The sequence below is a fragment of the Ottowia sp. genome (assembly GCF_047601385.1).
Classification (GTDB): domain Bacteria; phylum Pseudomonadota; class Gammaproteobacteria; order Burkholderiales; family Burkholderiaceae_C; genus Ottowia.
In genome coordinates, this window is the sequence record NZ_JASGJP010000001.1 from 3,805,514 (window position 1) to 3,919,165 (window position 113,652).

The window sequence follows — 113,652 nt, forward strand, 5'->3', positions numbered from 1 at the left end:
GATCTCGGCCTGGGCCTCGCGCTCGACCTGCTCGGCCCGGGCGCCCAGGCCCTGCGCGGCCAGGCGGGCGCGCACGCGGGCGATGCCGTCGCGCGCCAGCGCGGCGGCCACCTCGTCGGGGTTGCGGTAGGTGCCCGGGTCCACCGAGACGTGGCCCTTGTGCCGGTCGGTCAGCGCGTGCAGCAGGCGCGGGCCACTGCCGGCGCGCACCTCGCGGATCAGCTCGGCGGCGGCGTCGCTCACGGCCTGCACGTCGGTGCCGTCCACCTGCACGGCGGCGATGCCCATGGCCGTGGCGCGCGCGCTGGCGCCGGGGCCGGCGGTCATGGGGGCGCTGGCGGTGGTGGCGGAGATGCGGTTGTCCTCGCACACGAACAGCACCGGCAGGTGGTAGACCACGGCCCAGTTCAGCGCCTCCATGAAGGGGCCGCGGTTGATGGCGCCGTCGCCGAAGAAGCACACGGCGATGGCATCGATGCCGCGAATCTTCAGCCCCTGCGCCGCGCCCACGGCGATCGGCAGACCGGCGGCCACCACGCCGTTGGCGCCCAGCATGCCGACCGAGAAGTCGGCGATGTGCATGCTGCCGCCCTTGCCGCCGTTGTAGCCGCTGGCGCGGCCGAACAGCTCGCACATCATCTTCGCCGGGTCGGCGCCCTTGGCCAGCGTGTGGCCGTGGCCACGGTGGGTGGAGGTGAGCAGGTCGGCGGGCTTGAGGTGCGCGCACACGCCGGCGGCCACGGCCTCCTGCCCGGTGGACAGGTGCAGCGGGCCGCGCACCAGCGCGGGGGTGGCGGAGGCTTGTTTGCCCCAGGCGGCCACACCGCCCTGGCTGGCGACTTCGGCCGCGTCTTCGAAGGCGCGGATGCGCACCATGGCGCGGTAGAGGGAGAGCAGGTCAGACATCTTGTTTTCGGGAAAGCCCGCGAGCGTAGCGGCAGCCTCGGGGAAAGGGCAAACAATATGTATTCATATCGATAGAACGCCTGCCGTCTAAGGGCGGCAGGCGCGCGGCGATTGTGCCGCAGTGCCGCGGGCTACACCGCCACCGGGGCTTTGATGGCGGGGTGCGGGTCGTAGCCTTCGACCGCGAAGTCCTCGTATTCGTAGTCGAAGATCGAGGGCGGCCGGCGCTTGATGACCAGCTGGGGGTATGGCCGCGGCGCGCGCGCGAGCTGCTCGCGCACCTGCTCGAAATGGTTGCTGTAGATGTGGCAGTCGCCGCCGGTCCAGACGAAGTCGCCCACCTGCAGATCGCACTGCTGCGCCAGCATGTGCGTGAGCAGCGCGTAGCTGGCGATGTTGAAGGGCACGCCCAGGAAGATGTCGGCGCTGCGCTGGTAGAGCTGGCAGGACAGGCGCCCCTCGGCCACGTAGAACTGGAAGAAGGCGTGACAGGGCATCAGCGCCATCTTGTCCAGCTCGGCTACGTTCCAGGCGCTGACGATGATGCGGCGCGAATCCGGGTTGGTCTTGAGCTGCTTCACCACCTCGGCGATCTGGTCGATGTGCCCGCCGTCCGGTGTCGGCCAGCTGCGCCACTGCACGCCATAGACCGGGCCGAGGTCGCCGTCGGGCCGCGCCCATTCGTTCCAGATGGTCACGCCGCGCTCGCGCAGCCAGTGGTTGCTGGACGAGCCGGTCAGGAACCACAGCAGCTCGTGGATGATGCTTTTCAGGTGCACCTTCTTGGTGGTGACGAGCGGAAAGCCCTCGGCCAGATCGAAGCGCATCTGGTGGCCGAACACGCTGCGCGTGCCCGTGCCGGTGCGGTCGGCCTTGGCCACGCCGTGCTCGAACACGTGGCGCATGAAGTCTTCGTACTGGTGGCGGATGGGGGGCTGGGGCATGTCAGTAGGCGCCGAGAAGGGAGTCGAGCGCACGGATGATCTGTTCGGCGTGCGTGCGCAGATTCATGACGGGGCTGCGTAACTCAGCCGCGGGAAAGGCCGCGGCTGCGGGCGTGTCCAGAACGACTTGGAGGCCGCCGATCTCGAAGGCGGGGTTGAGGTCACGCATGGGCGGCCCGGCCATCTTCGCGGTTCGCATCGGCAGCACCACGCGCGTATCGACGCTGTTGATGTAGTCGTTCTGCACGTCAAGCAAAAAAGGCGTGCGCTTGCGCAGCACTGCATCCGGGTGGCGATAAACGTCGAAGCGCGCCATGTCAGAAGCTGCGGTACTTGGCCAGCGGCAAGCCTTCCTTGGCGATGCGTGCGTTGTACGCGGCCACGGCTTCCTTGTTCTCCTCGTTCCACCTCTCCCAGTAGCGCCGCTTGACCTCGGCCGCCAGCAGCTCGTCCACCGTCTGCGAGATGTTCATGCCCATCTCGCGCGCCATCTCCAGCACCTTGCTGTTGAGCGAGAGGTTGGTGGCTTTCTTGGGGGCGTTGTCGAGATGTCTCATGCAGGGCTCCACATCGGGAATGCGTGCATTCTATGCGCATCGATCCTGCTCATCCGTCCACCGGCCGCGCGGGTGTCTCCAGCAGCAGCTGGTACAGCGCCAGGTCCAGCCAGCGGCCGAACTTGAAGCCCACCTGCGGCATCGTGCCCACGCGCGCGAAGCCCAAGCGCTCGTGCAGGGCGATGCTGCCGGCGTTGGCGGCGTCGATGGCGCCCACCAGGGCGTGCACGCCGTTCTGGCGCGCCGCCGCGATCAGCGCCTGCATCACGGTGCGGCCCAGGCCCTTGCCTCGGTGGTCCTTGTGCACGTACACCGAGTGCTCGACGGTGTACTTGTACGCCGGATAGGCCCTGAACGTGCCGTAGCTGCCGAAGGCCAGCAGCGTGCCGGCGGCGTCTTCCACGCCGATCACGGGGAAGCCGCCGCTGCGCTTGGCCTCGAACCACGCCACCATGCTTTGCGGCGCGCGGGGCTGGTAGTCGTACAGCGCGGTCGAGCTGAGGATGGCCTCGTTGAGGATGTCGAGGATCGCGTTCGCATGCCGCTCGAAGTGGCAGGGCACGGTGGTTTGCTGGTTCATGGAGGCCATGCTACCCGGCTGCGCGCCCGCACCTCGACAGCATGTCCGGCGTCTGCGCTGCCACCGCCGCCGCGCGTCCAGCCTTGGCTTGCCGCGCCGCCTGTCTGAGCACTCCTGTGCGTATCTCGCTCCACGGCCTTGGGCCATGAACTCCGAAGCCCGGAGGCCATCTCGCTCCAAGCAAGCCAGGGGCCGCGCGGCGGCGCTACCGGTCGCCGCTGCTCTCGCGCAGCGCCTGCTGCTGCTCGCGCATGCGCACGCACTGCGGATGCTGGCGCATGCCGGAGCGGCCGCATTCGCGTTGCAGGCACACGGAGTGGGCGAACAGCTGGCTGTCGGCGCACAAGGCCGCCGGCGCGGCGGGCGGCGCCGGCCCGGGGGTGGGTGCGGGCGGCGGCGGCGCCGGGACGGGCGCTGCCGGTTCGGCCACCTGAACGACAGGCGGCACAGGCGCAGGCTGCCGGGGCGTCTTCCTGGTCTGCGGCTTGGGTGCCGGGACGGGCTCGGGGTGTGCCAGGGCGGCGTGAGCGGGGGGCGGTGCGCTGGCCGCCGATGCGGCTGCATCGGCGGCGCTGGCCATCGCCACGGGAGCCGATGACACCGCGAGGGCCGAGGCTGCCGGCACCGGGGCTTCGGCCGCGGGGGGCAACGCCGGTTCCGGCGCGGGAGCGGCCGCCGCGACCTCAGGCGCGTCCCGCAGGCCGGCCATCCGCGAAGTGATCGAATAGATCGCCCAGGCGGTCACGGCGGCCAGCAGCAGCCCGGTGAACAGGTACAGGCCCGGACGCGGGCCGCTGGACGCGGTTGAATCCTTGCGGGCGCGGCGGCGCTTGCGCTTGCGCGGCGGCTCTTCCATCTGCACCGTGACAGGCCACAGCGGGACGAGCTGCGCCGCGCACTTGGTGCAGAACTTGGCCGACTCGCGATTGTCGGCGCCGCAATTCGAGCAGATCATGGCTGGCGTTGTCGAGGCCGCGAACCGGACCGCCCGTGGGTGTCGGCTCGCCGCTTACTCCTGAATGGATACAAATTGTATTAACAGGAGGGCGAGGGGAGACGCCGCAGGCGGCCGTGCCATGCGTTCGTGCCAAATATGTCGCGCGGCGCTGTGGCGCAGCCGGGATCGGCACCAGCGGCCAGCATGTCGATTGCTATTACTATAGTAGCTTCCGGCGCTTGTTGGACGGGCGCTGGAGGCCGATTTGGCACTGAATCGGCGTATGGCTGCGTTCCGGCGCTCGTCAGAAGCTGAGGCGCGCGCCCACCATCAGGCTGCGCCCGCGCAGCGGCGAGGCGTCCTTGACGAAGGAGCTGTGGTTGAAGGCCAGCTTGTTCAGCGCGTTGTTCAGGCTGGCGTACACCTCGTAGTCCTGCCCCGACGACAGGCGGCCGCGCCAGGCGACGCGCAGGTTCAGCATGTCGTAGGCGGGCGTGCGGGTCTCGAAGGCGGCCAGGCGGTTCTGCGCGAAGTTGCGGGTCCACTCGGCCGAGGCGGTCCAGGGGCCGCCCTGCCATTCGACATTCAGGCCCAGGCGGTGCGACGGAATGCGCGGCACCTTGCCGCCGCCGGCGAAGCTGGCCCGCACCACGTCGCCGAACGCGCCGACGCGCCACTGGCGATTCAGCTGGTGGCTGACGCGCGCCTCCAGGCCCGAGAAGCGGGCGTCGCGCTGGCGGTAGTCCACCAGGCGGAAGTTCTCGTGGCGGTCGGTGGTGTCGGCGTAGATGTAGTTGTCGATGCGGTTGTGGAAGGCCGTCAGCTCGTAGCGGGTGGCGCCGCTGCTCTTGCGCAGGCTGATGTCCAGGTTGGTCGCTCGCTCGGCCGTCAGGCGCGCGTTGCCGCGCTCCCAGGTGTTGGTGGCCAGGTGGATGCCGCTGGCGAACAGCTCCTCGGCGCTGGGCGCGCGCTCGGAGCGCGACAGGTTCACGGCCAGCGTGTGGCCGGGCGCGAAGGCCCAGCTGACGCCGCCGGCGATGGAGCCCATGTGGTGCCGGACGGTGCCTCGGCGAGCGCTGCCGTCGAGCCGGGCGTCCTGCCATTCGTAGCGGCCGCTCAGCTCGAAGCGCCAGGCGCCCAGGCGGTATTCCTCCAGCGCGAAGACGGCGTGGGCCTGGGTGTCGGTGGGTTCGACGAAGGCTTCCTCGCCCACCGCGCTGAACCGGCGCCGGCTGTGCTGCGCGCCCAGCAGGCCGCGCAGCGTGCCGGGGCCCAGGGTGAGCGGGTTGTGCTCCAGCTCCAGCCGTGCGTCGTGGGCCTTGTTCTTGAAGGTGGTGCCGATCTCGCCGTGCTCGATCTCGTCGTGGCGGTAGTCGGTGATGCCGGCGCGCAGGCGCACGCGGGCGAAGCCGGGCAGGGGGGCGCGCCATTCGCCGCGGATGTCCCAGCGCTCGGTGTCCAGGTCCACCAGCGCCACCTCTTCTTCCTCGCCGTGCCCGCCGGTGCAGTGCAGTTCGGTGCCGTGCCAGTGGCAGCCGGGCGGCGCGGCGGGCTCGTCGCCGTGGTCGTGGCCGGCGCAGTGCAGGGCGTTGCCGTGCACGTGGCAGTCCTCGTATTCGTGGCTGTGGCCGGGCAGGCCGTATTTGCTGCGCAGGCGGCTGTAGGCCACGCCCAGGTAGCCGCGCGAATGAATGAACGAGGCGCCCAGGCTGCCATACCAGGTCTTGGCGGCCGAGCCTTCGACACGCGGCGCGGTCCAGCCGCTGCCCACCTTGTAGTCGTCGGCCGAGCGCTTGAGGCCCTCGACGTGCAGGGCGATGGGGCCGCTGCCGCCGGTGAGCGAGAACAGGCCGGTGCCTTCGCGGGCGCTGGATTCCTTGCGCAGTTCGACGCTGCCTTCGTAGCCCTTCTCCGGCACAGCGGTGGGGATGCGGTTGTCGCGCACGTTGACCACGCCGCCGATGACGCCGCCGCCGTGGATCAGGGTGGAGGGGCCGCGCAGGATCTCGATCTCGCGCGCCAGCATCGGCTCCAGGCCGACGGCGTGGTCGGGGCTGGAGGTGGAGGCGTCCTGTACCTCGCTGCCGTCCGAGAGGATGCGCACGCGCGCCGCGTCGGCGCCGCGGATCACCGGCCGGCCGGCGCCGGCGCCGTAGTTGTTGTTGCGCACGCCGGGCAGGCCGTCCAGCGTGTCGCCCAGTGTGCCGGCGCGGCGTTGCAGCAGGGCGCGCTCGTCCAGCAGTTCCACCGGGGTGGATGATTCCTCCAGCGGAATGTCCAGCGGGGTGCCGGTGACGCGCACGGTGTCGAGGGTGGGCACGGCGTCGTCGGTGGCCTGCGCCAGCGCGGCGGGCGACGGCGCGCAGAGGGCGCAGGCGAGCGCGAGCGCGCGGCGCGGGTAAGGGGGCGGCTTGATCATGGTCGATGCGGGTGGAGAGCCATACGGGGAATGAGAAACGCCCGTCGCGACGGGCGTTTCATGCGTCATGCCTGGGCGCGGAGCGGCATCAGTGCTCGTGGGTGGCCATGCCGAGCCAGGTCATGCCGCCGGGGCTGAAGTTCAGCGCCACCGAGCCCGCGAGGGCCGCGCCGCCGATGTCGATGGCGTGCAGGCGCTTGCCCTGCGGGTCGCTCAGCCAGGCCTTGTCGTCGTCAGCGCTGACGGCCAGGGCTGGCCAGGGCGCGGCCGTCGGCATGCTGGCGATGACGCTGGGCAGCGCGGCGCGCTTGCGCCAGTCGCTGGTGGCCAGGATGTGCAGCGTGCCGACGTCGTCGAGCAGCAGCAGGTTCTGGCCCTCGGCGTCGATCGCGTGCGCGCGGCGCACGCGGCCTTCGGCCCAGTCGATGCGCTTGATGGCGCCGGCGAGGGGGTCGATCTCGAACAGGTTGCCACCGCTGCCGATGCCCACGAAGCTGGGCATGTGCTCGTTGCCGATGATGGTGCTGATGCGCACGCCTTCGCCCATGTCGGCCGGGTTGGCGATCTTCTGCGCCGTGAACTCGTCGCCCGACTGGTGCACCACCAGCACGCCGTCGCGGCAGCCGAAGGCGATGTAGTCGGCGTTGGAGTAGCTGCCGTGCAGGCCGGGGCATTCCTGCTCGAAGCGCTTGGTCTGGTGGAAGTGGTCGCCGTGGCGCTCGTACAGCTCCACGTGGGTGGGCGAGGTGCCTTCGGCCTCGGGCGCCTTCCAGGTGGTCAGCAGCCAGTCGCCGCGCGGTTCGGCCGTGCCGTGCATGGGCGAGCCCAGGCGCTGCGTGGCCAGGGTGATGCCGGGCGTGCCGATGCTCTCGTCGCTGAGCAGCGCGAACGAGGCGTTGGTGCCGGCATCGACGCTGCCGTCGAAGAACACGGCGGCCAGTTCGTCGTGGCTTTCGTAGTGCGAGGGCCGAACGCCCGCCAGCTGCGTGGTGAGCAGCCGCGGCGGCTCTTTGCGGTCGTCCATGTGGTCGCCATGCGGCTCCTGGTAGATGCCGCCGTCGACGAACTGGATCAGGCCTTGCGTGGCCTGGACCAGCAGGGCGTAGCGCTTGTCGGGGCTGGCGTGCACGGCCGAGGGGGCGTTGTCGGCGGCGTAGCTCTGCAACACGCTGCCGGCGTCCAGGTCGACCACGTGCACCTGGGCGCTGCCGGGTTCGAGCACCACCAGGCGCCCGGCGGTTTCGATGTGCGCGTGGTCGTCGCCACCGCCAACGTCCTCGACGATGCCGCCGCTGCCGCCACAGGCGGCCAGCGCTCCGGCACAGGCCAGCACCAGGGCGGCTCTCTTCCAGCGCAGGGATGCAGTTTCCACGGTTCTCACTCCTTCGTACGTGTGTTGTGGGGGTGTCGAGTCGTGGAAAAGTATATCAATAACGATAATCCATTATCAAAATGACGCGGATTTCAACACGGGTACGGGCGTGCAGGTGCACTGGAAGCTATCTAAAGAATAGCTGCCAGCGAAGTATCCACGGGCGCTGGAGGCCGAAAATGCTTGAAATCGTTCAGTCGGCTGGCGCTGCCGCCAGCCGCGCGATCAGGGCGCGCTCGGCCGGGCCTTCGACGGGGATCCATACCCGCAGCGGGTTGCCGGCGGCCACGTCGATGGGCTGGCCTTGGGCGTTCTTCATGACCTGCAGGTGCACGGTGCGGTTGCCCTGCGGGTGGATGATCTCGATCCAGTCGCCGACGGCGAAGCGGTTCTTGGTCTCCACCTCGGCCCAGCCGTCACGCACCGCCTTCACCTCGCCGACGAACTGGCTGCGCGTGGCGACCGAGTGGCCGGTCTCGTAGTTCTGGTAGTCCTGCGCCGGGCGGCGTTCCAGAAAGCCGCTGGTGTAGCCGCGGTTGGCCAGGCCCTCCAGCTCGGTGATGAGCACGGGGTTGAAGGGGCGGCCGGCCACGGCGTCGTCGATGGCGCGGCGGTAGGTCTGCGCGGTGCGGGCGACGTAGTACAGGCTCTTGGTGCGGCCCTCGATCTTGAGCGAATCGACGCCGATCTTCACCAGCTTTTCCACCTGCTCGACGGCGCGCAGGTCCTTGCTGTTCATGATGTAGGTGCCGTGCTCGTCCTCCATGATCGGCATCAGCTGGCCGGGGCGGCCTTCCTCCTCGATCAGGTAGACCTTGTCGGCCGCCGGGTGGCGCTGGCCGCTGCCGCAGGTGCTGCCCGCCTTCGCTTCAGCGCGCTCGGCCTCGGCGCCGAAGCTGAAGCCTTCCAGCCGCTCGCCGCGCGCCAGCGCCTCGCCGGTGTTCGGGTCCACGCCGGCGTCCAGCGTCTTGTAGTTCCAGCGGCAGGCGTTGGTGCAGGTGCCCTGGTTGGGGTCGCGCCGGTTGAAGTAGCCCGACAGCAGGCAGCGGCCCGAGTAGGCGATGCACAGCGCGCCGTGCACGAACACTTCCAGCTCCATGTCGGGGCATTCCTGGCGGATCTGCTCGACCTCGGCCAGACTCAGCTCGCGCGAGAGGATGATGCGCGCCACGCCCATCTTCTGCCAGAACTTCACCGCCGCCCAGTTGGTGGTGTTGGCCTGCACGCTGAGGTGCACCGGGATGTGCGGCCACTTCTCGCGCACCAGCATGATCAGGCCGGCGTCGGCCATGATGAGCGCGTCCGGGTTCAGGGCCGCCACCGGCTCCAGGTCGCGCAGGTAGGTGCGCAGCTTGTCGTTGTGGGCGATCAGGTTGCTGGTGACGAAGAACTTTTTGCCGCGCGCGTGCGCCTCGGCGATGCCTTGCGCGATCTGCTCCAGCCGGAACTCGTTGTTGCGCGCGCGCAGGCTGTAGCGCGGCTGGCCGGCGTACACCGCGTCGGCGCCGAAGTCGTAGGCGGCGCGCATTTTGTCCAGGCTGCCGGCGGGCAGCAGCAGTTCGGGGGTTTTCGGGGTCATGGGAGCGTATTGTCCGGCCAGTCGTGCTGGCGTGCCGTGGCGTACCATCGTTCATCTTTTTTTGATGGAGCACCCATCCCCATGAAAGCAGTTCTGATCGGCCTGTGGGCCGCGTTGGCCGTGGGCGCCGCCCAGGCGCAGGGCCCCGGCGGCCTGAAGGCGGGGCTGTGGGAGTCGCGCACGCTCAAGATGGCGATGGACGGCAAGGACATGCTGCCGCAGATGAAGGCGGCGCGCGAACAGATGCAGAAGTCGCTGGCGGGCATGCCGCCCGAGCAGCGCAAGAAAATGGAGGCCGTGATGGCCGCGCAGGGGGCCGACCCCACTGTGCGGCGTATATGCGTCAGCGCCGAAATGGCCAGGAAGGAGCATGCCTTCGTGCCGCGCCCGGCGCGCGCCGACTGCGCCGAGCCCAGGCTGAACCGCAGCGGCAACCGCACGGCGTTCGAGTTCTCGTGCAAGCAGGGCGGCGGCACGATCACCGGCAAGGGCGAGACGCTGGCCGCGGGCGACGAGATCAGCACCAAGGTCGAGACCGCGTCCACCGATGCGGGCGGCGCCAAGCACGTCATGGCGGCCGAGACGCAGATGAAGTTCATCAGTGCCGACTGCGGCGGCCTCAAGCCGCTGGACCAGCTGGTCAAGGAGATGCAGCAGGCGGGCGCCGCAGGGCGGCAGGGCGCGCCCAAGAAATAGGCCCCAGGTCCCGCCGGGCGGGCCATGCGTCGGACGAGGCCGCGAAGTCGCGTCGGCATGACGCGCATCGAGTCCGGATTGCTACCTTTTCAATAGCTTCTGTCGCACGTCTGGCGGGCGCTGGAGCTTGTTTTTATTTGAAACGGCGCGGCGCGCGCGCAAGCCCCCGGCGCTGGCAAGGCCGGCGCGCGCCTGCCACAATGAAACGTGGCTGCCATTGCCGCGGCCGCGATAAAGGAAGAAGCCATGGCCACGACGAAACCCCACGCCTTTGCCTCCACCCTCCAGCCGTTCAAGACCGCCTCCGGCAAGGGCGGCAAGCTGTTCTCGCTGCCGGCGCTGGCGCGCAAGTACCCCAACGTCAAGCGCCTGCCGGTGTCGATCCGCATCGTGCTGGAGTCGGTGCTGCGCCACTGCGACGGCCTGAAGGTCACGCCCGAGCACGTCGCGCAGCTCGCCAACTGGCAGCCCAACGCGGCGCGCACCGACGAGATCCCCTTCACCGTCGCCCGCGTGGTGTTGCAGGACTTCACCGGCGTGCCGCTGCTGGCCGACCTGGCGGCCATGCGCTCCACCGCCCGGCGCCTGGGCGCCGACCCGAAGAAGATCGAGCCGCTGGTGCCGGTCGATCTGGTGGTGGACCACTCCATCATGGTGGACTACTACGGCCGCAGGAACGCGCTCGACCTGAACATGAAGCTGGAGTTCCAGCGCAACCGCGAGCGCTACGAGTTCATGAAGTGGGGCATGCAGGCTTATCGCACCTTCGGCGTGGTGCCGCCGGGCTTCGGCATCGTGCACCAGGTCAACCTCGAATACCTGGCGCGCGGCGTGCATCGGCGCAAGGACGGCGTGTACTACCCCGACACCCTGGTCGGCACCGACAGCCACACCACCATGATCAACGGCATCGGCGTGGTCGGCTGGGGCGTGGGCGGCATCGAGGCCGAGGCGGCCATGCTGGGCCAGCCGGTGTACTTCCTCACGCCCGACGTGGTGGGCTTCGAGCTGAAGGGCCAGCTGCGCGAGGGCTGCACCGCCACCGACCTGGTGCTCACCGTCACCGAGATCCTGCGCCGGCACAAGGTGGTGGGCAAGTTCGTCGAGTTCTTCGGCGAGGGCACGCGCACGCTCAGCCTGCCGGACCGCGCCACCATCGGCAACATGGCGCCCGAGTACGGCGCGACGATGGGCTTCTTTCCTGTCGATGAGCGCACCATCGAGTACTTCGAGGGCACGGGCCGCACCAAGGCCGAGATCGAAGCCTTTGAAGCCTACTTCCGCGCGCAGGGCCTGTTCGGCGTGCCGAAAGCCGGCGCCATTGATTACTCGCAGGTCGTCACGCTCGACCTGGGCGACGTCACCCCCAGCCTGGCCGGCCCCAAGCGCCCGCAGGACCGCATCGAGATCGGCCGCGTGGCCGGCCAGTTCGAGTCGCTGTTCTCCAGGCCGATGGGCGAGAACGGCTTCAACCGCCCGGCGGCCGAGCTGCACACCCGCGTCGAGGTGGTGCGCGACAACGACCCCGGCGCCGACGAGCGCCCGCCCGTGCCCAAGCCCGTGCCGCTCGGCGCCTCGCGCGAGGTGGTGGAGATGGTGGCCAACAAGCCCACGCTGGAATCGGCCCTCGCCGAGGCCGACGTGATCGAGCCCAGCTCGCCCTACCGCTACACCCTGGGCAACGGCGACGTGTTGATCGCCGCCATCACCAGCTGCACCAACACCAGCAACCCCAGCGTGCTGCTGGCCGCCGGCCTGCTGGCGAAGAAGGCGGTGGAGGCGGGCCTCAGCGTCAAGCCGCACATCAAGACCTCGCTGGCGCCGGGCTCGCGCATCGTCACCGAGTACCTCACCGAGACCGGCCTGCTGCCGTACCTGGAGAAGCTTGGCTTCGCCCTGGCCGGCTACGGCTGCACCACCTGCATCGGCAACGCCGGCGACCTGGCGCCCGAGATCAACGAGGCCATCACCCGCAACGACCTGGTGTGCGCGGCCGTGCTGTCGGGCAACCGCAACTTCGAGGCGCGCATCCACCCCAACCTGAAGGCCAACTTCCTCGCCAGCCCGCCGCTGGTGGTGGCCTACGCCATCGCCGGCAGCGTGCTGGTGGACCTGATGACCCAGCCCGTGGGCAAGGGCAAGGGCGGGCGCGACGTGTACCTGGGCGACATCTGGCCCCGCAGCGACGAGATCCAGAAACTGCTGAAGTACGCCATGAAGGGCAAGGCCTTCCGCGACAACTACGCCAAGGTCGTGACCGAGCCCGGCAAGCTGTGGGAGCGCATCGAGGGCGTGACGGGCGAGGTCTACAACTGGCCCACCAGCACCTACATCGCCGAGCCGCCGTTCTTCCAGGATTTTGCTATGGAAGAAGGAGCTGCCAGCGCAGGTGGGACGGGCGCTGTAGGCCAAAAATGTGCTGAAGTGCGCGGCGCGCGCGTCATGGCGCTGTTCGGCGACAGCATCACCACCGACCACATCTCGCCCGCCGGCAGCATCAAGGAAAGCTCGCCCGCCGGCCAGTGGCTGCTGGCGCACGGCGTGCAGAAGGCCGACTTCAACAGCTACGGCTCGCGCCGCGGCAACCACGAGGTGATGATGCGCGGCACCTTCGCCAACGTGCGCATCAAGAACCTGATGGTGCCGCCGCAGCCCGACGGCAGCCGCGAGGAGGGCGGCGTGACGCTGACGCAGCCCTCGGGCCAGAAGAGGTTCATCTACGACGCCGCCATGGACTACATCGCCGCCGGCGTGCCCACCGTGGTCTTCGCCGGCGAGGAGTACGGCACCGGCTCCAGCCGCGACTGGGCGGCCAAGGGCACGCAGCTGCTGGGCATCAAGGCCGTGGTCGCCAAGAGCTTCGAGCGCATCCACCGCAGCAACCTGGTGGGCATGGGCGTGCTGCCGCTGCAATTCAAGGCCGGCGAGTCGTGGGAGAGCCTGGGCCTCGTGGGCGGCGAGCTGATCGACGTCATTCCGGCGGCCGACCTGGCGCCGCAGAGCGACGCGCGGCTGATCGTCACGCGCGCCGACGGCTCCAGGAAGGAAACCACCCTCACGCTGCGCATCGACACGCCGATCGAGGTGGACTACTTCCGTGCCGGCGGCATCCTGCCCTACGTGCTGCGGCAACTGCTGGCGTAGAGCCCGCGGCCGGCGCGGCCCGGCGCGCCATCGGGCGCGGCACAATTTGCGCCATGAGTTCGACACAACAACTGCTGGTCGCGGGCGGCGGCATCGGCGGGCTGGCGGCGGCGCTGGCCGTGGCGCGCGCCGGCTGGGAGGTGCGCGTCCTCGAACGCGCGGCGGCCTTCAACCAGGTCGGCGCCGGCATCCAGCTCGGCCCCAACGTGACCCGCATCCTGTGCGCCTGGGGGCTGGAGCGCGAGCTGGTGGCGGTGGCCGCCTTCCCGGATCGGCTGCAAGTGCGCAGCGCCCTGACCGGCGACGAGCTGGGCGTGCTGCCGCTCGGCCGCCGCGCCTTCGACCGTTACGGCGCGCCCTACGCCACCCTGCACCGCGCCGACCTGCACCGCCTGCTGTGCACCGCCGCCGTGCGGCAGGGCGGCGTGCAGCTGCGGCTGGACCGCACCCTGGCCAGCTTCCACGACGACGGCCGGGCCGTCACCCTGACCACCGACGCCGGCCAGCAGATCGAGGGCGACGCGCTGCTGGGCGCCGACGGCGTGTGGAGCCGCGCGCGCCAGCAGCTGGTGGGCGACGGCCCGCCGCGCGTCACCGGCCACCTGGCCTACCGCGCCATGCTGCGCCAGTCGGCGCTGCCCGAGGCGCTGCGCACCACGCAGGTCACCGCCTGGCTGGGGCCGCGCCTGCACGTGGTGCAGTACCCGGTGCGGCGCGGCGAGTGGATGAACGTGGTCGCCATCGTGCACGGCCCGCCGCCCGCCGGCGCCGAGAACTGGGACCACGGCGCCAACGCCGCTGACCTGCTGCGCGCCACCGGCGCCGTGTGCGCGCCGCTGCGCGAGCTGCTGGCCGCCGCGCCCGCGGCCAGCGTCAACCCGCACGCCTGGCGCCTGTGGGCGCTGGCCGACCGCGCGCCCGTGCGCGCCGCCGGCCAGATGGCGCGCGGCCGCGTGGCGCTGCTGGGCGACGCCGCCCATCCCATGCCGCCGTACCTGGCCCAGGGCGCCGGCATGGCCATCGAGGACGCGGCCGAGCTGGCCCGCGCGCTGGCCATGGACACCGTGGAGGTGCCCACGCGCCTGGCGCGCTACGCCCAGGCGCGCTGGCAGCGCGTGGCGCGCGTGCAGGCGCGCGCCATCCGCAACGGCCGGATCTTCCACGCCACCGGGCTGGCGCGCGTGGGGCGCGACACCTCGATCCGCCTGCTGGGCGAGCGCGTGCTGGACGTGCCATGGCTCTATGGCGGGTGACTACACTCGCACGCATGCCCCGTCCTTCCATCCTTATCGCCCGCGCCATCTTCCCCGAGGTGGTGGACAAGCTCGCCGCGCACTTCGACGTCGAGGCCAACCAGGCCGACGAACTGTGGCCGCGCGAGCAATTCATCCAGCGCCTGCAAGGCAAGCAGGGCGTGTTCACCACCGGCGGCGAGCGCATCGACGCCGCGCTGCTGGCGCAAGCCCCTGGCCTGAAGATCTGCGCCAACATGGCCGTCGGCCACAACAACTTCGACCTGCCCGCCATGACGGCCGCCGGCGTGCTCGCCACCAACGCCCCCGGCGTGCTGACCGAGACCACCGCCGACATGGGCTTCGCCCTGCTGATGGCCGCCGCCCGCCGCGTCACCGAGTCCGAGCACTACCTGCGCGCCGGCCGCTGGGACCGCTGGTCCTGCGACATGATGATCGGCCAGGACGTGCACGGCAGCACCCTGGGCATCGTCGGCATGGGCCGCATCGGCCAGGCCATCGCCCGGCGCGGTGCGCTGGGCTTCGGCATGCAGGTGATCTACCACAACCGCTCGCGCCTGCCCGAGGCCGAGGAGGCCGCCGTCGGCGCGCGCTACGCCGGTCTGGATGAACTGCTGCGCACGGCCGACCACGTGGTGCTGGTCGTGCCCTACACGCCCGAGGCGCACCACATGATCGGCGCGGCGCAGATCGCGCTGATGAAGCCCACCGCCACCCTCGTCAACATCGGGCGCGGCGGGCTGATCGACGAGGATGCCCTGGCTCAGGCCCTGCAAGCCGGCCGCATCGCCGCCGCCGGGCTGGACGTGTTCGAGGGCGAGCCCAAGGTCAACCCGGCGCTGCTGGCCTGCGCCAACGTCGTCCTCACCCCCCACATCGCCAGCGCCACCGTGCCCACCCGCAAGGCCATGGCCCACCTGGCCGCCGACAACCTGATCGGCTACCTCGCGCAGGGCAGGGCGGTGACGCCGCTCAACCCCGAGGTGATGGGCGGGGCGTGAGAGGGGCGTCATCGGAACTCATGAGGAAAATCGGCCTCCAGCGCCCGTCCAGCAAGCGCTGGAAGCTCATTTTTCAATAGCTTGAAGCCGCGAGGCTATCATTCCCCACCCCTGCGGACACCGCTCCGTGAACCGAAGAAGGGCGCCTTGCCGAGCACCGCCTCGCCTGGCGATGCCCGACTTCCTCATCAGGAGCCCACCATGCAGCCACCTTCCGCAACCGGCCGGCCCGTTCGCCTCGGCCGAATGGCGCCCACCCTTCCCGTGTCCGACATCGCCCGCTCGGTGCTGTTCTATGCATCGGCCCTGGGCTTCGAGAAAGTCTTCGAGAACGGCAGCCCGGTGGGCTTCGTCATTCTCCAGAAGGACGCGGCGGAGCTGCATCTGACGCTGGACAGAGCGCACAAGGCCACCGTCCACAACCTGGCGCAGCTGATGGTCGATGATGCCGAGGCGCTGTACGAACACCTTCAGCGCTGCCGCGTCAGGATCGTCAAGGCCCTGCGCGATGCCGACTTCGGCCTGCGCTGCTTCGTCTTCGCCGACCCCGACGGCAACCGGATCGACGTCGGCCAGAGCTTGTAGCGGTTGCCAAAACTGTGCACCTGCGCGGCGCGGCCGGATCAGGCCGACAAAGGAACGAGGTGAGAGCATGAAATCGAGTTTTGCGTCGGGTGCTGCGGCACTGGGTTTTTGGCTGGCGGCCGTTGCACCGTTGCCTGCCGCGGCATGGCAACTCACTCCGGAAGCGACGGCTGTTGAGCGCGGGATGGCTGCGCCCAACCGCTTGCGGCGCGCGATCAATGGCGGAGCCTTTCGGGCGATGGCCATGGTGGGCCATCCTGTGCATGAGGAGATCACCAGACAGGCGCTCCAATGCCCGAGCGAGGGGCCATTGGCGCCGGGCTGCGAGTTCGACATCCGCTACCAGGAGGCAGGCGTGCGCTGGAATGACGATCCGGCGTTCAAGTTCTTGCCGGGGCGCGGCAAGTTTCCGGACTGCCAGAGCGGCACAGTGCGCATGGTCACCCAACCGCTGTGCTGGGCGCAGGTGTTCCTTTCCGGCGAGCGCTCGGCCCGTCGTGGCGTGCAATTCACCGGCGCCAATTCCAACCTGCTGGTGCGTTCGCATTTCGGTGACTTGCAGTTCTTGCACGCCATGGCGGTCAGCGACGGTGAAACGCCCGAGCAGACCCGCCGCAACGTGATGGCGTGGCTGGAGTTCACCTGGCGCACGTCGATCGGCGAAGCGAAGTTCGATTCCCAGCGCATGGTGGCGCGCTTGCCGGTCGACGGGTTCGCGGAGAGGTTCCGGCACAACCAGGGTTGGCGCATTCAGGATCTGTTCTCGCTGGGCAACCCCGCCGTGCGTACGGAAGAGGCCATTCAGCGAATCGCCCTGGGCAGCCTGTTGCATGTGGTGCAGGATTCATTCGCCGCCGGCCACGTAGAGCGTGAGGCTCCCGTGTCCGGGGTTGTCTGCGCCGGTCGCACCGACTGGCCGGCGCCGGGCCAGATCCTCGAGTTTCATTCCTACCCGCACCAGGATTCGCGCAAGCACGGCCGTGCCGATGAACCACATGGGTTGGAAGCGCACCTGGCAGGCGCTCGCCCCCACGTGATTGACGTGGTACGCACCGTGGCTGAACTGTGGCGCGCCAGAACGCCCTGGGACGATGCGCGACCCTATCTGGAGTGCGTGTTCACGCTGTCACCGACCGCGCGTGTTTCATCCCCAGGCAACAGTTACCGGTCCGACGCGCCCGGGGACCAGGTCCAATGGGGCGGTTGAGTGCATCTGGATGGCAGCCCCCCGAGTTCGCGGGGTTGCCCCTGATTGCGCTGCTTGTCAGAAGTACTCGCCGACATCATCGGTTCGATCCATGCAGGGCCATTCTGGCCGCGCTTCTACAATGCCCATCATGACCTCTTCCTCTCGCGTGCGCGCTCGGCTGCTCCATCCCGAATCGACCCCCAGCGCCCGCCCATCAAGCGCTGGCAGCTATTAATTCAGGAATTCACATGACCTCGCCAAGCGCTGACGCGCTGCTGTGGGCCGCACTGGCCGGCGCGGTGCTCAACGTGGTGCTGCTGCTCGTGCTGCTGCTGCGCCGCCCGCGCCGCCCGGCCGACGTGGCCTCACGCGGCGAGGTGCAGCAGGCCGTGGGGCAGGCGAGCGAGCGGCTGGAGCGCGAGCTGCGCCACGAGATCGGCGAAGCGCCGAGCCAGTTGTCCAAGCAGGATGCCGGGATGGCGGCACGCATTCCGCATGCTGCACAGGTTGTCGCCTTCCGCAACCTGCTCATCCACGGATACGCTGCTGTGCATGTGCGGCGGGTTTGGGAGGTCGTCGAAAACGACTTGCCGCAACTGGAGGCCAGCGTGGCGAGGCTGCAAGCCGAAATCTATGGCCGGCAGCGGTCCGGCGGTGAGACCCCGCGAGAGGGCGACGAAGCCTGAGCGCCGCATGGCCGACGCCGACTTCGACGATCGCCCGGTGGACGTGCATTCCCCCGAGGTGCCCGAGGGCATCCGCCAGGCCGTGCTGGCGCGCATGCGGCCGGGCGACGTGTTGTGGCGCTGCCCGAGCAAATCCGCCCCGCGCGGGCCGCTCGCCGCCTTCGGCTTCGGCCGGCGAGGCGTGGTGATCGAGTGGTGGCTGGTGGCCGCCGATGGCGATCTGGTGGAGGCATATTGGGAAGAGTGATGACTTCCGATATCGGATCATCAGTGATGATCTGTTTTATATAAGTAATTGATTCATATCTGATTTATTGAATAAAATCCGATCATGAATCCGATCAAACCGGGTGATGGACGTGCATCGGCGCCTGACGGGCTGGCCGCCGTCCTGGCCCGCCAGCCTGCCGCCAGCGCCCAGGAACTGGCCGCGCGTCTGGGCGTGAGTCTGCCCACGGTGCACCGACTGCTGCGCGCGGCGCCGGACCGGGTGGTCAGCCTGGGCCGCGCGCGCCGCACGCGCCATGCCTGGCGCCGCGCTTTGCGTGGGCAGGCGGGCGACCTGCCGGTGTACCGCGTCGATGCCGGGGGCGTGCCGCAGCCCTGGCCGGCGCTGGCGCTGATCGCGCCCGAGGGCACGGCCCTGCCGCTGGAAGGCACCGGCTGGCCGGTGCCGCCCGAATCGCGCGACGGCTGGTGGCCCGGCCTGCCGTACCCCTTGCAGGACATGCGGCCGCAGGGCTACATGGGCCGCCAGTTCGCCCGCGCCGTACACGAGGGCCTGCAACTGCAACCCGACCCGCGCGCCTGGAGCGACGACGACGTACTGCTGGCGCTGTCGCGCGCCGGTGCCGACGCGGTGGGCGACCTCATCGTCGGCGACCAGGCGCTGCGCCGCTGGCAGGCCGCGCGGCTCGACGCGCCGGCGCCGCTGGCCGAAGCCGGCCTGGCCGATGCCTACCCGGCGCTGGCGGCGCAGGCTGTGGCGGGCGGCGGCGCCGGCTCCAGCGCGGCGGGCGAGTTCCCCAAGTTCGCGGCGCTGCGCGAGGTGCCGGCGAGCGATGCCGATGCCGCGCGCACGCCGCACGTGCTGGTCAAGTTCTCCGGTGCCGGCGGCACGCCGGCCGAGCGGCGCTGGGCCGATCTGCTGCTGGCCGAGCACCTGGCGCTGCAAGCCATCGCCGCGCACCTGGGTGGGCAGGGCGTTCAGGCGGCGCGCAGCCGGTGGCTGCAGGCGGGCGGCAGGGCCTTTCTGGAGGTGGAGCGCTTCGACCGCCACGGCCGCTGGGGCCGCAGCCCGCTGGTCAGCCTGGAGGCCGTCAACGCCGCCTTCCTGGGCCTGCCGCATCGGCCGTGGCCCGAGCTGGCCGCGCCGCTGGCGCGCGGGGGCTGGCTGGCCGAGGGCGCCGAGGCGGCTGTCAACGTGCTGTGGTGGTTCGGCCGCCTGATCGGCAATACCGACATGCACCTGGGCAACCTCAGCTTCCGCCCGCATGCCGGCCGGCTGATGCTGGCGCCTGCCTACGACATGCTGCCCATGCGCTATGCGCCCCTGGGCGGCGGCGAACTGGTGCCGCTCGCGCTGCTGGAGCCGCCGCTGCCGCTGCCCGGCGAGCGCGCACAGTGGCATCCGGCAGCCGCTGCTGCATCGGCGTTCTGGCAGTCGCTGGCAGGCGATGACCGCGCCAGCCACGGGATGCGCGCGCAAGCCGAGGCCAATGCGCGCCGGCTGGCGCAGGCGGTCGCCGTGGCCGGCTGAGGCACTGTTTCTACAATGCTGCCCATGGCCACCGCACGCTGCTCACCGAGGCAGGAGTTTCAAATGAAATCGGCCTCCAGAGCCCGCCCATCAAGCGCTACCAGCTATCAATTCAGGAATCTTCATGATCTCACCGGGCGCTGACATGCTGCTGTGGGCCGCACTGGCCGGCGCGGTGCTCAACGTGGTGCTGCTGCTCGTGCTGCTGCTGCGCCGCCCGCGCCGCCCGGCCGACGTGGCCTCGCGCGGCGAGGTGCAGCAGGCCGTGGGGCAGGCGAGCGAGCGGCTGGAGCGCGAGCTGCGCCACGAGATCGGCGAAGGCGCGCGCGGCGGCCGGCAGGAGCTGGCGCAGACGCTGGTGACCTTCCAGGACGCGGTGATGCGCCAGGGCGCCGAGGCCACGCGCACGCAGAACGCGCAGATCGACGCCTTCGCGCAGCAGCTGGCGCACCTGCGCGGCACGCTGTCGGAGACGCTGACGCAGCAGCTGCAAACCTTGAGCGAGGCCAACGCGCGCCGCCTGCACGAAGTGCGCGGCACGCTGGAGCAGCAGCTCGGCGCCCTGCAAGCCGCCAACAGCGCCAAGCTCGACGAGATGCGCCGCACGGTGGACGAGAAGCTGCACGCCACGCTGGAGCAGCGCCTGGGCGAGAGCTTCCGCCAGGTGGCCGACCGGCTGGAGCAGGTGCACAAGGGCCTGGGCGAGATGCAGACGCTGGCGCAGGGCGTGGGCGACCTGAAGCACCTGCTGACCAACGTCAAGACGCGCGGCATGTTCGGCGAGGCCCAGCTGGCCGCGCTGCTGGAGCAGGTCTTCGCGCCCGAGCAGTACGCGGCCCAGGTGCCCACGCGGCCGGGCAGCCGCAACGCGGTGGACTTCGCCATCCGCCTGCCGGGGCGCGGTGGCGGTGACGCACCGGTGTGGCTGCCGATCGACGCCAAGTTCCCCAACGAGGACTACGAGCGCCTGCTCGACGCCCAGCAGCGCGCCGATGCCGCCGGCGCCGAGGCGGCGGCCAAGGCGCTGGAGGCGCGCATCCGCCTGGAGGCGCGCGGCATCGCCGACAAGTACGTCGAGCCGCCGCACACCACCGACTTCGCCATCCTCTTCCTGCCCACCGAGGGCCTGTACGCCGAGGTGCTGCGCCGCGCGGGCCTGATGGACGCGCTGCAGCGCGAGCACCGCGTCACCCTGGCCGGCCCGACCACGCTGCTGGCGATGCTCAACAGCCTGCAAATGGGCTTCCGCACGCTGGCGCTGGAAAAGCGCAGCAGCGAGGTCTGGCAGGTGCTGGGCGCGGTGAAGACCGAGTTCGGCAAGTTCGGCGACGTGCTGGCGCGCGTCAAGACGCAGACGCAGACCGTGCTGAACACGCTGGACGCGGCGCAGACGCGCACCAACGTGATGAACCGCGCGCTCAAGAAGGTCGAGGCGCTGCCCGACGCCGAGGCGCGGCACCTGCTGCCCGGCGAGGGCGGCGATGCCTGAGGGGAATGCTCCCATAAAAATAGCTGCTCGCGCTTGCTGGATAAGCGCTGGAGCCCGATTTGATTCATAACGCCCGCTACGCATGACCGGCCGCGAGTTGACGCGCCTGGTGCTGGCGCAGGTGTGCGTGCACAGCGCCATGACGGGCAGCCGCCTGGTGGCGCCGCTGCTGGCGCTCAAGCTCGGCTACAGCGCCGCCGAGGTCGGCGTGCTGCTGGCGCTGTTCGCGCTCTCGCCCGTGTTCCTGGCGCTGCCCGCGGGGCGCCTGGCCGACCGCCACGGCCTGCACCTGCCGCTGGCGCTGGCCGTGGGCACCGCCACGCTGGGCGCGGGGCTGGCCGCCATCTGGCCGGTGTATGGCGTGCTGTGCCTGGGCGGCGTGCTGACCGGCGCCGCCTCCGGCACGGCGCAGATCGCGCTGCAGCGGCACGTGGGTCGTTCGGCCGGCAACGCCACCGAGCTGAAGACGGTGTTCAGCTGGCTGGCCATCGCGCCGGCGCTGGCCAACTTCCTGGGGCCGCTGCTGGCCGGACTGCTGATCGACCATGCCGGCGCGCAGCCGGCGGACATGACGGGCTTTCGCGCCGCCTACGCGCTGCTGGCCGCGCTGCCCATCGTCTGCTGGCTGCTGGCGCGGGGCGCGCCGGCGTCGCAGCCCGCCGAAGCCGCCCCCGCGGGGCCGCGCCGCTCGGTGTGGGACCTGCTGGCGCTGCCGCCGCTGCGGCGCCTGCTGTTCATCAACTGGATGCAGTCCGCCGCCTGGGACGTGCACACCTTCGTGCTGCCCATCCTGGGGCACGAGCGGGGCCTGAGCGCGTCGGCCATCGGCGCGCTGCTGGGCGCGTTCGCCGTCGCCGCCGCGCTGGTGCGCATGGCATTGCCGAAGATCGCCGCGCGGCTGGCCGAATGGCAGGTGATCCTGGCCTCGACCCTGGTCGCCGCCACCGCGCTGGCGCTGTACCCGCTGGCGCCCGGCTTCTACACCATGGCCCTGTGCTCAGTGGTGCTGGGCGTGGCGCTGGGCGCCGTGCAGCCGATGGTGCTGAGCCTGCTGCACCACATCGCCCCGCCCGCGCGCCAGGGCGAGGCGATGGCGCTGCGCGTGATGACCATCAACCTGTCGAGCTTCCTGCTGCCCATGCTGTTCGGCTCGGTCGGCGTGGTGATGGGCGTGGGCGGGCTGTTCTGGCTGGTGGCGGCGGTGCTGGGCGCGGGGGCGCGGGCGGTGGTGCCGCTGCGCGAGGTGGGCGCGGAGCGTCCACCGGGGTGACGCCTGGCGGAGCTATTCGACCTCGGCGATCAGCTCGATCTCCACGCACGCGCCCAGCGGGTTCGCGGCCACGCCGAAGGCGCTGCGGGCGTGCTTGCCGGCGTCGCCGAACACCTGGCCCAGCAGATCGGAGCAGCCGTTGGTGACCAGGTGTTGCTCGGTGTAGTCGGGGGCCGAGTTGACCAGGCTCATCACCTTGACGATGCGCTTGACGCGGTTCAGGTCGCCCACGGCCGCGTGCAGGGTGCCCAGCAGGTCGATGGCGACGGCGCGCGCGGCCTGCACGCCGTCGGCGGTGCCCATGTCCTGCCCCAGCTTGCCGACCCAGGGTTTGCCGTCGCGGCGCGCGATGTGGCCGGAGAGGAAGACCAGTTTGCCGGTCTGCAAGAAGGGCACGTAGGCGGCGGCGGGCACGGAAACGGGCGGCAGCTGGATGCCGAGCTGCTGGAGCTTGTCGTGGATGTTCATGGCGCTTTGAAGAGAAATTAAGTCAGTTGTTCATGGCGCTTCGTTATCGGCGCAGCGCTTGAAACCCCAGGAGCCCAACGGCCGCGGAGCAGGCCACGCCAGTGCACCCGTGGCCGGGGTTCCCCCGGCCAGTGGGTGCGCCCCCTGGAGGGAGGATGCCGCAACATCGCGCAGCGCGTGGAGCAACGGGGGTGGTGTTTCATATCGGAGCGGCCTCGGCCAGCGAGGCGGCGTCGCACGGCTCCACTGTAACGCCCACGTGCAGCTCGTGGCCGCCGCTGCCGTGGATCACGCCGCGCATGGGCGAGACGTCGGCGTAGTCGCGGCCGACGGCCAGGCGCACGAAGTCCTCGCCGGGGGTGCTCCAGCCGTCGCGGTCGTTGGTGGGGTCCAGGTCGTACCAGCCGTGGCCGCCGGCCTGCGCCGCCAGGTCGGGCAGGAACACCGACACCCAGGCGTGCGAGGCGTCGCTGCCCACCAGGCGCGGCTGGCCGGGCGGCGGCTGGGTCAGCAGATAGCCACTGACGTAGCGCGCCGGCAGGCCGAGCGAGCGCAGGCAGGCCAGCATCACGTGCGAGAAGTCCTGGCACACGCCGCGCCGCTGCTCCAGCGCCTCGATGGCGGGGGTGCCGACGTCGGTGGTGAGGCTGGCGTAGGTGAAGTCGCCGTGCACGCGCCGCATCAGCTCGCGCGCGGCGTCGATCAGCGGGCGGCCGGGCGTGAACGAGGGCGCGGCGTAGTCGGCGAACGCCGGGCCGGGGTGCACGTGGGCCGAGGGGTAGATGAACTCGGCCGCCGGGTGCCACTGGGCGCCGGCGTGGTAGACGAACTGCTCGCGCACCGCCTCCCACGGCAGCTGGCTGGCGGCGGGCTCGGGCGGGCGCGTGTGCACCAGGCTGCTGGCGCGCACCAGCAGCTCCTCGTGCGCGCTGGCGATCTCGAAGTAGGCCCGCACGTTGCGGTACACGTCGGGCGTCTCGGTCAGCACCACCGGCGCGGGCGAAATCTCCAGCCGCGCGTCCAGGCGCTGCTGGCAGCGCGTGTGCGGCGGCGTGAGGTGGGCCATGTGCTGGGCGGCCTCCACGGCGGGGGCGTAGAGGTAGCGGGTGTCGTGGATGATGCGCAGGCGCATGGTGGGTTTTGCTACTTTATTGGTAGCTGGTGGCGCTTGGTGGGTGGGCGCTGGAGGCCGATTTGGCTCTTGATTCTTGGGTGGCTGCTGGAGGCGCTGTAGGCCGGGATTTCGCCCCGGCGGGCGACCTACTTTCTTTGCTTCGCCAAAGAAAGTAGGCAAAGAAAGGCGACCCCACTTCGCGTGTCCCTCCGCTGCGCTGCGGGCAACCTGCGGTGCTCGGTCGCGGGGCGGCATTGCGGAACTCACTGCGCGCCTGCGGCGCTGCGTTCAGACAACCGCAATGAGTCAGCGCACGAAGCGCGTGCATGCTGCGCTGCACGCGCCCGCCCCACGCCCTGCGCTCCTCGGCACGCGCAGAGGGGAGGGGAACCCCCACGGGCCATCGCTTCGCTCGGCCTCCAAGGCGCAGGCGCTTCGCGCCGCGCAGCCTGGGCCGAGCGCAGCGATGGCCCGAATGGACTTCAACCCCCCTGTGGCTGCGCCTGCGGCGCGGGGCTTGCGGGGTGGCGGCTGCACCGCAGGATGCAGCCGCTTCGTGGACTGACTCGCCGCGGTTGTTTGAACGCAGCGCGCAGCGCGCAGTGAGTTCTGCGGCGCACCCCGCAAGCCCCGCGACGCAGGTTTGCCCCGCAGCGCAGCGAAGGGGTCGCAGACTTGGGGTCGCCTTTCTTTGGTTCCTTTCTTTGGCGAGACAAAGAAAGGGACTGCGCCGCCGGGCGCACATCCCGGCCGACAGCGCCTCAAAAAAAACAAACGACAACTTCATACGCTCTGCCGCTCATTGCCGGTGTGCGAGAAATGCCGCAACCCGATGTCATCCGACAGCCGCCCGCCGACCTCGATGTCGTGCTGCAACAGCGCCTGCAAGTGCACGAAGTCGCCGATCGCGTCCGACTGGCACAGCCGCGGCAGATCGGTCGCGGCGGGGCTTTTCAGGCGGGCGGACAGGTCTTCCACCGGCTGCGCCTCGTTGGCGTGCAGGCGTTCGAGCTGCGTCTTCAGCGTGCTCACCACCCAGCCGATCGAGCGCGGGTTCTGCCGGTTCAGCACCACGTGCTCGATCAGCGCGGCGATGGCGCGGCTGCGCTGGTGGCGGGCGTGGAACGAGATGCCGGAGTCGAACAGGTCCAGCACCACCCCGTAGCCCGCCGCGTCGTGCACGGCGTTGGTGTAGAAGCCCTTGGACAGCGCGTCGCACAGCCAGGTCAGCCGCTCGATCTGGCGGCCGGCGGACATCATGCGCCAGCCGTCGTCGCGCCACATGCGGTCCATCTGCGCGCCGGTGACGGCCGCCAGCGTGCGCGACAGCCGCGCCAGCACGGGCAGCGCGTCGGCGGCGGCGCCGGGGCCGGCGTGCAGCAGCTCGCTGGCCTCGATCTGGAAGCGCTCCTCGGCCTCCTTGATGAAGCTCCAGTGCTCTGGCGAGAGCCGCTCGCGCACGGCCTGCGCGGCGCCGCGCAGGCCGTGCAGGGTCTGGCCGACGCCGGGCTCGTCGGCGCCGCCGGCCAGGCCCTGGATGAGCCGGCGCTCGAATTCGGCGCGGTCGTCCAGCGGCGAGGGGCAGTCCTCGGGCACCAGGGCGGCGGCCTCGGCGAGCTGGCCCAGCCACATCAGCAGCGCCAGCGAAGGCTCCTCGTCGCCGTGCAGCGCGTCCAGCACGATGCGCGCCAGGCGGGTGCCGTTCTCGGCGCGTTCGGTGTAGCGGCCCAGCCAGAAAAGGTTCTCGGCCGCGCGGCTGGTGACCAGGCGCTCGCGCTGCACCAGCGTGGTGGCGTGCGGCGTGATGCCGGCCAGGCCCGCGCCGGGGTCGAAGTCGGTGTCCTCGAACGCCGGCGCCTCGCCCAGCACCCAGGTGTCGGCGCTGCTGCCGCCCATGGCCATGCTGGCCAGGCCCGCGCTCTCGCTGACCAGGCGCGTCATGCCGCCGGGCAGCACGCGCCAGCTGCCCTGGCCGTCGCACAGCGCGAACACGCGCAGGATGGCGGCGCGCGACTGCATGTGCGCTTCGGCGCCGTGGCCGGCCCAGACGGGCATGCGCGAGGCCGGCAGGTAGGCCTGCACCGTGTGCTCCTCCGGCACGCGCTGGATGCTGGCGCGCCAGGATTCCAGCACCTCGGGGCTCATCAGCGGCCCGACGCCGGCGCTGAAGGTGCCGCGGCTGGTGGACCAGGGGTAGGTCGGCTTGACGACGCTGTGCGCCAGCATCGGCAGCGCCTCGCGCAGCGCGGCCGGCTCGCCGCACCACCAGGTGTGCAGCGCCGGCAGCGCAAGCTCTTCGCCCAGCAGGTGGCGCGTCAGCGCCGGCAGGAAGCCCAGCAGCGCGCTCGATTCCAGGAAGCCCGCGCCTGGCGCGTTGGCCACCAGCACGTTGCCGGCGCGCACCGCCTGCAGCAGGCCGGGCACGCCCAGGCGCGACTCGGGGCGCGTCTCCAGCGGGTCGAGCCAGGCGTCGTCCACGCGCTTGATCAGGCCGTGCACCGGCCGCAGGCCGTGCAGCGTCTTCAGGAACAGGCGCTGGTTGCGCACCGTGAGGTCGCTTCCCTCGACCAGGGTCACGCCCAGGTAGCGCGCCAGGTAGGACTGCTCGAAGTAGGTCTCGTTGTACGGCCCTGGCGTGAGCAGGGCGATGTGCGAATCGGGGCCGCCGGGGGCCATGGCTTTCAGGGCCTCGATGAAGTGGCGGTAGGTGGCGGCCAGGCGCCGCACGTTCATGCCGCCGAAGGCCTGGGGGAACTGGCCGGAGACGGCCACGCGGTTCTCCATCAGGTAGCCCAGGCCGGAGGGCGCCTGGGTGCGCTGCGCCACCACCCACCAGTAGCCCTTGGGGCCGCGCGCCAGGTCGAACGCCACCATGTGCAGGTGCATGCCGCCCACCGCCGGCACGCCGTGCATGGCGCGCAGGTAGTCGGGGTGGCCCTGCACCAGGGCGGCGGGCAGCAGGCCGTCCTTCAGCAGGCGGCGCTCGCCGTACATGTCGCGCATCACGGCGTCGAGCACGCGCACGCGCTGCAGCACGCCGGCCTCGATGCGCCGCCAGTCGGCGGCGGGGATGAGCAGCGGGAACAGGTCCAGCGGCCAGGGGCGCTGCAGGTCGGCCTCGTCGGCGTGCACGTTGTAGGTGACGCCGTTGTCGCGCAGCTGGCGCCGCAGGCGGGCTGCGCGGTGGTTCAGGTCCTCGGCCGGCTCGCGGCCGAGGTAGCTGAAGAACGCGGCCCAGGCGGGCGCTGGCGGCTGCGCGGCGGGCAGCGCCACACCGACGCCGGTGGGCACGCCGTGCATTTCGTCGAACCAGGCCGAGTCCGGGAAGGTGTGGCCGCCTGGCGGCGCAGGGCGGGGGCTCGGGCTGTCCGATGGTCGATTCAGCGGCAAATCCATGCGGCGTTCATTGTCGCATCCGCACCGCATCGGTGCGCCGCAGATCCAGCGTGCACGGGAACTCGCGCGAGCCCGGCAGGTGCAGCGTGGCCGGCGGCACGTCCATCGCCCCGGCGGTGTGGCCGATGCGGAAGAAGCGCGCCAGGCGGCGGCTTTCGGCCTCGTAGGCGTTGACCGGGAAGGTGCCGTAGTTGCGCCCGCCCGGGTGCGCCACGTGGACCTGGCAGCCGCCGACGCTGCGGCCGGCCCAGGTGTCCAGCACGTCGAACACCAGCGGGCCGTGCGGCTTGATGGTGGGGTGCAGCGACGACCAGGGGTTCCACGCCTTGAAGCGCACGCCGGCCACGAACTCGCCCTCGGCGCCCAGCGGTTGCAGCGGCAGCGCGTGGCCGTTGCAGGTGATGGCGTAGCGGCTGGGGTTGAAGCCGGCCACGTGCACCTGCAGGCGCTCCAGCGACGAGTCGACGTAGCGCGCGGTGCCGCCGCCGCTGCTTTCCTCGCCCATCACGTGCCAGGGCTCCAGGGCGTTGCGCAGGGTCAGGCGCATGCCCAGCAGGTCGAGGTCGCCGACGATGGGGAAGCGGAACTCGAAGTGCGGCGCGAACCATTCGGCCTCCAGCGCGAAGCCGGCCTGCCGCATGTCGTCGATCACGTCCTTGAAGTCGGCGTGGATGTAGGCCGGCAGCATGAAGCGGTCGTGCAGCTGCGTGCCCCAGCGCGCGGCCGGCGCGCGGTAGGGCGTGCGCCAGAAGCGCGCCACCAGCGCGCGCATCAGGAGCTGCTGCGCGATCGACATGCGCGCGTGCGGCGGCATCTCGAAGGCGCGCATCTCCAGCAGGCCCAGGCGGCCGGTGGGGCCGTCGGGCGAGTACAGCTTGTCGATGCAGAACTCGCTGCGGTGGGTGTTGCCGGTGACGTCGATCAGGATGTTGCGCAGCGTGCGGTCCACCAGCCACGGCGCCATCGCATCACCGTATTCGAGCCGGGCCTTGTGGATCTCCTGCAGGGCGATCTCCAGCTCGTACAACTGGTCGTTGCGCGCCTCGTCCACGCGCGGGGCCTGGCTGGTGGGGCCGATGAACAGGCCGCTGAACAGGTAGCTGAGCGAGGGGTGGTTGTGCCAGTAGAGGATCAGGCTGGCCAGCAGCTCGGGCCGGCGCAGGAAGGGGCTGTCGGCGGGCGTGGCGCCGCCCAGCACGAAGTGGTTGCCGCCGCCGGTGCCCATGTGGCGGCCGTCGGTCATGAACTTCTCGGCCGACAGGCGGCTCTCGAAGGCGGCCTGGTAGAGGAACTCGGTGTTGTCCACCAGCTCGCGCCAGTTGTGGGCGGGCTGGATGTTGGCCTCGATGACGCCGGGGTCGGGCGTGATCTGGAGCATCTTCAGGCGCGGGTCGCGCGGCGGCGCGTAGCCTTCCATGACGAGGGGCAGCTTCAGCTCGGCCGCCGTGGCCTCGATGGCGGCCACCAGGGCCAGGTAGTCCTCCACGTGGTCCAGCGGCGGCATGAAGACGTAGAGGATGCTCGACTGCCCGGGCTTGAGCGCGTATTTGTCGATCGCCGCCTGGTGGCGGCCGCGCGCGGCGCGCTGGGCTTCGGCCTCCTCGTCGTCGCCCATGATCTCGGGCAGCGCGCTTTCGGGGGTGTGCGAGCGCACCGGGTCGCGCACTTCCACGCACAGCGCGGTGCGCGGCACCCAGGCGGCGGATTCGAAGCGGCGCGGCTCATGGTCGCGCGGGTCGGCCGCGCCGTCGGAGGGCGGGTCGCCGTCGGGCAGCGGGGCCTCGGGCGCGAACGGGTCTTTCGGGAACAGGTGGGCGTGCTCCTCGTCGCTGACCCAGGGCAGGCTGTTCAGCGGCAGCCGGAAGCCCATGGGCGAATCGCCGGGCACCAGGACCATGCGGTCGTCGCGGAACCACCAGCGGCCGGTGAGCCAGCGGGGGCGCTGGTCGGGCGGCACGTCGCGCAGGAACTCGGGCGTGGCGTCCAGCCCGGAGGTGGCGCGCAGCGGCAGCAGCCAGCCGACCGGCTTGTCCAGCCCCTGGGTGAACACGCGGCGCAGGCGGGCGCGCTCCATCTCGTCGTCCAGCTTGCTGTCGAACGGGTCGACGTTGACCGGCAGGTGCCGCTCGCTCTGGATGTAGTGCCAGGGGTCTTCGTGGCCGGCGCGGATGGTGTCGGTGCCCACGCCCAGGCGCCGGGCCAGCGCGGTGACGAAGCGCTCGGCGTCTTCCGGCCGGGCATGGTGCGGCTGGCGCTCGTCGGCCAGCAGGGCGGGGTCGTGCCACAGCGGCTGGCCGTCGGGGCGCCAGAACAGGCTGAGCGCCCAGCGCGGCAGCTGCTCGCCGGGATACCACTTGCCCTGGCCCAGGTGCAGGAAGCCGCCCGGGCCGTAGCGCGCCTTCAGGCGGTGCAGCAGGTCGAGCGCGAACACGCGCTTGGTGGGGCCGAGGGCGGCGGTGTTCCATTCGGCGCCGTCGCGGTCGTCGATGCCGACGAAGGTGGGCTCGCCGCCCATGGTCAGGCGCACGTCGTCAGCCGCGAGGCGCGCGTCCACCTCGTCGCCGAGCGCCAGGATGGCGTCCCACTGCGCATCGGTGTAGGGCAGGGTGACGCGCGGCGACTCGTGGATGCGCGTGACGCGCATGTCGTGCCCGAAGGTGACCTGGGCGTCGTCCACCAGCCCCTCGATCGGCGCCGCGCCCGAGGGCTGGGGCGTGCAGGCCAGCGGGATGTGGCCTTCGCCCGCCAGCAGGCCGGAGGTCGGGTCCAGCCCGATCCAGCCGGCGCCGGGCAGGTACACCTCGCACCAGGCGTGCAGGTCGGTGAAGTCCACCTCGGTGCCGCTGGGGCCGTCGAGCGATTTCTGGTCGGCCTTGAGCTGAATGAGGTAGCCCGAGACGAAGCGCGCCGCCAGCCCGCAATGGCGCAGCAGCTGCACCAGCAGCCAGCCGGAGTCGCGGCACGAGCCGCTGGCCTTGGTCAGCGTCTCCTCCGGCGTCTGCACGCCGGGCTCCATGCGGATCAGGTAGCGGATGTCCTGCTGCAAGCGCTGGTTCAGGTTGACGAGGAAATCGATGATGCGCTGGCGTCCCCGGTCCACGCCTTCCAGGTATTTGGCGAAGGCCGGGGTCAGCGGTTCGCGCGCCAGGTAGGGGGCGAGCTCCTCCTTCAGCAGCGGCGCGTAGTCGAAAGGGAAGTGCTCGGCCTCGGGCTCCAGGAAGAAGTCGAACGGGTTGAACACCGCCATCTCGGCGACCAGATCGACGGTGACGGTGAACTCGGTCGTCTTCTCCGGGAACACCAGCCGCGCCTGCCAGTTGGCGAACGGGTCCTGCTGCCAGTTGATGAAGTGCAGCGCCGGCTCGATCTTGAGCGAGTACGAAATGATCTTGCTGCGGCAATGCGGGGCAGGGCGCAGGCGCACGATCTGCGGGCCGAGCTGCACGGGGCGGTCGTAGCGGTACTGGGTGACGTGGTGGAGGGCGGCGTGGATGGACATGGGTTTTCCTGGCGGGGTACGCTCCGGCATCCTAGCAATCGGCAGGCCACGTCGGCGAAGTTTTGGCCAAATAGGGCTCCAGCGCCCGCCAGTCAAGCGCTGGCAGCTATGAAAAAAATAGTTACCGATCCGTGATCGATCCGGCCCCCGCCTCCACCCCGGCACAGCGTGCGGGCGCCGCCCTGGCCGTGTTGCCGGCGGGCCTCGTCGCCGGGACGGCCTTGCAGGTGCGGCAGCCGGAGCTGTGGCCGCCGCTGGCCTACGGCGCGCTGGCGGCGGCGGGCGCGGCGCTGGCCCTGCTGGCCTGGGCGTGGCGGCGGCATCGGGCGGCGCTGGCGCTCTGGGGGCTGGCCGGCGCGCTGGCGGCCTTCGCCGGGGTCGGCCTGCGCGCGGGCGCCACGCTGTCGCACGCGCTGACGCCGGCGCTGGAAGGGCGCGACGTGCAGGTGGTGGGCGTCGTCGGCCGCATGCCGCAGCGCGGCGAGGCCGGCTGGCGCATGCGCTTCGACGTCGAGCAGGCCGTGCTGGACGGCCAGCCCGCGGCGCTGCCGCCGCGCATTCAACTGGCCTGGTACGACACGGCGGCCGAGCCGCAGGCCGGCGACCGCTGGCGCTTCACCGTGCGGCTGAAGGCGCCGCACGGCAACCTGAACCCGCACGGCTTCGACCACGAGCTGTGGCTGTGGGAGCAGGGCGTGCAGGCCACCGGCTACGTGCGCACCGGCCGCGTGGGCCCGCCGCCCGAGCGCCTGGCCGCCGCCGCCGCCCACCCGCTGGAGCGGCTGCGCCAGCGCGTGCGCGACCGCATCCTGGCCGGCGCGGGCGGGCCGGGCGGCGAAAGCGACGCGCGGCGCTTCGCCGGCATCGTGGCCGCGCTCGCCACGGGCGACCAGAACGTGATCGAGCGCGCCGACTGGGACGTGTTCCGCGCCACCGGCGTGGCGCACCTGATGAGCATCTCCGGCCTGCACATCACCATGTTCGCCTGGCTGGCGGCGGCGCTGGCGGGCGCGCTGTGGCGGCGCGGCGGCCGGCTTTGCCTGTGGCTGCCGGCACCGCACGCGGCGCTGATCGGCGGCGTGCTGCTGGCCGCCGCCTACGCGCTGTTCAGCGGCTGGGGCGTGCCGGCGCAGCGCACCGTGCTGATGCTGGCCACCGTGGCGGCGCTGAAGCTGGCCGGGCTGCGCTGGCCCTGGTGGATGACCTGGCTGCTGGCCTGCGCGGCGGTGCTGGCGGCCGACCCGTGGGCGCTGATGCAGGCCGGCTTCTGGCTCAGCTTCGTTGCCGTCGGGGTGCTGTTTGCTACCGATACAGGAGCTGCCAGCGCACGCCAGACGGGCGCTAGGCCCCGATTTCTTCAACTGCTGCGCGAGCAGGGCGTGGTCACCCTGGCGCTGACGCCGCTGTCGCTGCTGCTGTTCGGCCAGGCCTCGGTGGTGGGGCTGGCGGCCAACCTGCTGGCCATCCCGTGGGTGACGCTGGTGGTCACGCCGCTCGCGCTGCTGGGCGTGCTGTGGGCACCGCTGTGGACCGCCGCCGCCTGGGCGCTGGCGCCGCTGGCCGCGCTGCTCCAGGCCCTGGCCGCGTGGCCGCTCGCCAGCGTGGCCGTGCCCGCCGCGCCGCTGGCACTGGGGGCGGCGGCGGTGGCCGGCGGCGTGCTGCTGGCGCTGCGCTGGCCCTGGCCGCTGCGGCTGGCGGGCGTGCCGCCGCTGCTGGCCTGCGCGCTGTGGCAGCCGGCGCGGCCGGCGCCGGGCGCGTTCGAGCTGCTGGCCGCCGACGTCGGCCAAGGCGGCGCCGTGCTGGTGCGCACCGCCACCCACACGCTGCTGTACGACGCCGGCCCGCGCTACTCGCTGGAGAGCGATGCCGGCCACCGGGTGCTGGTGCCGCTGCTGCGCGCCGGCGGCGAGCGGGTGGACACCCTGCTGCTGAGCCACCGCGACAGCGACCACGCCGGCGGCGCCGCCGCCGTGCTGGCCATGCAGCCGCAGGCGGCGCTGCTGGCTTCCTTCGAGCTGGCCCACGCGCCGCGCCAGCGCTGCCAGGCCGGTCAGCGCTGGCAGTGGGACGGCGTGCGGTTCGAGCTGCTGCACCCGCAGGCGGGCGACTATGCCGCCGACCGCAAATCCAACGCCATGAGCTGCGTGCTGCGCGTGTTGGCCGCCGACGGCGCCGGCGCGCTGCTGCCCGGCGACATCGAGGCCGCGCAGGAGGCCGCGCTGGCCGCGCGCAGCCCGCCCGGCGCGCTGCGCGCCGACGTGCTGCTGGCGCCGCACCATGGCAGCCGCGGCGCGTCCAGCGCGGCGCTGCTGGACGCCGTGCGGCCCCGCTTGGCGCTGGTGCAGTCAGGCTACCGCAACCGCTTCGGCCACCCCGCGCCCGAGGCGGCGGCGCGTTACGCGGCGCGTGGCATCCCCCTGGTTGATTCACCAACATGCGGCGCAATGCACTGGAATAGTGCTCGCCCCAGAGAGGTGCGCTGCGAACGCGCGCTGGCACGGCGCTACTGGCACCACCGGCCCGATCTCTCGGCGCCGGCCCCTGCGGCAACACCCTGATGGCCGCATGGCCCGCGACTTGCTATCCTGTTCCCTACCAGGAGAGAGCACAGGCCATGCACCCATTTGATGAAATGCACGCCGCCGGCAATGCCGTGCGTGCGCACTACCAGAGCTACGCCGGCTGGCTGAGCACCCAGGACGGCGCCACCATGAATGCGCGGCGCGAGGAGGCGGAGATGATCTTCCGCCGCGTCGGCATCACCTTCGCCGTCTACGGCGCGAAGGACGAGGACGGCGCCGGCACCGAGCGGCTGATCCCCTTCGACCTCATTCCGCGCATCATCCCCGCCGACGAATGGGAGGCCATGGAGCGCGGCCTGGTTCAGCGCGTGACGGCGCTCAACCGCTTCCTGCACGACGTCTACCACGAGCAGGAAATCCTCAAGGCCGGCATCGTCCCGCGCGAGCAGGTGCTGAACAACGCGCAGTACCGCCCCATCATGCAGGGGGTGGACGTGCCCAACGGCATCTACTCGGCCATCTCCGGCATCGACATCGTGCGCGCCGGCAACGCCCAGGGCGGCGGCGAGTACTACGTGCTGGAAGACAACCTGCGCGTGCCCTCCGGCGTGAGCTACATGCTGGAGAACCGCAAGATGATGATGCGGCTGTTCCCCGGCCTGTTCGCCAGCCACCGCGTCGCCCCCGTCGCCCACTACCCCGACCTGCTGCTGGAGACCCTGCGCGCCAGCAGCCCCAGCGCCACCGCCGAGCCCACCGTGGTGGTGCTCACGCCCGGCATGTACAACAGCGCCTATTTCGAGCACGCCTTCCTGGCGCAGCAGATGGGCGTCGAGCTGGTCGAGGGGCAGGACCTGTTCGTCAAGGACGACTTCGTCTACATGCGCACCACGCGCGGCCCGCAGCGGGTGGACGTGATCTACCGCCGCGTGGACGACGACTTCCTCGACCCCGAGGTGTTCCGCGCCGACTCGTCGCTGGGCGCCGCCGGGCTGATGCGCGCCTACCGCGCCGGGCACGTGACCATCTGCAATGCGGTGGGCACCGGCGTGGCCGACGACAAGTCGATCTACCCCTACGTGCCCAAGATGATCGAGTTCTACCTGGGCGAGAAGCCGATCCTGAACAACGTGCCCACCTACATGTGCCGCAACGCCGACGACCTGAAATACGTGCTGGCGAACCTGAAGGACCTGGTGGTGAAGGAAGTGCACGGCGCCGGCGGCTACGGCATGCTGGTCGGCCCCGCCGCCACGCAGGCCGAGATCGAGGCATTCCGCCAGGCCGTGCTGGCCAACCCCAGCGGCTACATCGCCCAGCCCACGCTCAGCCTGTCGAGCTGCCCCACCTTCGTCGAGAGCGGCGTCGCTCCGCGCCACATCGACCTGCGGCCCTTCGTGCTGTCGGGCAAGGAGGTGCAGATGGTGCCCGGCGGCCTGACGCGCGTGGCGCTCAAGGAAGGGTCGCTGGTCGTCAATTCGTCCCAAGGCGGCGGCACCAAGGACACCTGGGTGCTGGAAGTCTGACCTTCACGAGAAACGAGATTCCCATGCTTTCCCGTACCGCCGACCACCTGTTCTGGCTATCGCGCTACACCGAGCGCGCCGAGAACACCGCCCGCATGCTCAACGTGCACTACGAGACCTCGCTGCTGCCGCAGTCGGCCGCGGTGTCGCAATACGGCTGGCTGGGCGTGCTCTCGCTCTCCGAGCTGCTGCCCGACTACACCGCGCGCCACGGCGAGGTCACGCCGCAGGGCGTGATGCGCTACATGGTGCTGGACGAGCAGAACCCTGCCTCCATCATCAGCTGCCTGAAGGCCGCGCGCGAGAACGCCCGCGCCGTGCGCGGCACCCTCACCACCGAGGTGTGGGAGACGCTGAACCAGACCTGGCTGGAGATCGACCGCCTGCGCCGCAGCGGTGCCTTCGAGCGCGATCCGGGCGAGTTCTTCGAGTGGGTCAAGTTCCGCTCGCACGTCTCGCGCGGCGTCACCTTGGGCACCATGCTGCAGGACGAGTCCTTCCACTTCCTGCGCCTGGGCACCTTCCTGGAGCGGTCGGACAACACCGCGCGCATTCTCGACGTCAAGTTCCACGCCGTGCAGAGCGATTTCTTCGGCAGCGCCAGCGAGCGCGACCTGGAGTACGACTTCTACCACTGGTCCGCCATCCTGCGCAGCGTGAGCGGCTTCGAGATCTACCGCAAGGTGTACCGCGACGTGATCGTGCCCGAGCGCGTGGCCGAGCTGCTGATGCTGCGCGCCGACATGCCGCGCTCCCTGCGCCACTGCATGGCGGCGGTGCTGGACAACCTGACCCAGGTGGGCGCCAGCCCCGACGGCGCAACCATGCGCCACGCCGGCCGCCTGGCCGCCGACCTGCGCCACGGCCACATCGACGAGATTTTGGCCACCGGCCTGCACGCCTTCCTGACGCAGTTCCTCGACCGCGTGAACCAGTTGGGCGCGCACATCAGCCGCGACTTCCTGGTGCCGAGCTGAAAGCTTCGGTCAGCGCGGCGCCGGCGCCGCCAGCGGGTAGCGGCCGGCGTTGCGCCGCGTGCCGCGACTTGCAGCAGGTTGATCACGCCTATCACGTCGTCCACCAGCCCCACGGCTTTCTCCAGCGCGTCGGCCTGCGCCTGCGACTGCACGCAGCCCTTGAGCGTGACCAGCCGCCGCTCGCCCAGCACCCACACGCTGGTGTCGCCGAAGCGGCCGTCCTCGCGGATGGCGAGTCGCACGCGCGGGACGATCTCGGCGTCATACAGGTAAGAGTTGGGCAGGCGGCAGCGCCCCGCGCGGTAGCAACTGCCGCCGTGCTGCGCGCGCACGTGGGCCATCTCGCGCACTTCCGCCGCCGTGTACAGCGGGCCTTCGGGCACCGGGCACTGCGGTAGGCCCGAGGTGGCCTGCACGAATGGGTCGTTGAAGGCGTTGGTGCGCGGGCTGGCATCCGTTGGGCTTGCCTGCGCCGCGGCCGAGGCAGTCAAGCTGACCAAGACTGCGCCCGCGCAGGTGGCGCGCATTAGCCGGCAAGAGGTGAGGGTGGGCATTCAGGCGGCATTGTCCGCCGCGCGTCGTGCGGCCACCAGAAGAAAGTACGGCTGGTTCCGCCCTACCGTTCACTCGGGGCGCTGGCCTATCTGCTGCATCGATGGACCTCCAGGCCGAAAAAACGTAATCTGACCCCGATATTTCCAAAAAACGTAATCTGACCCCGATATTTCCCCTTCGGATTTGAATCCGCCGGGTCTTTGTCCAAGTACTCAATCTCCCCGCCGCCCCATTGCATCCGCTACTTCCTGCCCCAGCTCGATCACCGCCATCGCGTAGTAGCTGCTCCAGTTGTAGCGCGTGATGGCGTAGAAATTCTCTGTGCCGGCCACGTATACGGGCGCGTTCCCGGGCAGGGTTGGGTCGCCGTTCTGCAACTCGATCAAGGCCAACTGGCCGGGGTGGGCCTGGCCGTCGGCGTCCAGCACGGCGCCCTTGGCGGTGAAGCTCTGCGGGCTGAACGTGGGCAGGATGTCGGGCGCCAGCAGCGCGTCCAGGTCGGCGCCGGCGGGCAGGCGCACGGCGTAGTGGGTGGGCAGGCCGGGCTGCCAGCCGTATCCCTTGAAGTAGTTGGCGACGGAGCCGATCACGTCGGCCTCGCTGTTCCACAGGTCCACGCGGCCGTCGCCGTCGAAGTCGATGGCGTATTTGACCCAGCTCGACGGCATGAACTGCGGCATGCCCATGGCGCCGGCGTAGCTGCCCAGCGGCGCGCCGGGGTCGATGCCGGTGCGCTGGGTGAGCGAGAGGAACTGCTCCAGCTCGTCCCTGAAGAAGGCCCGCCGCGCCTCGGCGCGCGGGTGCGCGGCGGGGAAGTCGAAGGCCAGGGTGGCCAGCGCGTCGAGCACGCGGAAGCTGCCGGTGTTCTGGCCGTAGATGGTCTCGACGCCGATGATGCCGACGATGATCTCGGGCGGCACGCCGAACTCGGCCTGCGCGCGGGCGAGGGTGGCGCGGTTGCGCTCCCAGAAGCGCACGCCGGCGCGGATGCGCACGGGGTCGATGAAGCGGCTGCGGTACACGCGCCAGTTCTTGGCGGTGCCGCGCGCGGGCGGCAGCATCAGCCGCGGCACGTTGGGCAGGTACAGCGCCTGGCCGATGGCGGCGCGGGTCCATTCGGGGTCGAGGCTGCGGCGCTCGGCCACTTCGGCGGCAAAGTGCATGGCGTCGTCGCGCAGGACGTAGGGGCGCTCGGCGGGCTGGGTGGATCGCGATTTCTTTGAGCCATTTTGGGCGCTGGCGCCCGTCCAGAAAGCGCTGACAGCTATCGTAACGATAGCAATCAAAAGGCCGCGGAGCAGGCCATGCCAGCGAACGCCATGCACGGGCTTGTACCGGGCATTGGCGTTGTCCCCCCTCCCGCGGGAGAGGGGGGAAGGCGCCGAAGGCGACTCAGGGGGGTGTTTCATATTTTTGCCATGAAAACTGGCGGAACTCGCGGTGCAGTTTAGCCAGCGTGCGGGGCTGCCCCGCAGGCGCGTAGCGCAGGCGCTCCAGCGCCAGCAGCCAGTCGGCGAGCTGGCGGCGCAGCTCGGGCGGCAGGCTGCTGGCCTGCACGCGCCCCAGCAGCTCGCGCGGCGGGGCCTGGGGCGGGGCGCTGACGCCGGCCTGGCCCAGGCGGCGGCGGGCGCGCGCCAGCAGGCGCAGCCAGGGGTCGTGCTGGCTGCGCTCCCAGCGCGCCCACGCCGCGCCGCCCAGCGCGGCCACGGTCAGCAGGCCGGCCAGCACCTTGCCCAGGTCCTGCCAGCTCGGGCTCTCGAAGCCCAGGCTCTTGAGCATGTCGAACTGGCGGCTCTGGGTGTAGTTCAGCACCCACTGGTTCCAGCCGTTGTTGACGGCCTCCCAGGTGGCGCGCAGCTGCGCCAGCAGGGTGGGGCTCCAGCGGCCGACGGCGCCGGCCAGCGCGCCGTCGGGCAGGCGCAGGCGCTGGAGCTGGCCGACGCGCCCGGGCGAGACGGCGCCGGTGGGGTCCACGCGCACCCAGCCGCGATCGGCGTGCCAGACTTCGGCCCAGGCGTGGGCGTCGGCGTTGCGCACGGTCCAGTAGCCGTCCACGCCGTTCAGCTCGCCGCCCTGGAAGCCGGTGACGATGCGCGCCGGCACGCCGGCGGCGCGCATCAGCACCACGAAGGCGGAGGCGATGTGCTCGCAGAAGCCGGCCTTGGTGTCGAACCAGAACTCGTCCGCCGTGTGCTGGCCGACCACGCCGGGCTCCAGCGTGTAGCCGTAGCCGCCGGTGCGCAGGCGCTCCAGCGCGGCGCGCACCAGGGCGGGGGCGTCGCCCTCGGGGTGCTGGCGGCGCAGCTCGCCCGCCAGCGCCAGCGTGCGGGGGTTGAAGCCGGCGGGCAGGCGCAGGAAGGCGTCCATGTCGCGGCGCGGCTTGCCGTCCCAGCCGGCGAGGCCGTAGCGGAAGTCGGGGTAGCTCTCGGCCTGGTAGCGCAGCAGGTCGGTGAGCGGGCGGTAGGCCAGCCATTGCAGGTCGGCCGTCATGCGGGCGCGCAGGCCGGCGGGCAAGTCCAGCGGGCGCGGCGCGGCGTCCAGCGCCAGCAGCCAGGGGCGCTGGCTGGGCTCCAGCGTGACCTGGTAGCGGACGGGCGCGCCGCGCACCTGCAAGTCGCCGGGGCCGGGCGCCAGCGTGGCGTCGAAGCCGTCGCCGCCGCCGGCGGCCGTCCAGCGCCGGCCGTCGAAGCGCGTCAGCACCGGGCCGCGGAAGTAGAGCTGGCTCTGCGGCGGCGGCGCGCCGTCGAACCTCACGCGCATGGCGATGCCGTCGTCCAGCGCCAGCTCGGCGACGGCCCCGACCTCCATGGTGGACGAGAGGCCGCTGCGGCCCAGCATGGCGTCGCTCGGGATGCCCCACAGCGGCGCGAAGCGCGGGAAGAACACGAACAGCGCCAGCATCACCGGCGCGCCGGCCAGCGCCATCCTGGTGGCCGTCCAGGCCGACTCGCGCAGGCTGGGCTGGCCGACCGGGCGGTGCGCGTTGACCAGCGCCGTCAGCAGGCCGAGCAGCGCCACCAGCATCGCCGCCGCGGTGGCCAGCGACTGCGAATGGAAGAAGTTGGTCAGCAGGGCGAAGAAGCCGAGGAAGAACACCACCAGCGCGTCGCGCCGGGCGCGCAGCTCCAGCGTTTTCAGCGCCAGCAGCATCACCACCAGGGTGACGCCGGCGTCGCGCCCCAGCAGCGTGCGGTGGGTGGCCCAGGTGGCCGCCAGCGCCACCGCCAGCAGCGCCACCAGCACCCAGCGCCCCGGCAGCGGCCGCCCGCCGACGGCCAGCCAGCCGCGCCACAGCAGCACGCCGGCCGCCAGCGCGCTGGCCCAGGCGGGCAGGTGGGCGACCTGCGGCAGCATGACCCAGGCGATCACCGCCAGCAGGAACAGCGTGTCGCGGGTTTCGCGCGGGAGGTGAGCGAGGGTGGCTTTCACGTCAGTTTTGCCCCGTCATTCCCGCGCAGGCGGGAATCCAGAGACGCTGTACAGGACGCACTGGATCCCCGCCTTCGCGGGGGCGACGAGGGAGGGATGGCAAAAGGGAGTGTTTCATGCCAGCGCCAGTGCCTCCAGGCAGCGCATGCGATGGGCCGCGCCGCCGCCGGGCGCGATCTCCACGCCCGGCAGGCGCAGGCCGTAGTCCAGGCCCTGCGCGTCGGCGGCCAGCACCCAGGCGGCCAGGCGGGAAAGGCGCGTCTCCGTGTCCACCTGGCCGGCGCGGGCGAAGTCCAGCCACAGCTCCTGCCGCTGCATGTGCACGGTGTCGCGCGCCACCAGCTCGCCCGACTTGGCGAACTTCTTCCACACGATCAGCTTCATCGGGTCGCCGCGCTGGTAGCCGCGCACGCCGTCGAATTCGCCGCTGGCGCGCGCGCCGCCGGCCAGGCCCGTGCCGGCGCGCGGCTCGCCGGGCGGCAGCGGCTGCGGCGGCGCTTCGGGCGCGGGATAGACCAGCGCCTGCGCGGCGGGGCGCCACACCGTCCAGACGCGGAAGGTGCCCAGCGGGTAGCGCGTTTCGGCGGTGAGCAGGGGCACGCGGTGCAGGCCGCGGCGCGGCGGCTTGAAGCTGACCTGCACCGTGGATTCGCCCTGGCCGGGCACGTCGGCCCAGGCCCAGTGGTCGGTGCCTTCCAGCGCCACGCCGATGGCGTGGCGTGGCGCGCGGCGCGCGTTGGCCAGCTTGATCTGAAGCACCGCCAGGCCGCCGGCGAACAGCGGCTGTGGGGGTTGCAGGTGCAGGCTCAGGCCGCGCAGCGTGTTGTGCCCGACCACCATGCCGGCGGCGGCGCAGCCGGCCAGCAGGAAGGTCAGCAGATAGCCCAGGTTGAGCTGGTAGTTGATGGCGGCGATGAGCAGCACCAGCAGCGTGGCGGCCAGCATCCAGCCGGCGCGGGTGGGCAGGATGTAGACGTTGCGCTGGGTGAGGTGCCAGGTGTCGGTGAGCGGCAGGCGGGCGTGCCACCAGCCGCGCAGGCGCGCGCGGGGTGACCACGGTGCTTCTTTTTTCATAGCTTGTGGCGCTTGATGGGCGGGCGCTGCGGGCATATTTGGTTCTTAATCTTCCGCTGGATGCTGGCTGCGCGGCCGCGCGCGCATTCCGGCCGGCGGCGCCTCCGGTCCCATCCAGGGCAGTTCAGGAAGAAGCCGGCTCGCCATACCGCTGCACCAGGGTCCATGCCGTCACCGCGATCACCGTGCAGGCGGCCAGGTAGGCCAGCGCCATCGGCCGCGCCGTGCCGTCCATCGCGCGCCCCAGCCACAGCCCGACCGGGAAGGCGGTGGCCATCATGATGAAGCCGTTCAGCGCCGAGGCCGCGCCGGCCATCAGGGGGAACGGCGCCACCGTGCCGCTCTGGCTGACCGGCTGGTGCACGCCGTGCGCCATGACGAACAGCGCCTGCGGCAGCACCACGGCCCACGCCCCGTACCACGGCCGGCCCCAGCCAGCCCAGGCCAGCGCGGCCATCGACACGCCGGCGGCGAAGCTCGCGCAGCCGGCCGCGAACACCGCGCGCCGCATGCCCCGCCGCACCAGCAGGCGCCGGCACACCATCGTGCCGGCGATGTACAGCACCGACTGCCCGGCCATGATGGCGCCGTAGGCCAGCTTGCCGACGCCCAGCCCCTCGATCAGCACGAACGACGAGGCGGCCAGGAAGATGAACAGCCCCGTGTAGGAGCTCGTGGCCAGCAGCGAATAGGCGATGAAGGTGGGGTGCCGCGCGATCCGCGCCCACGAGCGCCACAGCGTGCGCGGCGCCAGCGCGTTCGGGTTGGGCGCGGCCAGCGTCTCACGGAAGCGCAGCGCCAGCAGGCCCCAGGCCAGCACGCCGAACGCCACCAGCACCATCATGGCGGCGCGCCAGCCGAACAGCTCGGTCAGCAGGCTGCCCAGCGGCGCGCAGGCGATGGCGATCACGCCCAGGCCCGACAGGCCCTTGGACATCATGCGGGCGCCCTCCAGCGGCGGGTAGAGGTCGCGCACGACGGCGCGCGCGCACATCACGGCCGCGCCCATGGCCGCGCCCTGGGCGACGCGCGCGGCGATCAGCAGCGCCATGTTCGGCGCCAGCACGCAGGCGATGGAAGCCAGCACATAGGCGCCCAGGCCCCACAGCAGGATCGGCCGGCGCCCGAAGCGGTCCGACAGCGGCCCCCACACCAGCTGCGAGGTGCCGAAGGCCAGCAGCAGCGCCGCGAAGGTCAGCTGCACCTGCGGCATGGGCGCGCGCAGATCCCGCTGCAGCGCCGGTAGCGCGGGCAGGTAGACGTCGGTCGTGACCGGCTGGATGCCCAGCAGCAGCGCCAGGACCACGACGACGAACAGGGCGGGCATGGCCGGCGCGGCCGCGGGCGCGGCGCCGGCGTCGGGAGCGGCGGAGGACACGCGGCGAGCGTAGCAGATCGCCCCCGCCGGGCGCGGGGTTCAGAGCCGCGCCAGCGCCGGGCCGCCGGCGCCGAAGCAGCGCGAGCCGAACAGCCTCGGCAGCGCCGCGCGGTAGGCGTCCTGCCCGACCGCGTTGGTGTCGTGGTGCGAGCCGCCTTCGACCAGCACGAACTGCTTGGGCTCGGCGGCGGCGTCGAACAGGCGCTGGCCCAGCGCGGGCGGGATCAGCCGGTCCTGCGCGCCATGCACCACCAGCACCGGCGAGCCCACGCGCGCGATGCGCCCGGCCGAGTCGAAGCGCTGGGTGATGAACGGGCCGATCGGCAGCCAGCCCCACTTCATGGTGCCGGCCACGTCGGGGATGGAGGTGAAGCTGCCCTCCAGGATCAGCCCCTGCTGGTCGCGCGCCTGCTCGGCCAGCGCCACGGCGATGCCGCCGCCCAGCGAGTGGCCGAAGATGAAGCGCTGCGCGCCGGGGTGCCGGCGCGCCAGCCAGGCCCAGGCGGCGCGCGCGTCCTCCACCGCCATGGCTTCGGAAGGCAGCTCGCGCGAGGTCTTGCCGAAGCCGCGGTAGTCGATGGCCAGCACCGAGAAGCCCAGTTGCTGCATGCGGCGGATGCGGCCGGCCGAGCCGCGCACGTCCCAGCGCGCGCCGTGCAGGTAGAGCAGCACCGGCTGGCATGCCGTGCCGGCGGACGTGGTGGAGGCGCCGGCGGCGTGCCACAGGCCGTGCAGGCGCACGGGCTGGCTGGTGACGGCGGAGTCGTATTCGATCCACACGTCCTGCATGCCTTCGGCCATGCTGGCCGAGCCGCCCCAGGCGCGGTCGGTGGGCTGGAATATCCAGGCGCGCTGCTTTTCGTCGAGCACGGCGCAGCCGGCCAACAGGAGCCCCGCCAAGCCGGCCCCCAGCGCCAGCCTGGCGGGGGAAAGTCGCCACCAATTCATCACCCGCTTCGGATGCTGCCGGCGGCGGAAAGTTCTGCGGCCGCCTCGCGGCGGGCCAGCCCGGCTACTGCGACATGGTCAGGTGCTGCGCGCGCTCCCAGGCGGCGCGGGCGGCCGGGCTGGCCTCGGGCCAGTCGAGCCGCGACTTGCCGCGGTAGATGTCCCAGTCGGCGGCCAGGCTCTCCTGCACCTCGTCGAAAGAGCGGCCCTGGTGCTTGTGCACGTCGCGCCAGCCGAGGGCGTAGGCGGGGCCGTAGTCCTCGTAGGTGAAGCGGTCGGCGTAGTAAGGCTCGCTGACGTGGGCTTTCTTCCAGTGCGCGTGCTCCACGGTGGGATCGATGGCCTCCGCCACGGCCTTGCCGGCCAGCCCGCCGGCCACGGCACCGATGGCGGCGCCCACCACGGTGCCTACCGGCCCGGCGACGGTGCCCACTGCGGCGCCCGCCGCCGCGCCGCCGGCCAGCGCGCCGACGCCGGTGCCGATGGGGTGGGCGCCCGGTGCGCCGGTGAGGGGGTCGGGGTTCAGAATCCTTGGGTTGCTTGGTCATGTCCGTCTCCTGCGTCGAGGGTGGGTGCGAACGGATCGCACGAAGGGAGTACGCCAGCGCCGGCCGTATCGGCCGGAGCGCAAGGCGTATTTGCAGGCTATGCCCGGCGCGGGCCCGGGCTTGTAGGACAGGCGCGGCACGGCGTGTGCGCGCTGGCGCGCAACAGGTATCAGGCAGTGTGGATGGCGGACGCGGCTGGGAGTCTGCGCGGCAGAACCTGCGCCGGCTGCAACGCGCGAGAAAACGGTCCATCGCGGCGCTACCGCCTGCGCCCAGGGGGCCTACCCTGGGCTTGTCGGTATCACCACGCTGTCCTCGTTTTTCGCGCGTTTCGCTTCGGCGGCTTCTGCCGCGCAGACTCCTAGCGCCCGCGCATGAACAGCGCGTCCAGCTCGCGCATCGAGAGCTGCCGCCAGGTCGGGCGGCCGTGGTTGCACTGGTCGCTGCGCTCGGTGGCCTCCATCTGGCGCAGCAGGGCGTTCATCTCCTCGGTGGTCAGGCGCCGGTTGGCGCGCACCGCGCCATGGCAGGCCATGGTGGCCAGCAGCTCGTGCTGCGCGCGCTGCACCACCGTGGCGGCCTCGTGCTGGGCCAGTTCGGCCAGCACGCCGCGCGCCAGCTCCACCGCGTCGCCGGCCGCCAGGGCGCTGGGCACGGCGCGCACGGCCAGGGTCTTGGGCGAGAAGGGGGTGATCTCCAGCCCCAGCGTGCGCAGCGCGTCGGCGGCGGCCTCGGCGGTGGCCACCTCGGTCGGCGTGGCGGCGAAGGTGGCGGGGATCAGCAGCGGCTGGCTGGCGATGCGCGCGCCGTCCAGTTGCGCCTTGAGCCGCTCGTAGACGATGCGCTCGTGCGCGGCGTGCATGTCCACCAGCACCAGGCCGGCGTGGTTCTCGGCCAGGATGTAGACGCCGTGCAGTTGCGCGACGGCGCGGCCCAGGGGCCAGTCGTGAGCTTCTTCCCGCGGCGGGGCAGCGGGAGCAACCGCATCGCCGCCGGCCACTGGCGCGGGCTGCCACAGGGCGCGCAGCTCCTCCACCGCATGACGCACGTCTGCTGCGGTATTGATAGCTGCCGGCGCAAGCTGCATCTGCGCTGGAGGCCGAAAAGGCATTGAAACACCGGGCGCTCGCCAGGGCGTCGCGTCATCGGCCGGCGCCGTCTGGCCCGCCAGCGCGGCGCGCGGCGCGGCCAGCGCGTTCTCGATGGCGTGGCGCACGGCCTGGTGCACCTCGCGGCTGTCGCGGAAGCGCACCTCGATCTTGGTGGGGTGCACGTTCACGTCCACGCGCGCGGGGTCGATGTCCACGTACAGCACGTACACCGGCTGGCGGTGGCCGTGCAGCACGTCCTCGTAGGCGGCGCGCGCGGCATGCTGGATGACCTTGTCGCGCACGAAGCGCCCGTTGACGTAGGCGAACTGCTGGTCGGCGCGCGAGCGGGCGTGGTCCGGCAGGCCGGCGCGGCCGGTGACGCGCACGCCGCCGGCGCGGTGGTCCACCGCCACCGACTGCGCCAGGAAGTCGTCGCCCAGCACGTCGGCCAGGCGCTGCTCGCGCCCAGGCTCGTCCGACGGGTCGCCGGGCTGGCCGCGCCACTGCTCGATCAGCCTGCCCTCGTGCCAGATGGCGAAGCCCACGTCGGGCCGCGCCAGCGCCTGGCGGCGCACGGCCTCGATGCAGTGCGCCAGCTCGGTGGCGTCGGTCTTGAGGAACTTGCGCCGCGCCGGCACGCTGAAGAACAGCTCCTTGACCTCCACCGTGGTGCCGACGGCGCGCGCGGCCGGCTTCAGCTCGCCCGTGCGGCCGTCCAGCAGCTGCGCATGGTTCTGGCCGTCAGCGCGCGTCAATATGGCGGTTTCAGCTATCGAATTGATGGCGGCCAGGGCTTCGCCGCGAAAACCCATGGTGCCCACGGCTTCCAGCTCTTGCAGGCTGGCGATCTTGCTGGTGGCGTGGCGGCGGAAGGCCAGCGGCAGGTCCGGCGCGTCGATGCCGCTGCCGTCGTCCTCCACCGCGATCAGCCGCACGCCGCCGGCGGACAGGCGCACGGTGATCTGCGTGGCGCCGGCGTCCAGCGCGTTGTCCAGCAGCTCGCGCACCACCGAGGCCGGGCGCTCGACGACTTCGCCGGCGGCGATCTGGCTGATCAGCTCGTCGGGCAGTTCGCGGATGGGGCGGCGGGAAGAAGACATGGCGGGATTCTAGAAAGCACCGCCACCGATAATCCCGCCCATGGACATCGTGATGCAACTGGTCGACTTCATCCTGCACGTCGACCGCTACCTGGGCGCCTTCGTCGCGCAGTACGGCGCGTGGGTATACGCGCTGCTTTTTTTGATCGTCTTCGTCGAGACCGGCGTGGTGGTGATGCCCTTCCTGCCCGGCGATTCGCTGCTGTTCGTGGTGGGCGCACTGGCCGGGGCGGGGCACCTGAGCTACCCGCTGGCCTGCGTGGTGCTGCTGGTGGCGGCGATCCTGGGCGACCAGTGCAACTATTCCATCGGCCGCTATTTCGGGCCCAAGGTGTTCCAGTGGGAGGATTCGCGCTTCTTCAACCGCCGGGCGTTCGACCGCGCGCACGCCTTCTACGAGCGCTATGGCGGCGTGACGGTGATCCTGGCGCGCTTCATGCCCTTCATCCGCACCTTCGTGCCCTTCGTGGCCGGCGTGGCGGAGATGGCGCGCGGCAGGTTCACGCTGTTCAACGTCGTCGGCGCGCTGATCTGGGTGCTGGGCCTGGTGACGGCGGGCTACGTGTTCGGCAACCTGCCGTGGGTGCAGGCCAACCTGAGCAAGATCATCTGGGCGCTGATCCTGGTGCCGGGCCTGATCGCGCTCTACGGCGGCTGGAAGGCCGGCCGCGCCGAGCGGCAGGGCGCCGTGGGCTGACCCGGCCAAGAAAAAGGCCGATGCCCTTGCGGGCACCGGCCGAACGGAGGAGGAGAACTAGCAGAAACACTGGCTGCGCAAGCAGGGCTTGACCAGCCAGCCTCCATTTAACGCCCGTGGCGGCCCGGCGGGTGTAGGACAGCGGGCATCCCCGGGGTACGGCGCCGCCCTTGGCGCACAAAAGTTCACGCTTTTACCCCGTCATTCCCGCGCAGGCGGGAATCCAGTGGCGGTGCACAGGGCGCACGGGATCCCCGCCTGCGCGGGAATGACGAGAGGGAGCGCGGGGATGACGAAGCAGTGGGCTTCATTCCGGGAGTATCTGTCTCTAGCGCGTGACCGGCAAGCGCCAGCGGTCATGTGATGAGGGAGTATGCGTCTCAGCTGTCGATGGCGCCCAAGCGCTACCCGCAGCGCGTCAAACCCAAAGAGCCCAAAGGCCCTGGAGCGGGCCGGCCATGCAAGACGCTCCGCGACCAACCGCTGGCAGCGCGTCAAACCCAAAGAGCCCCAAGGCCGCGGAGCAGGCCGGCCATGCAAGACGCTCCGCGACCAACCGCTGGCAGCGCGTCAAACCCAAAGAGCCCCAAGGCCGCGGAGCAGGCCGGCCATGCAAGACGCTCCGCGACCAACCGCTGGCAGCGCGTCAAACCCAAAGAGCCCCAAGGCCGCGGAGCAGGCCGGCCATGCAAGACGCTCCGCGACCAACCGCTGGCAGCGCGTCAAACCCAAAGAGCCCCAAGGCCGCGGAGCAGGCCGGCCATGCAAGACGCTCCGCGACCAACCGCTGGCAGCGCGTCAAACCCAAAGAGCCCAAAGGCCGCGGAGCAGGCCATGCCAGCAACCGCCGTGGCCGGACCTGTGCCGGCCACTGGCGGTGCCCCCTCGAGGGGGGTGGCGCAACAGCGCGCAGCGCGTGGAGCCTGGGGGTGGACCTATATCTCCCGGCTGCGCGCCAGCGGCGGATTGGCGGCGAAGTATTTCTGGATGCCGCTGATGAGCGCGTTGGCCAGGTCGTTCTGGTAGCTGTCGGTGCGCAGGCGGCGCTCTTCCTCGGGGTTGCTGATGAAGGCGGTCTCCACCAGCACGCTGGGCACGTCGGGGTTGCGCAGCACGGCGAAGTTGGCGCGCTCCACGCTGCGCTTGTGCAGGCGGCCGACGCTGCCGATCGGGCCCAGCATGGCGGCGCCCAGTTGCAGGCTGTCGCGGATCTGGGCGGTGGTGCTCATGTCGAGCAGCACGCTCTGCACGTGCTGGTCCCTGGCGGCGACGTTCACGCCGCCGACGCGGTCGGAGTCGTTCTCCTTGTTGGCCAGCCAGCGCGCCGCGGTGCTGGAGGCGCCGCGCTCGGACAGCGCATAGACGCTGGCGCCGCTGGCGTTGGGGTGCGGCACGGCGTCGGCGTGGATGCTGATGAACAGGTCGGCGCCCACGCGGCGCGCCTTCTCCACCCGTGTGGCGAGCGGCACGAAGAAGTCGGCGTCGCGCGTGAGGAAGGCGCGCATCGGGCTGCCGCCCACCGTGGTGTTGTTGATGCGGTCGCGCAGCTTCAGGGCGATCTGCAGCACCACGTCTTTCTCGTGCGTGCCGCCGGGGCCGATGGCGCCCGGGTCTTCGCCGCCGTGGCCGGGGTCGAGGGCGACGATGATCAGGCGGTCGGTGCGGGCGGGCGGCGGGCGGTTGGCGCCGCCGCTGGCCGGCGGTTTCCGCGCGGGCGGCGGCGCGGGCGCGCGGGCCACCGCGTCGCCGCCGGGCCGCGCCAGGCCGTTGGCGCGCTCGATCTGGCGCGCGATCAGCTCGCCCAGCGTGTCGGGTGCGCCCGGGTCGGCGGCGCGCGGGGTGCCGAGGTCGCGCATGCGCTCGGCGATCAGCGCTTCCAGCGGATCGACCGGGTTGGCCGGGTAGAGGTCGAACACCAGCCGGTGCTGGTAGGCCGCCGCCGGCGCCAGCGTGAAGACCTGCGGCTCGATCTCGTGCTTGAGGTCCACCACCAGGCGCACCACGCCGGGCGCGTTCTGGCCGACGCGGATGCCGGCGATGTTGGGGTCGTCGGCGCGCACCTTGGCCACCAGCTCGCGCAGGGCGGGGTTCAGCTCCAGCCCGTCGATGTCCACCGCCAGCCGGGGCGGCGAGCCGACCATGCGGTGCGTGGCCTTGAGCGCGGTGTCGGACTCGATCGTGACGCGCGTGTAGTCCTCGGCCGGCCAGATGCGCACGGCCACGATGCCGGCGCCGCGCGCGATGTGCTGGCGGCCCAGCAGCAGCACCAGCGTGCCGCCCTGCAGCAGGGTGCGGCGGCGCGTCATTCAGCGATCTCCGCCAGCAGCCGCGCGCCCAGGGGTGTGGGCGCCGTCAGCTCGACTGCGCGCGCGCCGTCGGCCAGCGCCGCGATGCGCAGCACCAGGTCGGGCTCGGGCAGCAGGCCGGCGGCGTTCTCGGGCCATTCGGCCAGTTTCAGGCCGGGGGCGGCGAAGACGTCGCGAAAGCCGGCGTCGGCCCACTCGCGCGGGTCGCTGAAGCGGTAGAAGTCGAAGTGCGACACCGCCAGCCCGTCGGGTGTCTCGTGGGGCTCGACCACGGCGTAGGTGGGGCTCTTGACGCGGCCCTGCACGCCCAGGGCGCGCAGCAGGTGGCGCACGAAGGTGGTCTTGCCGGCGCCCAGCTCGCCGCGCAGCTCGACGAAGGCGTTGCGCAGCGCGGGCCGCGCGGCCAGGCGGGCGGCGAAGGCGGCGGTGTCGGCCTCGGTGCGCCAGCGCAGCGCGGCGGCGGGCGGCAAAAGGTGCGAACTGCTGCACATTGGAGACATGTAACCTAGGTGGGCGTTGCGCCGGACGCTGCTATTTTCATAGCATTCCGCCCGCATCGTCAACCCGGGCAGCGATTTCGATGGGGCACGACGCTTTGAGTGACTGACGGCGCATCAAGCCGCAAGAGCCCGATGGCCGCGGAGCGGGCCACGCCAGTGCGCTCCTGGCCGGGGTTTCCCCGGTCAGCGGGCGCGCCCCCTCGAGGGGGGAGGCGCAACATCGCGCAGCGAGTGGAGACACGGGGGTGGTCAAAACCCACCGAGGACACCCAGCGCGAACGGCAGGCTGGCCATGCCCAGCAGGGTGGAGAGCGTCACCAGCGCGGCCACGTAGGGCCCGTTGTAGCCCATGCGCGCGGCCAGCACGTAGCAGCTCGACGCCGTGGGCAGCGCCGAGAAGGTGAGCAGGATCAGCGCTTCCGGCCGGCCCAGCGCGAACGCGCGCGCCAGCAGCAGCGCGACCACGGGCAGGGCCAGGTGCCGGATCGCCAGCACGCCGGCGCCCAGCAGCTTGCCGCGCGCCAGGCTCTGGAGCTGCATGCCGGCGCCGGCGGCCATCAGCCCGAGCGCGATGGAGGCCGAGCCGATGCGCGTGACGGTGGGCGTCAGCCACTGCGGGATCGCCAGCCCCGCCAGGTTGGTGGCCAGCCCCAGCGCGGTGGCGATGATGAGCGGGTTGCGCGCCAGCTCGCCCAGGAAGCCGCGCCCGGCGTGCCGCGCCATCGGCCACACGGCGGCGACGTTGCACAGCGGCACGCCCACGCCGATCAGCACCGCGATCAGCTGCAGGCCCTGCGCGCCGCTCAGCCGCTCGGCCAGCGCCAGGCCGATGAAGGAGTTGAAGCGGAACGCCACCTGCGCGCTGGCCGCGTGGTCGCGCGGCTCGATGCGGCCCGCCAGGCCCGGCAGCCGGGGCAGGGCGTAGGCCAGCCCGATGCCGGCCAGGCTCAGCGCCAGCCCGGCGCCCATCAGGCTGGAGGCGGCGCGCAGGTCCAGCGGCGTGCGCACGATGGACTGGAACAGCAGCACCGGAAACAGAAAGTAGTACACCAGCCCCTCCGCCGCCTGCCACACCGGCCGGTCGAGCGCGGTGTGCCGGCACAGCAGGTAGCCGATGAGGATGAGCGAGAAGTCGGGGAGCAGCAGTTGGGCGTAATGCACCGCGCGAGCATAACGGCCGTGCTTCGGGGTTTGCCCGCAGTGGCGCCGAATCGGGGGAACAAGCCGTTACGATGGGCGCTCTCTGGTTCTACGGCCCATCCCTTTCAGTTCAAGGAGACCCCCACCCATGCAACGCCGCCACCTGATTTGCCTTGCCGCCGCCTCGCTGGCCGGCGGCGGCGCCTTCGCCCAGGCGTACCCGACCAAGCCGATCCGCATCGTGGTGCCGTTCGCGGCCGGCGGCACCACCGACATCATCGCGCGCGTGGTGTCCGAGCCCCTGGGCAAGGCGCTGGGCCAGCCCGTGATCGTGGACAACAAGGGCGGTGGCGGCGGCGTCATCGGCGCCGCCGAGGTGGTGCGCGCGGCGCCGGACGGCTACACGCTGAGCATGGCCACGGTGTCCACCACCGCCGCCAACCCGGCGATCAACAAGAAGATCCCGTACGACCCGGTGGCGGACTTCGCGCCCATCATCAACATCGCCGCCACGCCCAACATCATCGCCGTGCACCCCAGCTTCCCGGCCAAGGACTACAAGGCGTTCATCGCGCTGCTCAAGGCCAGCCCGGGCAAGTTCTCCTACGCCTCGTCCGGCACCGGCGGCATCGGCCATCTGCTGATGGAGCTGTACAAGAGCCTCACCGGCACCTTCGTCACCCACATCCCGTACCGCGGCGCCGGCCCGGCGCTGAACGACGTGGTGGCCGGCCAGGTGCCGATCATGTTCGACAACCTGCCCTCGGCGCTGCCCTTCATCAAGTCCGGCAAGCTGGTGCCCATCGTGGTGTCGGCGCCCAGCCGCCTGAAGGACCTGCCCGACACGCCCACCTTCAAGGAAGTGGGCCTGGAGCCCGTCAACCGCCTGGCCTACTACGGCTTCCTGGCGCCCAAGGGCACGCCCAAGGACATCATCGACAAGCTGAACGCCGCCACCAAGAAGGCGCTGGAGGAGCCGGCGGTGAAGAAGCGCATCGAGGACACCGGCTCCATCATGGTGGCCAACACGCCCGAGGAATTCGCCAAGCAGATCAAGGACGAGTTCGCGGTGTACAAGGAAGTGGTGGCCAAGCAGAAGCTCACGCTGGATTGAAGTGAAACACCCCCTGAGTCGCCTTCGGCGCCTTCCCCCTCTCTCTTCGGGAGGGGGACAACGCCAATGCCCGGCGCAGGTCCGTGCATGGCGTTCGCTGGCCTGGCCTGCTCCACGGCCTTCGGCTCCCGGCGTTTCGTGCGTCGCGGGCGCTGTGAAAAACTGATCCGTTCTGTTCTCGCCGCCACGAAAACCCGCCACCCGGCGGGTTTTCTTTTGCTATTATTTAAATAGCTGCCATCGATTGCTGGGCGGGCTCTGGATGCTAATTTCATTCATATTCCCGGATTTGGTATCGTCGCCGCCGTGACCTCCGATCCTTCGCCCGACCCGACCATCGACCGCTTCATCGACGCCCTGTGGCTGGAGGACGGCCTGGCGCCCAATTCGTTGGCCGCCTACCGGCGCGACCTCACGCTCTACGCCCGCTGGCTGCATGACGCGCACGGCCTGCCGCTGCCCGAGACGCAGGAGCACCACTTGCAGGGCTACTTCGCCGCCCGCGCCGGCACCCGCGCCACCTCGGCCAACCGGCGGTTGACGGTGTTCAAGCGCTACTTCCGCTGGGCGCTGCGCGAGCATCTGGTGGCCGCCGACCCCACGCTGAAGCTGCTGGCCGCCCGGCAGCCGCTGCGCGTGCCCAAGACCCTGAGCGAGGCGCAGGTCGAGGCGCTGCTGGCCGCGCCCGACACCGCCACGCCGCTGGGCCTGCGCGACCGCACCATGCTGGAGCTGATGTACGCCAGCGGCCTGCGCGTGAGCGAGCTGGTCGCGCTCAAGACCGTCCACGCCGGCCTGAACGAAGGCGTGCTGCGCGTGATGGGCAAGGGCGGCAAGGAGCGCCTGGTGCCCTTCGGCGAGCTGGCGCGCGACTGGCTCCAGCGCTGGCTGCGCGACGGCCGTCCGCAGGTGCTGGGCCCGCGCCAGAGCGACGCGCTGTTCGTCACCAGCGCCGGCCGCACGCCCGGCACGGCGATGTCGCGCGTGATGTTCTGGAACCTCGTCAAGCGCTACGCGCGCCAGGCGGGCGTCAGCGCGCCGCTGTCGCCCCACACGCTGCGCCACGCCTTCGCCACGCACCTGCTCAACCACGGCGCCGACCTGCGCGCGGTGCAGATGCTGCTGGGCCATGCCGACATCTCCACCACCACCATCTACACCCACGTCGCGCGCGAGCGGCTGAAGACGCTGCATGCGCAGCACCATCCGCGTGGGTGAGGATGCGTGTTATGAGATAAATTGGCCTCCAGCGCCCGTCCGGCAAGCGCGAGCAGCTATCAATGCAGTAGCGAACGGCATGCCGGCGCCAGCCTCACGGCGGCACGCTGACGCCGGCCAATGACCCCAGCGCGCGCGTCTCCTGCTCCATGAAAGCGAGCAGCGCGGCCAGCGCGGCGCTGTTGTGGCGGCGCTGCGCGTAGGCGGCGTACAGCCACACGTCCTTCGGCACGTAGTCGGCCAGCACCGGCACCAGCGCGCCGCTGTCCAGGTGGCTGGCGATGGCGGCGGTGGACAGGAGGACCACGCCCAGGTCCTGCAGCGCCATCGTCACCAGCGGCGCGATGTCGGTGGCGTCCACCAGCGGCTGCAGCGGCACGCCCAGGGGCCTGCCGTTCTCCACGAACTGCCACACCGGCGCCTGCCCGTGGGGCGACATCGAGAGCGTGCGGTGCCCGGCCAGCTCGCGCGGGTGCGCCGGCGTGCCGTTCGCGCGCCAGTAGGCGGGCGTGGCGACCACGCTGAAATCGATGCGCATGAGCTTGCGCACGATGATGCCGGCATCGGGGATCGGCCCCACGCGCAGCGCCACGTCCACGCCTTCCTCCACCAGGTCCACCAGCCGGTTGGTGATGTGCAGCTGCAGCGACACCGCCGGGTGCAGCGTCAGGAAGCGCCCCAGCACCGCCGGCACGGGCGTCTGCATCAGCGGGTGCGAGGCGGAGAGGGTCAGGCGCCCGCTGGGCTTGGTGGCGCGCTCCAGCAGCTCGCCCTCGGTGAACTGCACCAGCTCCAGCATCGGGCCGGAGCGCTCGTACAGCAGCTGGCCGGCGTCGGTCAGCGACACCTTGCGCGTGGTGCGGTTGAACAGGCGCACGCCGAAGCGCGCCTCCAGCGCGGCGACGTACTTGCTGACGTTGGCGGGCGACATGTCGAGCGCGCGCGCCGCCGCCGAGAAGCTGCCCCGGCGCGCCACCTCGCGGAAGGTCTGAAGCAGGTCGAGCGAGTCCATTGTTTCCGATCTGGAAAAAGTGAAATTCGATCCGGGTGGTTTTTTAAACGAGTGTAGCGGCGCAAAGTACGTCCCACGGGGCCGGCACTACCAAGCGATGCAGACCCCACCGCCCAGGCCCACCGGCCGGGCACCCGTGAATCGCTTGAATTGAGAACTGAAAAGGAATCGCATCATGAACACCAAGCACATCGCCCTGTCCTCCGTCCTGGCCCTGGCCGCTTTCTCCGGCAGCGCTTTCGCCGCCGGCCCGGCGTCCGGCGAAGGCCCGCTGTTCCTGGACCAGCCCGCCCAGGCGTCCACCGTGTCGCGCGCCGAGGTGCGCGCCGAGGCCGCGCGCCAGCAGCCCGTGGCCGGCGACCTGTCGGAAGCGGTGGCGGCCCAGGCCGAGTCCGGGCTCACCCGTGCCGAAGTCCGCGCCCAGGTGCGCGAAGCCGTCGCCCACGGCCGCTACGTGACCAGCGGCGAGCTGAGCTGACCGGCCCCACCGGCGCGCCTGGCGCGCCGGCCTGGCCCGATGAACGCCGCGCGGTGCAGCACGCACCGCGCGGCGTTTGCTTTTTTTACCGCCGGGCCGTCCTAAGGTAAAAACGGCCCCCTCGGGGGGCAGCGGACCACGCGCAGCGGGGGAGTGTGTGGGGGGCTTTTTTACCGCCGGGCCGTCCCAAGGTAAAAACGGCCCCCTCGGGGGGCAGCGGACCACGCGCAGCGGGGGAGTGTGTGGGGGCTTTTTTACCGGCCCAGCTCGTCCAGCTCCGCCAGCGAGAAGCCCGCGGCCCGCCGCGCCGCCTGGTTGAACGGGCCCTTGAGGCGCGGCGCCTGGTGGCGGCGCGCCAGCAGGCGGTAGTGCGCCACGGGCTCCAGCCCCTGGCGCGCGCACAGCCAGCCGTACCAGTGGTTGCCGATGGCGACGTGGCCGATCTCGTCGCGCAGGATGACGTCGAGGATCTCGCACGCCGCCAGCGCGTCGGGCGTGCCCACGGCGCGCAGCTTGGCCTGGATCAGCGGCGTGGCGTCCAGCCCGCGCGCCTCCAGCGTGCGCGGCACCAGGGCCATGCGGGCGGTGACGTCGCCGGCGGTCTGCTCGCACATCGCCCACAGGCCGCCGTGGGCCGCGAAGTCGCCGTAGCGGTGGCCCAGGCGCGTTTGCAGGTGGGTGTGCAGCAGCGTGAAGTGGCGCGCCTCCTCGGCCGCCACGCGCAGCCAGTCGCGGTAGAAGGCTTCGGGCATGGCGGGGAAGCGCCACGCGGCGTCGAGCGCCAGGTTGATGGCGTTGAACTCGATGTGGCAGATGGCGTGCACCAGCGCCGCGCGGCCCTCGGGCGTGTGCACGCTGCGCCGGGGCACCTGCGCCGGGTCGGTCAGCGCGGGCCGCGCGGGGCGCCCGGGCAGGCCGGGCGGGGCGGCCAGGGCGGCGTCGATTGCTATCGTTAAAGTAGCTGCCTGCGCTTGCAGGCCAAGCGCCAGGGCCGCTTTTCGTTCAGGATCGGGTTCGCAGAGGGCCTGCAAAGCTGAGGTGCGCAACTCCATCCCTAGAATTGTAGTTTTCAGCCCCCGCAGAGGAGAACCAGAACCATGGCCGTATACGAAGTGGATGGCAAGGCCCCGCAGGTGCATTCGACCGCCTGGATCGCCGATTCGGCCGAGGTGATGGGCAACGTGCACCTCGGCCCCGACGCCAGCGTGTGGTTCGGCTGCGTGCTGCGCGGCGACACCGAGACCATGACCATCGGCGAGGGCAGCAACGTGCAGGACCTGAGCGTGCTGCACGCCGACTTGGGGCAGCCGCTCGCCATCGGCCGCCACGTCACCGTGGGCCACAAGGTGATGCTGCACGGCTGCACCATCGGCGACGAGTCGCTGATCGGTATCGGCGCCATCGTGCTGAACGGCGCGCGCATCGGCCGCAACTGCCTGGTGGGCGCCGGCGCGCTGGTGACCGAGGGCAAGGAGTTCCCCGACGGCAGCATGATCGTCGGCGCCCCGGCGCGCGCCGTGCGCCAGCTCACGCCCGAGCAGATCGAGGGCCTGCGCCGCAGCGCGCAACACTACATCGACAACGCGCGGCTGTTCCGCGCCACCTTGAAAAAGCTCCCCTGACGCTCGAACTGCCTGGGATGTCCGAACTGCACAAATTCATCTTCGACGGCCTGCCGGTGCGCGGCCAGCTGGTGCGCCTGACCGACGCCTGGCAGGAAGTGCTGCGCCGGCGTGCCGCCAACACGCAGACCGGCGCCTACCCGCCCCCGGTGGCCGAGCTGCTGGGCGAGATGGCCGCCGCCGCCGTGCTGATGCAGGGCAACATCAAGTTCGACGGCGCGCTGGTGATGCAGATCGCCGGCGACGGTCCCGTCAAGGTCGCCGTGGCCGAGGTGCAGTCCGACCTGCGCCTGCGCGCCACCGCCTCGGTGGTGGGCGCGGTGGCCCCCGGCGCGCGCCTGACCGAGCTGGTGAACGCGCGCGGCCAGGGCCGTTGCGCCATCACGCTCGATGCGCGGGGCCGCCAGCCCGGCCAGCAGCCTTACCAGGGCGTGGTGCCGCTGGTGGACGAGGGCGGGGCGCCGATCGGCACCCTGGCGGGCGTGATCGAGCACTACATGCGCCAGTCCGAGCAGCTCGACACCACCCTGGTGCTGGCCGCCGATGAGCAGGTGGCCGCCGGCCTGCTGCTCCAGCGCCTGCCGGTGCAGGGCGAGGCCAACCTGTCTCGGAGCAGCGTGGCGCGCGAGGAGGGCGAAGGCGGCGAGGACGACTACCGGCGCCTGGCCATCCTGGCGCGCAGCCTCCAGCGCGAGGAACTGCTGGGGCTGGACGCCGACACCATCCTGCGCCGCCTGTTCTGGGAGGAGAAGCTGCTGCGCTTCCCGCCGCTGGCGGGTGGCGAGGGGCCGCGCTTCGCTTGCTCGTGCAGCCGCGATCGCATGACCGCGATGCTCAAAGGGCTGGGCGTGGAGGAGGCCGGATCGATCCTGGCCGAGCAGGGCCGCATCGAGGTGGGCTGCGACTTCTGCGGCCGGCAGGAGCGGTTCGACGCCGTGGACGTGGCGCGCCTGTTCACGCCGGCCGAGCAGCAGCAGCCGCAGCCCGGCTCGGTGCAGTGACCAGCGAGCGATGCGCTTCGACGTCATCACCCTGTTCCCCGAGCTGTTTGCTCCTTTTTTGGAAGCTGGCGTCGCTCGCCGGGCCTATGCCAACGGCCAGATCGACCTGAAACTCTGGAATCCGCGCGACTTCGCCGAGGGCAACTACCGCCGCGTCGATGACCGCCCCTTCGGCGGCGGCCCCGGCATGGTGATGCTGGCTGAGCCGCTGGCGCGCTGCCTGGCGGCGATCCGCGCCGCGCGGGCGGACGACGCGCCCGTGCTGCTGTTCTCGCCTATCGGCGAAGTGCTGCGCCACGCCGCCGTCGAGCGCTGGGCAGCCGGCAGCGGCGCCATTCTGGTGTGCGGGCGCTACGAAGGCATCGACCAGCGCTTCATCGACGCCCACGTCGATGCGCAGATCAGCCTGGGCGATTTCGTGCTGTCGGGCGGCGAGATCGCCGCGCTGGCGCTGCTGGACGCGGTGGCGCGGCTGCAACCCGGCGTGCTGAATGACGAGGGCAGCCACCAGGCCGACAGCTTCAACCCCGCCGTCGACGGCCTGCTGGACTGCCCCCACTACACCCGCCCCGAGGACTGGCAGGGCCGCCGCGTGCCGGCCGAGCTGCTGTCCGGCCACCACGCGCGGATCGAGCAATGGCGGCGCCAGCAGCGTCTGGCACTGACCCTGCGCCACCGGCCCGACCTGCTGGCGGCCGCCCGCGCCGCCGGCCGCCTGACGCACGCCGACGAGCAGGTGCTGGCGCGCCTCGCGGCCAGGCTATAATCAAAGGCTTTTCGATCCTCTGCCGGCCGCGGCGCCACCCCGGAGCCGCCTTTTAGCGTAGCGCGCGCACGATCGAGACAGGAAACCGAAATGAACCTGATCCAGACCCTCGAGCAAGAGGAAATCGCCCGCCTGGGCAAGAAGATCCCCGATTTCGCCCCCGGCGACACCGTGATCGTCAGCGTCAACGTCGTCGAAGGCAGCCGCAAGCGCGTGCAGGCTTATGAGGGCGTGGTCATCGCCAAGCGCAACCGCGGCCTGAACAGCGGCTTCACGGTGCGCAAGATCTCCAGCGGCGAAGGCGTGGAGCGCACCTTCCAGACCTACAGCCCGCTGATCGCCGGCATCGAGGTCAAGCGCCGCGGCGACGTGCGCCGCGCCAAGCTGTACTACCTGCGCGAGCGCTCCGGCAAGTCCGCCCGCATCAAGGAAAAGCTGCCCAGCCGCGTGACCAAGCAGACCAGCGCCGCTGCGTGACCGCGCCCACCGGCGCGCGCCGAAACCGCCTGCAGCGTTGGCCGCTCCAGGCGGTTTTTTCTTTTCCGGCGCCGTTTCACCCATGATCTCCAAGCCGACGTTCGCGCTGCCCAGCTTCGACCCGCGCCGCGTGGCGGTCTCGGGGGTGGACGCGCACCTGCCCGCGGTGCCGGCCGAGCGACTCGCGCCGGCCGCGCTGCGCCAGCGCTTCGCCGCGCCGCCCGACTGGCGGCCCGAACTGCGGCGCGAGCCGCGCTTCACCGACCGCGCGCCGGCCGCCGCCGCCGTGCTGGTGCCGCTGGTCGAGCGGCCGGGCGGCCTGACCGTGCTGCTGACCGAGCGCACGGCCCACCTGTCGAACCACTCGGGGCAGGTCGCGTTCCCGGGCGGCAAGGTCGATCCGCAGGACGCGGACGCCGCTGCCGCCGCGCTGCGCGAGGCCGAGGAGGAGGTGGCGCTGCCGCGCGGCTTCGTGGAGGTGATCGGGCGGCTACCGGTGTACGTCACCGGCACCCAGTTCATCGTCACCCCCGTGGTGGCGCTGGTGCGGCCGGGCTTCGTGCTGCATCCCAACCCCGACGAGGTGGCGCATGCGTTCGAGGTGCCGCTGGCCTTTTTGATGAACCCGGCGCACCACCGCCGCCACCGCTTTGAGTGGGAGGGGCAGGTGCGCGAGTGGTTCTCCATGCCCTACGTCGAGCCGGCCCGCGCCGAACCGGCGGCGGGCGAGTCGCCGCCCACGCCCGACAGCGAGGTGGAGCGCTTCATCTGGGGCGCCACCGCCGGCATGTTGCGCAACTTCTACAGGTTCCTGGCCGCCTAGCGGCGCCGCACCACGGCGGTGCGGCGGGTGGCTATCATCGGCCATGGCCTTGTTCGCAATAGTGATAGCGCTCCTGCTAGAGCAGGTGCGCCCCCTGGCGCCGCACAACCCGGCGGCGGCCGGCCTGCACGGCTGGGTGCGCGCGGTCGGCCGCGGCGTGGACGCGGGCGGCGAGCAGCATGGCTGGCTGGCGTGGGCACTGGCCGTGGTGCTGCCGGCGCTGGTGGCGGCGGGCGTGCACGGGCTGCTGGGTTGGCTGGGCGGCTGGCCGCTGCAACTGCTGTGGAGCGTGTTCATCCTCTACCTCACGCTCGGCTTTCGGCAGTTCAGCCACCACTTCACGGGCATCCGCGATGCGCTGGAAGCCGGCGACGAGAACCGCGCGCGCACCCTGCTGGCGCGCTGGCAGCAGGTGGACGCCGCCGCGCTGCCGCGCAGCGAGATCGTGCGCCACGTGATCGAGTATTCGGTGCTGGCCGCGCACCGCCACGTGTTCGGCGTGCTGGCGTGGTTCTGCGTGCTGGCGGTGCCGGGGCTGGGGCCGGCGGGCGCGGTGTTCTACCGCAACGCCGAGTACGTGCTGCGCTACTGGCGCCGCAAGGCGCAGGCGGCCGACCAGCCGGTCAGCCCGGCGCTGGTGCAGGTGGCCGAGCGGGCCTGGCGGGCGGTGGACTGGTTGCCGGCGCGCTGCACGGCGCTGGGCTTCGCCATCGTGGGCAGCTTCGAGGACGCGGTGGACGTGTGGCGCAGCCACGCCGCGCGCTTTGCCGACGCCAACGACGGCGTGGTGCTGGCGGCCACGGCCGGCGCGCTCGGCGTGCGGCTGGGCGGCGCCGCGCTCAAGCCGCTGGCGCGCGACCAGGCGGGCCAGGCGGCCGGCGCCGGGGCGCTGGCGGCCGAGGGCCTGCCGGGCAAGCCGCCGACCACCGCGCACTTCTCGCAGGTGGTCGGGCTGCTGTGGCGCATGGTGGCGCTGTGGCTGCTGCTGCTGGTGCTGCTGACGCTGGCCCGCGTGATGGGCTGAACGCCCGTGTTTCCGGGTTCAGCGCCTTTTGGGCCTCCAGCGCCCGTCGATGAAGCGCTGGCAGCTATTTAAAAAGTAGCATCCAGGTGGCGGTGCCCGGCCGCCGCGCTGCCGGCGCGGTGGATCGGCTACGCTTGAGAAATGAACTTCCCACTTCCCGAGAAGCCGCGCGGCAGGCCCCTGGACGGGCTGCGCGTGGTCGAGTTCACGCACATGGTCATGGGGCCGACCTGCGGCCTGGTGCTGGCTGACCTGGGTGCGGAAGTCGTCAAGGTCGAGCCCATCGAGGGCGACCGCACGCGCCACCTGCTGGGCGCCGGGGCGGGCTTCTTTCCCATGTTCAACCGCGGCAAGCGGAGCATCGCCATCGACCTGCGCCACCCCGAGGGCGCGGCGGCGGCGCGCCGGCTGGCGCTGTCGGCCGACGTGGTGGCCGAGAACTTCAAGCCCGGGGCCCTGGCCCGGTACGGGCTGGATTACGCGGCGCTGGCGGCGGGCAACGAGCGCCTGATCTACGTCAGCTGCAAGGGCTTCCTGCCTGGCCCCTACGAGCACCGCACGGCGCTGGACGAGGTGGTGCAGATGATGGGCGGCCTGGCCTACATGACCGGGCGCCCGGGCGACCCGCTGCGCGCCGGCAGCAGCGTGAACGACATCATGGGCGGCATGTTCGGCGCCATCGGCGCCCTGGGCGCGCTCATCCAGCGGGGCATCACCGGCAAGGGGCAGGCGGTGCAGAGCGCGCTGTTCGAGAACAACGTGTTCCTGGTCGGCCAGCACATGATGCAGTACGCCATCACCGGCGAGCCGGCCGCGCCCATGCCCGAGCGCATTTCGGCCTGGGGCGTGTACGACGTGTTCACCGTGAAGGACGGCGAGCAGATCTTCCTCTCGGCTGTCAGCGACGGACAGTGGCGCACCTTCTGCGACGCGCTGGGCCTGAGCGACCTGCGGGACGACCCGCGCCATGCCACCAACAACGACCGCGTGCGCGCCCGCGCCACGCTGCTGCCGGCCCTGCGCCAGCGGCTGGCCGGGCGCGGCGCGGACGAGCTGGCCGCCATCTTCGAGCGCGAGGGCCTGCCGTTCGCGCCCATCCGCCGGCCCGAGGAGCTGTACGACGACCCGCACCTGCGAGCCACCGGCGGCCTGGACGAGGTCACGCTGACCGACGGCGCGCGCGCCGGCCAGACCGCGCGCGCCACCCTGCTGCCGCTGACCATGGACGGCGAACGCATCGGCGTCGGCCAGCCGCTGGCCCACAAGGGCGAGCACACCGACGCGGTGCTGGCCCAGGCCGGCTACGGCGCGGACGAGATCGCCGCGCTGCGTGCCGCCGGCGCCGTCGCTTGACTGGCGCGAGGCGTTTTCTAGGGTAATTCCCGAGCCGGCGGGGCGCGGCATCGGCAGGCGGCCCCGATACAATTATTAACCGACCGATCGGTCAGTTTATGCGCCAGGATCACCTGCCTGGCGCGTAGCCGGGCGATCGGCAGACCCCCATCCATCCGTCTGGAGACACTCCCATGAAGTTGAAGAATCTGGTGCTGCTGGGTGCCGCCCTGTTCGGCACGACCGCCGCCGTATGGGCCGACGTGAACGTCGGCGTCACCGTGTCCTCGACCGGGCCGGCGGCCTCGCTCGGCATCCCCGAGCGCAATACCATCTCGCTGATGCCCAAGACCATCGGCGGCCAGAAGGTCAACTACATCGTGCTGGACGACGCCTCGGACACCACCGGCGCGGTCACCAACACCCGCAAGCTGATCACCGAGCACAAGGTGGACGTGGTCATCGGCTCGTCCACCACGCCCAACTCGCTGGCCATGATCGACGTCGTGGCCGAGGCGCAGACGCCCATGATCACCCTGGGCGCCTCGGCCTCCATCATCGAGCCGCAGGATGCCAAGAAGCGCTGGGTGTTCAAGGTGCCGCAGAACGACATCATGATGGCGCTGGCCATCGCCGAGCACATGGCCGGCAACGGCGTCAAGACGGTGGGCTTCATCGGCTTCGCCGACGCCTACGGCGAGGGCTGGTACCGCGAGACCGTGAAGGCGCTGGAGATCAAGAAGATCCAGCTGATCGCCAATGAGCGCTTCTCGCGTACCGACACGGCCGTCACCGGCCAGGTGCTGAAACTCATGGGCGCCAAGCCCGACGCCGTGCTGATCGCCGGCTCCGGCACGCCCTCCGCGCTGCCGCAGAAGGCGCTGAAGGAGCGCGGCTACACGGGCAAGATCTACCAGACCCACGGCGTGGCCAACAACGACTTCCTGCGCGTGGGCGGCAAGGACGTGGAAGGCACGCTGCTGCCGGCCGGCCCGGTGCTGGTGGCCGACCAGTTGCCCGCCAGCAACCCGGTGCGCAAGTCGGCGCTGGAATACATCGCCGCCTACGAGGCCGCCAACGGCAAGGGCAGCACGTCCACCTTCGGTGGCCATTCGTGGGACGCCGGCAAGCTGTTGCAGGCCGCCATTCCGGTGGCGCTGAAGAAAGGGCAGCCCGGCACGCCGCAGTTCCGCACCGCGCTGCGCGACGCGCTGGAAGGCGTGAAGGAAGTGGCCGGCGCGCACGGCATCTTCAACATGTCGCCGCAGGATCACCTGGGCCTGGACCAGCGCGGCCGCGTGATGGTGAAGATCGAGAACGGCGCCTGGAAGTACCAGCCCTGAGCATCTCCGTGTCAGAATGAGCACCTGCGCAGACCCACCCTGCGCGGGCAGCTACAACAAACATAGCGGGCCGGCGCTGGCCCGCTGGAGCGAGACGCATGGATCTACAGATCGCGCTGATGCTGGCGCAGGACGGCGTGGTCAACGGCGCCGTCTACGGCCTGATGGCGCTGGCGCTGGTGCTGGTCTTTTCCGTCACCCGGGTCATCTTCATTCCGCAGGGCGAGTTCGTGGCCTACGCCGCGCTGGCGATGGCCGCGCTGCAGGCCGGCAAGCTGCCGCCCATCATCTGGCTGCTGCTGGCCCTGGCCGTGCTGACCCTGGCGGTGGAGGGCTGGCGGCAGCTGCGCGGCGCGCGCGTGGCCTGGAAGCCCACCCTGGTGTGGGCGGTGCTGCTGCCGCTGGTGGCGCTGGGGCTGGTGGCGGGGCTGAAGCCCACCTCCCAGGTCGGGCAGACGCTGGCGGTGCTGGCGCTCATCGTGCCCATGGGGCCGCTGCTGTACCGCCTGGCCTTCCGCCCGCTGGCGCGCGCCACGGTGCTGATCCTGCTGATCGTGTCCGTGGCGCTGCACCTGGTGATGGTGGGGCTGGGCCTGTTCTTCTTCGGCGCCGAGGGCTCGCGCACGGCGCCGATGTCGGAGGCGCGCTGGGACCTGGGCGGCATCCCCGTCAGCGGGCAGTCGCTGGTGGTGATCGGCTCGGCGGTGGTGCTGGTGGTCGTCATGTTCCTGTTCTTCGAGCGCTCGATCATCGGCAAGGCGCTGCGCGCCACCGCCATCAACCAGGTCGGCGCGCGGCTGATGGGCATCCCGACCGAGCTGTCGGGTGACCTGAGCTTCGCGCTGGCGGCGCTGATCGGTGCCGTCTGCGGCATCCTGATCGCGCCCATCACCACCATCTACTACGACACCGGCTTCCTGATCGGCCTGAAGGGCTTCGTGGCGGCCATCGTCGGCGGCCTGCACAGCTACCCGCTGGCGCTGCTCGGCGCGCTGCTGGTGGGGCAGCTGGAATCGTTCTCCTCGTTCTGGGCCAGCGCCTTCAAGGAGGTGCTGGTGTTCACGCTCATCATCCCGGTGCTGTGGTGGCGTTCGCTCAACACCCATCACGTGGAGGATGAAGAATGACCTCCCGTCATCTCACCTGGATTGCCATCGCGCTGCTGGCGCTGGCCTGGGGCCTGTTGCCCGACTTCACCGTCACCCTGCTGAATTACATCGGGCTGTACGCGATGGTGGCCGTCGGCCTGGTGCTGCTGACCGGCGTGGGCGGCATGACCTCGTTCGGTCAGGCGGCCTTCGTCGGCCTGGGCGCCTACGCCACGGCGTGGATCACCACCTCGCCGCAGGCCGCGCAGGCGCTGGCCGCGCTGCCGGCCGGCCTGCTGCCGTGGCTGGGGCTGCTGCTGGGCCTGGTGGTCACCGCGCTCATCGCCTGGGGGCTGGGCGCGGTCACGCTGCGGCTGTCGGGCCACTATCTGCCGCTGGGCACCATCGCCTGGGGCCTGAGCCTGTACTACATCTTCGGCAACCTCGACGTGCTGGGCGGCTTCACCGGGCTGTCGGGGCTGCCGCCGCTCAAGCTGTTCGGGCTGGACATGACCTCGCCGCGCGTGCTGGGCGTGTTCATCTGGGCGCTGCTGCTGCTGGGCATCTGGGCGCTGCACAACCTGCTGGATTCGCGCCCGGGGCGCGCCATCCGCTCGCTCAAGAGCGGGCGCGTGATGGCCGAGTCGATGGGCGTGGACACCGGCCAGTACCGCATCAAGCTGTTCGTGCTGGCGGCGCTGCTGGCGGCGGTGTCGGGCTGGCTGTACGCGCACCTGCAGCGCTTCGTCAACCCGACGCCGTTCGCGCTCAACATCGGCATCGAATACCTCTTCATGGCCGTGGTCGGCGGCTCCGGCCACCTGTGGGGCGCGGTGCTGGGCGCGGCGCTGATCACGCTGCTGAAGTCCGAGTTGCAGGACTGGCTGCCCCAGGTGCTGGGCACCACGGGCAACTTCGAGACCGTGGTGTTCGGCCTGGTCATGCTGCTGGTGCTGCAGCGCGCGGCCGACGGGCTGTGGCCCATGCTCGCCGGCGCCACGCGCCGCTTCGTCAGGCCGCCGGCACGCGCGGGCACGCAGGCCGCGCCGGCGCCGTTGGCCACGCGCGCGCTGCCGCCGGCCGGCGAGGTGACGCTGGAGGCCAAGGACGTCACCAAGCGCTTCAGCGGCCTGGTGGCCAACAACGCCGTCAACCTGGACGTGAAGGCGGGCGAGGTGCACGCGCTGATCGGCCCCAACGGCGCTGGCAAGAGCACCTTCTTCAACATGATCTCGGGCGTGGACGACCCCACCTCCGGCACCGTGCGGCTGATGGGCCAGGCCATGGCCGGCAAACCCTCGCGCGACTTCGCCCGGCTGGGCCTGGGCCGCACCTTCCAGCACGTGCGGCTGCTGGGCCAGCGCAGCGTGCTGGAGAACGTGGCGGTGGGCGCGCACCTGCGCGGCCACCGCGGCTGGGTGTCGGCCATGCTGCGCACCGACCGCCACGAGGAGGCCGCGCTGCTGGCCGAGGCGCGCAAGCAGATCGAGCGCTGCGGCCTGCTCGACTACGTCGACACGCCCGCCGCCTCGCTGCCGCTGGGGCAGCAGCGCATCGTCGAGATCGCCCGCGCGCTGGCCGGCCACCCGGCCGTGCTGCTGCTGGACGAGCCGGCCGCCGGCCTGCGCCACCTGGAGAAGCAGTCGCTGGCCAAGCTGCTGACGCAACTGCGCGCCGAGGGCCTGGCGATCCTGGTGGTGGAGCACGACATGGAATTCGTCATGAACCTGGCCGACCGCGTGACGGTGCTCGAGTTCGGCACCGTGATCGCCTCCGGCACGCCGGCCGAGGTGCAGGCCGACCCGCGCGTGCTGGCGGCCTACCTGGGTGGAGACCTGTCGTGAGCCAAGCGCTGCTGGAACTGGAGAATTTTTCCGTCTGCTACGGCCCGGTCGAGGCTGTGCACCAGGTCTCGCTGACCGTGGGCGAGGGCGAGATCGTCACCGTCATCGGCCCCAACGGCGCCGGCAAGTCCACGCTGCTGAACGCGACGATGGGCCTGCTGCCCTCCAGCGGCGCGCTGCGGCTCGCGGGCAAGGCGATCGCGCGGCCCAGTGTGGAGGCCATGGTGGATGCCGGCGTCGGCCTGGTGCCCGAAAAGCGCGAGCTGTTCGGCGAGATGTCGGTCGAGGACAACCTGCTGCTCGGTGGCTTCACCCGCTGGCGGCGCGGCCAGCGCGACCAGAAGGAGCGCATGGCCGAGGTGTTCAAGCTGTTCCCGCGCCTGGAGGAGCGGCGCGCGCAGATGTCGTCCACGCTGTCGGGCGGCGAGCGCCAGATGCTGGCCATCGGCCGCGCGCTGATGGCGCGCCCGCGCCTGCTGATGCTGGACGAGCCCTCGCTCGGCCTGGCGCCGCTGATCGTGCGCGAGGTGCTGAACATCGTCGCCTCGCTGCGCGCGCTGGGCGTGTCGGTGCTGCTGGTGGAGCAGAACGCGCGCGCCGCGCTGAACGTGGCCGACCGCGGCTACGTGCTGGAGATGGGCGAAGTCGCGCTCACCGGCCCGGCCGGCGAGCTGATGCACGACCGGCGCGTGATCGAGACCTACCTGGGCGTGGGCGGCCACAAGGCGGCCTGAGCGGCCCGCGCATCCGGATGCTCCCGAATAGATAGCTGCCAGCGCTTGCCAGGCGGGCGCTGAAACCCTGTTTGGCATAAAGGCTTCGGCGGCCTCTACCACTAATCCCGACTGCACCGCCAGGTCAACCTTGACTTGCTTCAAGGACGGCCCGGGGCCGCCTCCCTACGCTCAATGGGCTTTCAGAATCCCACGAGCAAGGAGCAGGCCCATGAGCATCCCCGCGTCCGGCGGATTCACCAAGGAGATGGCACGCAACATCTTCTACGGCGGGTCGCTGTTTTTCATCCTGGTCTTCGTCGGGCTGGTGTTCCACACCGAGCGGCAGATTCCCGCGCGCTCCAACCAGCCGGCCCTGACCGACGCCGTGGCGCGCGGCAAGATGGTGTGGGAGCAGAACAACTGCATCGGCTGCCACACGCTGCTGGGCGAAGGCGCCTACTTCGCGCCCGAACTGGGCAACGTCTGGCGGCGCCGCGGCGGCGCCGAGGGCGGGGGCGACTTCATCAAGGCCTGGATGAAGGCCCAGCCCACGGGCGCGCCGGGCCGCCGGCAGATGCCGCAGTTCAACCTGAGCGAGCAGCAGCTCGACGACCTGGTCGAGTTCCTGAAGTGGAGCAACGGCATCGACGCCGAGAAGTGGCCGCCCAACATCGAAGGCTGACATCATGCGCAACACCTCCCTTCTCAAGTACAAGTCGCAGGCGGTCGCCAAGCCCTATTTCATCGCCGCCATCGGGCTGTTCGTGGGCCAGATCCTGTTCGGGCTGGTCATGGGCGTGCAGTACATCCACGGCGATTTCCTGTTCCCGGCGATCCCGTTCAACGTGGCCCGCATGGTGCACACCAACCTGCTGATCGTGTGGCTGCTGTTCGGCTTCATGGGCGCGGCCTACTACATGGTGCCGGAGGAGTCCGAGACCGAGCTGTATTCGCCCAAGCTGGCGCTGCTCACGTTCTGGGTCTTCCTGGCCGCCGGCGCCGCCACCGTGCTGGGCTACCTGCTGGTGCCCTACGCCAGGCTGGCCGAGATGACCGGCAACGATCTGCTGATGACCATGGGGCGCGAGTTCCTGGAGCAGCCGCTGCCCACCAAGGTCGGCATCGTGATCGTCGCGCTGGCCATGCTGTTCAACGTCAGCATGACCTACCTCAAGGGCCGCAAGACCACCATCACCACGGTGCTGCTGCTCGGGCTGTGGGGGCTGGCGCTGCTGTTCCTGTTCGCCTTCGTCAACCCGCACAACCTGGTGCGCGACAAGATGTACTGGTGGTGGGTGGTGCACCTGTGGGTGGAAGGCGTGTGGGAGCTGATCCTGGCCTCGCTGCTGGCCTACGTGCTGATCAAGACCACCGGCGTGGACCGCGAGGTGGTGGACAAGTGGGTGTACGTGATCATCGCCTTCGCGCTGTTCACCGGCATCCTGGGCACCGCGCACCACTACTACTTCATCGGGCTGCCGGGCTACTGGCACCTGGTGGGCAACATCTTCTCGTCGCTGGAGCCGATCCCGTTCTTCCTGATGACGATGTTCGCCTTCCGCATGGTGCAGCGGCGCCGGCGCGACCACGCCAACCAGGCCGCCATGCTGTGGGCCGTGGGCTGCGCGGTGATGGGCTTCCTGGGCGCGGGCGTGTGGGGCTTTCTGCACACGCTCAGCTTCGTCAACTACTACACGCACGGCACGCAGCTGACGGCCTCGCACGGGCACCTGGCGTTCTACGGCGCCTACGTGCTGGTGGTGATCGCCATCATCAGCTACGCCATGCCCACGCTGCGCGGGCGCGTCGCCAACAGCTACCGGGCGCAGTCGGTCGAGATGTGGTCGTTCTGGGTGATGAGCATCGGCATGGGCATCATGGTGCTGGCCATGACCGGCGCCGGCATCCTGCAAGTGTGGCTGCAGCGCATGCCCGAGAGCGGCGCCATGCCCTTCATGGCCGCGCAGGACCAGATGATGTTCTTCTACTGGGTGCGCCTGGCCGGCGGCGGGCTGTTCCTGACCGGGCTGGCGATGTACCTGTGGAGCTTCTTCATCGGCGGCGCGCCGGCCGAGGAGCCGCTCGACAGCCCGCGCGGCGGCATGATGATGCCCAGCCCCGCGCAGCGCCGGCTGCAACACGACTGAAAAGAAGGTGCCCGCCATGTACCGCGACGAGCCGAACGGCACCGGCGTGCCCCTGCCGTTCTACGCCGAGCAGGGCGGCGAGTGCGCGCTGTTCGAGCACGCCTTCCGCCAGCGCCTGCCGGTGCTGCTGAAAGGCCCCACCGGCTGCGGCAAGACGCGCTTCGTCGAGCACATGGCGGCGCGCCTCGCGCGCCCGCTGGTCACCGTGAGCTGCCACGACGACCTGACCGCCGCCGACCTGGTGGGCCGCCACCTCATCGGCGACGGCAACACCGTCTGGCACGACGGCCCGCTGGCGCGCGCCGTGCGCCAGGGCGCCCTCTGCTACCTGGACGAAGTGGTCGAGGCGCGCAAGGACACCACCGTGGTGCTGCACCCGCTGGCCGACGACCGGCGCCAGTTGCCCATCGAGCGCACCGGCGAGCTGTTGCAGGCGCCGCCCGAGTTCATGCTGGTGGTTTCCTACAACCCCGGCTATCAGAACCTGCTGAAGAACCTCAAGCCCAGCACGCGCCAGCGCTTCGTGGCGCTGACTTTCGACTACCCCGCGCCCGAGGTGGAGCGCCGCATCGTGGCGGCCGAATCGGGCGTGGACGAGCGCCTGGCCACGCGCCTGGTCAAGCTCGCCAGCGCGCTGCGCCGGCTGACCGACCAGGACCTGGAGGAGACCGTCAGCACGCGGCTGCTGGTGGTGGCCGCACGCCTCGTCGCCAGCGGCCTGCCCGAGCTGGCGGCCTGCCGCGCGGCCATCGTCGATGCGTTGACCGACGACGCCGACACCGCCGAGGCGCTGAACGAAGTCGTGCTGGCCGCCTTCAACACGGACTGACGCATGGAAGAGTGGGTCGGCGCCCGCTGGCACCGCTTCATCACCCGGGCGGCGGACGCCACCTGCCCGCGCGCCGAGGTGCAGTTGGAACAGGTGCGGCGCGCCATCGAGATGCTGTTCCGCGCCGCTGGTGGCGACGCGCTGGTGCGCGTGGCGCCGGCCACGGCGCAGCGCATCGGTGGGCCGCGCGGCTGGTTGCAGCGCGTGGCGGGCGCGGGGCAGCGCGCGGCGCTCAGCACGCTCGACGCCGAGACGCTGGCGCTGCCGCCCGCGCTGGCCGTGTTCGACGACGCGGCGCTGAACCGCGACCTGTACCTGTGGCTGGCGGCGCAGAGCGCCTGCCACACCGGCGCCGAAGGCGGCTGGATCGCCGGCAACCTGGCCGCGACCGCGCGGGCGCTGGCGCGTTTCCCTGGCCTGCGCGCGCGCTACCGCCGGCTGGTGCAGGCGCACCTGGCCGCGCGGCCCGACCCGCGGCGCCTGCGCGGCGCGGCCGCCGATGCCGAGCAGGCCGTGCAGCAGGCGCTGCGCGCCACGCTGGCGGACGATTTCCGCGCGGCCAGCCCGGCGCAACCGGCGCCGCACGCCATCGCCCCGGTGTGGGTGTGGCTGCATGCGCACCGCGCGGATGCTCCTGATTCGGGAGCTGCCAGCGCAGACCCGGCGGGCGCTGGAGCCGAAAATCGTCCTGAAAGACCGGCCGACGCCCGGACCCAGCAGGACCACAAGCGCCGCCGCGCCGAGCGCGCCGAGGACACCACCAGCAGGAACGGCCTGGTGATGTTCTTCCGCGCCGAGTCCATCCTGAGCTGGAGCGAGTTCGTGCGCGTCAACCGCACCGGCGACGACGAGGACGACCAGGATGCCCGCCAGGTCGCCGACGACATGGAGCAGCTCGCCATCGCGCGCCATGGCGAGACGCTGGCCGCGCGCGTCAAGTTCGACCTGGACCTGCCCAGCGCCAGCGCCGACGACCTGTCGGTGGGCGAGGGCGAGCCCCTGCCCGAGTGGGACTACCGGCAGGCCCGGCTGGTCCCTGATCGCTGCCGCGTACAGCGCCTGCGCGCCCGCCCCGCCGCCGACGATGCTACCGATTCCGGAGCTGCCAGCGCTTGTCCTGAGCCGTCCGCAGGCCGAAAACACCTCAAATCCGTATCGCGCCAGGTGCGCCGCCGCTTCGACGCCCTGCGCGCCGCGCCGCGCTGGCAGCACGGCCTGACGCAGGGCGACGAGCTGGACCTGGACGCCTGGGTGCGCTTCCAGGTGGACCGGCAGGGCCGCCGCCTGCCGCACGGCGACTCGCCCGCCGTGTGGGCGCGCCGCGCGCGCAGCGAGCGCAGCATGGCCGCCCTGGTGCTGGCCGACCTGTCGCTCTCCACCGACGCCTACGCCACCCGGCAGGCGCGCGTCATCGACCTGGTGCGGGACAGCTTGTTCGTCTTCGGCCATGCGCTGGGCGCCGTGGGCGACCCGTTCGAGCTGCTGGGCTTCTCGTCGGTACGGCGCGACATCCGCATCCACGAGCTCAAGCGCTTCGACGAGCCCTGGGACGCCGCCGCGCAGGCGCGCGTGGCCGCCATCCGCCCCGGCTTCTACACCCGGCTGGGCGCGGCCGTCCGCCACGGCGCCCGGCGCCTGGGCCGGCGGCCCGAGCGCCAGCGCCTGCTGCTCATCCTCTCCGACGGCAAGCCCAACGACCTCGACCACTACGAGGGCCGCCACGGCCTGGAGGACGCGCGCCACGCCATCCACGAGGCGCGCCAGGCCGGCCTGGTGCCGTTCTGCGTCACCATCGACCAGCAGGCCCAGGCCTACCTGCCGCGCCTGTTCGGCAGCCAGGGCTACGCGCTGGTGCACCGGCCCGAGCAACTGGCGCGCGCGCTGGCTCGGGTCTACGTCCGGCTGACGGCAAACGCGCGCTGACCCAAGGGTGACCGGCCCTACACTCGGGCCCGTGAATCTCGACCAGTTCAACATCCCCCGCTACCTGGCCACGCTGCCGCTCTTCTCGCACATGAACCCGGCCGAGCTGCAGCGGCTGGCCGCCGGCTGCCAGTTGCGGCGCTTCGAGCGCGGCAAGCTGGTGTTCCGCCAGGGCGAGCCGTGCGAGGAGTTCCACGTGGTGGTGGTGGGGCAGATCAAGCTGTTCGTGCTCTCGCCCACCGGCACCGAGAAGGTCATCGAACTCTGCGGCCCCGGCCACAGCTTCGCCGAGGCGGTGATGTTCATGGGCATGCCCTACGTCGTCTCGGCGCAGACGCTGTCGGACACGCTGCTGATGACCATCGACAAGCGCGTGGTGCTGGCCGAGATCGCCGCCAACCCCAGCTTCTCGCTGCGCATGCTGGCCGGCCTGTCGCGGCGGCTGCACGGGCTGATCAAGGACGTGGAGGCCTACGCGCTGCACAGCGGCGTGCAGCGCGTCATCGGCTACCTGCTGGGCGACCGGCTGAACGAGAGCGAGATCGCCTCCGAGACGATCACCGTCACGCTGCCCGTCAGCAAGGCCGCCATCGCCTCGCGCCTGTCGCTCACGCCCGAGTACTTCTCGCGCGTGCTGAACGAGCTGGAGACCGCCGGGCTGATCCAGGTGGACAAGCGCGACATCCGCATCGCCGATACGGCGCGGCTGGCCAACTACCAGCCGAGGTAGGGCAGGGCCTGTGCCACCCGCCCAGACACTCCCCGTGCTGTACGGCGCCGCGGCGTCCGGCTCCGTGGCCGTGGAAGCCGCGTTGACGCTGCTGAACATGCCGTTCGACCTGGTCGAGGGGCAGACCTGGACCAGCGACGCGGCGCGCGAGCGCGTGGCCGGGCACAACGCGCTGCGCCAGGTGCCCACGCTGGTGCTGCCGGGCGGCGAGGTGCTGACCGAGACCGGCGCCATCCTGCTCCACCTGGCCGACGCGCATCCGCGGGCCCGGCTGTCGCCGGCGCCGGGCGACGCCGCGCGCGGGCAGTTCCTGCGCTGGATGTTCTTCGTCTCCTCCGCCATCTACGCGCTGCACTGGATCGGGCCCGACGTCGGCCGCATCGGCGCACCCGCAGGCGCCAGAGACGCCGTGATCGACGCCGTGCACAAGCGCATCGCTTTCTGCTGGCGCACCATGGATGCCCAGTTGAATCCGCGCCGCTTCCTGCTGGGCGACGAGCTGACCGTGCTCGATCTCTACGTGGCCGTGGTCTCCCGCTTCCGCCCGTGGCGCGCGCGGTTCCACGCCGAGGCGCCGCGCATGACGCCGGCGATCCGGCGCGTGGACGAGGAGCCGCGGCTGCGGGCGCTGTGGGAGAGGCGCTTTCCCGGCGGCTGACCTGTTTGTAAACAAATCGGCCTCCAGCGCCCGCCAGACAAGCGCGGGCAGCTATCAAAAACATAGGGTTCCTTCGACTCGGACATAGACAGGCGCCTCGTCACCCCTGCGCAGGCGGGGATCCAGGAGCTTCGGCGCAGCGCGGCGCTGGATCCCCGGCTGCGCGGGGATGACGGAGTAGAAGCCGCCGCGCGCCTGCGCAGGCGGCTATCAAAAGCCTAGTGCGGCGCGCCTTCCGACCGCGGTGATATAGCGTTCAGCCGCCTCCGGAGAACGCCTGCTCCGGCGTTGCGGCAAGCAACGCATTCAATCGCTCCAGTGCTTGGGCGGCGATGCAGCCTTGTTCCTCGATGCTGGCGATGATCTGCATCGGTGTACGTTCATCGGCCGTCGTCACGGCGTTCGGGTTCACGGCCTTCAGGTCGAACACTGCCGCGTCGATAGCGGCGGCCTCGGCTTCCAGATCGCGTGCGTTTTTTTCCTGTTGACGGATGGCGGTTTCCGTCTCGGCAACTTCAGTGCTGGCGGCCTTGGCCTTCTTCAGTTGCTTGAGTTTTTCCTTCAGATCCACCAGGTTGGCTTTGATGCCTGCGGCCTTGTCCCGTAGCGGCTGCATGGATTCACGTGCCTTGGCGCGGCGCGCGGCGAAGTCTACCGTCCATGAATAGCGGCTGTCGCTGCGCGCGGCGAGCAGCCTGGCGTAGCTGGGGAATGGCTGTCCAGCGTTGGCTTCGTCCGATTTCCATTCGTCCAGCAGCACGGCGGGCAAGGCAGCGTCGTCCAGCGCCGCACCGTCTTTGCCGAAGCCGAAATGCGCCAGCGTCAACGGCGTCTTCTTGCCGACCTTGACCCATGACAAGTCGTAGTACCAGGTACGCCCGGTCTTTCGCCCCTTGGTGAAGAACAGCAGATTGGTCTTGACCCCCGCGCCGGCCGTGGAGAACACACCGCCCGGCAGGCTGACGACGGCCCACAGATCGCACTCGTCCAGCAGCTTGCGCTTGGTCTCGACGAAGGCGCCCTCGTTGGTGCGGAACAGCAGGCCCTCGTCCAGCACGATGGCGCAGGTGCCGCCCGGCGCCAACTCGGCCAGAATGCCCTGCACGAACAGCACCTGCGTGGTGCTGGTCTCGAAGGCAAAGTTCTTCTGCGCGTCGCGGCCCTCCTTGCCGCCGAAGGGCGGGTTGGTCAGGATCACGTCGAACTGCGCAGGCGCGTGGTCGAACAGCGCAGCATAGGCGGCGCGCCGCGTCAGCGAATTGCCATGCCACAGGTTGGGCTGGTCGATGCCATGCAGCACCAGGTTCGCCAGCGCGATGGGGAACACCAGGTTCTCCTTTTCGCGCCCGAAGAAGGTGTCGTGCTTGAGGCGTTCGATGCCGATGCTGGCCGCCGTGCCGCCCAGCTTGCGCGCGATGTGCTCGTAGGCCACGGCGAGAAAGCCGCCCGTGCCGCAGCAGGGGTCATAGACCGTCTGGCCCAGCGATGGATTCACGGTGTGCACCATCGCGCGGATGACCTCGCGCGGGGTGAAGAACTGGCCGCCGTCCGAGTTCTTCTCGCCCATCTTCAGCAGCAAGTCTTCGTACACCTGCGAGAGCGTGAAGAAGTGCGTGTCGTCGATGTGGTCGATGCTGATCTCGTGCACGCGGTCGAGGATGTCGCGCAGATTGGCCTCGTCGTCCACGCGCACGCGCTCCACCGCCGTCATGATGCGGCCGATGATGCGCTGCTTGCGGCTGGCCGCCGGGTTGGGCAGGCCGGTGCGCCGGTCAACGTCCAGGCCGTGCAGGTGCGGCAGCAAATCCTTGTTGATGAAGTCGAACAATTTGCCGTCGCCGGCGGCAAACAACTCCTGTCGCTTCCAGCCCTGCGGCGCGGCCCAGTCCTGCCAGCGGTACGGCGGGCGCAACGCGGGCGAAAAATCCGCGCCCAGCACGTCGGCCTGCTCCGCGTCGCGCGTTTCCTGCGCATCGAGGATGCGCAGGAACAGAATCCACGTCAGCTCCGGCACGTACTGCAAGGCGCTGGCGCAATTGGAGCGCCGCATCACGTCGCACACCCCCTTGACGAAGGCGGACAGCGATTGCGTGCTGGCGATGGCCCTGGGTGCTTTGGCGGTTGGGTTTCTCTTCGGGCGCGGCATGGTTCAGCCGCTCGACCCGGTGTGCGCATGCAATTGCGACGCCGGAATCCGCACCAGTTTGCCGTCCTGCACCAGCACGATGGCGGTGTTGGTCTGCACGGCGAGCCTGCGCGCTTCTTCCGCCGCGCGCTGCATGGCGGCCAGCGAGGCGCGCAGATCCGGGTTCGTGGCTTTGGAGAGTTCCTGTTGCGTCATCGGTTCTCGCCCCATTCAAGCATTGCGGGTTCGGCCCCGGTATTGTCGTACACGGCCCAGTCGTCCACCGCTGCCCGGTAGTGTTGCAGGAAGTTCTTCCAGCCAGAAGCGAAGCGACGGCGGATGACGGTTTGCGGAATGTCGTGCCCGCCCTGGCGCACGCGCTCGGCCACGCGGGCGATGGCGGTTTCGGCGTCGGGCAATCGCAGGAAGAACAGGCTGACACGGTAGCCCTGCGCACGCCACCGCGCGATATGCCGAAGATAGCCCAGCCCCGCCAGCGTGGTCTCGAACGCGAAACTCTCGCCACGGCGGGCGCAGGTGTCGATTTCTTCCAGCATCAGGCGCGCGGCCTTGATGGCGGCCGTTTCCGGCGCGAAGGGTGCCAGCCCGGCGGCGATCAGGTCGGCATTGATGAAGCGCGGCAGGCGTGCCTCCGCGGGCAGAAAGGAGCGCGCAAAGGTGGTTTTGCCCGCGCCGTTGGGGCCAGCGATGATGATGATTTTCTTGTCCGTCACGACGGGGCTTTGGCTTTGCCAAACGCTTGCGCCAGCAGCGTTTGCGGCAGGTATTCGATTTCGGCCAGTTGCAGGGCTGTGGCTTGGGTGATGGTGCCGGCTTCGGCCAGATGGGTTTTCAGGCGCCCAATGATGCGTTGTTGCTCCGTCTTTTCGGGGGCGGGGATTTTCAGCGCATTGAGCAAAGCACCGTTCAGATTGGCCTGATTGCCGCCTCTGTCATCTGACAGGCTGCGCAAATTCTGATAGTTGGCGATGAGCCAGTGATGCAGAAACTCCGGCTCCCAGGTGTCGTTTGGCAGGATGGCGAAGCAGGCTTGGTTGATGGTTGCCGCCATCTCAAGAATGGCAGATTGGCCGCGCGTCTTGCCCTGGCCGTACATCGCTATCAGCACAGTCTTGGGGGGCAGCATGGGCAAGGAGCATTCCCTCATGGCAACTCCTGAAATGGACTCTTCTGTTTTAGTGATGGGCGTGAAAGAAACTTCACCCGTTTTGACCCACGGAATTTCCATAGGCTCCCAATACCGCTTGTTGCTGCGCGATGGAGTCGCGCCGCTGGTTGTGGTGGCGTAGTCGCCCAGTTTCAAGTATTGCCATTTTCTATGGTTCGGGGGGGGGGTGATCGTTATTGGCAATGGTTCGGGTGCAGCGCGCCCGAATGCCTCACGGTAAATCGCTGCACGCAGGGCTTCAACCTCGCTTAACTGCGTTTGCAGCGCGGCGCGTGCAGTTTCTGCTTCAGCCAGCTGGGCTTTCAGGCGTGCAGCGATTTCGCGTTGCTCATCAAGCGGTGGCGTCAACAACGGGAACGCGCCAAGTACACCTTGATTGATGGAGGCAATCCCGGTGGTCTTTTTTGCGTGGGCTAGAAAGTACGACTTCCCGTAGGCGGAGCCAACTTGGTACGAAACAAATTCCATGTCATATCTGTCGCTTGGCAGACGGACCCGAAAGATATGATTCTGATGGATGCATATAGGTAATTGATTTCGCCAGCAGGCACCTCGTCCCAATTTGTCTAAATCGCCCCCTTCAGTGAGTAGTAAATCCCCATCACGCAGCCTCAATTTTTCGATCTCGCGTGCAGTTGCGGCAACTGTCTTCACGTCGGAGAGGTCCAGCAGGCCATCTTTGACGTTAGCAACACGCATGTACGGAACTTCGATCAATTCCGCGTCTTTGGTTTTTCGGCCAAGCGTGATTCCGGCGACTATCTCGGCGACATCACGCAAGGCGAAGACTGGCCACTGGCTCATACCCCAAACAACCTCATCTTCGCCTCCTGCATCACCTGCACCGGCGCTCCCAGCACGCGCAGCGCATCCAGTCCGCCTGCCTGCCGGATTTCCGGCACGTCCCACAGCGCGGGCGTCTCCAGCGCTTCGGTGCCGCCCTGCGCGAACTGCGTGCCCAGCCCCTTGAGCACGATGGCGGACGCGTTTTCCATGCCCTCGAACCAGGCCGCGTTGGCCTGAACGTAGTGCGCGCCGCGCTCCGGGCGTTTCAGCGCGCGGGCGCGGTAGCCGTGGTGGCCGAAGAAGTCATACAGGTCGAAGTCGCTCATCCGGTCGATTTCGCGGATGACCTCGGGGCTGAAGTTGTCGCCCAGCAGGTGGTCGATCAACCGGCGGCGCTTCTTCGCCTCGATCCACAGCGCGCGGAAGTCGTCGAGGTTGTGCGCTTCGCGCAGCACGCGGCGGATGACTTCGCGCCGGTATTCGTCCACGGGAATCCGCGTTTCGCGACCATCGCGGCTACCGAGAATGAATCGCCCATCCGGGTTGATGAGGACGCGCTGGCCGCCGATCACCGGCACGGTGTGACCGTCGTCGCCTTCGCTTTCATCGCCGCCTTCACCCGTATCGCCACCGCCGCCGCCGCTGCCGGAGCGCGGCGGGTTGGTGATGAATTCCGCGCCGAACAGGTCGGTGACGCCGGTGTAGTCGTACAGCCAGAACTTGTATTTCTGCGTTTCCTCGTGGATGCGCGTGCCGCGTCCGACCATCTGGTAGAACTTGATGGCTGATTGCAGGTAGCGGAAGAACACCACGGCGTTCAGGCGCTCGATGTCCACGCCCGCTTCCAGCAAGTCCACGGTGCAGGCGATGAAGGCGCGCTCGCCGCTGCCGCGCATGGTCTCGATCTTGTCTGCGCCGCCTGCCGCAGTGCATTTGAAGGCGTAGTCGTCCTTGCGCGGCCGGCCGTTCTGTTTGCACCAGGCGGCGTAGAGGTTGTTCATCTGCATCGCCACGCGGTCGGCGTGCAGGTCGCGGGTGCAGAAGATGATGGCTTTCTGTTCTGGGCCGCCGTTTTCGCACAACTGGCGGAACAGGTCTTCGCACATTCTGGGTGTACGCAGGTCGATGAACAGTTCATCGTCGAAGTCCTTGCCGGTGTATTCGGCCTTGGTCAGGTCATCTTCGGTGAGCGGCTTGCCGGTTTTGATGTCGCGCACGCCCGCCTTGAGGATCTCCTCGCGGGTGAAGACGCGGGCATCGATGTCAGCCTTGCGCTTGACGATCTCGCAGGCGGCCAGGTAGCCGTCTTCCTGCGCCTGGGCCAGGGTGTATTCATAGACCGGTTCGCCGAAGTAGCGGACGTTGTGCGCGGTGATGGCGTCGTCCTCGGCAATGGCGGCTTCGACTTCTTTCGATGGCTTGGCGCGCCGGGCTTCCTTCAACTTGCGCGGCGTGGCCGTGAGGCCGATGTGGATGGCGTTGGGGTTGCGCGTGAGTACCTGCGACCACCGGCCCCAGGCTGAGCGGTGGCATTCGTCGATGACGATGACGCTGAAGGCGTCCTCGCCGTAGTGATCGGTGAGAAAACTGCCGTCGCCGTGCTCGTCGATACCCAGCGTCTGGTAGGTGGCGATGTGGATGCGGGCGTTGGCGGCCGCGTTCTGCCCGCGCACGGTTTCCACGATACGGGCATTGCCGCCGAATGCAGCCTTGAGCTTGCTGTACGCCTGTTCGCGCAGCTCGTCGCGGTCGCACAGGAACAAGGCGGGCTTGGGCAGCAGGCCCGCTTGCCCCATGCGCCACAGCAGGTTGGTGGCAATGATTGTCTTGCCTGCGCCGGTGGCCAGCGTCAGCAGCACGCGCGGGGCGTTCCCGGCTTGCCGTTCGAGAACGATCTTCTCGAAGGCGGCGCGGATGGCGGCGTCCTGGTAGTAGCGGCTCTGCGACCACGCCGGGCTGTCGGCCTGGAACAGCAGCGCGGCATCGGGCGATGCGAGGTCGATGCCTTTGTCCCGGGCGTAGCGGGCGCACAGCTCGGGGTGCGGTGGAAAGTCTTCCAGCGGGTGCGGGCCGGTCTGGATACCGCTGGGCTTGTCGTAGTCGCCGTACAAGTGGCCGTTGCTGGCAAAAACGTACTGCACGTCGAAGCGCTTGCAATCGGCGTAGCTCTTGGCTTGCTCCATGCCCTTGAGCGGGTCGTCGCTTTCCCTCTTGGCCTCTAGCACGGCGACCGGCAGCGGCTTCGGCATGCCGCCCACCTGCACGCACAGCAGGTAATCCGTGCGGCCCGCGCCCTTGCGGCGGCGGCCTTTCGGCCCCGTGGGTTCCACCGGCGCAGGCGTTTCCAGCCGGATGCGCTGCGAGTCGTCGTAACCCTTGCGGCGCAACACCGGGTCGATGAGGTGGAAGCGCGTTTCCTCTTCGTTGAATGCCACCACGCCTCCTCAGTCTTTGTCCTTGTGTTGGTCGGTGCCGCCTGCGCGAACCCACTCATCGACTTCGGTTGCTTTGAACTTCCACAGCCGCCCGGAAAGGTGCAAATCTAGCAGGTCGCTGCCGCAGTGGTCTCAGGATACTTGGCCTCCACGCCGAGGCGCCGCGCATGACGCCGGCGATCCGGCGCGTGGACGAGGAGCCGCGGCTGCGGGCGCTGTGGGGGAGGCGCTTTCCCGGCGGCTGACCTGTTTGTAAACAAATCGGCTTCCAGCGCCCGCCAGACAAGCGCGGGCAGCTATTAAAAACCTAGTGCGACGTGCCTTCCGACCGCGTGATCTTGTTGAACACGTTGTACTTGCCCACGGGCTTCTTCATGGGCAGGCGTTTGACTTCCTTGAACGTGGCGGCGTCGTAGACGATCAGCGCGCCGTCGTCCTCCCACAGGCTGGCCAGGGCGTAGCGGCCGTCCCTGGTGAACTCGATGTGCGCCAGCGTCTTGCCGGGCGGCCCTTTCACGCTGGCGACGGGTTCGAGCGTGCGCTTGTCGATGATGGTCAGCACGTTCTTCGCCTCCGGGCTCATCATCGAATCGGTCCAGGCGTAGGGGGTGGCCTCGTGGCTGCGCATGAAGAAGCCGGGGCCGGGCGTGGCGATGTCCTTCACCAGCTTCCAGGTGGTCATGTCGATCACGCTGATCACGCCGTCCTTCAGGTTGGGGCTGGCGAGCACGCGCGTGCCGTTCCAGTCGAAGGTGATGCCCGAGCCCAGGTGCGGCATGCCGGCGATGGGCAGCGTGGCGACCTTGCGGCGCACGTCCAGGTTCACCACCTGGCCGCTGGGCGAGCCGTCGGCGTGCGGGCGCGCGGCGCCCAGCGCGTAGGCGTAGTCGGGGCTGAAGAAGAAGTCGTCCAGCGGCTCCTCCAGCGGCGTGCGGCGCACGCCCTGGAAGCCGGGCTTGGCGATGGCCTCGCCCATCTTGTAGTCGTGCACCAGGCCGTCGTGGATGGGCGGCGCCTGGGGGTCGTAGCTGATCTCCCACAGCTCGGGGATGTCCTTCAGCGCGACGACGAAGCTCTTGCGCGGCTCGGCATCGTACACGGCGGAGACGCGCGAGCTCTGCGCGCCGTCCAGCGTGCGGGCGGGGGTGGTGCGCACGGGTTGCAGGTCGGCGTCGAACAGCACCACGGTGTGCGGCAGGTAGTTGGCCGCCATCACCCAGCGGCCGTCGCCGCTGACGGCGATGTTGCGCATGTTGATGCCGGCGCGCACCTCGGCCACCACCTTCAGGTTCCACAAGTCGACCTTGGTGATCCAGCCGTCGCGCGAGCCGAAGAACACGTAGCGTCCGTCGGGCGTGAACTTGGGGCCGCCGTGCAGCGCGAAGCGGCTGGGAAAGCGGTGGATGACCTCGAAGCGGTCACCGTCGAGCAGCGAGATGTGGTGGTCGCCCCCCTCGACGACGACGAACAGGTTCATCGGGTCGGCGCGCCATTGCGGCTTGTCGGGCCAGCCCTTCCAGCCCGGCGTTTCCACGCGGCTGGCGGCGATGTCGGCGTCGCTCCAAGTCGGGGCGGGCGTCACCGGGGTGTAGATCCACTCGGCCAGGGCGGCGATCTCGTCGTCCTTCAGCGTGCCGGCGAAGGGCGTCATCTGCGTGGCGGCGCGGCCGTCGCGGATCACCTTCAGGGCGTCGGGCTTCTTCAGCCGCGACAGGCTCTCGGGCAGCAGCGCGGGGCCCATGCCGCCCAGGCGCTGTTCGCCGTGGCAGGCGGCGCAGTGCTGCTGGTAGAGCGCCGCGGCGGGCAGCGTGCCGGCCGCCGCGGCCGCGCCGAGCGCCAGGCACAGCGCGCCAACCCCTGTCTTGATTGCTTCAATAAACATAGCTGCTGGCGCTTGTCTGGCGGGCGCTGGAGGCCGATTTCATTCAATAACCCAGCGGCGTCAGCTCGATCACGCGGCGGCGGCTGGTGAACGCGGTGGTCTCCACGCGCGGCGCGGCGGTATCGAGGCCGATCTCCTCGTCGGTCAGGTAGCAGCCCGGGTCTTCGGCCCAGGCGTCGCCCGTCACCTGCTGGGCGCGCACGCGCGTGTTGCCGCCGCAGATGGCGAAATGCTGGCAGGCGCCGCAGCGGCCATGCACGGGGCGGGGCTTGGCCTTGAGGCCCGCCATCAGCGGGTCGCTGGTGTCCTGCCAGATGGCGGAGAACGGCCGCGCCTTGACGTTGCCCAGCGTGTGGTGCCACCACATGGTGTCGGGGTGCACGTCGCCCACGTTGTCGATGTTGGCCACGTTCACGCCGCTGGAGTTGCCGCCCCAGGCCACCAGCCGCTGGCGCACGTCCTCCGTCCAGCGCGGCAGGCGCTGCCGCACCCATTGCAGCAGGTACACGCCGTCGGCGTCGTTGTTGCCGGTGACGTACTCGTGCGCGTTGCCGGCCAAGGCGTCGGCCCAGGCGGTGTCGTACAGCAGGTCCAGCGCCTGGCGGGTGGCGGCGTGGCGCGCGTCCTTGCCGCGGTGGATGTTGCCGCGCCCGGCGTAGTTGAGGTGGCTGAAGTAGAACTTGTCCACGCCCTCGGCCAGCATCAGCGCCAGCAGGTTCGGCAGGTCGCGCGCGTTCAGGTCGGTCATGGTGAAGCGCAGGCCCACCTTGGTGCCGAGCTTGTGCAAGTGGCGCACCGCGCCCAGCGACAGGTCGAACGCGCCTTGCAGCCGGCGGAACTTGTCGTGCGTGGCGCCGATGCCGTCCAGGCTGATGCCCACGTAGTCGAAGCCGGTGGCGTGGATGCGCTCGGCCAGCGGCTGGTCGATCAGCGTGCCGTTGGTGGAGAGGCCGACGTAGAACTGCATCGCCTTGGCGCGCTCGGCGACTTCGAAGATGTCCGGCCGCAGCAGCGGCTCGCCGCCGGAGAGGATGAGCGCCGGCACCTTGAAAGCCTTGAGGTCGTCCATCACGTCGAACACCTGCGCCGTGCTCAGCTCGCCGGGGTAGTCGTGGTCGGCGCTGAAGGCGTAGCAGTGCTTGCAGGTGAGGTTGCAGCGGCGGATCAGGTTCCAGATCACCACCGGCCCGGGCGGGCCGCCGCGCCGCGCTGGCGCGGGGTAGTGGCCGGTCGCTTCCGCGCGGGCCAGCTCGTGCATGAATTGGGAGATGCGGAACATGGGCGGCTTTTCTGATGAAGTCCTGCCCATGCTAGGCAGCGCTGACTGCTGCGCCCATGATGTGCGTCAATTCCAGGGCGTGCTACGCTGGCCCCGACCAGATGAAAACCCTGCTCATCGTCTACCACTCGTTCACCGGCGGCACCCGTCAGATGGCCGAGGCCGCCGCCAGCGCCGCGCGCGGGCAGGAGGGTGTGGCCGTGCGCCTGCTGCGCGCGCAGGACGCCGGCCCGGAAAACGTACTGGCCGCCGACGGCTATCTGTTCGCCGCGCCCGAGAACCTGGCCGCCATCGCCGGGCTGATGAAGGACTTCTTCGACCGCTGCTACTACCCCGTGCTGGAGCGCGTCAACGGCCGCCCCTACGCCGTGATGGTGTGCGCCGGCAGCGACGGCAGCAACGCCCTGCGCCAGATCGAGCGCATCGCCACCGGCTGGCGGCTGAAGGCCGTCGCGCCCGGCCTCATCGTCTGCACGCATGCGCAGACGCCGGAGCGCATCCTGGCGCCGAAGGTCATCGGCGCCGAAGACCTGGCGCGCTGCGCGGAACTGGGCGAAGGGTTGGCGGCGGGGCTGGGCGCGGGCGTGTTCTGACGCATGCAGCCGGCATCGATCAGGCTGGACACCGGCGATGCGGTGAGGTTCTTTGTCTGCACGCTGGCCCTGTCGGTGCCGTTCTGGCTGCTGGACCTGACGCGCATCGAGCTGCTTCCCCGGCTTCCCCTCAGCGCGCTGGGCGTGCTCGCCCCCATGCTCGCGGCGCTGGCCGTCGTCGCCCGCCGATCCGCCGGCTTGCGGCTTGCAGACGCGCTTCGCTTCCTGCTCGGCCCATCGCGCGCGGGCTGGCTGGGCCTGCTGGCCGTCGCGGTGCCTGTGGCATGCGGACTGCTGGCCTACGGGATCGCGAGCGTCGTCGATCCGGATCTTCCGGCACCTCGCTGGAGCCTCTCGCTGGTGCTTCTTCTACTGGTCTTCTACCTCGGCGCCCTGGCCGAGGAACTGGGCTGGACCGGCCTGGCCAACAGGGCGCTGGCCCGCCGCTGGACGCCGCTGGCCGCCGGCCTGCTCATCGGATCGTTCTGGGCGGCCTGGCATTGGTTGCCGCTGATCGGCGTGGGGCGGGGCTGGGCCTGGGTGGCCGCCTGGAGCCTTGACACCGTGTTCCGGCGGATCATCATGTGCCGGCTGTTCGCGCTCGGGCTGCGCTCGGTGCCCTGGATGGCGGCCTTTCACGCCATGTCGAACCTGGCCTGGCAAGCCTTTCCCGTGAACGGCTCCCACTGGAATCCCCTGCATTCCTGCATGGCGACCGGGGGCATGGCGGTGCTTTTCCTGTTGATGCCCTGCGCGAAGCACAGTCCGCGCGGGAGGGGTTGAACCGCAACGATCGAGCAGCATGAGCATCCGGATTTCCGCTGCGCCAGCGCTCCGGTCACCGCGATGTTCAAGCGGCCGGTGAACGTACCTGAAAGTGCTGGCTGGCGTGCTACACGATCAATAGCTGCCAGCGCTCGTCCCGCAAGCGCTGGCGCCCGATTTTCCTCAAATCGCCTGCCGCAGCCGCAAGCCCGTCTTCTTCAGGATCGCGCTGGAGAACAGCACGTCGTGCGCCCTGCATGCCGGCCCCAGCAGGGCAGCGATGGCTTCGGCCTGCTCAAGCACTTCCTCGCGGGTATGCCCGTGCAGCATGGCGAACAGGTTGTAGCGCCACACGCCGGCTTTGCGCGGGCGGCGGTAGCAGTGGCTGACGGCGGGCTGGCTGCCGATGAGTTCGCCCAGGCGGTCCACCTGCTCATCCTGAACGTCCCACACGCTCATGCCGTTGGCGGCGTAGCCCAGGCGGTAGTGGTTGGGCACGGCGGCGATGCGGCGCACCACGCCGGCGGCCAGCAGCTCGGCCAGGCGCTCGCGCACCCGCGCGCCGCCGCAGCCGAGCAGGGCGGCGACGGTGTCGTAGGGGCGCGGCACCAGCGGCAGGCCGGCCTGCGTGGCGGCCATGAGCTGGCGGTCGAACTCGGTCAGCTTCAGCGGCGCGGCCTGCGGGCGGGGCTGCGCGGCGGTGTGGCGGGCCGGCGCCAGCAACGGCAGGTAGAGGCCGACGAAGTACTCGCGCTCCTTGGGGAAGGCGTGCACGGGCAGGCCGGTGAGGGCCTCGATCTGGTCGCAGGCGGCCCAGGCGGCCTCGGGTGTTTCGGCGGCGACGACGAACCACATGTTCAGCGCGTGCTCGCGCCGGTAGTTGTGCGCCACCTCGGGCAGGCTGTTGACCTGGGCGGTGACCTCGGCATAGTGCGCTTCGGGCGCCTGCAAGGCCGCCAGGATGAACTGGCCGCCCGCGCGCTCGATGTGGAACAGCGGGCCGAAGCGCGTCAGCACGCCTTCGCGCAGCAGGCGGCCGAGGCGGTCGATCAGCTGCGGCTCGGTGGCGTGCAGTTCGGCCGCCAGGTCGGCGAACGGGCGCTCGGTGAGCGGCACGCTGCGTTGCAGGCGGTCGATGAGGCGCGCGTCGTCCAGGTCGATGCCGGCCGGCAGGCGGGGGGCGGCGAGGGTTTCAGCGGGCATCGGCGGCCTGGTCCTGCGTCTGCGGCGCCTGGAAGTAGCGGGCGCCGGTCTGCTTGAAGCGGCGGCGGCTGAACAGCACCTCGCGCGGCAGCGCGCCGAGCCCGGCGCCGGCGATGGCGCCGTGCACCAGGGCCAGCGTGGCGTCGCGGCTGCGGCCGTGCACCATGCAGTAGAGGTTGTAGCGCCAGCCGGCGGCGCGCTCGCGGCGGTAGCACAGGGTGATGCCGGGCTGCACGGCCAGGCGCGCGCCCAGGGCGTCCACCACGTCGTCGGGGGCGTCGAACACGGTCATGGCGTTGGCGCTGAAGCCCAGCTCGTGGTGGCGCACCACCAGGCCGAGGCGGCGCAGCGTGCCGGCATCCAGCCAGGCCTGCAACTGGCGCTGCACGTCGCTGGCCGTGCAGCCCAGCCGGGTGGCCCAGGCGGCATAGGGCTCGGGCACCAGGGGCAGGCCGTCTTCCAGCAGGGCGGCCAGCGGCTGGTGCTCGGGCGCGACGCGCGGGGCGCGCTGCTGAAGCAGCGACTGCGCGCGGGCGGGCCGGTGCAGGTCGAACGCCAGGTCGATGCGGTAGGGCCGCAGCATCCTCATGTGCAGCACGGGCAGGCCGGTGGCATGCTCGATGCGGGCCAGCGCGGCGTGCAGCTGCCCGGCGCTGCCGCCGGTGAGCACGAACCACAGGTTCAACGCATGCTCGCGCTCGTAGTTGTGGTTGACGCCGGGCAGGGCGTTGACGTGCTCGGCCACCGCGTGCAGGCGATCGGGCGGCACGGCCATGGCGCACAGCAGCGCGGCGCCGCCCGCGCCCGGCGCCCACACGCCGCCCACGCGGCTGATGGCGCCGCGCGCCAGCAGCTGGCGGCAGAGCGCCACCACTTCGGTTTCTGTAGCTGCCAGCGCTTGTCCCACCTGCGCAAACGGCCGATTTGACAATGGAAATCCGCGCTGCCATTCGTTCAGCAGCCGCTCGGCCAGGGGCGCGTTGACGGGCCAGTCCATGGTCAGAATCCGGTCCGCGCGGCGCGCGAGGTGAAGAAGATGCCGCTGGGCGACTTGGCCGGCAGCACCGCCAGCGTGCGGAAGCTCTGCGTGTCGATCACCGAGACGTGGTGGCTGTCGCGCGCGCTGATCCACACGGCGTCGCCGCGCGGGGTGAACTCCATGTGCAGCACGGCCTTGCCGGGCTCCAGGCTGGCGGTGACGCGGCGCGTCTGCGTGTCGATGACCTGCACCACGTGGTAGTCGGGCACGGCGAAGTTGACCCACACCTGCCGCCCGTCGGGCCGCGCCATCACGAACACCGGCTGGCCGGCCACGGGGATGCGGGCGACCTCCTGCCAGGTGTCGGTGTCCACCACCAGCACCTCGTGGCGGCCGATGGCGGGCAGCCAGGCGTGCCGCCCCGCGACGGCCCAGCCGCGCAGGTGCGGCATCTTGAAGACGGGCAGGGGCTGCTCGCCACGGCCGTAGCCGGGCAGGATGCGCTCCACCTTGGGCTCGGCGGCCCACAGGTCGATCTTGGCCAGGCCGTCCTCGCCGAACAGGCCGGCGATGTAGTGGCGGCCGTCGGGCGTGACGAGGGCGTCGTAGGGCTGCTTGCCGATGTTCGTGAACTTGGTCAGCACCGGCCTGGCGGGGTTGGCCAGGTCGGCGATCCAGATCTGGCCGGCGTCGAACAGCGCATAGATGAAGCGGTTGCGCGGGATGTCGGCCAGGCCCACCACGCGCGAGGGCTGGCCGTCCACCACGGCGGGGATGTCGGCCAGCAGCGCCAGCGTGCGGGCGTCGAACACCTTGACGCCGCCGGGCTGGTAGTTCTGCGCCACCACCAGCGTGCCGTCGGTGGAGATGGCGCCGCCGATGCTGTTGCCGGCCTGCATGACGCGCTTGTCGATGGTGCCGGCGAGCAGGTTGACCTTGGTCAGCGCGCCGTCGCGCCCGAATACGTAGGCCGTGGCGCCGTCGCGCGCGTAGACGACGGAGGCGTGCGACAGGTCGCCCAGGCCCTCGACGGTTCCCAGGCGCGTGCGCGCGGAGGTGTCCACCACGCCGACGCTGCCGCTCTCGCGCTCGATCACCAGGCCCAGGTCGCCGCTGCCGCGGCCGGGCGGCGCCAGCCCGGCGGGCGCGGTGGCGCAGCCGGCCAGGGCGGCGGCCAGGGCCAGCGCGGCGGCGAGGCGGGGGAAGAAGGGTTTCATGGGTTCTCCAGCGGAAAGCCGGCGTGCAGCTGCCGGGCGATCCAGGCCGCGTCGGCCTCGCTCAGCAGGGTCTTCCAGCCCGGCATGGGGGTGCCTGGCCGGCCGTGGTAGATGACGGCCGCCAGGCTGTCCTGAGGGATGGCGCGCAGGGCGTCCCGCGTCAGCGCGGGACCCAGGCCGCCGGTGAGCCGGATGCCATGGCACGAGCCGCAGTCCTGCCGCACCATGCGCACCAACTCGGCCTGCCGCGCGGGCGCGGGCGTTTCGCCGGCCTGCGCCCAGGCCCTGCCGGCCGCCAGCAGCAGCGCGGCGAGAAGGGCGGGGCGACGGCGCATGGCGAGGGGGCGCGTTCAGGATTTCAGGATGAACTCGACCGCGCTCTTGAGGTCGGCATCGCTGATCTTGTCGGGCCCGTTGGGGGCCATGGGGACGGGGCCGTACACGCCCGAGCCGCCCTTGCGCACCTTCTCGATCAACTGGGCGGTGGCGTCCTGGCCCTTGTACTTGGCGGCGATGTCCTTGAAGGAGGGGCCGATCATCTTCTTGTCCTTGGCGTGGCAGGCCATGCAGCCCGCCTTGTTCATGGCCGCCTCGGGGTCGGCCAGCGCCGGCGTGGCGGCGAAGGCCAGCGCGGCAGCAAGAAAAGCAAGGTTCTTTTTCATCGTGGGTCTCCGGTAGTGATCAAGAGCAAGAGGCTGCGGAGCAAGCCATGCCAGCAGGGGCCGTGGCCGGGCTTGCACCGGCCACCGGCGCCGTCCCCCTGGGGGGAAGGCGCGAAGCGCCTCAGGGGGGATCAGTAAACGTCGTGCTGCGTGTTGTAGATGTTGAACTTGCCCGTCGGCGTGACCAGCTTCGGGTCCTTGATCGCCAGCTTGCAGGTGCGCGTCTTGTCATCCACCACGACGATGGCCGACGCCTTGTCCTTGGCGCTCCAGACGGAGAACCACACCTCGTCGCCCTTCTGGTTGTATTCGGGCTGCACCACGCGCTTGGCGCCGTCGTCCTTGAGCTGGGCGCAGGCGGCGATGTCGATCACCTGCGGCGGCTTGGAGAGGTCGCGGATGTCGAACACCGCCACACTCTGGCTGATCTTCGGATCGGGGTTGAGCGCGGTGTCCACCCACAGGTTGTTCGACTTCGGGTGCGTCTTGATGAACAGCGAGCCGCCGCCCTGGCCCTTGAGGCTCTGCACCACCTTCCAGGCGTTGGCCTTGTGCTTGGCCGGGTCGGTGCCGATGAGCGCGATGCTCTCGTCGCCCAGGCCCGAGGTGGCCCACACCGGCCCGAACTTCGGGTGCCTGAAGTTGGCGCCGCGGCCCGGGTGCGGGGTCTTGCCCACGTCCACCAGCGCGGCCATCTTGCTGGTCTTGGTATCGACCACGGCGATCTTGTCCGACGCGTTGGCGGCCGTGAGGAAGTAGCGCCGCGTGCTGTCGAAGCCGCCGTCGTGCAGGAACCTGGCCGCGCTCAGCTCGGTGATCTTCAGGTTCTCCAGGTCGGTGTAGTCGACCATCAGGATCTTGCCGGTCTCCTTGGCGTTGACCAGGAACTCGGGCTTCTGGTGGCTGGCCACGATGGCGGCCACGCGCGGCTCGGGGTGGAACTCGTTGTTCACGTCCATGCCGCGCGTGCCGACGACCTTGCGGGGTTTGAGCGTGTCGCCGTCCATCAGCACGAACTGGGGCGGCCAGTAGGTGCCGGCGATGGCGATCTTGTCCTCCCAGCCCTTGAACTTGCTGGTCTCCACGCTGCGCGCCTCCAGGCCCACCTTGATCTCGGCCACGTTGTCGGGCTTTTCCATCCACAGGTCGATCAGGTTCAGGCGCGCGTCGCGGCCGATCACGTACAGGTAGCGCCCCGAGGCCGAGGTGCGCGAGATGTGCACCGCGTAGCCGGTCTTGACGATGTTGATGATCTTCTTGGTGTCGCCGTCGATCAGTGCCACCTCGCCCGCGTCGCGCAGCGTGACGGAGAAGATGTTCTCGATGTTGTAGCTGTTCATCTTCTTCTTCGGGCGCTGGGCGACGGGCACGTACTCCTTGCGCGTCTTCTCCATGTCGGCCAGCGAGAACTCCGGCGGCTGAGGCGGGTCGTGCTGGATGTAGCGGGCCATCAGGTCCACCGTGGCCTCGTCGAAGTCGCCCGAGGTCAGCCAGTTGGGCATGCCGGCGGGCGAGCCGTAGCCGATGAAGACCTTCAGGTAATCGGTGCCCTTGGGCACGGTGAGGTCGGGCGTCAGCGCCTTGCCCGTGGCGCCCTTGCGCAGCACGCCGTGGCAGCCGGCGCAGCGCTCGAAATAGATCTGGCGCGCGCGGTCGAACTCGGCCTGCGTCATCGGCGGCGCCTTGGGGTTGCTGGTCTGGTGCATGGGCTCGGTGCCCAGCGGCGAGGCGGCGCCCATGTAGCTGCGCTCGACGCGCGATACGTCGGGCTTGGCCCCATCGGCGGCGGGGGCGGCCGGCTGCTGCGCCACGGCGGCGGCGCCGAGCAGCAAGGCGCAGAGCGCCATGGCCAGCGGCGACAGCCGCGGCTTCCTCGTCATGTGTTTCATCGTCGTTTCCTACTGTTCGAGGCGGCCTGGCATCTACCCATGCCTGGCGACGGCCGCTTTCGATCGCCTGGACCAGGCCATGGTGCAACCCGGCGCCGGCGCCGTCCTTGAACCAAATCAACCACGGGCGGCGCGGCCACTCGGAAGAGGTTGAGGAATGCCTTTAAAAAGACAGCTGCCAGCGCTTGTCCCACAGGGGTGGATTCAAGTCCAGGCGCTGCGGGCCATTTTTTTCCTCACACCCAGGGGCGCCTGACCAGATCCGCCACGCGGGCGGTTCTCGATGGCGAGAGGGGCTTCACTGGCGCTTGGCGCGCACAATCTGCCGTCCACGCACCCTCGCGCAGAGGGCGCTACGACCGAAGATTCCCCGCCATGTCCGCCATTGAAATCCCCTCGATGCTTCCTCTGGCCGAGCGCACGCCGCTGTCGCGCGGCCAGCGCCTGACGACGGGAGAGGCCGGCCACTGGGTGCAGTTCGAGGCGCCGGCCGCCTTCGACGCGGCGCTGAGGGCGGCGTTGAACTCAGCTTGGCGGCGTGCCTGCCGGCGGTCCCAGGCGATCTCAGGGCCAGGATGACCAGGCCCGCGCCCAGGCCGATGTGGCCGCACCAGGCCACCAGGCCCAGCGCCCAGCCCTTTGACGGCGATGGCGAGCGAGGCGACCAACGCCGCCCAGCCGCCGATGCGCAGCGCCCGCGTGCGGCCGGCGGCGAATTCGCGGCCGAACAGGGTCTGCTGGGGCCGGCCCATCGGCGGGCTGAATCTCGGCCTTGGCGCGCGCCACTTCGTCAAGGATGCGGCGCGCGTATTCCAGCATGGTTTTGCGCGGCGGCGTGAGCTGCATGCCGTGGCGTCCGCGCTCGAACAGCTCGGTGTCCAGGTCTTCCTCCAGCAGGCGCAACTGGCGCGACACCGCCGGCTGCACCAGGTTGAGAAAGGCCGAGGCGCGCGTGACGCCGCCCGTTTCGGCCACGGTGACGAAGGCGCGCAACTGCTTGAGATCCATGGAAGGATCGATGCCGAAAATTGATGATTCAATCAGGAAAATCTATTTTTTCGTGAATCCATCAAATATTACTATTGATCGAAACGTTCACCCCAAAGACTTCCATTCATGAGCGCTCTTTCAGCTCCCGACCAATACCAGGAAATCCGCGACGCCGTGCGCGGCCTGTGCCAGCAGTTCCCCGCCGAATACCACCGCAAGATCGACGAGGCGCGCGGCTATCCCGAGGAATTCGTCAACGCCCTCACCAAGGCCGGCTGGCTGGCCGCGCTGATTCCGCAGGAATACGGTGGCCCGGGCCTGTCGATGGCCGAGGCCTCGGTCATCATGGAGGAGATCAACCGCAGCGGCGGCAACTCCGGCGCCTGCCACGGTCAGATGTACGTGATGAACACCATCGTGTTCAGCGGCAGCGAGGCCCAGAAGCAGAAGTACCTGCCCAAGATCGCCGCCGGCGATCTGCGCGTGCAGTCGATGGGCGTGACCGAGCCCACCACGGGCAGCGACACCACCAAGCTCAAGACCACGGCGGTGAAGAAGGACGGCCGCTGGGTCGTCAACGGCCAGAAGGTCTGGATCAGCCGCGTGCAGCACAGCGACCTGCTGATCCTGCTGGCGCGCACCACGCCCGTGGACCAGGTGGCAAAGCGCAGCGACGGCCTGTCGTGCTTCATCGTCGAGCTGGACAAGGCTACGGCCAAGGGCCTCACCGTGCGCCCCATCCTGAACATGGTCAACCACGAGACCAACGAGCTGTTCTTCGACAACCTGGAGCTGCCCGAGGACGCGCTGCTGGGCACCGAAGGCAAGGGCCTGAAGGTGATCTTCGACGGCCTGAACGCCGAGCGCACGCTGATCGCCTCCGAGTGCATCGGCGACGGCTACTGGTTCGTGGAGAAGGCACGCGACTACGCCAACGAGCGCAAGGTCTTTGGCCGCCCGATCGGGCAGAACCAGGGCATCCAGTTCCCGCTGGCCGAGGCCTTCATCGAGCTGGAGGCGGCCAGCCTGATGCGCTGGCGCGCCTGCGAGAAGATCGACGCGCGCCAGAACGCCGGCACCGAGGCCAACATGGCCAAGTACCTGGCCGCCAAGGCGAGCTGGGAGGCCGCCAACGCCTGCCTGCAGACGCACGGCGGCTTCGGCTTCGCCTGCGAATACGACATCGAGCGCAAGTTCCGCGAGACGCGGCTGTACCAGGTGGCGCCGATCTCCACCAACATGATTCTGAGCCACGTCGCCCAGCACACGCTGGGCCTGCCGCGTTCGTTCTGATTGGGCCGGTTCAGGCCGCCTTGCAGTAGTCGCTATTTAAAAGAGAGCTTCCAGCGTATGCTGCATGGGCGCTGGAGGCCGATTTCACTCATGAATCAATGGAGACGACGCGCCATGCACCAGGACGGCACCGCCACTTACGATGCCTGGGTGGGCCGCACCGAGGAAAGCGCCGACCAGATCACTTCCACGCCCATCCGCCTGATGCAGGCCACGCTGGACACGGCCAGCCCGGCCGCGCTGCCGCCGCACCTGCCGCCGCTGTGGCATTGGCTGTACTTTCTGCCGGGCGAGCGCCAATCCAGCATCGGCCCGGACGGACACCCCAGGCGCGGCGGTTTCCTGCCGCCTGTCAGCCTGCCCAGGCGCATGTGGGCGGGCAGCCGCCTGCAGTTCGTGCAACCGCTGGCCGTGGGCGAGGCGGTGCGGCGCGTGTCGCTGATCAAGAGTGTCAATGTCAAGGATGGCCGCAGCGGCAAGCTGGTGTTCGTGACGGTGCGGCACGAAGTGTCGGGCGCGCAGGGCGTCGCCATCCACGAGGAGCAGGACATCGTCTACCGCGACCCGCCCGCTCCCGGCGCGCCCGCGCCGCAGCCCGCCGCCGCGCCCACCGACGAGCAGTTCGGCCGCACCGTCGCACCCGACCCCGTGCTGCTGATGCGCTATTCGGCGCTCACTTTCAACGGCCACCGCATCCACTACGACCGGCCTTACGCCATGCAGGAGGAGGGCTACCCCGGCCTGGTGGTGCACGGCCCGCTGATCGCCACGCTGCTCTTGGAAGAGCTGCGCCGCACGCATCCGGACAGGACCATCCGCGGCTTCGAGTTCAAGGCCATGAGCCCCTTGTTCGACACTGCGTCGTTCAGCGTCAACGGCAAGGTCGAGGGCGGCAGGGCCAGCCTGTGGGCGAGCGGCCCGCAGGGCCAGCTCGCCATGCAGGCCAGCGCCGAGATCGAATAAGGAGGCCATTCATGTCCGAGTTTCGCCAGGGCCCGCTGCACGGCATGACCGTCGTCACGCTGGAGCACGCCATCGCCGCGCCGTTCTGCACGCGCCAGCTCGCCGACCTGGGCGCGCGCGTCATCAAGGTGGAGCGCCCCGGCGTGGGCGACTTCGCCCGCGCCTACGACCACCGCACGCGCGGCCTGGCGTCGCATTTCGTGTGGACGAACCGCTCCAAGGAAAGCCTGACGCTCGACCTGAAGCAGCCGCAGGCGCAGCAACTGCTGGGTGAGCTGCTGGCCGGCGCCGACGTGCTGGTGCAGAACCTCGCGCCCGGCGCAGCCGCGCGCATGGGCCTGTCGTTCGAGGCGCTGCACGAGCAGTATCCCAAGCTGATCGTCTGCGACATCAGCGGCTACGGCGCCGACGGCCCCTACCGCGACAAGAAGGCCTACGACCTGCTGATCCAGAGCGAGGCGGCCTTCCTGTCGATTACCGGCACCCGGGACGAGCCCAGCAAGGCCGGCATCTCGATCGCCGACATCGCGGCGGGCATGTACGCCTACACCGGCATCCTGAGCGCGCTGCTGCAACGCAACCTCACGGGCGAGGGCTCGCACGTCGAAGTCTCCATGCTCGAAGCGCTGGGCGAGTGGATGGGGTTCCCGATGTACTACGCCTACGACGGCCAGGAACCTCCCGGGCGCAACGGCGCCGCGCACGCCACCATCTACCCCTATGGGCCCTTCGCCGCGGGCGACGGCAAGGTCGTCATGCTGGGCCTGCAGAACGAGCGCGAGTGGAAGCTGTTCTGCGACAAGGTCCTGCTCTGCCCCGAACTGGCCACCGACCCGCGCTTCGACGCCAACGTGCGCCGCGTGGAGAACCGCGCGGCCCTGAAGGCCGTCATCGAGCAGACCTTTGCTCCTCTCACGGCGCAGGAGGTGGTCGCGCGCCTCGACGAGGCGCAGATCGCCAACGCCGCCGTCAACCAGGTGGGCGATCTGTGGACGCACCCGCAGCTGCATGCGCGCCGGCGCTTTCGCCCCATTGGCTCACCGGCGGGTGAATTGCAGTCGCTGCTGCCGCCCGCCACGGTGGGCAGCTTCGATCCCCGCATGGACCCGGTGCCCGCGCTGGGCGGGCACAGCGCGGCGATCCTGAGCGAGCTGGGGCGCAGCGAGTCCGACATTGAGCAGCTGCGCGCTGCCGGGGTGATCTGAGCCATGAATGCCGAATCCCCGCGCGCCGCGCGTGGGCCTGCCCTGGCACGCCGCCGATCTCGCGCCGCTGCGTGACTGGGCAGGACGTGGCCGCGGCGTGTGTCCCGAGCCCGAGGAACCCGCCGCGCCCGGCTGCCCGCGCCTTCGGCGGCAAGCTGTGCATCCACCTCGCCCAGGTGGCGCGCGTGCTCGAAGAAGCGGCCCGGCGCGGCGGCGAGGTGCTCAGCCTCGACGGCCGGATGGTCGATCTGCCCCATGATCCGCGCGGCCGGGGCGATCGCCGCGATTATGCAAGAATGATAGCAGCCAGCGCTTGCTCCATAAGCTTTTGAGGCCGATAGGGCGCTGAATCCGGGGCCTCGGATCGCGCGGGCCGGCGCCGGCCTAGACCGGCAGCCTCACATCGGCCTTGACTTCCTTGAGCACGATGGACGAGCGCACGTGCGTGATGCCCGGCAGCCGGAACAGCGTGGCGTGCAGGAAGCGCTCGTAGGCGGCGATGTCGGCCACCATCACGGTGAGGATGTAGTCCGCCTGGCCGGTGGTGGACAGGCAGCGCACGATCTCCGGCGTGGCGGCGACGGCGCGCTCGAACTCGCGCACCAGCGCCTCGCTGTGCAGGCTGAGGTTGGCCTCCACCACCACCAGCAGCCCCAGGCCGACCCGGGCGCGGTCCACCAGCGCGCTGTAGCCGGTGATGACGCCGGCGCGCTCCATGGCCTTGATGCGCTTCCAGCACGGCGTGCTCGACAGGCCCACCCGCTCGGCGATCTGCTGCACCGTCTGGCGCGCGTCGCGCTGCAACTCGCGCAGGATGCGCAGGCTGGCGGGGTCGAGTTGGAAATTCTCGTCCATAAGAGATTTGGAGAAAAATTTTCCCATCCTAAGGCGTTTCGGATGGGAATGAGCGGATTTCTTCCGCCCCACCGGCCTAAGATCGGTGCGGGCCGCCCCACGAGGCCCTGCAGGAGACGACGATGAGCGACGCCGCGCTGAAGCGCCCCGACTACCGGCTTTCGGACAACCTCTGGGCCCCCCACGGCCAGGTATTCCTGACCGGCACCCAGGCCCTGGTGCGCCTGATGCTGATGCAGCGCCAGCGCGACGCGGCGGCGGGCCTGGCCACCCAGGGCTTCGTCAGCGGCTACCGCGGCTCGCCGCTGGGCATGCTGGACCAGGCGATCTGGAAGGCCGGCCCGCAGTGGAAGGACGCCGGCCTGCGCTTCGTGCCCGCCATCAACGAGGAACTGGGCGCCACCCAGGTGCTGGGCACCCAGCGCGTGGAGAGCGACCCCGAGAAGACCGCCCGCGCCGTGTTCGCGATGTGGTACGGCAAGGGCCCCGGCGTGGACCGCGCGGGCGACGCCATCAAGCACGGCAACGCCTACGGCTCGTCTCCGCACGGCGGCGTGCTGGTGGTGGCGGGCGACGACCACGGCTGCGTCAGCTCGTCCATGCCGCACCAGAGCGACCAGCTGCTGCAAGCCTTCCACATGCCCATCGTGGCGCCGGCCAGCGTGGCCGAGATCCTGGAGTTCGGCCTGTACGGCTGGCAGCTGTCGCGCTACAGCGGCAACTGGGTGGGCATGACGGCGCTGTCGGAAGTGGTGGAAAGCGGCGCCACGGTGGATTTGGACCTGATCCACCGGCGCGTGGCCGCCTGGCACGACGCCTCCGCCGTGCGCGCCGCCACCGGCCACCAGCCGCCGCCTGATGGGCTGCACTACCGCTGGCCCGACTTGCCGTCGCTACAGATCGAGGAGCGCCTGGCGCACAAGCTGCAAGCGGTGGCGGCCTTTTCACGCGTCAATTCCATCGACCGCCACGTGATCGAATCGCCTCGCGCCACCGTGGGCATCGTCACCTGCGGCAAGGCGCATGACGACCTGATGGAAGTGCTGCGCCGGCTGGAGATCCCGCCCGCCTTGCTGGCCGAGGCGGGCGTGCGCCTGTACAAGGTGGGGCTGTCGTTCCCCATCGAGACCACGCGCATGGCGGCCTTCGCGCAGGGCCTGAAGGAAATCCTGGTCATCGAGGAGAAGGGCGCGGTGGTCGAGACGCAGCTGCGCGAGCTGTTCTACAACGCCCCGGCCGGCGCGCGCCCTGCCATCCTGGGCAAGCGCGATGCGGCCGGGCGCCCGCTGGTCTCGGCGCTGGGCGAGCTGCGCCCCTCGCGCCTGATCGAGCTCACGGCGGACTGGCTGATCCGCCATTTCCCCGACCGCTTCGCCGACCGGCGCGCGCACGTGCGCGACTTCACGCCGCCCGAACTGCTCTCCAACGACGCCGACACCGTCAAGCGCCTGCCGTACTTCTGCGCCGGCTGCCCGCACAACACGTCCACCAAGGTGCCCGAGGGCTCGACGGCGCGCGCCGGCATCGGCTGCCACTTCATGGCCAACTGGATGGACCGCGACACGGCCGGCCTGATCCAGATGGGCGGCGAGGGCGTGGACTGGATATCGCACGCCCTGTTCACCCGCAAGCCCCACGTGTTCCAGAACCTGGGCGACGGCACCTACTACCACTCGGGCTACCTCGCCATCCGGCAGGCGGTGGCGGCGCGGGCGCGCATCACCTACAAGATCCTGTTCAACGATGCGGTGGCGATGACCGGCGGCCAGCCGGTGGACGGCATCATCAGCGTGGACGCCATCGCCCGCCAGGTGGAGAGCGAGGGCGTGAAGCAGGTGGTGGTGCTGTCCGACGACATCGGCAAGTACGCCGCCATCAAAGGCCGCTTCCCGGCCGGCACCGCCTTCCACGACCGCGCCGAGCTGGACCGCGTGCAGCGCGAGCTGCGCGAGGTCGAAGGCGTCACCGTGCTCATCTACGAGCAGACCTGCGCCGCCGAGAAGCGCCGCCGCCGCAAGAAGGGTGAGCTGGTGGACCCGGACCGGCGCCTCTTCATCAACGAAGCCGTGTGCGAAGGCTGCGGCGACTGCGGCGTGCAGAGCAACTGCGTGGCCGTGCTGCCGCACGAGACGGCGCTGGGCCGCAAGCGCCGCATCGACCAGACCGCGTGCAACAAGGACTATTCCTGCGCCAAGGGCTTCTGCCCCAGCTTCGTCAGCGTGCGTGGCGGCAAATTGCGCAAGAAGGCCGGCGCGCTGGCCGGCGGCGCCGACGACGCCTTCCAGCGTCTGGTCGCCGGCCTGCCGCAGCCCGCGCCGCACGTGTGGGCGGGGCCTTACGACCTGCTGGTCACCGGTGTCGGCGGCACCGGCGTGGTGACGGTGGGCGCCGTCATCGCCATGGCCGCGCACCTGGAGGGCAAGGCTGCCTCCGTGCTCGACTTCATGGGCTTCGCGCAGAAGGGCGGGGCGGTGCTCTCGTTCGTGCGCCTGGCCGACGTGCCCGAGCGGCTGAACCAGGTGCGCATCGACACCCAGCAGGCCGACGCCGTGCTGGCCTGCGACGCCGTGGTCGCCGCCCAGCCCGAGGCGCTGGGCACCGTGCGCCACGGCCGCACGCGCATCCTCGCCAACGTGCACGAGACGCCGGTGGCCGAGTCGCTGAAGAACCCCGACGCCAGCCTGAAGACCGGGCTGCTGCTGGCCAAGCTGCGCTTCGCCGCTGGCGACGAGCGCGTCGAGACCTTCGACGCCCAGGCGCTGGCCGAGGACTTCCTGGGCGACACCGTCACCGCCAACGTGCTGGCGATGGGCTACGCCTGGCAGCGCGGTCTGGTGCCCGTGGGCCTGGCGGCGATCGAGCGCGCCATCGCGCTGAACGGCGTCGCCGTGGACGCCAACCGCCTGGCCTTCTCGCTCGGCCGCCTGGCCGCCTTTGATCCCGGCGCCTGCGAGTCGCTGCTGGGCGCGCCCGCCGACGCGGCGCCCGCGCGCGAGTCGCTGGACGCGCTCGTCGCCCACGGCATGAGCCACCTCACCGCCTACCAGAACGCCGCCTGGGGCCTGCGCTACGCCGCCCTGGTGCGCGAGGCCCACGCGCGCGAGCAGCAGGTGGCGCCGGGCAGCGAGCGCTTCGCGCGCGCCGTCGCCGCGAGCCTGCGCAAGCTGATGAGCTACAAGGACGAATACGAGGTGGCGCGCCTGTACACCGATGGCAGCTTCCGGGCCGCGCTGGCGCACCAGTTCGAGGGCGAGCTGAAGCTGCAATTCCACATGGCCCCGCCGCTCTGGTCACGCCCCCGGGGCGGTGAGCCGCCCCGCAAGGTCACGCTGGGTGCCTGGATGCTGCCCTTGATGCGCCTGCTCGCCAAAGGCAAGGCGCTGCGCGGCGGCGCGCTGGACCTGTTCGGCCGCACCGACGAGCGCCGCATGGAGCGCGCCTTGATCGCGCAGTACGAAGCCCGCGTGCGTGAACTGCTGCCGCAGCTCACGGCCGGCAACCTGACCCTGGCCGCCGACATCGCCGCCGTGCCCATGAGCATGCGCGGCTTCGGCCACGTCAAGCTCGGCACCGTCGCGCTGGCCCGCGCGCGCGAGGCCGAGCTGCTGCACCGCCTCGATCCGGCGCGCTACCCCGCGCCGCCGGCCCAGCCGAGGGCGGGGCAGCTGCGCGGCATTCCCGTCGTGGCATCGATGTGAGCCGTTTGCTTTTGTTTTGATAGCTGCCAGCGCTTGATGGACGGGCGCTGGCGGCCTATTCTGCTTATAAAATCAGCCCAGTTCCGGCCAGCGCCGGCGCAGCCAAGCCCAGGCCACCAGCCCCACCAGCATGAACGCCGCTGATGCCAGGGCCAGGCCGAGGGCCGAGTGCATCACCAGCGGCGCCACCGCGCCCGCCACCACGCCGTTGGAGGCCGAGCCCACCACCGCCTGCAGCGACGAGGCCATGCCGCGCCGCTCGGGGTGCAGGTCCAGCACCATCAGCGTCACCACCGGCACCATCAGCGCCCAGCCGAAGGCGTAGATGGTGATGGGCCACAGCGACCACCAGGCGCTCGGCGCCAGCATGGCGTTGGCCGCGACGTTCAGCACCGACACGATCAGCATGATGCGGATGCCCTTCATGATCTGGTGGCGCGGGCGCGCGCGGCCGGCCAGGCGGCCCGACAGCCACGAGCCGCCCATGATGCCGGCGATGCTCAGCACGAACATCCAGAAGAATTGCGTGGGCCTGAGCTGCAGCACGTCGCCCAGGAAGGCCGGCGCCGACAGCACGTACAGGAACAGACCGTTGAACGGGATGCCCGAGGCCAGCGCCAGCAGCATGAAGCGCGGATCGCTCAGCAGCTGCCAGTAGCCGCGCATCAGGTGGCCGACGCGAAACGGCTGGCGCCGCGCCGCCGGCAGCGTCTCGGGCAGCAGGCGCCAGTTGGACACCGTCAGCGCCGCCCCCACGACCACCAGCAGCCAGAAGATGGCGCGCCAGCCGCCCGTCCATTCCAGCAGCAGCCCGCCCACCAGCGGCGCGATGGCCGGCGCGACACCGAAGTAGATGGTGATCTGGCTCATCACCTTCTGCGCCTCCGAGGGCGGGAACAGGTCGCGCACCACCGCGCGCGACACCACGATGCCGGCGCCGGTCGACAGGCCCTGCAGCGCGCGGAAGAAGATCAGCTGCCCGATGCTCTGCGACAGCGCGCAGCCAACCGAGGCGAGCGTGAACACCGCGAGGCCCCACAGCACCACCGGCCGGCGGCCGAAGCTGTCCGACAGCGCGCCGTGGAACAGGTTCATGAAGGCGAAGCCGAACAGGTAGGCCGAGAAGGTCTGCTGCAACTGCAGCGGCGTGGCGCCCGTGGCGGCCCCGATGGCCGCGAACGCCGGCACGTAGGTGTCGATGGAGAACGGCCCCAGCGTGCCCAGCATGGCCAGCAGCAGGGCCAGGGCCCAGCGCGGGGCGCGCCACAGGTGGGCGGCTTCGGGGTTCATCGCGGGATGGCTTTCGAAAGGATTTTGCTATTCAAAAAAGAGCTGCCAGCGCTGTCTGCACAAGCGCTGGCGGCCTTTTTCATCTGAAAGAACGATGCGGCGCGCACGCGGGCGCGCCGCCGGGCGTCAGAGGCTGTCGATGAACGAGCGCAGCTTGTCGCTGCGGCTCGGGTGCTTGAGCTTGCGCAGCGCCTTGGCCTCGATCTGGCGGATGCGCTCGCGCGTGACGTCGAACTGCTTGCCGACTTCCTCCAGCGTGTGGTCGGTGCTCATCTCGATGCCGAAGCGCATGCGCAGCACCTTGGCCTCGCGCGGGGTCAGGCTGTCGAGGATGTCCTTCACCACGTCGCGCAGGCCGGCCTGCATGGCGGCCTCGATGGGCGCGGTGTTGTTGGTGTCCTCGATGAAGTCGCCCAGGTGGCTGTCGTCGTCGTCGCCGATCGGCGTCTCCATGGAGATCGGCTCCTTGGCGATCTTCATGATCTTGCGGATCTTGTCCTCGGGCATCTCCATCTTCTCGGCCAGGATGCCGGCGTCGGGCTCGAAGCCGAACTCCTGCAGGTGCTGGCGGGAGATGCGGTTCATCTTGTTGATGGTCTCGATCATGTGCACCGGGATGCGGATGGTCCGTGCTTGATCCGCGATCGACCGCGTGATCGCCTGGCGGATCCACCACGTCGCGTAGGTCGAGAACTTGTAGCCGCGCCGGTATTCGAACTTGTCCACCGCCTTCATCAGGCCGATGTTGCCCTCTTGAATGAGGTCCAGGAACTGAAGGCCCCGGTTGGTGTACTTCTTGGCGATGGAGATCACCAGGCGCAGGTTGGCCTCGATCATCTCCTTCTTGGCGTCGCGCGAGGCGGCCTCGCCCTCGTTCATGCGCTTGTTGATGTCCTTCAGCTCGTCCAGCGGCACCACCACGCGCGATTGCAGGTCGATCAGCTTCTGCTGCAAGTCCTGGATGGGCGGGATGTTGCGCTCCATCACGGCGCTCCAGGGCTTGCCGGCGGCGGCCTGCTTCTCGACCCACTTCAGGTTGAGCAGCTGCGAGGGCACCTTGTTGCCGTTGCGGTCGCGGCCGGAGAAGTCGGCGATGAACTGCTCCTGCGGGTAGCCGCACTTGTCGACCACGATGCGGCGCAGCTCGCGCTCGTACTTGCGCACGTCGTCCACCTGGCCGCGCAGCATGTCGCACAGCTTCTCGATGGTCTTGGCGGTGAAGCGGATGCTCATCAGGCGCTCGGACAGCGCGTGCTGCGCCTTGGTGTAGGCGGGCGAGCCCCAGCCGTCCTTGTCGTAGGCGCGGTGCACCTTCTCGAACAGCACGGCGATCTCGTCGAAGCGCTCCAGCGCCTGGGTCTTGAGGGCTTCGAGCAGCTTGGTCATGGCCTTGGAGCCGCCCTTGCCGTCGTCGTCGTCCTCTTCGTCGTATTCGTCGAAGTCTTCCTCGGCCACGTAGTCGTCGTTCTCGTTGGCGTCGGAGAAGCCGTCCACGATGGTGTTGATGACGACCTTGCCCTCGCGGATCTCGGCCGCCAGGCGCAGGATCTCGGCGATGGTGGCGGGGCTGGCGCTGATGGCTTCCATCATCGCCATCAGGCCGCCTTCGATGCGCTTGGCGATCTCGATCTCGCCCTCGCGCGTGAGCAGCTCCACCGTGCCCATCTCGCGCATGTACATGCGCACCGGGTCGGTGGTGCGGCCGAATTCGCTGTCCACGGTGGACAGGGCGGCCTCGGCTTCTTCCTCGGCCTCCTCCTCGGTGGCGGTGCTGGTGCCGGTGTTGGTCAGCAGCAGGGTCTCGGCGTCGGGCGTCTGCTCGTAGACGGCCACGCCCAGGTCGTTCAGCATGGAGACCACGGCCTCCAGGGTCTCGGTGTCCACCAGCTTCTCGGGCAGGTGGTCGGTGATCTCGCCGTGCGTCAGGTAGCCGCGCGTCTTGCCCAGCTTCAGCAGCGCCTTCAGGTTGGCGCGGCGGGTGTTCATCTCCTCCTCGGAGAGCACGCCTTCGTCGAGGCCGAACTCCTTCATCAAGGCCCGTTCCTTGGCCTTGCTGATCTTCATGCGCAGGGGCTTGGGCTTCTCGACCGCACCCTGGTCGACCTGGGCCTCGACCTCGGGCTCGCCTTCCAGGTCGGCCTCGATGTCGGACAGGTCTTCGTCCTCGCCCGGCTTGGCCGCGGCCTTGCCGGCGGCGCGCCCGCGCTTGGCCGGCGCCGACTTCTCGGCCGCCGCCGCGCCCTTGGCGGGGCGGCTCGGCTTGGCGGCCGGGGCGCTGGCCTCCTTGGCCTTGGCCGCGGGCTTCTTGGCGGCTTTCGGGTCGAGCTCCTCGGCCTGGCCCTTCTTGGCGGCGGGCTTGGCGATGGCGGGCTTGGCGGACTTCTGGCTGGCAGGCATGGATCAACCTCGGTTCAGGGCGGGCACCGGGCGGGGAGCGCGATGGAGCGCGCCCGGACGGCACTCTGGCTACAGGACAACAATTCGGACGAACCAAATATTGACGGCGCCGGACAGCGCGGTCGGGGTCCGGCGGTTTCCGTCAGGGGCAAGATGGGTGGGCGAACATTTGGTATGCAGTCCTTGCGGTGATTTGGCCAACCCTGCTGCGGGTGCGCGCTTGACGCGGGCGCGCTGGCCGGTCCGGAGGTGCCGCTGTCGCTCTTGCCGGTGACAAGCCTTCAATTATAGCGTCCGGGCGCCGTTTCAAGGGGCGGCGGCGCGGCTTTCGCGCTCGGCCCTGTCGGATTCGGCCAACTCGCGCAGCAGGCCCTGGTAGGCCGCCAGCTCGCCGGCGGCCAGGGCGGCGTCCATGCGGCGCTTGAGCTGCTCGCGCCGCTCGGTGCGCACGATGCCGGCCAGCTCGGCCGGCTCGGAATCGATGTCGGGCGGCACCCGGGCCACCTCGGCGTCGGCGAAGGCTTCGTGCTCGTGCCCGCGCAGGGCCTCGCGCAGGGCGCTCCAGGGCTGGGGGCCGTGGTCCATGAACTGGCCGGCCAGCCAGGTGAACAGCGGGCCGTGCGGCGCCGGCAGGTCGCACAGCAGCACGTGTTCGCTGTCGCTCAGGCGCTCCCAGGCGCTGGGCTCGGTCAGCACGATCTGCAACGCGCGGCTGGCGCGGCTGGCGGGCAGGGCGCGCAGGCGGCCGGCGGGGCGGGGCGCCTCGGTTCTTTGGTTGCGTTTCTGACCGCCAGCGCTGACTGGTGCTCGAACGTCGGTCTTTTTTTCATAGCGGGCGGCGCTGGGGCGGCGCAGGCCCCACAGGTCTTCCAGCTCGTGCGTGCCGATCTGCACCTGCGCCGCGATCTCGCCCAGCAGCTGCTGCGCCAGCGCGCCGGTGGGCAGCAGCTGCCACAGCGGGCGGGCGTTGGCGGCGAAGTGCGAGCGCCCTTCGGCGGTGGCCAGGTCGCAGTCCTGCGCGGCGGCTTCGAGCAGGAAGCGCGACAGCGGCACGGCTTCCTTCACGGCCTGGCCGAAGGCGTCGGCGCCTTCGGCGCGGATGAAGCTGTCGGGGTCGTGCTCGGGCGGCAGGAACAGGAACTTGACGCTGCGCACGTCGGTCGCCAGGGGCAGGGCGGCCTCCAGCGCCTTGCGCGCGGCGCGGCGGCCGGCGGCGTCGCCGTCGAAGCTGAACACCACCTGCTCGGTGAAGCGGAACAGCTTGTGCACGTGCTCGGGCGTGCAGGCCGTGCCCAGGGTGGCGACGGCGTTGCCGAAGCCGAGCTGGGCCAGCGCCACCACGTCCATGTAGCCCTCGGTGACCAGCGCGTAGCCGTGTTCGCGCAGGGCGGCGCGGGCCTCGAACAGGCCGTACAGCTCGCGGCCCTTGTGGAACACCGGGGTCTCGGGCGAGTTCAGGTACTTGGGTTTCTCGTCGCCCAGCACACGGCCGCCGAAGCCGATCACCTCGCCCTTGACCGAGCGGATGGGGAACATGATGCGGTCGCGGAATCGGTCGTAGCGCTTGTCGTCGCCGTCCTCGCCGGTGATGACCAGGCCGGACTCGTGCAGCAGCGGGTCGGCGTAGTCGGGGAACGTGCTGGCCAGGGTGCGCCAGCCCTCGGGCGCGTAGCCCAGGCCGAAGTCGCGCGCCACGGCGCCGGAGAGGCCGCGCGCCTTCAGGTAGTCGATGGCGCGGGGCGCGTTCTTCAGGTGCCTGCGGTAGGCGTCGGCGGCGCGCGCCAGCACGTCGGTGAGGGTGGCGCGCTGGGCGGTCTCCTGCGCGGCGCGGGCGCGCTCGGCGGGGCTGCGCTCGTCCTCGGGCACTTGCAGGCCGTACTGCTGCGCCAGGTCGTGCACCGTCTCGACGAAGCCGGCGCCGGTGTGGTCCATCAGAAAGCCGATGGCGTTGCCGTTCTTGCCGCAGCCGAAGCAGTGGTAGAACTGCTTGGAGGGGCTGACGGTGAAGCTGGGCGACTTCTCGGAATGGAAGGGGCACAGGCCGGAGAAGTTGGCGCCCGTCTTCTTGAGCTGCACGTAGCGGCCGACGATCTCCACGACGTCGGCGCGCGCCAGGAGTTCCTGGATGAAGTGCTGCGGGATGGTCACCGGGGGATTGTGACGGATCGGGTTTTTCATCGCCGGGCCGCCCCAAGATGAAAAAGCCCCCTCGGGGGCAGCGAACGGCGCGAAGCGAGCAAGCGTGGAGGCTATTTTTCAGTTGGGCGTCAGGCGCCGGTGTTTCAATACGGGCCGGAGGAGACCCCCATGCCCAGCATCTACGACACCGACCTGCCGCGCACCCCGGCCAACCACGCCCCGCTGACGCCGCTGGCCTTCATCCAGCGCACGGCCGAGGTCTACCCGCAGCGCCTGGCCATCGTGCACGGCGCATTGCGCCAGACCTGGGCCGAGACCTACGCGCGCTGCCGGCGCCTGGCCAGCAGCCTGCGCGCCGCGGGCATCGGCAAGAACGACACCGTGGCCGTGATGCTGCCCAACACGCCGCCCATGGTGGAGGCGCACTTCGGCATCCCGATGGCCGGCGCGGTGCTGAACGCGCTGAACACCCGGCTGGACCCGGAGGCGGTGGCCTTCATGCTGGACCACGGCGAGGCCAGGGCCGTCATCGTCGATCCCGAATGCGCGCCCGTCATGAAGAAGGCGCTGGCGCTGCGCCGGTCGAAGGTGCCGATCCTGGTCATCGACGTGGAAGACGGGCTCTATGGCGCGGGCGAGCGCATCGGCGGCATCACCTACGACGTCTTCGTCGCCCAGGGCGATCCGCAGTTCGACTGGGCGTACCCGGCCGACGAATGGGATGCCATCGCGCTCAACTACACCAGCGGCACCACCGGCAACCCCAAGGGCGTGGTCTACCACCACCGCGGCGCGGCCGCCAACGCCATCAGCAATGTGCTGGAGTGGGACATGCCCAAGCACGCCGTCTACCTGTGGACGCTGCCCATGTTCCACTGCAACGGCTGGTGCTTTCCGTGGACGGTGGCGGCGCGCGCGGGCGTGAACGTGTGCCTGCGCCGCGTGGAGGCGCAGGCCATCTTCGACGCCATCCGCGAGCACGGCGTCACGCACTACTGCGGCGCGCCCATCGTGCACGGACTGCTGGTGAACGCGCCGGACGAGATGAAGGCCGGCGTGCCGCGCGGCGTGAAATGCATGGTGGCGGGCGCGGCGCCGCCGGCGGCCATGATCGAGGGCATGGAGCGCATGGGATTCGACCTCACCCACGTCTACGGCCTGACCGAGGTCTACGGCCCGGCCACCGTGTGCGCCAAGCACGACGAGTGGGACGGCCTGGACATCGGCGAGCGCGCGCGCCTGAACGCGCGCCAGGGCGTGCGCTACCACCTGGAGCGCGACGCCCGCGTGCTGGACCCGCAGACCATGTTGCCCGTGCCGATGGACGGCGAGACCATGGGCGAGATCATGTTCCGCGGCAACATCGCCATGAAGGGCTACCTGAAGAACCCCAAGGCCACGGCGGAAGCGTTCGCCGGCGGCTGGTTCCATTCGGGCGACCTGGCGGTGCAATACCCCGACGGCTACATCAAGATCAAGGACCGCAGCAAGGACATCATCATCTCGGGCGGCGAGAACATCTCCTCCATCGAGGTGGAGGACGTGCTCTACCGCCACCCCGCCGTGCTGGCCGCCGCCGTGGTCGCCAAGCCCGACCCGAAGTGGGGCGAGACGCCATGCGCCTTCGTCGAGCTGAAGCCCGGCGCCGAGGTGACGGCGGCCGACATCGTGGCGCACTGCAAGCGGCACCTGGCCGGCTTCAAGGTGCCGCGCGCGGTGGTGTTCGGCGAGCTGCCCAAGACCAGCACGGGCAAGATCCAGAAGTTCGCGCTGCGCCAGCAGGCCGGGTCGGCGGCGGCGATCGACGTCTGAGTTTCAAGCCAAATCGGCCTCCATCGCCCGCCGGAAAAGCGCTGGCAGCTATTTAATAGATAGCAAACGAAAGCCCTTGGTCCGGCGGCGTCCGGCCGCGCTCTACGCCATGCAGGGGATGCGCGGCGAGCCCGACCGGGGCTAGCATGGGCCGAGCCGGCCGCCGGATGCGCGCGTGGCGCCCACCTTCAACCGCTCTGAATCCGCCCTGCGCGACCAGCGGCAGCTGATCGATCCGCTGACCCTGGCGCGGTAGCGCGCATGCGGGAGCGAATGCTTCCAAAAGAATAGCTGCCGGCGCTTGCCGTACTTGCGCCAACGGCCAATTGTGATGAAAATCAGATCATGGTGAAACTATTTATTACAGCCCTTGGGCCGTTGCTGTTGGGCGTGCTGGCCACCGGCGCCCAGGCGCAGAAGATCGGCGACGTCAGCACCGCCTTCCAGTGGATCGGCCCCAACCACAAGATCGTCGTCGAGGCCTACGACGACCCGCTGGTGGCGGGCGTGACCTGCTACGTCTCGCGGGCCCGCACCGGCGGCATCAAGGGCGGGCTGGGCCTGGCCGAGGACCGAGCCGAAGCCTCGATCGCCTGCCGCCAGGTCGGCCCGGTGCAGTTCAAGGGACCGCTGCCGAAGGAGGACGAGGTGTTCAGCGAGCGCATGTCGATCCTCTTCAAGCGCCTGCGCGTGGTGCGCATGGTGGATGCGCCGCGCAACACGCTGGTGTATCTGACGTATTCCGACAAGCTGGTCGAAGGCTCGCCGCAGAACAGCCTGACGGCCGTGCCCATCGACCGGGCGGTGCCGATCCCCCTCAAGCCATGAGTGCCGCCCGGCCGCTCCGAAGGCGCTCGCGCCCGCAGTCCGAAGGACGGAGGGTGTTCCGATGAGTGCCGCCCGGCCGCTCCGAAGGCGCTCGCGCCCGCAGTCCGAAGGACGGAGGGTGTTCCGATGAGTGCCGCCCGGCCGCTCCGAAGGCGCTCGCACCCGCAGTCCGAAGGACGGAGGGTGGTCCAGTGAGCGAGCCGGCAGCGGATCGCCGAGGCCTGCATCCCGCCTGGCTGTTGCTTCTGCTGCCAAACGGCTATTTCCTGACCTCGCAGGTCGTCGGGCTGATTCCCGTCAACGGCGGCGCCGGCTGGGACGGGTCGGTGTACCTCGAATACCTCGACAGGCTGCTGCATGGGCAGCAGGTCGAGAACAGTCCTTATCGATGGATGCGGCTGCCGGGGTTCGTGCCCGCGGCCCTGGCCATGCATCTTGGCGTGCGCATGGAAGATATTCCGCGGCTGCAGTCCATCGTCAATGCCGCGTTGCTGTCGGGGGCCGCGGCGCTGTACTACGCCACGCTGAGAAAGCAGATCGGCCGCCCTGCCGTCGCCCTGTGCGCGACGGGGGTGCTGTTCCTCAGCTGGCCCTATCTGGTTGCGCCGGTCTTCTACCCCCTGCTGAGCGATCACCTGGCGCTGGCGCTGGCTGTGGTGTCACTGTGGGCCTGGTTCAATGGGCATCGAAAGGTCTTGTATGGGGTCGGGTTCTTCTCGGTGTGGGTGATGCCGGGGCTTTTCCTGGTTCCGCTGGCACTGGCCTGCCTGCCGTTCGATGCGGGAGGCCGTGCGTTCCAGCCGGGCTGGCGGTGGCCGGTCTTCCTGCTTCTGTCGGCCTTGGCCGTTTTCGCGTGCTGGCCCTTGCTCGGATTGCGCGACGAGGAGGTTCTGCGCCACGCGCCGGGCACGCCCCTGGGTCTCGTCGAGCTCAAGCATTGGTCCATCGGCTTCGTTCTTGTCGGCATGGTGGTCATCGCGGCCCTGTGGACGCGCCTGCTGTCGAGCCCGGATTTCTGGCGTCGGGTCGCCTGGCGTCCGCTGGCGGCGGCGCTGGCCCTGATCGGGCTGGGGTTTCTGTCCACCTTTCTCGTCACGGACTGGAGCGAGGGGCTTCGCGGGCCCAATCTGGTCGCCAACCTCTACCTCCAGGCGGTGGCCGCCCCGGCCAAGCCGCTGGTGGCGCACGTGGTCTATTTCGGGCCGGTCTTTCTGGTGGGGCTCGGGCTGTGCCTGCGCCCGAGCCGGGCCGCGCTGGCGCCGCGCTCCTTCCCGCTGGGCGCGGTGGCGACGGCGGCCCTGCCCATCCTGCTGATGGGCTCGGAGAGCAGGCAGTGGCTTTACTTCTTTCCGGTCATCGTCACCCTGGTCGCGCTGAACGAGCGGTCCTCCGCCAGATGGCTGCTGCTGCTTGGCGTGTCGATCGCGCTGTGCCTGCCTTCGGTCACCCTCGGTTCGGCGTTGATAGCGCGCGCCGCCGAGTGGGGCGAGCCGGGCCTGGGCTGGTGGTGGTACCTGGCGCACCACGGCCCGTGGATGCCCGCCGGGGCATATCTTGCCGGTGCGGTGTTCGCCGTCGTGTTCGCCGCGGCCTACTATGGACGCTGGCCTCGGTCCGGCGACCAGGGCCCGGCCACGAGGTCGTCGTCGCGGGCTGGGCCGGGCCGAGGACCGCGCCGATTCCGCTGAATAACCCGCACGGCCCTACGGCCGCGCGCGGCGCACGCCAGCGGCGCGCAGCGCGGCCAGGTCGGGGTAGCCGTCCACCGCCATCAGCAGATCCGCCTCGGCCAGGATGGAGCGCAGCACGTGCACCACGCCGTCCGTGCCCCCCAAGGCCAGGCCGTAGGCGTAGGGCCGGCCCACGCCGACCACGCTGGCGCCCATGGCCAGCGCCTTGACCACGTCGGAGCCCGAGCGCACCCCGGAGTCGAACCACACCGGCGTGCTGCCGCAGGCCGCGACCACATCGGGCAGCAGGTCGATGGCGGCGATGCCGCCGTTGGCCTGCCGGCCGCCGTGGTTGGAGCACAGGATGGCGTCCACCCCGGTGTCGATGGCGCGCCGCGCGTCGTCCGGGTGCTGGATGCCCTTGACGATGAGCGGGAGCTTGGTGAGCGAGCGCAGCCAGGCCAGGTCGTCCCAGGTCACGGTCTGGCCGAAGATGCTGGCCCAGAGCTGGATGGCCGTGGCCGGATCCTGCTCCGGCGGGGCCTTGAGCAGGGAGCGGAAATGCGGGTCGCTGAAGTAGTTGGCCAGCGCCGCGCCGCGCAGTTGCGGGAAGTTGCTGTCGTTCAGGTCGCGCGGGCGCCAGCCGGTGATCCAGGTGTCCAGCGTCACCACGATGCCCCGGTAGCCGGCGGCCTCGGCGCGGCGCACGAAGCTGGTGGCCAGGTCGCGGTCGCGCGGCGTGTAGAGCTGGAAGAAGGCGTCGCCACCGCCCAGCGCCTGGGCCACGGCTTCGAGCGGGTCGTTCATCAGCGTGGAGGCGATCATCGGCACGCCCGCGATGCCAGCGGCCTTCGCGGTCGCCAGGTCGCCGTGGCCGTCCTGCGCGCAGATGCCGATCACGCCGATGGGGCTCATCATCAGCGGCGAGGCGTAGCGCTTGCCGAACACCAGGGCCGACAAATCGCGCACGCGGGTATCGACCAGCATGCGCGGCACGATGCCCCATTCGGCGAAGGCCGCCGCGTTGCGGCGCTGCGTGCCCTCGTCGCCGCAGCCGCCCTGCACGTAGGTCAGCACCGAGGCCGGCAGCGCTGCGGCGGCGCGTGCTTCGAGCGTACGGAAGTCCACCGGCAGCGTGGGCCGGATGCCTTGCAGGCCCTTGAGGTAGATCTCGTTCTGATAGTCGCCGAACTGGGGCATGCGCCTGTCTCCTGGGTTGTGGTGCGGGGCAAGGGCAGGGCGCCGAACCCGCCGGTTTGGAAGCCGGCCCGGCCACCAGGGTGGTTGCCTTGCCGGCGCAGGAACTTCCCCGTGAGTCGCCCGCGGCGCCTGCCCCAATTGCTCCTGGGGATGGGCACCCGTCCTGCTCGGCTCAGGGGGACGAACAGCGTGCATTCTGCCCGCAGTCCGCGGGGGGCCGCTCCTGCAATGCCGTCCCGCGCCTGCCCTGGAACGAGGGTGAAGAATAAAAAAAGCCGCCAGCGCTTGTGGGGAAAGCGCTGGAAGCTATTTATTTTGGAGCAATTGACTGGCTCTGCTGTACCGCCGCGCAGCTTACCCGGCGAGCCGCCGCCGGGGTGCCGGTGGCCTGGGCGCGGGCAGTTCGGCAGCCGTGGCGGCCAGCAGGCGGCACACCGCGTCGCGGTCTTCCCACTCGTCGGGCCGCAGCAGGAAGTAGGGCTTGGCGCCGGGGTAGGGCTGGCCGAACACGGGGTCGGCCAGCAGCGCGCGGCCGGCGTCGGTGATCTTCACGAACAGCTGGTCGTCGCAGACGAAGGCGGTCGGCCGATCGTCCAGGTACACGCAGTACTCGCCGAACATGCGGCGCGTGCGCACGGCCGGCAGCGCGCCGATCTGGTCGAGCAGGAAGGCGAGCGTTTCGGGGCGTGTGGCCATTCAACCTGAATCCGGCAGTTGGATGCGCCTGGCAGTGCCGCTATCGGCGTGCCAGACAAAGAGGCGACGGGCTCGCGCCCGCAAGATTCTCACATCGGCAGAGACATGGAGCACGTTCCGAGATGCTGACCATTCCTGCCGAAAAACGCGGATAAAGCCCGCAGGCTCCGCTGGATCGCATACATTTTGCAGACAATGAGCATTGGAGCCAAATCCACTTCCAAACCGGCCTCGATCCACAAGGTGCAGCGAGCGCCTGCATCCAAAAAAGTCATGGCGCGAAAAAAGGATCAAGATTCCAGGTTGGGTAACAGCAATCTGACGGACAGAGCCTACCTTATCGTCAGGCGTCTGATCCTGGAGCGTGAGCTCAGCGGAGGCGAGGTGCTGGTGGAAGGGCGGCTCGCCGAGCGTCTGAACATGTCGCGTACGCCCTTGCGCGAAGCGCTCCTCCGGCTCGAGGGCGAAGGCTTGCTGATGCGGGCCAACGCGCGTTCCTACGCGGTCCGCCGCATCACGGCATCGCACTATTTTCAATGCCTGCAGGTGCGCGAACGCCTCGAATCGCAAGCGGTGTCGCTGGCCATGGGACGTGTTCCGGCAGAGGAGGTGCAGCGCCTGCGCGCCGCTATTCTGGCGCTCGACTCCACCCAACAGGGCTCCAGCCACTGGCAGGTGGACGACCAGATTCACGGCATGTTCGCCCGCGCCTGCGGCAACGAGATGCTGGCGGAGACCATCGCGCATCTTCGCGTGCTATGCCGTCTCTTCGAGGTGGTGGACCCGTTCGCGCGCATCGAGGAAGACCGCGGCGAGCATCTGGCGATTCTCGACGCTTACGAGGCGGGCGATGTCAGGGCGGCCGCGGAGGCCGTGGTGCAGCACCTGCGGCAATTGGCACGCTACACGCTTTCCCGCCTGAGTCACGGGCTGGTGAGCGAGTTCTGAAGCCAAAGGTCGAAGGCGCCGCGCGAGCTTCAGTGCCGCAGGATCTTGCCCACGAACTCGCGGGTGCGCGCGTGCGTGGGCGCGTCGAAGATCTGCCGGGCATCGCCCATTTCCACCACGTGGCCGCCGTCCATGAACACCACCTTGCTGGAAACCTCCCGCACGAAGCCCATTTCGTGCGAGACGATGAACATGGTCATGCCGTCGGCGGCGAGCATACGGACGGTGTCGAGCACCTCGTTGACCAGTTCGGGATCGAGCGCGGCCGTGACTTCGTCGAGCAGCACGATGCCCGGCTGCAGTGCCAGGGCGCGGGCAATGGCCACGCGCTGCTGCTGCCCGCCTGAAAGCTGGTCGGGGTAGGCCTTGAGCTTGGCGCCCATGCCCACTTTCTCGAGCAGTTGGATCGCGTAGTCTTCCACGTCCTTGCGCGGCCGGCCCTTGACTTTGATGGGCGCGACCGTGACGTTGTCCAGCACGGTCATGTTCTGGAACAGGTTGTACTGCTGGAACACGATGGCCATCTGCGAACGTATGGCGCGCAATTGTTCGCGGTTGTTGTAGTCAAGCCTGCGCCCGTCGATGCGCACTTCGCCGGCAATGGGCGGCAGCAGCCCCATCAGCACGCGCAGGAGCGTGCTCTTGCCGGAGCCCGAGGGCCCGATGAGGCTCACGATCTCGCCTTTCTCGACCTGCAGGTCGATGCGTTCCAGCACCGTATGGGTGCCGTAGTTGGCTTTGAGGTCAACGATCTCGAGTTGGGGCAAGGCGGGTCTCCAGGTATTTGCCGAAACGGGCCAGCGGATAGGACAGCGCGAAATAGAGCACGAGCACCATGCCGTAGACGAGCGCGGCCGAGAATCCCTTGTTGTTCATCGTCTTGCCGGCGAACGCCAGCTCGACCACGCCGATCTGCGAGGCCAGCGCGGTGTCCTTGATGAAGAGGACGAAGAAGCCGAACACGGGTGGCAGGATGATCTTCCAAGCCTGCGGGATGATGACCAGGTGCAAGGTTTGCCAGTAGCTGAAATTGAGCGTGGCGGCCGCATCCCACTGGTTGTGGTGCACCGATTCCAGCCCGCTGCGCACGATCTCCGCGATGAACGCGGTGGCGATCACGCACACGCTGATGAGCGCCACGGTGAACATGCTCAAGTCGGCCTTGAGCGCCTGGAAGATGAAGAACACCAGCATCAGCGTCACCAGGAAGGGAACGCGGCGGAACAGCTCGACGAACAGCGTCACGGCGACGCGCAAAGGCGCGGCGGATGGACGCTTGGTCAGGCGGATCGCGGCCAGCGCGAAACCCAGGGTGAAGCCCACCACGCAGCCGATGGCCGAGAGCGCGAACGTGACGCCAAGCGCCTTGGCTAAAAACAGCAGGTTGTAGTAGCTGAAGAAGCGCGGCAGCTCCTCGATGATCTGCTCGAACATCTAGAACCACCTCATCTTTGCGCGGAAAAAGCGCTTGCCGATGAAAGCGAGCGACAGCGTGGCCACCAGAGTGATCACGATATAGAGCACCGCGGCAACCGAAAAGACTTCGATCGAGCGGAAGGTTTCGGAGTTGATGTTGTAGGCGCGCCCGGTGAGCTCTTCCACCCCGAAGATCGCCGCCATCGAAGTGCCTAGCGTCATCAGAATGTATTGGTTGGAAAGCGGCGGGAACAGCACGCGGATGATGTGCGGCAGGATCACGTAGCGGATGATCTGCAGCCGCGAGAACCCCAGCGTTTCAGCCGCCTCGAGTTCGGGGCGCCGCACCGATTCGAAGCCGGCGCGCTGTATTTCGGTGAGATAGGCGCCAGCATTGAGCGTCATGCCGATCAGCACGGCCTGATAGGGCGAGAGGAGAATGCCGGCGTCGGGCAGCGCGAAGAAGATG

General features: G+C 70.1%; 93 protein-coding genes and 4 pseudogenes (2 of these 97 only partly in view). 46 read left to right on the top strand and 51 right to left on the bottom strand.

Features of this window, described 5'->3' with window-relative positions; genetic code table 11:
• The 9 genes from QM772_RS18435 to yegQ form a co-directional block, all read right to left on the bottom strand.
• Window positions 1-906: the 5' portion of a thiamine pyrophosphate-dependent dehydrogenase E1 component subunit alpha gene (locus QM772_RS18435; protein ID WP_415139090.1), read on the bottom strand. 96 nt of this gene lie to the left of the window's left edge; the window shows 906 of its 1,002 coding nt (coding positions 1-906); its start codon is at window positions 904-906; the stop codon falls past the left edge of the window.
• A 131-nt stretch (window positions 907-1,037) separates the two neighbouring features.
• Window positions 1,038-1,850 (bottom strand): thymidylate synthase, encoded by an 813-nt coding sequence (locus QM772_RS18440; protein WP_415139092.1) that lies wholly within the window; start codon window positions 1,848-1,850, stop codon window positions 1,038-1,040.
• 1 nt (window position 1,851) lies between these two features.
• Window positions 1,852-2,166 (bottom strand): CcdB family protein, encoded by a 315-nt coding sequence (locus QM772_RS18445; RefSeq protein WP_415139094.1) that lies wholly within the window; start codon window positions 2,164-2,166, stop codon window positions 1,852-1,854.
• A 1-nt stretch (window position 2,167) separates the two neighbouring features.
• Window positions 2,168-2,407 (bottom strand): type II toxin-antitoxin system CcdA family antitoxin, encoded by a 240-nt coding sequence (locus QM772_RS18450; RefSeq protein ID WP_415139096.1) that lies wholly within the window; start codon window positions 2,405-2,407, stop codon window positions 2,168-2,170.
• Between the two features lie 49 nt (window positions 2,408-2,456).
• Complete coding sequence (locus QM772_RS18455; RefSeq protein WP_415139098.1) at window positions 2,457-2,987, bottom strand: GNAT family N-acetyltransferase; 531 nt, start codon at window positions 2,985-2,987, stop codon at window positions 2,457-2,459.
• 205 nt (window positions 2,988-3,192) lie between these two features.
• Window positions 3,193-3,942: a zinc ribbon domain-containing protein gene (locus tag QM772_RS18460; RefSeq protein WP_415139100.1), complete on the bottom strand. Its 750-nt coding sequence runs from the start codon at window positions 3,940-3,942 to the stop codon at window positions 3,193-3,195.
• A gap of 286 nt (window positions 3,943-4,228) precedes the next feature.
• The gene (locus tag QM772_RS18465) at window positions 4,229-6,343 is read right to left on the bottom strand and encodes a TonB-dependent receptor domain-containing protein (RefSeq protein ID WP_415139102.1); all 2,115 of its coding nucleotides are present in this window, start codon (window positions 6,341-6,343) and stop codon (window positions 4,229-4,231) included.
• Window positions 6,344-6,431: 88 nt separating this feature from the next.
• The gene (locus tag QM772_RS18470) at window positions 6,432-7,715 is read right to left on the bottom strand and encodes a hypothetical protein (RefSeq protein WP_415139104.1); all 1,284 of its coding nucleotides are present in this window, start codon (window positions 7,713-7,715) and stop codon (window positions 6,432-6,434) included.
• A 193-nt stretch (window positions 7,716-7,908) separates the two neighbouring features.
• Window positions 7,909-9,294, bottom strand: coding sequence for a tRNA 5-hydroxyuridine modification protein YegQ (gene yegQ, locus QM772_RS18475; protein ID WP_415139106.1), 1,386 nt, complete (start codon window positions 9,292-9,294; stop codon window positions 7,909-7,911).
• Window positions 9,295-9,375: 81 nt separating this feature from the next.
• Here yegQ and QM772_RS18480 point away from each other — a divergent pair, with 81 nt between their 5' ends.
• From QM772_RS18480 to QM772_RS18530, 11 genes are all read left to right on the top strand, one after another.
• Complete coding sequence (locus QM772_RS18480; RefSeq protein WP_415139108.1) at window positions 9,376-9,990, top strand: DUF3617 domain-containing protein; 615 nt, start codon at window positions 9,376-9,378, stop codon at window positions 9,988-9,990.
• A 246-nt stretch (window positions 9,991-10,236) separates the two neighbouring features.
• Window positions 10,237-13,134 carry an aconitate hydratase gene (locus QM772_RS18485; protein WP_415139110.1) on the top strand — a complete coding sequence of 966 codons (2,898 nt, stop codon included), beginning with the start codon at window positions 10,237-10,239 and terminating at the stop codon, window positions 13,132-13,134.
• Between the two features lie 53 nt (window positions 13,135-13,187).
• The gene (locus QM772_RS18490; protein ID WP_415139112.1) at window positions 13,188-14,387 is read left to right on the top strand and encodes an FAD-dependent monooxygenase; all 1,200 of its coding nucleotides are present in this window, start codon (window positions 13,188-13,190) and stop codon (window positions 14,385-14,387) included.
• 14 nt (window positions 14,388-14,401) lie between these two features.
• A complete protein-coding gene (locus QM772_RS18495) occupies window positions 14,402-15,388 on the top strand; it encodes a 2-hydroxyacid dehydrogenase (RefSeq protein ID WP_415139114.1) in 987 nt (328 codons plus the stop codon).
• Window positions 15,389-15,589: 201 nt separating this feature from the next.
• A complete protein-coding gene (locus QM772_RS18500) occupies window positions 15,590-15,973 on the top strand; it encodes a VOC family protein (protein WP_415139116.1) in 384 nt (127 codons plus the stop codon).
• Window positions 15,974-16,040: 67 nt separating this feature from the next.
• Window positions 16,041-17,180 carry a hypothetical protein gene (locus QM772_RS18505; RefSeq protein WP_415139118.1) on the top strand — a complete coding sequence of 380 codons (1,140 nt, stop codon included), beginning with the start codon at window positions 16,041-16,043 and terminating at the stop codon, window positions 17,178-17,180.
• Between the two features lie 230 nt (window positions 17,181-17,410).
• The gene (locus QM772_RS18510) at window positions 17,411-17,848 is read left to right on the top strand and encodes a DUF86 domain-containing protein (protein WP_415139120.1); all 438 of its coding nucleotides are present in this window, start codon (window positions 17,411-17,413) and stop codon (window positions 17,846-17,848) included.
• 7 nt (window positions 17,849-17,855) lie between these two features.
• The gene (locus QM772_RS18515) at window positions 17,856-18,095 is read left to right on the top strand and encodes a hypothetical protein (RefSeq protein ID WP_415139122.1); all 240 of its coding nucleotides are present in this window, start codon (window positions 17,856-17,858) and stop codon (window positions 18,093-18,095) included.
• An 84-nt stretch (window positions 18,096-18,179) separates the two neighbouring features.
• Window positions 18,180-19,607 (top strand): type II toxin-antitoxin system HipA family toxin YjjJ, encoded by a 1,428-nt coding sequence (gene yjjJ / locus QM772_RS18520; RefSeq protein ID WP_415139124.1) that lies wholly within the window; start codon window positions 18,180-18,182, stop codon window positions 19,605-19,607.
• Window positions 19,608-19,731: 124 nt separating this feature from the next.
• A complete protein-coding gene (locus tag QM772_RS18525; RefSeq protein WP_415139126.1) occupies window positions 19,732-21,096 on the top strand; it encodes a DNA recombination protein RmuC in 1,365 nt (454 codons plus the stop codon).
• Between the two features lie 82 nt (window positions 21,097-21,178).
• Complete coding sequence (locus tag QM772_RS18530) at window positions 21,179-22,366, top strand: MFS transporter (protein ID WP_415139128.1); 1,188 nt, start codon at window positions 21,179-21,181, stop codon at window positions 22,364-22,366.
• Window positions 22,367-22,378: 12 nt separating this feature from the next.
• On the opposite strand, the gene QM772_RS18535 is transcribed toward QM772_RS18530, so the two are convergent.
• From QM772_RS18535 to QM772_RS18550, 4 genes are all read right to left on the bottom strand, one after another.
• Window positions 22,379-22,834, bottom strand: a complete 456-nt coding sequence (locus QM772_RS18535; protein WP_415139130.1) for a RidA family protein — start codon at window positions 22,832-22,834, stop codon at window positions 22,379-22,381.
• 199 nt (window positions 22,835-23,033) lie between these two features.
• Window positions 23,034-23,966, bottom strand: coding sequence for a transglutaminase family protein (locus QM772_RS18540; RefSeq protein ID WP_415139132.1), 933 nt, complete (start codon window positions 23,964-23,966; stop codon window positions 23,034-23,036).
• A gap of 765 nt (window positions 23,967-24,731) precedes the next feature.
• Entirely contained in the window at window positions 24,732-27,344 is a 2,613-nt protein-coding gene (locus QM772_RS18545) for a circularly permuted type 2 ATP-grasp protein (RefSeq protein WP_415139134.1), read from the bottom strand.
• A gap of 7 nt (window positions 27,345-27,351) precedes the next feature.
• A complete protein-coding gene (locus tag QM772_RS18550) occupies window positions 27,352-30,843 on the bottom strand; it encodes a DUF2126 domain-containing protein (protein WP_415139136.1) in 3,492 nt (1,163 codons plus the stop codon).
• 131 nt (window positions 30,844-30,974) lie between these two features.
• Between QM772_RS18550 and QM772_RS18555 the strand changes: the two genes are divergently transcribed.
• From QM772_RS18555 to QM772_RS18565, 3 genes are read left to right on the top strand one after another with little or no spacing between them, the layout of a single operon-like run.
• Window positions 30,975-33,401 (top strand): DNA internalization-related competence protein ComEC/Rec2, encoded by a 2,427-nt coding sequence (locus QM772_RS18555; protein ID WP_415139138.1) that lies wholly within the window; start codon window positions 30,975-30,977, stop codon window positions 33,399-33,401.
• Between the two features lie 56 nt (window positions 33,402-33,457).
• Window positions 33,458-34,891 (top strand): circularly permuted type 2 ATP-grasp protein, encoded by a 1,434-nt coding sequence (locus tag QM772_RS18560; protein ID WP_415139140.1) that lies wholly within the window; start codon window positions 33,458-33,460, stop codon window positions 34,889-34,891.
• Between the two features lie 23 nt (window positions 34,892-34,914).
• Window positions 34,915-35,868 carry an alpha-E domain-containing protein gene (locus tag QM772_RS18565; RefSeq protein ID WP_415139142.1) on the top strand — a complete coding sequence of 318 codons (954 nt, stop codon included), beginning with the start codon at window positions 34,915-34,917 and terminating at the stop codon, window positions 35,866-35,868.
• Window positions 35,869-35,990: 122 nt separating this feature from the next.
• Here QM772_RS18565 and QM772_RS18570 read toward each other — a convergent pair.
• The 8 genes and pseudogenes from QM772_RS18570 to mutL all read right to left on the bottom strand — a co-directional run.
• Window positions 35,991-36,422, bottom strand: a pseudogene (locus QM772_RS18570) (BON domain-containing protein); the annotation flags it as partial.
• A gap of 213 nt (window positions 36,423-36,635) precedes the next feature.
• The gene (gene mltB / locus QM772_RS18575; RefSeq protein WP_415139648.1) at window positions 36,636-37,724 is read right to left on the bottom strand and encodes a lytic murein transglycosylase B; all 1,089 of its coding nucleotides are present in this window, start codon (window positions 37,722-37,724) and stop codon (window positions 36,636-36,638) included.
• Window positions 37,725-37,815: 91 nt separating this feature from the next.
• Window positions 37,816-39,852, bottom strand: a complete 2,037-nt coding sequence (locus QM772_RS18580; RefSeq protein WP_415139144.1) for a transglutaminaseTgpA domain-containing protein — start codon at window positions 39,850-39,852, stop codon at window positions 37,816-37,818.
• A gap of 114 nt (window positions 39,853-39,966) precedes the next feature.
• Entirely contained in the window at window positions 39,967-40,962 is a 996-nt protein-coding gene (locus QM772_RS18585) for a DUF58 domain-containing protein (protein ID WP_415139146.1), read from the bottom strand.
• Between the two features lie 88 nt (window positions 40,963-41,050).
• Entirely contained in the window at window positions 41,051-42,304 is a 1,254-nt protein-coding gene (locus QM772_RS18590; RefSeq protein WP_415139148.1) for a multidrug effflux MFS transporter, read from the bottom strand.
• Window positions 42,305-42,343: 39 nt separating this feature from the next.
• Complete coding sequence (locus QM772_RS18595) at window positions 42,344-43,252, bottom strand: alpha/beta hydrolase (RefSeq protein ID WP_415139150.1); 909 nt, start codon at window positions 43,250-43,252, stop codon at window positions 42,344-42,346.
• 64 nt (window positions 43,253-43,316) lie between these two features.
• Entirely contained in the window at window positions 43,317-43,781 is a 465-nt protein-coding gene (locus QM772_RS18600) for a glycine zipper domain-containing protein (RefSeq protein WP_415139650.1), read from the bottom strand.
• Between the two features lie 380 nt (window positions 43,782-44,161).
• The gene (gene mutL, locus QM772_RS18605; RefSeq protein ID WP_415139152.1) at window positions 44,162-45,991 is read right to left on the bottom strand and encodes a DNA mismatch repair endonuclease MutL; all 1,830 of its coding nucleotides are present in this window, start codon (window positions 45,989-45,991) and stop codon (window positions 44,162-44,164) included.
• A gap of 40 nt (window positions 45,992-46,031) precedes the next feature.
• On the opposite strand from mutL, the gene QM772_RS18610 reads away from it, so the two are divergent.
• Complete coding sequence (locus QM772_RS18610) at window positions 46,032-46,688, top strand: DedA family protein (RefSeq protein ID WP_415139154.1); 657 nt, start codon at window positions 46,032-46,034, stop codon at window positions 46,686-46,688.
• 935 nt (window positions 46,689-47,623) lie between these two features.
• On the opposite strand, the gene QM772_RS18615 is transcribed toward QM772_RS18610, so the two are convergent.
• From QM772_RS18615 to QM772_RS18625, 3 genes are all read right to left on the bottom strand, one after another.
• Window positions 47,624-48,994 carry an N-acetylmuramoyl-L-alanine amidase gene (locus QM772_RS18615; protein WP_415139156.1) on the bottom strand — a complete coding sequence of 457 codons (1,371 nt, stop codon included), beginning with the start codon at window positions 48,992-48,994 and terminating at the stop codon, window positions 47,624-47,626.
• On the bottom strand, window positions 48,991-49,494 hold the full coding sequence (gene tsaE / locus QM772_RS18620; RefSeq protein ID WP_415139158.1) for a tRNA (adenosine(37)-N6)-threonylcarbamoyltransferase complex ATPase subunit type 1 TsaE: 504 nt from the start codon (window positions 49,492-49,494) through the stop codon (window positions 48,991-48,993). Before tsaE ends, QM772_RS18615 begins: the two co-directional genes overlap by 4 nt.
• A gap of 249 nt (window positions 49,495-49,743) precedes the next feature.
• Window positions 49,744-50,655 (bottom strand): AEC family transporter, encoded by a 912-nt coding sequence (locus QM772_RS18625; RefSeq protein ID WP_415139160.1) that lies wholly within the window; start codon window positions 50,653-50,655, stop codon window positions 49,744-49,746.
• 127 nt (window positions 50,656-50,782) lie between these two features.
• On the opposite strand from QM772_RS18625, the gene QM772_RS18630 reads away from it, so the two are divergent.
• A complete protein-coding gene (locus tag QM772_RS18630) occupies window positions 50,783-51,748 on the top strand; it encodes a tripartite tricarboxylate transporter substrate binding protein BugE (protein WP_415139162.1) in 966 nt (321 codons plus the stop codon).
• A gap of 306 nt (window positions 51,749-52,054) precedes the next feature.
• A complete protein-coding gene (gene xerD, locus QM772_RS18635) occupies window positions 52,055-52,966 on the top strand; it encodes a site-specific tyrosine recombinase XerD (protein ID WP_415139164.1) in 912 nt (303 codons plus the stop codon).
• A gap of 94 nt (window positions 52,967-53,060) precedes the next feature.
• Here xerD and QM772_RS18640 read toward each other — a convergent pair whose 3' ends face one another.
• Complete coding sequence (locus QM772_RS18640) at window positions 53,061-53,978, bottom strand: LysR substrate-binding domain-containing protein (protein ID WP_415139166.1); 918 nt, start codon at window positions 53,976-53,978, stop codon at window positions 53,061-53,063.
• A 175-nt stretch (window positions 53,979-54,153) separates the two neighbouring features.
• Between QM772_RS18640 and QM772_RS18645 the strand changes: the two genes are divergently transcribed.
• Complete coding sequence (locus QM772_RS18645; RefSeq protein ID WP_415139168.1) at window positions 54,154-54,456, top strand: DUF4148 domain-containing protein; 303 nt, start codon at window positions 54,154-54,156, stop codon at window positions 54,454-54,456.
• Window positions 54,457-54,710: 254 nt separating this feature from the next.
• Here the strand turns inward: QM772_RS18645 and QM772_RS18650 are convergent, their stop codons facing one another.
• A complete protein-coding gene (locus tag QM772_RS18650) occupies window positions 54,711-55,508 on the bottom strand; it encodes a ferritin-like domain-containing protein (RefSeq protein ID WP_415139170.1) in 798 nt (265 codons plus the stop codon).
• A 45-nt stretch (window positions 55,509-55,553) separates the two neighbouring features.
• Here QM772_RS18650 and QM772_RS18655 point away from each other — a divergent pair, with 45 nt between their 5' ends.
• The 17 genes from QM772_RS18655 to QM772_RS18735 all read left to right on the top strand — a co-directional run bounded on the left by QM772_RS18655 (window position 55,554) and on the right by QM772_RS18735 (window position 72,779).
• Window positions 55,554-56,078, top strand: a complete 525-nt coding sequence (locus QM772_RS18655; protein WP_415139172.1) for a gamma carbonic anhydrase family protein — start codon at window positions 55,554-55,556, stop codon at window positions 56,076-56,078.
• 17 nt (window positions 56,079-56,095) lie between these two features.
• Window positions 56,096-57,079, top strand: coding sequence for an Hsp33 family molecular chaperone HslO (locus tag QM772_RS18660; RefSeq protein WP_415139174.1), 984 nt, complete (start codon window positions 56,096-56,098; stop codon window positions 57,077-57,079).
• Window positions 57,080-57,089: 10 nt separating this feature from the next.
• The gene (gene trmD, locus QM772_RS18665; protein WP_415139176.1) at window positions 57,090-57,845 is read left to right on the top strand and encodes a tRNA (guanosine(37)-N1)-methyltransferase TrmD; all 756 of its coding nucleotides are present in this window, start codon (window positions 57,090-57,092) and stop codon (window positions 57,843-57,845) included.
• Window positions 57,846-57,935: 90 nt separating this feature from the next.
• Complete coding sequence (rplS, locus tag QM772_RS18670; protein ID WP_415139178.1) at window positions 57,936-58,322, top strand: 50S ribosomal protein L19; 387 nt, start codon at window positions 57,936-57,938, stop codon at window positions 58,320-58,322.
• A gap of 82 nt (window positions 58,323-58,404) precedes the next feature.
• On the top strand, window positions 58,405-59,145 hold the full coding sequence (locus QM772_RS18675) for a CoA pyrophosphatase (protein ID WP_415139180.1): 741 nt from the start codon (window positions 58,405-58,407) through the stop codon (window positions 59,143-59,145).
• A 43-nt stretch (window positions 59,146-59,188) separates the two neighbouring features.
• Window positions 59,189-60,169, top strand: a complete 981-nt coding sequence (locus QM772_RS18680; protein ID WP_415139182.1) for a CobD/CbiB family protein — start codon at window positions 59,189-59,191, stop codon at window positions 60,167-60,169.
• Window positions 60,170-60,310: 141 nt separating this feature from the next.
• Window positions 60,311-61,522, top strand: a complete 1,212-nt coding sequence (locus tag QM772_RS18685; protein WP_415139184.1) for a CaiB/BaiF CoA transferase family protein — start codon at window positions 60,311-60,313, stop codon at window positions 61,520-61,522.
• 173 nt (window positions 61,523-61,695) lie between these two features.
• Window positions 61,696-62,844 carry an ABC transporter substrate-binding protein gene (locus tag QM772_RS18690; protein WP_415139186.1) on the top strand — a complete coding sequence of 383 codons (1,149 nt, stop codon included), beginning with the start codon at window positions 61,696-61,698 and terminating at the stop codon, window positions 62,842-62,844.
• A gap of 98 nt (window positions 62,845-62,942) precedes the next feature.
• Window positions 62,943-63,971 carry a branched-chain amino acid ABC transporter permease gene (locus QM772_RS18695; RefSeq protein WP_415139188.1) on the top strand — a complete coding sequence of 343 codons (1,029 nt, stop codon included), beginning with the start codon at window positions 62,943-62,945 and terminating at the stop codon, window positions 63,969-63,971.
• On the top strand, window positions 63,968-65,776 hold the full coding sequence (locus QM772_RS18700) for an ABC transporter permease subunit (protein ID WP_415139190.1): 1,809 nt from the start codon (window positions 63,968-63,970) through the stop codon (window positions 65,774-65,776). The genes QM772_RS18695 and QM772_RS18700 overlap by 4 nt, the downstream gene beginning before the upstream one ends.
• Entirely contained in the window at window positions 65,773-66,510 is a 738-nt protein-coding gene (locus QM772_RS18705; RefSeq protein WP_415139192.1) for an ABC transporter ATP-binding protein, read from the top strand. Before QM772_RS18700 ends, QM772_RS18705 begins: the two co-directional genes overlap by 4 nt.
• Window positions 66,511-66,721: 211 nt before the next feature.
• Window positions 66,722-67,174: a c-type cytochrome gene (locus tag QM772_RS18710; protein WP_415139194.1), complete on the top strand. Its 453-nt coding sequence runs from the start codon at window positions 66,722-66,724 to the stop codon at window positions 67,172-67,174.
• Between the two features lie 4 nt (window positions 67,175-67,178).
• A complete protein-coding gene (locus QM772_RS18715; RefSeq protein WP_415139196.1) occupies window positions 67,179-68,639 on the top strand; it encodes a cbb3-type cytochrome c oxidase subunit I in 1,461 nt (486 codons plus the stop codon).
• Between the two features lie 16 nt (window positions 68,640-68,655).
• Window positions 68,656-69,468 carry a CbbQ/NirQ/NorQ/GpvN family protein gene (locus QM772_RS18720; protein ID WP_415139198.1) on the top strand — a complete coding sequence of 271 codons (813 nt, stop codon included), beginning with the start codon at window positions 68,656-68,658 and terminating at the stop codon, window positions 69,466-69,468.
• Window positions 69,469-69,471: 3 nt separating this feature from the next.
• Entirely contained in the window at window positions 69,472-71,391 is a 1,920-nt protein-coding gene (locus tag QM772_RS18725) for a nitric oxide reductase activation protein NorD (RefSeq protein ID WP_415139200.1), read from the top strand.
• Window positions 71,392-71,422: 31 nt separating this feature from the next.
• Window positions 71,423-72,121: a Crp/Fnr family transcriptional regulator gene (locus QM772_RS18730; RefSeq protein ID WP_415139202.1), complete on the top strand. Its 699-nt coding sequence runs from the start codon at window positions 71,423-71,425 to the stop codon at window positions 72,119-72,121.
• Between the two features lie 34 nt (window positions 72,122-72,155).
• Entirely contained in the window at window positions 72,156-72,779 is a 624-nt protein-coding gene (locus tag QM772_RS18735; RefSeq protein ID WP_415139204.1) for a glutathione S-transferase family protein, read from the top strand.
• 256 nt (window positions 72,780-73,035) lie between these two features.
• Here QM772_RS18735 and QM772_RS18740 read toward each other — a convergent pair whose 3' ends face one another.
• The 7 genes from QM772_RS18740 to nirJ form a co-directional block, all read right to left on the bottom strand.
• Entirely contained in the window at window positions 73,036-74,925 is a 1,890-nt protein-coding gene (locus QM772_RS18740) for an N-6 DNA methylase (RefSeq protein WP_415139206.1), read from the bottom strand.
• Between the two features lie 3 nt (window positions 74,926-74,928).
• Window positions 74,929-75,120, bottom strand: a complete 192-nt coding sequence (locus QM772_RS18745) for a hypothetical protein (RefSeq protein ID WP_415139208.1) — start codon at window positions 75,118-75,120, stop codon at window positions 74,929-74,931.
• Window positions 75,117-75,638 carry a zeta toxin family protein gene (locus QM772_RS18750; RefSeq protein ID WP_415139210.1) on the bottom strand — a complete coding sequence of 174 codons (522 nt, stop codon included), beginning with the start codon at window positions 75,636-75,638 and terminating at the stop codon, window positions 75,117-75,119. The genes QM772_RS18745 and QM772_RS18750 overlap by 4 nt, the downstream gene beginning before the upstream one ends.
• Window positions 75,635-76,897, bottom strand: coding sequence for a restriction endonuclease subunit S (locus tag QM772_RS18755; protein WP_415139212.1), 1,263 nt, complete (start codon window positions 76,895-76,897; stop codon window positions 75,635-75,637). Before QM772_RS18755 ends, QM772_RS18750 begins: the two co-directional genes overlap by 4 nt.
• On the bottom strand, window positions 76,894-79,314 hold the full coding sequence (locus QM772_RS18760) for a DEAD/DEAH box helicase family protein (protein ID WP_415139214.1): 2,421 nt from the start codon (window positions 79,312-79,314) through the stop codon (window positions 76,894-76,896). Before QM772_RS18760 ends, QM772_RS18755 begins: the two co-directional genes overlap by 4 nt.
• Window positions 79,315-79,621: 307 nt before the next feature.
• Entirely contained in the window at window positions 79,622-81,196 is a 1,575-nt protein-coding gene (locus QM772_RS18765; protein ID WP_415139216.1) for a cytochrome D1 domain-containing protein, read from the bottom strand.
• A gap of 43 nt (window positions 81,197-81,239) precedes the next feature.
• Window positions 81,240-82,475 carry a heme d1 biosynthesis radical SAM protein NirJ gene (gene nirJ, locus QM772_RS18770; RefSeq protein ID WP_415139218.1) on the bottom strand — a complete coding sequence of 412 codons (1,236 nt, stop codon included), beginning with the start codon at window positions 82,473-82,475 and terminating at the stop codon, window positions 81,240-81,242.
• Between the two features lie 101 nt (window positions 82,476-82,576).
• On the opposite strand from nirJ, the gene QM772_RS18775 reads away from it, so the two are divergent.
• Window positions 82,577-83,068, top strand: a complete 492-nt coding sequence (locus QM772_RS18775; RefSeq protein ID WP_415139220.1) for a flavodoxin family protein — start codon at window positions 82,577-82,579, stop codon at window positions 83,066-83,068.
• 3 nt (window positions 83,069-83,071) lie between these two features.
• Window positions 83,072-83,851: a type II CAAX prenyl endopeptidase Rce1 family protein gene (locus tag QM772_RS18780; RefSeq protein ID WP_415139222.1), complete on the top strand. Its 780-nt coding sequence runs from the start codon at window positions 83,072-83,074 to the stop codon at window positions 83,849-83,851.
• Between the two features lie 165 nt (window positions 83,852-84,016).
• Here QM772_RS18780 and QM772_RS18785 read toward each other — a convergent pair whose 3' ends face one another.
• The 7 genes and pseudogenes from QM772_RS18785 to QM772_RS18815 form a co-directional block, all read right to left on the bottom strand.
• Window positions 84,017-84,502: an Lrp/AsnC family transcriptional regulator gene (locus QM772_RS18785; RefSeq protein WP_415139652.1), complete on the bottom strand. Its 486-nt coding sequence runs from the start codon at window positions 84,500-84,502 to the stop codon at window positions 84,017-84,019.
• Between the two features lie 135 nt (window positions 84,503-84,637).
• Window positions 84,638-85,036: pseudogene (locus QM772_RS18790) on the bottom strand (Lrp/AsnC family transcriptional regulator); the annotation flags it as partial.
• Window positions 85,026-86,033 carry an Lrp/AsnC family transcriptional regulator gene (locus tag QM772_RS18795; RefSeq protein WP_415139224.1) on the bottom strand — a complete coding sequence of 336 codons (1,008 nt, stop codon included), beginning with the start codon at window positions 86,031-86,033 and terminating at the stop codon, window positions 85,026-85,028. The gene QM772_RS18795 and the pseudogene QM772_RS18790, both read right to left, overlap by 11 nt.
• 2 nt (window positions 86,034-86,035) lie before the next feature.
• Window positions 86,036-87,232: a cytochrome D1 domain-containing protein gene (locus QM772_RS18800; protein WP_415139226.1), complete on the bottom strand. Its 1,197-nt coding sequence runs from the start codon at window positions 87,230-87,232 to the stop codon at window positions 86,036-86,038.
• The gene (locus tag QM772_RS18805; protein WP_415139228.1) at window positions 87,229-87,567 is read right to left on the bottom strand and encodes a c-type cytochrome; all 339 of its coding nucleotides are present in this window, start codon (window positions 87,565-87,567) and stop codon (window positions 87,229-87,231) included. The genes QM772_RS18800 and QM772_RS18805 overlap by 4 nt, the downstream gene beginning before the upstream one ends.
• Before the next feature lie 15 nt (window positions 87,568-87,582).
• Entirely contained in the window at window positions 87,583-87,894 is a 312-nt protein-coding gene (locus QM772_RS18810) for a c-type cytochrome (RefSeq protein WP_415139230.1), read from the bottom strand.
• A gap of 131 nt (window positions 87,895-88,025) precedes the next feature.
• Window positions 88,026-89,774 carry a cytochrome D1 domain-containing protein gene (locus QM772_RS18815; RefSeq protein WP_415139232.1) on the bottom strand — a complete coding sequence of 583 codons (1,749 nt, stop codon included), beginning with the start codon at window positions 89,772-89,774 and terminating at the stop codon, window positions 88,026-88,028.
• Window positions 89,775-90,158: 384 nt separating this feature from the next.
• Between QM772_RS18815 and QM772_RS18820 the strand changes: the two genes are divergently transcribed.
• The gene (locus tag QM772_RS18820) at window positions 90,159-90,362 is read left to right on the top strand and encodes a hypothetical protein (protein ID WP_415139677.1); all 204 of its coding nucleotides are present in this window, start codon (window positions 90,159-90,161) and stop codon (window positions 90,360-90,362) included.
• Between the two features lie 95 nt (window positions 90,363-90,457).
• Here QM772_RS18820 and QM772_RS18825 read toward each other — a convergent pair.
• Both QM772_RS18825 and QM772_RS18830 read right to left on the bottom strand, forming a co-directional pair.
• A pseudogene (locus QM772_RS18825) lies at window positions 90,458-90,535 on the bottom strand (DUF3325 domain-containing protein); the annotation flags it as partial.
• A pseudogene (locus QM772_RS18830) lies at window positions 90,528-90,791 on the bottom strand (LysR family transcriptional regulator); the annotation flags it as partial. The pseudogenes QM772_RS18825 and QM772_RS18830, both read right to left, overlap by 8 nt.
• A gap of 108 nt (window positions 90,792-90,899) precedes the next feature.
• Between QM772_RS18830 and QM772_RS18835 the strand changes: the two are divergent.
• From QM772_RS18835 to QM772_RS18845, 3 genes are all read left to right on the top strand, one after another.
• Window positions 90,900-92,066 (top strand): acyl-CoA dehydrogenase family protein, encoded by a 1,167-nt coding sequence (locus QM772_RS18835; RefSeq protein ID WP_415139234.1) that lies wholly within the window; start codon window positions 90,900-90,902, stop codon window positions 92,064-92,066.
• Between the two features lie 114 nt (window positions 92,067-92,180).
• On the top strand, window positions 92,181-93,029 hold the full coding sequence (locus QM772_RS18840; RefSeq protein ID WP_415139236.1) for a MaoC family dehydratase N-terminal domain-containing protein: 849 nt from the start codon (window positions 92,181-92,183) through the stop codon (window positions 93,027-93,029).
• A gap of 11 nt (window positions 93,030-93,040) precedes the next feature.
• Window positions 93,041-94,234, top strand: a complete 1,194-nt coding sequence (locus QM772_RS18845; protein WP_415139238.1) for a CaiB/BaiF CoA transferase family protein — start codon at window positions 93,041-93,043, stop codon at window positions 94,232-94,234.
• Window positions 94,235-94,618: 384 nt separating this feature from the next.
• Here the strand turns inward: QM772_RS18845 and QM772_RS18850 are convergent, their stop codons facing one another.
• Window positions 94,619-95,089: an Lrp/AsnC family transcriptional regulator gene (locus QM772_RS18850; RefSeq protein WP_415139240.1), complete on the bottom strand. Its 471-nt coding sequence runs from the start codon at window positions 95,087-95,089 to the stop codon at window positions 94,619-94,621.
• Between the two features lie 122 nt (window positions 95,090-95,211).
• Between QM772_RS18850 and QM772_RS18855 the strand changes: the two genes are divergently transcribed.
• Window positions 95,212-98,787, top strand: a complete 3,576-nt coding sequence (locus QM772_RS18855; RefSeq protein WP_415139242.1) for an indolepyruvate ferredoxin oxidoreductase family protein — start codon at window positions 95,212-95,214, stop codon at window positions 98,785-98,787.
• Window positions 98,788-98,859: 72 nt separating this feature from the next.
• Here the strand turns inward: QM772_RS18855 and QM772_RS18860 are convergent, their stop codons facing one another.
• The 3 genes from QM772_RS18860 to dnaG form a co-directional block, all read right to left on the bottom strand.
• Window positions 98,860-100,077, bottom strand: a complete 1,218-nt coding sequence (locus QM772_RS18860; RefSeq protein WP_415139244.1) for a multidrug effflux MFS transporter — start codon at window positions 100,075-100,077, stop codon at window positions 98,860-98,862.
• Between the two features lie 126 nt (window positions 100,078-100,203).
• On the bottom strand, window positions 100,204-102,474 hold the full coding sequence (gene rpoD / locus QM772_RS18865; RefSeq protein ID WP_415139246.1) for an RNA polymerase sigma factor RpoD: 2,271 nt from the start codon (window positions 102,472-102,474) through the stop codon (window positions 100,204-100,206).
• A 306-nt stretch (window positions 102,475-102,780) separates the two neighbouring features.
• Window positions 102,781-104,622 carry a DNA primase gene (dnaG, locus tag QM772_RS18870; RefSeq protein WP_415139248.1) on the bottom strand — a complete coding sequence of 614 codons (1,842 nt, stop codon included), beginning with the start codon at window positions 104,620-104,622 and terminating at the stop codon, window positions 102,781-102,783.
• A gap of 159 nt (window positions 104,623-104,781) precedes the next feature.
• Between dnaG and QM772_RS18875 the strand changes: the two genes are divergently transcribed.
• From QM772_RS18875 to QM772_RS18885, 3 genes are all read left to right on the top strand, one after another.
• Entirely contained in the window at window positions 104,782-106,425 is a 1,644-nt protein-coding gene (locus tag QM772_RS18875) for an acyl-CoA synthetase (RefSeq protein WP_415139250.1), read from the top strand.
• A gap of 345 nt (window positions 106,426-106,770) precedes the next feature.
• Complete coding sequence (locus QM772_RS18880) at window positions 106,771-107,253, top strand: CreA family protein (protein ID WP_415139252.1); 483 nt, start codon at window positions 106,771-106,773, stop codon at window positions 107,251-107,253.
• A gap of 191 nt (window positions 107,254-107,444) precedes the next feature.
• Window positions 107,445-108,941, top strand: a complete 1,497-nt coding sequence (locus QM772_RS18885; protein WP_415139254.1) for a hypothetical protein — start codon at window positions 107,445-107,447, stop codon at window positions 108,939-108,941.
• 15 nt (window positions 108,942-108,956) lie between these two features.
• Here the strand turns inward: QM772_RS18885 and QM772_RS18890 are convergent, their stop codons facing one another.
• Window positions 108,957-110,123 (bottom strand): alpha-hydroxy-acid oxidizing protein, encoded by a 1,167-nt coding sequence (locus QM772_RS18890; protein ID WP_415139256.1) that lies wholly within the window; start codon window positions 110,121-110,123, stop codon window positions 108,957-108,959.
• Between the two features lie 354 nt (window positions 110,124-110,477).
• Window positions 110,478-110,819, bottom strand: a complete 342-nt coding sequence (locus tag QM772_RS18895; protein WP_415139258.1) for a TfoX/Sxy family protein — start codon at window positions 110,817-110,819, stop codon at window positions 110,478-110,480.
• A gap of 195 nt (window positions 110,820-111,014) precedes the next feature.
• On the opposite strand from QM772_RS18895, the gene QM772_RS18900 reads away from it, so the two are divergent.
• Window positions 111,015-111,767: a GntR family transcriptional regulator gene (locus QM772_RS18900; RefSeq protein WP_415139260.1), complete on the top strand. Its 753-nt coding sequence runs from the start codon at window positions 111,015-111,017 to the stop codon at window positions 111,765-111,767.
• A 29-nt stretch (window positions 111,768-111,796) separates the two neighbouring features.
• On the opposite strand, the gene QM772_RS18905 is transcribed toward QM772_RS18900, so the two are convergent.
• The 3 genes in view from QM772_RS18905 to QM772_RS18915 are tightly spaced (each overlapping or abutting the next) and all read right to left on the bottom strand, a layout consistent with a single transcriptional unit that may run on beyond the window.
• Window positions 111,797-112,534, bottom strand: a complete 738-nt coding sequence (locus tag QM772_RS18905; RefSeq protein ID WP_415139262.1) for an amino acid ABC transporter ATP-binding protein — start codon at window positions 112,532-112,534, stop codon at window positions 111,797-111,799.
• A complete protein-coding gene (locus tag QM772_RS18910; protein ID WP_415139264.1) occupies window positions 112,512-113,201 on the bottom strand; it encodes an amino acid ABC transporter permease in 690 nt (229 codons plus the stop codon). Before QM772_RS18910 ends, QM772_RS18905 begins: the two co-directional genes overlap by 23 nt.
• Window positions 113,202-113,652 carry the 3' portion of an amino acid ABC transporter permease gene (locus QM772_RS18915; RefSeq protein WP_415139266.1) on the bottom strand. 218 nt of this gene lie beyond the right edge of the window, so only the last 451 of its 669 coding nucleotides appear in the window; its start codon lies off the right edge, out of view; the stop codon is at window positions 113,202-113,204.

What these genes read in the sequence shown, in the direction of transcription:
- trmD (WP_415139176.1), top strand. Translation starts at nt 57,090, where the DNA reads ATGCGCTTCGACGTCATCACCCTGTTCCCCGAGCTGTTTGCTCCTTTT.
- QM772_RS18805 (WP_415139228.1), bottom strand. Translation starts at nt 87,567, where the DNA reads ATGCGCCGTCGCCCCGCCCTTCTCGCCGCGCTGCTGCTGGCGGCCGGC.
- QM772_RS18835 (WP_415139234.1), top strand. Translation starts at nt 90,900, where the DNA reads ATGAGCGCTCTTTCAGCTCCCGACCAATACCAGGAAATCCGCGACGCC.
- QM772_RS18545 (WP_415139134.1), bottom strand. Translation starts at nt 27,344, where the DNA reads ATGGATTTGCCGCTGAATCGACCATCGGACAGCCCGAGCCCCCGCCCT.
- QM772_RS18595 (WP_415139150.1), bottom strand. Translation starts at nt 43,252, where the DNA reads ATGAATTGGTGGCGACTTTCCCCCGCCAGGCTGGCGCTGGGGGCCGGC.
- QM772_RS18725 (WP_415139200.1), top strand. Translation starts at nt 69,472, where the DNA reads ATGGAAGAGTGGGTCGGCGCCCGCTGGCACCGCTTCATCACCCGGGCG.
- QM772_RS18895 (WP_415139258.1), bottom strand. Translation starts at nt 110,819, where the DNA reads ATGGCCACACGCCCCGAAACGCTCGCCTTCCTGCTCGACCAGATCGGC.
- QM772_RS18440 (WP_415139092.1), bottom strand. Translation starts at nt 1,850, where the DNA reads ATGCCCCAGCCCCCCATCCGCCACCAGTACGAAGACTTCATGCGCCAC.
- QM772_RS18540 (WP_415139132.1), bottom strand. Translation starts at nt 23,966, where the DNA reads ATGCGCCTGCGCATCATCCACGACACCCGCTACCTCTACGCCCCCGCC.
- QM772_RS18845 (WP_415139238.1), top strand. Translation starts at nt 93,041, where the DNA reads ATGTCCGAGTTTCGCCAGGGCCCGCTGCACGGCATGACCGTCGTCACG.
- QM772_RS18855 (WP_415139242.1), top strand. Translation starts at nt 95,212, where the DNA reads ATGAGCGACGCCGCGCTGAAGCGCCCCGACTACCGGCTTTCGGACAAC.
- QM772_RS18850 (WP_415139240.1), bottom strand. Translation starts at nt 95,089, where the DNA reads ATGGACGAGAATTTCCAACTCGACCCCGCCAGCCTGCGCATCCTGCGC.
- QM772_RS18460 (WP_415139100.1), bottom strand. Translation starts at nt 3,942, where the DNA reads ATGATCTGCTCGAATTGCGGCGCCGACAATCGCGAGTCGGCCAAGTTC.
- yegQ (WP_415139106.1), bottom strand. Translation starts at nt 9,294, where the DNA reads ATGACCCCGAAAACCCCCGAACTGCTGCTGCCCGCCGGCAGCCTGGAC.
- QM772_RS18690 (WP_415139186.1), top strand. Translation starts at nt 61,696, where the DNA reads ATGAAGTTGAAGAATCTGGTGCTGCTGGGTGCCGCCCTGTTCGGCACG.
- QM772_RS18650 (WP_415139170.1), bottom strand. Translation starts at nt 55,508, where the DNA reads ATGGAGTTGCGCACCTCAGCTTTGCAGGCCCTCTGCGAACCCGATCCT.
- QM772_RS18510 (WP_415139120.1), top strand. Translation starts at nt 17,411, where the DNA reads ATGACCTCGCCAAGCGCTGACGCGCTGCTGTGGGCCGCACTGGCCGGC.
- QM772_RS18480 (WP_415139108.1), top strand. Translation starts at nt 9,376, where the DNA reads ATGAAAGCAGTTCTGATCGGCCTGTGGGCCGCGTTGGCCGTGGGCGCC.
- mutL (WP_415139152.1), bottom strand. Translation starts at nt 45,991, where the DNA reads ATGTCTTCTTCCCGCCGCCCCATCCGCGAACTGCCCGACGAGCTGATC.
- QM772_RS18515 (WP_415139122.1), top strand. Translation starts at nt 17,856, where the DNA reads ATGGCCGACGCCGACTTCGACGATCGCCCGGTGGACGTGCATTCCCCC.
- nirJ (WP_415139218.1), bottom strand. Translation starts at nt 82,475, where the DNA reads ATGTTCCGCATCTCCCAATTCATGCACGAGCTGGCCCGCGCGGAAGCG.
- QM772_RS18505 (WP_415139118.1), top strand. Translation starts at nt 16,041, where the DNA reads ATGAAATCGAGTTTTGCGTCGGGTGCTGCGGCACTGGGTTTTTGGCTG.
- QM772_RS18560 (WP_415139140.1), top strand. Translation starts at nt 33,458, where the DNA reads ATGCACCCATTTGATGAAATGCACGCCGCCGGCAATGCCGTGCGTGCG.
- QM772_RS18640 (WP_415139166.1), bottom strand. Translation starts at nt 53,978, where the DNA reads ATGGACTCGCTCGACCTGCTTCAGACCTTCCGCGAGGTGGCGCGCCGG.
- QM772_RS18585 (WP_415139146.1), bottom strand. Translation starts at nt 40,962, where the DNA reads ATGCCCGCAGCGCCCGCCCATCAAGCGCCACAAGCTATGAAAAAAGAA.
- QM772_RS18890 (WP_415139256.1), bottom strand. Translation starts at nt 110,123, where the DNA reads ATGCCCCAGTTCGGCGACTATCAGAACGAGATCTACCTCAAGGGCCTG.
- QM772_RS18655 (WP_415139172.1), top strand. Translation starts at nt 55,554, where the DNA reads ATGGCCGTATACGAAGTGGATGGCAAGGCCCCGCAGGTGCATTCGACC.
- QM772_RS18500 (WP_415139116.1), top strand. Translation starts at nt 15,590, where the DNA reads ATGCAGCCACCTTCCGCAACCGGCCGGCCCGTTCGCCTCGGCCGAATG.
- QM772_RS18800 (WP_415139226.1), bottom strand. Translation starts at nt 87,232, where the DNA reads ATGAAACCCTTCTTCCCCCGCCTCGCCGCCGCGCTGGCCCTGGCCGCC.
- rpoD (WP_415139246.1), bottom strand. Translation starts at nt 102,474, where the DNA reads ATGCCTGCCAGCCAGAAGTCCGCCAAGCCCGCCATCGCCAAGCCCGCC.
- QM772_RS18550 (WP_415139136.1), bottom strand. Translation starts at nt 30,843, where the DNA reads ATGTCCATCCACGCCGCCCTCCACCACGTCACCCAGTACCGCTACGAC.
- QM772_RS18715 (WP_415139196.1), top strand. Translation starts at nt 67,179, where the DNA reads ATGCGCAACACCTCCCTTCTCAAGTACAAGTCGCAGGCGGTCGCCAAG.
- QM772_RS18685 (WP_415139184.1), top strand. Translation starts at nt 60,311, where the DNA reads ATGAACTTCCCACTTCCCGAGAAGCCGCGCGGCAGGCCCCTGGACGGG.
- QM772_RS18450 (WP_415139096.1), bottom strand. Translation starts at nt 2,407, where the DNA reads ATGAGACATCTCGACAACGCCCCCAAGAAAGCCACCAACCTCTCGCTC.
- QM772_RS18840 (WP_415139236.1), top strand. Translation starts at nt 92,181, where the DNA reads ATGCACCAGGACGGCACCGCCACTTACGATGCCTGGGTGGGCCGCACC.
- QM772_RS18680 (WP_415139182.1), top strand. Translation starts at nt 59,189, where the DNA reads ATGGCCTTGTTCGCAATAGTGATAGCGCTCCTGCTAGAGCAGGTGCGC.
- QM772_RS18700 (WP_415139190.1), top strand. Translation starts at nt 63,968, where the DNA reads ATGACCTCCCGTCATCTCACCTGGATTGCCATCGCGCTGCTGGCGCTG.
- QM772_RS18445 (WP_415139094.1), bottom strand. Translation starts at nt 2,166, where the DNA reads ATGGCGCGCTTCGACGTTTATCGCCACCCGGATGCAGTGCTGCGCAAG.
- QM772_RS18780 (WP_415139222.1), top strand. Translation starts at nt 83,072, where the DNA reads ATGCAGCCGGCATCGATCAGGCTGGACACCGGCGATGCGGTGAGGTTC.
- QM772_RS18880 (WP_415139252.1), top strand. Translation starts at nt 106,771, where the DNA reads ATGGTGAAACTATTTATTACAGCCCTTGGGCCGTTGCTGTTGGGCGTG.
- tsaE (WP_415139158.1), bottom strand. Translation starts at nt 49,494, where the DNA reads ATGTCTCCAATGTGCAGCAGTTCGCACCTTTTGCCGCCCGCCGCCGCG.
- QM772_RS18630 (WP_415139162.1), top strand. Translation starts at nt 50,783, where the DNA reads ATGCAACGCCGCCACCTGATTTGCCTTGCCGCCGCCTCGCTGGCCGGC.
- QM772_RS18465 (WP_415139102.1), bottom strand. Translation starts at nt 6,343, where the DNA reads ATGATCAAGCCGCCCCCTTACCCGCGCCGCGCGCTCGCGCTCGCCTGC.
- QM772_RS18485 (WP_415139110.1), top strand. Translation starts at nt 10,237, where the DNA reads ATGGCCACGACGAAACCCCACGCCTTTGCCTCCACCCTCCAGCCGTTC.
- QM772_RS18675 (WP_415139180.1), top strand. Translation starts at nt 58,405, where the DNA reads ATGATCTCCAAGCCGACGTTCGCGCTGCCCAGCTTCGACCCGCGCCGC.
- QM772_RS18875 (WP_415139250.1), top strand. Translation starts at nt 104,782, where the DNA reads ATGCCCAGCATCTACGACACCGACCTGCCGCGCACCCCGGCCAACCAC.
- QM772_RS18815 (WP_415139232.1), bottom strand. Translation starts at nt 89,774, where the DNA reads ATGACGAGGAAGCCGCGGCTGTCGCCGCTGGCCATGGCGCTCTGCGCC.
- QM772_RS18740 (WP_415139206.1), bottom strand. Translation starts at nt 74,925, where the DNA reads ATGCCGCGCCCGAAGAGAAACCCAACCGCCAAAGCACCCAGGGCCATC.
- QM772_RS18535 (WP_415139130.1), bottom strand. Translation starts at nt 22,834, where the DNA reads ATGAACATCCACGACAAGCTCCAGCAGCTCGGCATCCAGCTGCCGCCC.
- QM772_RS18795 (WP_415139224.1), bottom strand. Translation starts at nt 86,033, where the DNA reads ATGGACTGGCCCGTCAACGCGCCCCTGGCCGAGCGGCTGCTGAACGAA.
- QM772_RS18745 (WP_415139208.1), bottom strand. Translation starts at nt 75,120, where the DNA reads ATGACGCAACAGGAACTCTCCAAAGCCACGAACCCGGATCTGCGCGCC.
- QM772_RS18910 (WP_415139264.1), bottom strand. Translation starts at nt 113,201, where the DNA reads ATGTTCGAGCAGATCATCGAGGAGCTGCCGCGCTTCTTCAGCTACTAC.
- QM772_RS18695 (WP_415139188.1), top strand. Translation starts at nt 62,943, where the DNA reads ATGGATCTACAGATCGCGCTGATGCTGGCGCAGGACGGCGTGGTCAAC.
- QM772_RS18530 (WP_415139128.1), top strand. Translation starts at nt 21,179, where the DNA reads ATGACCGGCCGCGAGTTGACGCGCCTGGTGCTGGCGCAGGTGTGCGTG.
- QM772_RS18525 (WP_415139126.1), top strand. Translation starts at nt 19,732, where the DNA reads ATGATCTCACCGGGCGCTGACATGCTGCTGTGGGCCGCACTGGCCGGC.
- QM772_RS18660 (WP_415139174.1), top strand. Translation starts at nt 56,096, where the DNA reads ATGTCCGAACTGCACAAATTCATCTTCGACGGCCTGCCGGTGCGCGGC.
- QM772_RS18455 (WP_415139098.1), bottom strand. Translation starts at nt 2,987, where the DNA reads ATGAACCAGCAAACCACCGTGCCCTGCCACTTCGAGCGGCATGCGAAC.
- QM772_RS18615 (WP_415139156.1), bottom strand. Translation starts at nt 48,994, where the DNA reads ATGACGCGCCGCCGCACCCTGCTGCAGGGCGGCACGCTGGTGCTGCTG.
- QM772_RS18495 (WP_415139114.1), top strand. Translation starts at nt 14,402, where the DNA reads ATGCCCCGTCCTTCCATCCTTATCGCCCGCGCCATCTTCCCCGAGGTG.
- QM772_RS18810 (WP_415139230.1), bottom strand. Translation starts at nt 87,894, where the DNA reads ATGAAAAAGAACCTTGCTTTTCTTGCTGCCGCGCTGGCCTTCGCCGCC.
- QM772_RS18565 (WP_415139142.1), top strand. Translation starts at nt 34,915, where the DNA reads ATGCTTTCCCGTACCGCCGACCACCTGTTCTGGCTATCGCGCTACACC.
- yjjJ (WP_415139124.1), top strand. Translation starts at nt 18,180, where the DNA reads ATGAATCCGATCAAACCGGGTGATGGACGTGCATCGGCGCCTGACGGG.
- QM772_RS18710 (WP_415139194.1), top strand. Translation starts at nt 66,722, where the DNA reads ATGAGCATCCCCGCGTCCGGCGGATTCACCAAGGAGATGGCACGCAAC.
- QM772_RS18820 (WP_415139677.1), top strand. Translation starts at nt 90,159, where the DNA reads ATGTCCGCCATTGAAATCCCCTCGATGCTTCCTCTGGCCGAGCGCACG.
- QM772_RS18765 (WP_415139216.1), bottom strand. Translation starts at nt 81,196, where the DNA reads ATGTTTATTGAAGCAATCAAGACAGGGGTTGGCGCGCTGTGCCTGGCG.
- QM772_RS18755 (WP_415139212.1), bottom strand. Translation starts at nt 76,897, where the DNA reads ATGAGCCAGTGGCCAGTCTTCGCCTTGCGTGATGTCGCCGAGATAGTC.
- rplS (WP_415139178.1), top strand. Translation starts at nt 57,936, where the DNA reads ATGAACCTGATCCAGACCCTCGAGCAAGAGGAAATCGCCCGCCTGGGC.
- QM772_RS18775 (WP_415139220.1), top strand. Translation starts at nt 82,577, where the DNA reads ATGAAAACCCTGCTCATCGTCTACCACTCGTTCACCGGCGGCACCCGT.
- QM772_RS18860 (WP_415139244.1), bottom strand. Translation starts at nt 100,077, where the DNA reads ATGAACCCCGAAGCCGCCCACCTGTGGCGCGCCCCGCGCTGGGCCCTG.
- QM772_RS18490 (WP_415139112.1), top strand. Translation starts at nt 13,188, where the DNA reads ATGAGTTCGACACAACAACTGCTGGTCGCGGGCGGCGGCATCGGCGGG.
- QM772_RS18610 (WP_415139154.1), top strand. Translation starts at nt 46,032, where the DNA reads ATGGACATCGTGATGCAACTGGTCGACTTCATCCTGCACGTCGACCGC.
- QM772_RS18900 (WP_415139260.1), top strand. Translation starts at nt 111,015, where the DNA reads ATGAGCATTGGAGCCAAATCCACTTCCAAACCGGCCTCGATCCACAAG.
- QM772_RS18720 (WP_415139198.1), top strand. Translation starts at nt 68,656, where the DNA reads ATGTACCGCGACGAGCCGAACGGCACCGGCGTGCCCCTGCCGTTCTAC.
- QM772_RS18645 (WP_415139168.1), top strand. Translation starts at nt 54,154, where the DNA reads ATGAACACCAAGCACATCGCCCTGTCCTCCGTCCTGGCCCTGGCCGCT.